Origin of the sequence: Sorangium aterium (genome assembly GCF_028368935.1) — a bacterium.
Classification (GTDB): Bacteria; Myxococcota_A; Polyangia; order Polyangiales; family Polyangiaceae; genus Sorangium; species Sorangium atrum.
On sequence record NZ_JAQNDK010000001.1, the window covers coordinates 3,743,798 to 3,859,140 of the forward strand.

Consider the following 115,343-nt stretch of genomic DNA (forward strand, 5'->3'; position numbering starts at 1 on the left):
GGCGCTTGCATCTATCCTGAGCAGCTTCTTCATGTCCTCTCCGGGTGGGGTCCGCTCCCAGGACAAAGCAGCCCACCCGAATGTGACCGCCGGCGCAGCACGGACGCAGGCGCTCGGCTCGGCGCGTCAGGTCCGCCCGCTCCGCCAGGCACCCCTCGTGCCGGAGCCTTGCCGCTCGCCGGTGCCCGCGGGCTCGACCGACACCGCCTCGTTCACTTGCGCAGAGCGCTGGCGACCTGGCCGACGAGCGTGGCCCAGGGCATGTCGAGCGCGGCGTAGACGGCGCCCGCCTCCGGACGGCTGTTGTCCTTGAGGATCTCGACCATCAGGGTCGCGTAGTCGGACAGGATGACGCCGGCCTGCTGCATGCGGAACAGGCTCACGTCGTGCTTGGTCTCGCTGAACGTGCCGGAAGCGTCGACGGCCACGTAAGCGTCGAGTCCGCGCGCGACGGCCGTCATCGCCGGAAAGCCCGCGCATACCTCGAGCGAGATGCCGGCGAAGATCAGCTTCTTGCGGCCGGTCGCTTCGATGGCCCTGGCGACGCGCGGGTCATCGTAGGCGTTCACGGTCGAGCGATCGATGATCTCGATGCCGGGCAAGGCCTCGACGAGCTCGGGGAAGGTCGGCCCCCACATGCTGTCGCGCGCCGTCGTGGTGACGACGATCGGCAGCTCGAGCGACCTGGCAGCCTTCGCCAGGGCGACGACGTTGTGCTTCAGCTCGCCTGTCGAGTAGTCGCGGACGCCGGTCATGAGGCCGACCTGGTGGTCGACCAGGATGACGGCGGCATTGTCCTGGGTGAGCGGTTCGTACTTGCGCATGGTCATCGGGTCCTCGGTTCGTCTCCGGATCCCGGTGGGTCCGGAGCTTCGGGATCACGGCCGTTTGCCGTGACGACGGGAGGACTACCCGCTGGACGAACAACCCAAAAGACGTCAATTTTCGAACTCAGCGTCCGATCGGTTGGACGACGGGTGGAACATGCTGGATTTGAACGATTTCTTCCTGTTCGTGCAGGTGGTCGATCGGGGCGGATTCACGGCCGCGAGCCGCACGCTGCGGACCCCCAAATCGACGCTCAGCCACCGCATGCAGCAGCTCGAGAACAACCTCGGGGTCCGGCTCCTCAACCGCACGTCGCGCAAGTTCGGGACGACGGATGCGGGCGAAGAGTTCTATCGGCACGCGGTCAGCATGCTTCGCGAAGCCGAGCTGGCCGAGGCCACGATCCGCCAGCGCCTGGTCGAGCCGAGCGGCACGATACGCTGCACCGGCGGCGTGGCGACGATGCAGTTCGCGATGTCCGACATCGTCGCGGACTTCCTTGTGCAGTACCCGAAGGTCAACGTCGTCGTGCATGCGGTCGACCGCGCCGTCGACATCGTCGGAGAGAACTTCGACGTCGCCATCCGAGCGCACTCCGATCCGCTGCCGGACTCCAACCTGGTCCAGCGGACGCTCGCGCCCGCCCCCTGGTACCTGTTCGCCGGATCCGACTACCTCGACGAGAAAGGCGAGCCGCAGAGACCCCAGGACCTGCGCGAGCATCCATCGCTGTTCATGATGCGGACCGGGATCGATCCGGTCTGGCGGCTGCGCCACGTGCGTCAGGCGAAGAACGAGGCCGTGGTGCCGCTGACGCCGCGGCTGTCGAGCGACGATATGGTCGGCCTGCAGCAGGCGGCGATCCGAGGTCTCGGGATCGTCGCCCTGCCCGGCTACATCTGCCGGGCGGCCGTGAAGTCCGGCAAGCTGCGCCGGGTGCTGCCGAGCTGGATCGCGGGCGACTCCACGATCACCGCGCTCGTCCCCTACAGGCAGGGGCTGCTTCCCTCGGTGCGCGCCTTCCTCGATCACCTGGCGGCCGAGCTTCCGAAAGCCGTGCTGATCTAGGTCGTCCAACCAGCTGGACGCTGAGTCTCAAATTTGGCGTCTTTTCGGTCGGCGTTTCCCGCCCTAGATCCATGCCACGCGCGACACGTGGCTCCGCGCGGGCGGCGGAGCCATGTCCAACGATGGAGAACGACGATGTCGGAAACGCAGTTGCAGGATCATCGACGGAGCAAAACGGAGATCATCAAGCTCCCGTCCGAGGAGCGGCAGCGCGAAGCCGCGCTGCGCGAGCGGTTCGCCAGCTTCTGGGCGACGGCGACGGGAGACCGGAGAGCCGTCTACGATGCTTTCATCTCCGGCTCTCCTCTGACCAGCGACGTCACGCTCGAAGCTGTCGACGAGGCGGGCGTGCGGGGCTTTTTCATCCATCCGCAGCAGGCCGAGCCGAAGCGCGCGATCCTTTATTTGCACGGCGGCGGCTACGTCCTCGGCTCGGCGAAGGCATACCGCGGATTCGTCAGCCAGATCGTCAGCCGCACCAAGATCCCGGCGCTCGTCATCGATTATCCTCTGGCGCCCGAAGCTTCGCTGCCGGCCGCTCCTGACGCGGCGCGGACCGCATCCCTGTTTCTGATCGCCAAGGGCTTCGATCGCATCGCGATCGTCGGCGACTCCGCGGGCGGCGGCCTCACGCTCGTGACGCTGGCGGGTTTGATTGGGAAGCCCGCTGGTCCGGCGCCGGTCGCCGGCGTCGTGTTCTCGCCATGGGTGGACCTCTCCTTCACCGGCGCGTCGATGACGGATCCGGACATCGTCGATCCGTTGCTCGGCCACGACTACCTGCAGGACTGCGCCCGAAAGGTTGTCGGCGCCCATAGCCCCTCCGATCCGCTCGCCTCGCCGCTGTTCGGCGACCTGAAAGGCCTGCCGCCGCTCCTCATCCAGGTCGGCACCGACGAGCGCCTGCTCGACGATTCCAAGCAGTACGCCGATCGCGCGGCGAAGGCCGGGGTCTCCGTCGAGCTCCAGATCTTCGAGGGCATGCACCACGTCTTCCAGCTCGACGTAGCGCACCTCGAAACCAGCAGGAATGCGCTCGATCGCGCCGCCCGCTTCCTCCGCGACGCGTTCGATCGCGGCTGAAAGGAGCCCGTCAGAAAAGGAGAAACCTCAATGGTCAACGAAACCCAGAAATTCGACGTCGTCATCGCCGGCGGCGGATCCGCGGGCGCCGTGCTCGCGAGCCGCCTGAGCGAAGACCGGGACCGTCGGGTTCTTTTGCTGGAAGCTGGCCAGGCCTACACGCCGGCGAACACACCGGACGTGATCGCGGACGCGAACCGCGTGGGCGGCGATCGCGATCACGACTGGGGCTACCACACCCAGGATCACCTCGGGCTCGGTCACGGCGTGAACGCGATTCGCGGCAAGGTGCTTGGCGGCAGCTCGGGCGTGAACGCGGCGGTCGCGATCCGCGCCAGGCCGTCCGACTTCGCGCGCTGGGCAGCACACGGCGTCGAAGGCTGGTCGTTCGAGGACGTGCTGCCGATCTTCAAGGCGATGGAGAACACACCGGCCGGCGAAGACGCCTGGCACGGGCGCACCGGCCCCTTCCCTATCCGGCAGCGGACGATGGAGGAGAACACCCCGTCGATGCGCGCGTTCGTGCTCGCCGCGGAAAGGTGCGGCCTCGCGCGCGTCACCGATTTCAACGGCGCCGAGCAGCACGGGGTGTCGCCCTACACATTGAACGTCGTCGACGGCAAGCGGATCAACACCGGCATGGCTTACCTCACGGAAGACGTACGCCGCCGGCCAAACCTGACGATCAGAGGATGCGTCGAGGTCGACAGCGTGGTGTTCGAAGGCCGCCGCGCTACGGGCGTGCGTCTCGTCGGCGGCGAGACCATCGCGGCCGGTCAGGTGATCCTGTCGGCGGGCGCGTACGGCAGCCCCGCGATCCTGATGCGTTCGGGCATCGGCCCTCCGTCGCATCTGAGGGAGCTCGACATCCCCGTCATCGTCGAGGCGCCTGTCGGCCAGCGGCTGAAGGAGCACCCGTTCTACTACAACGTCTATGCGCTGAAACCCGAAGCCAGGTCGATGACGCCGGTCGCCGGCGCGATCCTCTGGACCAGGTCCAGCGAGGCGGGCGCGGACGAGCTCGACCTGCACATCTCCGGCACGCACATCTTCGATCCGGCCCAGAGCCCGACCGGAGGGGCGATCGTGCTGGCCTGCTCGGTGACGCTGCCGAAGTCGAAGGGATCGATCCGCCTGGCGAGCCGCGATCCCCGTGTGATGCCGCTGATACGCTTCAACTTCTTCGAGGACCGCAGCGACCTGCGGCGGATGATGGAAGCTGTGCGCCTGTCGCGCAAGATCGGCAAGACCGCGCCGTTCAGCGACGTTGTCGAGCTGGAGATGACCCCGGGCAACGACGTGCAGGGCGACGCCGCGCTGGAGAAGGCGATCATCGCGCAGGTCGACGGCTACTCCCACCCGACATCCTCCGTCCCGATGGGCGGACCGAACGATCCGGGCGCCGTCGTCGATGCAGGGGGCGCGGTCCGCGGCGTTGACGGTCTGCGCGTCGTCGATGCGTCGATCATGCCGGACATCATCTCGGCGCCGACGAACGTGACGACGATCATGCTCGCCGAAGCCATCAGCCGGAAGCTCTGAGGCGACGAGCACGCCGCGCCGACAAGAAGCAAGCCGCCGCCCGCCCCGGTGAACGGTAGTTTCGCCTGGCGGCATGCGCCATGGTGCGACGCGTGTCGCTCGACGCTGCGATCCACTCCCTTGCCGGCGATCCGCTCACCGACATCCTGCGGCTCACCCAGGCCACGTCGGTCATGGCCGGAGGCATCGCCGCCGGTGGCCGCTGGGCCGTCCACTTCCCGCCGCCCGGCGAGATGAAGATCTCGCTCCTCGCCAAGGGCGGCTGCTGGTTCCGCCTGGACGGCCACAAGAAGGCGATCCGCGGTGAGCCGGGGGACGCGGTGCTCCTGCCCGGGAGAAAGGGGTTCCTCGTCGGCAGCGATCTCTCGGCCCCGCCCCTCGACGTGAGGTGCCTGCTGGCCCAGAAGCGCCACCTCTTCTCCACCATCGGTGACGGCTCCGAGGTGCTGATCCTCGCCGGCGGCGTGACCCTCGATCCGCGCCACGCCGACCTCGTGCAGGGCGCGCTTCCCCCTTTTCTTCACGTGCACGCGACCGCACCCCAGGCAGCCCCCATCCGCTGGCTCATCGAGCAGCTGCTGGCGGAGCAGACCGCGCGCGGCGCGCCGGGCGCCTTCCTCTCGGCATCGATGCTGGCGCAGCTGCTGTTCGTCCAGATCCTGCGCGCCCACCTGGCCACGGCGCCACGCCTGCCCGCGGGCTGGCTGCGGGCCCTCCGCGACGAGCGGCTGGCGGCGGCGCTGCGCCTCCTGCACGGCGAGCCGGCGCGCGACTGGAAGCTCGAGGAGCTGGCCCGCGCCGCGGCGATGTCGCGCACCACCTTCGCCGTGCGCTTCAAGGAGGCCGCAGGGATGGCGCCGCTCCAGTACCTCACGGCGTGGCGCATGCGGCTTGCGGAGCGGCGGCTGCGGGACGAGGCAGCGCCGATCTCGCAGATCGCCGCCGCGCTCGGCTACTCGTCGGAGAGCGCCTTCAGCCAGGCCTTCAAGCGCGTCACCGGCAAGCGGCCGCGGGACTACCGCAACGAAGCATGGCGCTGAAGTTCGTCGATCGTTCCGTACGCTCGCGACAGTCATCGGCACGCTCGCGCATGGTGCGTTCGACAGGCCATCGCTATCGATGAGGACATGCGAACCGTGCTCGTCCTCGGCGGCACCGGGCTCACCGGCCGCCGCCTCGTCAACGTGCTGCTCCAGGAGGGGTTCCTGGTCCGCTGCGCCGTGCGCAACCTCGACGCCGCCCGCGCCAGACTGCCCGCCGCCGCCGAGCTCGTGCGCGGCGACATCGCCGACCGCGCCTCCATCGAGGAAGCGGTTCGCGGCTGCGAGGCCGTGTTCAACTGCGTGCACACGCTCTCGCCACAGAAGGGCGCCGCGCCCGGCGAGACCTTCGCGGACACCGAGGTGCGCGGCCTGGAGAACGTGGTGGCGGCCTGCCGGCTCCACGGCGTGCGGCGCGTGCTCTACGTGACCTTCCTGGGCATCACGCCCGACACGCGCTCGATCTGGGCACGCGGTCGCTGGAAGGCCGAGCAGATGCTGCTCGGCAGCGGACTCGACGTGACCATCCTCCGACCGGGGCAGATCGTCGGACGCGGCGGCTTCGGCTTCGACACAACGCTGGCCAACGCGCGGCGGCGCGTGGCGCTGATCCTCGGCAGCGGCCGGAACCGCATGCAGAACATCGCGCTCGACGATCTCGTCCATTACCTCGTGCGCAGCCTCGACGAGCCGCGCACCTTCGGCCGGGCCTTCGACGTGGGCGGCGACGAGGCGTTCACCACCGACGAGATGGTCGACGTGGCGGCCCGCGTGCTCGGCCGGCGCCCGCCGCGGAAGCTGCACCTCCTGCCCTGGCTGCTGGCGCCGTTCGCCGGGCTCTTCGAGCGCCTGGCGGGCCTGCCCCGCGGCGCCTTCGCCGACCTGCTGCTGGGCGTGGACGCCGACCTCGTCGGCGACGTGGGGCCGATCCGCGCCATCATCCCGCTCACGCCCATGCCCTACGCGCAGGCCGTCGAACGGGCGCTCGCCGCTGACGCCTGATAGGCGTCGATACCCTGTCGCTGAACCCGGAAACCTCGAAAAGGCAGGACGGGTATCGGCAAGTCCACCACCGCGGCCTCGCCCTCCTGGAAGGCTTCCAGCTGGATGCCATGCCGCCCGGCGACCACGACGGATCGCCCTGCCGCTCACGCTGGTCACCCTGGGCGCGAGTCCGGTCCGTGCCATGCTGCGCCCCTGCGCTGCTGGACCGAAGGACGCCTGACATGAGCCTGCAAACCACCCGCGACACCTGCCTTGCCCGCGACGCAAGCGACCCGCTGCGCCACCTGCGCGACGAGTTCGCGCTGCCGGACGATGTGATCTACCTGGACGGCAACTCGCTGGGCGCCCGCCCCAAGGCGTCGCTGATCCGTGCCAGGGAGGTGATTGAAGCGGAGTGGGGTGACGGCTTGATCCGTAGCTGGAACACGGCCGGATGGGTGCACTTGTCCCGCCGCCTTGGCGACCTCCTGGCTCCGCTGGTCGGCGCCGGCAGCGGCGAAGTGGTGGTCACCGACACGACGTCCATCAACCTGTTCAAGGTGCTGGCCACCGCCCTGCGCCAGCAGCAGGGCACCGCGCCCCAGCGCCGGGTGCTCGTGTCGGAACGCGACAACTTCCCCACCGACCTGTACATCGCCGAGGGCCTGACCGAGCTGCTGAAGATGGGCGGCGGCGCAGCCTACGAGTTGCGCCTGATCGACTCGCCCAAGGAACTGCCGCAGGCGATCGGCGACGACGTGGCGGTGCTGATGCTCACCCACGTCAACTACAAGACCGGCACCATGCACGACATGGCTGCAGTCACGGCGCTCGCGCACGAGGCCGGCGCGCTGACCGTGTGGGACCTGGCGCATTCCGCGGGCGCCGTGCCGGTCGACCTCCACGGCGCCCGCGCCGACTTCGCCGTCGGCTGCACCTACAAGTACCTGAACGGCGGCCCCGGAGCGCCCGCCTTCCTGTGGGTGGCGCCGCGTCATCAGGACCGCTTCTGGCAGCCGCTGTCCGGCTGGTTCGGCCATGCCCGGCAGTTCGCGATGGAACCCGCCTATGCCCCCGCCGACGGCATCGGCCGCTTCCTGTGCGGCACCCAGCCGATCACCGCGCTTTCGCTGGTGGAATGCGGGCTTGCCATCTTCCGCCATACCGACATGGCCGCGCTGCGCGCCAAGTCGCTGGCGCTGACCGAGCTGTTCATCCAGCTTGTGGAAGCCCGCTGCGGCCAGCATCCGCTGACGCTGATCACCCCGCGCGACGCCGCCCGCCGCGGCAGCCACGTCAGCTTCGAGCACCCGCAGGGCTACGCGGTGATGCAGGCGATGATCGCCCGTGGCGTGATCGGCGACTACCGCGAGCCGCGCATCATGCGCTTCGGGTTCACCCCGCTGTATACCCGCTTCGTCGACGTCTGGGACGCGGTGGACGCGCTGCGCGACCTTCTGGAGAGCGGCGCCTGGGACAAGCCGGAGTTCCACCAGCGCGGCGCGGTCACCTGATCCACCCGTAGCCTGAACGACAAGGAGCCACCCTCCCGCGGCCAGCGGGAGGAGGGCTCGCGCGAGTCCCTCGCCCACGGGCGCCAGCGCACCGTCCATTGATGCGCCGACGGTATCAATCGGCGCGCGTGGCGTATTGGCGCGCGCGCGCCGGTCGGCTCATACGACGGTCGTTCGGCGAGCGATGCGGGAGGGAAGCTGCCGTCGGCGGCGCCCCCTCGCCGGTGCCGAGGCTCGAAGAGTCGATGCGGACAGGTGGCCTGCGAGAGCGGCCCCATGCCAGCAGAAGGAGTTGTCCATGAAGGCTGCCGTGTTGAAGGCGTTTGGTGTTCCCCTTGCCATCGAGACCTTGCCAGACCCGATCCTGGGCACGGGGGAGGTCATCGTCGATGTCATGGCTGCCCCTGTGGTCTCCTACGCGAACGAAGCGTTCAGCGGCGCGCGGGGCTATTTGCTGGATCTGCCGCTCGCGCCGGGCGCCGGCGCGGTCGGCCGTGTGCGCGCCGTCGGACCGGACGCGACGCGCCTCACCGTCGGCGACTGGGTTTGCTGCGACCCTACCGTGCGGTCGCGCGACGATGCGGTGTCGCCGGACGTCTTGCTGCAGGGATGGACCGCGGCCGGCGAGGGCGGCTTGCGCCTGCAAGCGCATTTCCGCCATGGCTCCTTCGCCGAGCAGATCATGATCCCGACCGAGAACGCCGTCCGGATCGGCGCGATCGACGCGGCGGGCGCCGCGCGATGGTGCGCGCTCAACACGCTGCTCGTGCCGTATGGCGGGCTCCTCGCGGCGGACCTTCAGGCAGGAGAGACCGTCCTGATCAGCGGTGCCACCGGGAACTTCGGCAGCGCCGGCGTCGCGGTCGCCCTGGCGATGGGGGCGGGCTGCGTCATCGCGCCGGGCCGGAACGAAGCGGCGCTGGAGGATCTGGCCCGCCGCTTCGGTCCGCGCGTCCGCACCGTGAGGCTCGTCGGCAGCGAGGAGGACGACCGGAGCCGGATGGTGAAGGCGGCGCCGGGCCCCATCGACCGCGTGCTGGACCTGCTGCCGCCCTCGGCTGCCCCGGCCGCGGCGCGAGCCGCCGCGATGACCGTGCGACCGCACGGGACGATCGTGCTGATGGGCGGCGTCGCGGCCGGGCTGGAGTTGCCCTATCGGTACCTCATGCGCAACTGCATCACGCTGCGCGGCCAGTGGATGTATCCGCGCGAGGCCGCCGTCCGCCTGGTCGGCCTCATCCGGTCGGGTCTCCTGGCGCTCGACCCGTTCGACGTCACCGAGTTCGGCCTGGATCGCGCGAACGAGGCCGTCGCGCACGCCGCCGGCCATCGCGGTCCCTTCAAGATGACCGTCATCCGGCCCTGATCGGGGCGCGCCGCCTCAGGCGAGCTCCGCGGCGTCCCCGCCGAGGCTCGACGCGACCTCCACGGCGAGCCGCACGAAGCGCGCGACCTCCTTCGAGCGGCACGCGTCCGGCCACGCCACGTACAGCGTGCTCGCCGAGATCCCCGCCATCCTCACGTACTTCACGTCATGACGCGCGTAGAGCGTGGCGCTGGAGGCGGGGACGAACGCGATGCCCTGGCCCAGCGCCACGGCCTCGAGGAGCTGGCTCGCGTCGCGGACGACCGGGCCGCGAGGCGCGTCCTCGTGCCTGTCGACGGCGGCGCGGTACGCGGCGAGCTCCGCGCTGGCCGCGGGCCACACCGGGACGGGATCTCGCGCCAGATCTCCGCGGCGCAGCACGCGTCTGCCCGACAGCGGATGAGCCGCGGCGAGCGCGACGCAGCGGGGCTCCGTGAACAGGGGCTCGGCGTCGATGCCCGGCGCGGTGATGGGCCCTCGCAAGAACGCCACGTCGGCGCGGCCGTCGGCGAGCATGGCGGTTTGCTCTCCCCAGCCGCTGACGACCACCTCGACGCGAACCGGCGATCCCGAGCGCTCGTAGTGGTCGACGAGCCGGCGCAGCAGGCGCCCGCCGTTCCCGGGCTTGAGCGCGACCGCCAGGTGGGCGCGCGGGAGGCCCGCGCGCGCCGTCCGGCGGGCCGCGGCCGAGACAGCGTCGAGGACGTGGCGCGCCTGCTCGAGCAGGACGACCCCCGCCGGGGTGAGGGACACATGGCGCGTCGTCCGGTGGAGCAGGCGCGTCCGCAGCTTGCCCTCGAGCTGCGCGATGGTCCGCGAGAGCGGGGGCTGGGCGATCCCCAGGCGCTCGGCGGCGCGACGGAAGCTCCGCTCCTCGGCCACGGCGATGAAACGCCGGAGTTCGGTGGGCTCGAGATCGAGTTCCACGGACACCGGGGCATCGTATCCCGGCCGCGCCCGCGCGCAACGGCGGTGGGGCCCGCGCGAGGGCGTCAGGGCTTTCGGGCTCGCGCGCTCGGCGCGGCGACGGGCGAGGGCTTCATCTCACCTCGCCCGCCGCTTCACGGCATATCCGTACGGGACCGGCCAGGTCGGCTCCGCCTCGAGCTCCTGCTGGGCCTTGATCGCCCAGTAGGGCTCGCGCAGCAGCTCCCGGCCGACGAACACCAGGTCGGCGTCGCCGCCCGTGATGATCTCGGAGGCCTGTCGGGGCTCGGTGATCAGCCCGACCGCGCCGGTGCGGATCCTCGCCTCCTCGCGTATCCTCTGCGCGAATCCGACCTGATATCCCTTGCCCACCGGGATACGGGCTCTCGGGACCAGGCCTCCGGAGGAGGCGTCGATGAGGTCGACCCCGAGGTCGCGGAGGCGGCGCGCGAGCTCCACCGAAGCATCGATGTCCCAGCCGCCCTCGGCCCAGTCGGTCGCGGAGATGCGGACGAAGAGCGGGAGATCCGCCGGCATGTGCCGGCGAAGGCGATCGGCGACGCGCAGGAGGAGGCGCATCCGGTTCTCGAGGTTGCCGCCGTAGGCGTCCGCCCTGTGATTGCTGAGGGGCGAGAGGAACTCGTGCAGCAGGTAGCCGTGCGCCGCGTGGATCTCGAGCACGCGGAAGCCCGCGCCGAGCGCCCGGCGCGCGGCCGCCTCGAACGCGTCGACCACGGCGTCGATGCCCGCCTCGTCGAGCGCCCGCGGGGCCGGATCCCCCTCGGCGAACGGCAGGGCGCTCGGGGCCACCACCGCCCAGCCGCCCTCCTCCGGTGTCTTGAGCCGAGCGCCGCCCCGCCAGGGCACATCGCAGCTCGCCTTCCGGCCGGCGTGCGCGAGCTGAATGCCGGCGATCGCGCCCTGGGCCTCGACGAACCGCGCGATGCGCGCGAGCGGCTCGGCGTGCGCGTCGCTCCAGATGCCGAGATCGGCCGGCGTGATCCGGCCGTCCGCCGTCACCGAGGTGGCCTCGACCATCGCGAGCGCCACGCCGCCGACCGCGCGGCTGCCGAGGTGGACCAGGTGCCAGTCGTTGGCGAGCCCCCCGCGAGCCCAGTACTGGCACATCGGGGACATCACGACGCGGCTCCGGAAGCGGACGCCGCGGATCGTGAGCGGGCTCAGGAGGTCAATCTCGGGGATGTCGCGGTCGTGCTCAGCGTCCGCCAGGCAGCCGTGGAGCAGGCCGCCGACGTCCTCGGTGACGGCGCTCGTCGCGTCGGTGATGTGCATTCCGGTCCTCCGGTGGAGGGCCCGAGAGGGGCCGTGAGGGTCGCCCGCGCCCGCGTTGCAACGATGCTGCCACGACGGTGCTGCGCGCCACGCCCGAGATCGGCGGCCGCTGGCTGCTACCGAGAGCGACTCCCTGGGGAGCGCGACGCTCGGCGAGCGTCCCGGTCATCGCCCCGATTGACGGTCGGGCCGCGCTCGTCGGCGCGGGGGCGCCCGACGGCGCGGAGCCAGGCGGCCGCGCCGATCGCGAGGGCGGCGAGCGGGGCGCTCCACCCTGGGCCGCCGGCGGCGGGCGGCGCCGCGCTGCAGCGGACCTGCTGATCGTCGGCGCACTCGGGCGAGAACCCGTGTGGAGGGATGGGGTTGCAGGTCGACGCGGAGAGATCCCGAGGGGGGTAGATCTGGCAGATGCCCGCGATGTCGTCCTCGTGGAGCGTCCGGAAGTTCATCGGGTCCGACCTGTCGTACCTCGAGTGCATGGTCGCCTCGGGGCCGGCCATGCTGTGGTCGAGGCCCAGGAAATGCCCGGCCTCGTGCGTGACGATGGCGAGCAGATCTTCCCTCGGCGCGGCGGAGTCGTCCCCGACGGTGAAGTCGTAGAGATCGCTGTTGATCTCCATGTCGGCCCCCCAGAGCTCACCGGTCTTCCTGTCGAACTGCACCGTCGTGAGCGCGAGCATCTCGGTGTTGTGCCCCGAGCTCGCGAGCCACTCCATATCGCGGAAGACGACGACGTTGGCGTTACCCGGCACGAGGCCGTCGACGATCCTCGTCTTGCCGTCCCTGGCATTGAGCTCCACCGCTCCACAGGCGACGGGCCCGAGGTTCTGGACGCGGAGCCCCGGCGTTCCCCCGTCGCAGGGCGCCTGCATCCACGTGTCGAACGCGACATCGAGCACGTCGGAGATCTCCTGGTAGGAGATCTCGCTGGACGCGTCTTCCTGGATGCTGAAGCCAATGCAATCGCCCGCCCAGCGGAGCGGCTTGCAATCGCCGACCGGCTGGTCGTCCTGTAGGCAGAGCTCCGACCTCTTGCAGGTGTTCGAGCGGCAGTAGGCCGACGCCTGCTGCGCGCTCGCCAGCACGGCGAGCGCGGCCGCCACGCAGGAGCACCATGCACGCTTCATCGACATCGACTCCTCCACGATCGGTTGACCCTATGGCGACGGTAGCAGCGCGCGGCGGCCGCGTGGGGATTTCGCCGGCGGCGCCCTTGCCGCCCGCTGGCCTTCCGCCATCCTGAGCGCGATGGGGCGTGCTCGTGGGTGAGGCGGGCGGCGGAGCCGATCCGGCGCAGGGCGGCGCGGCTCCAGCGCAGGGCAGCGCGGCGGCGCAGGACAGCGCGGTCGCCGCGCAGGGCGGCGCGACGGCGCCGAGCTTCCTGTGCGACGCGATGCTGGGCGGCCTGTCGCGCTGGCTGCGCGGCGCGGGCTACGACGCCATGTTCGAGCACGGCATCGACGACGGCGATCTCGTGCGCCTCGCGCAGCAGACCGGCCGGGTGCTGCTGAGCTCCGACGCCGGCGTGTTCGAGCGGCGTTCCCTGCGCACCGCGGCCGTGCGCGGGCTCTACGTGCCGCGCGGGCTGCGGCCGACGGAGCAGGCCGGCTTCGTGCTGCGGGAGCTCGGGCTGCCCGTGCGGGACCCCCGCTGCATGGCGTGCGGCGGCGCGCTCACGTCTGCCCCGAAGGACAGCGTCCGGGATGCGGTGCCGGCGGTGGTCGCGGATCGCCACGACGAGTTCTGGCGGTGCGACCGCTGCGGCAAGGTCCTTTGGAAGGGCAGCCACTGGGATGGCATCGTCGCCGGCTTGGCCACCGCGGCCGGCGCCGCCGCAGCCGAAGCCCCGGCTCCACCGCCGAGCGGCCGCAAGCCTCCGCCCTGACGCGGCGGGCAGGCAGGATCGATTCGCCGGCCAGAACCGCCCGACGACGACTAGGTCGCTCGCCCGGGCGTCGCGAGCCGATCTGCCCCCCGTGGGCTTGCGACATTCCCAGGAGCGGCGCATGGAGCGCCCGCACGGCGGCGGTGCCCCCGATTGTCGCAGGAGAGAGCGCATGAGATCGCTTGCGGCTCTGATGTCCGAGAGGGTTGTGCGTCTCATCGAGGAAGACGAACCGGATGGCCTGCGACTGGCACCCGGGCACGTCCTGCTGCGCACGCTCGAAGTCGGCGTGTGCGGAACCGACCGAGAGATTGCGGCGTTCGCCTATGGGTCGGCACCGGCAGGGACGGACCGGCTCGTGCTGGGACACGAGGCCCTCGCGGAGGTCGTGCGCACCGGCGCGGGCGTGGCTCGCGTCCGACCCGGAGATCTCGTGGTACCGACCGTGCGACGTCCCTGCAACCGAATCGAGTGCCTGGCTTGCCGCGTCGGGCACCAGGACTTCTGCACGACGGGACAGTTCGTCGAGCGCGGCATCTCGGGAGCAGGCGGCTTCATGACCGAGCTCTTCGTCGAGGAGGAACGCTACCTCGTCCCCGTCCCTCCGGCTGTCGGAGAGCTCGGCGTCCTCGTCGAGCCGCTGAGCGTCGCGGCCAAAGCGTTCGCCCAGCTCGACGCCATCCTGGCCCGCCTGCCATGGGACAAAGACAGGGCGCAGGCCCTGGTCCTCGGCGCCGGACCGATCGGCGTGCTCACGGCGATGGGCCTTGTCGTGAAGGGCTACCGGACCGTCGTCTTCTCGAGAGAGCCGGATGACGACGATCGGGCCCAGATCGTGCGCAGCATCGGCGCCGACTACGTGTCGAGCGAGTCCACCGACATCCACGGACTCGCGAGCCGCATGGGTCGGTTCGATGTGATCGTCGAAGCGGTCGGCGTGCCAGAATTCGCGTTCCGGACGCTCCCCGCGCTGGCGGTGAATGGCACGTTCATCCTCACAGGCGTCCCTGCGCCGAGGCCCGAGTTCGCCTTCGACGGCGCCGGTCTGATGCACAACTTCGTCATGCAGAATCAGGTGATGTTCGGGACCGTGAACGCTGACCACGCCTCGTACGAAGCCGCCGTTCGGATGCTGGAGCAGTGCCTGGTCCGGTTCCCCGACGCCGTGCGCCGCGTGATCGCGCGACGGGTTGCGCTCGACGAGGCGCCGGCCTTGCTGCGAGCAGCGGGGGGCGGCGTGAAGACGGTGATCCAGATCGGAGAGGCCTCGACGAAGGCGCGCGACGGAGGGCTTCCGGCTCCCGGACGGGGCGCGGCGCGATCGGCCTCTGCGGGAGCGAGGGAGCGGTGAACCAGAGGCGAACGCTGCGAAGTCAAGCCTGGTGGGACGACGCGGGCAATCCGGAGATGACGGCGCTGTACCTCGAGCGCTTCCTGAACTTCGGGCTGACCCGCGGAGAGCTCCAACGCGGGCGCCCCATCATCGGGATCGCCCAGACGGGGAGCGACCTCGTGCCGTGCAATCGCCACCACCTGAGCCTGGCGGACCGCGTCAAGGACGGCGTGCGTGACGCCGGTGGGATCCCGCTGGAGTTCCCGGCGCACCCGCTCCAGGAGACGGGCAAGAGGCCCACTGCAGCCCTCGACCGGAACCTCGCGTACCTCGGGTTGGTGGAGGTGCTCTTCGGCTACCCGCTCGACGGCGTCGTGCTGACGACGGGCTGCGACAAGACGACGCCGTCCTGCCTGATGGCGGCGGCGACGGTCGACCTCCCCGCGATCGTCCTCTCGGGCGGGCCGATGTTGAACGGGTATTACCAGGGAAGGCTCGCCGGCTCGGGGCTCGTGGTCTGGGAGGCCCGCAGGCTGCTGGCGGCTGGCAAGGTGAGCTACGCGGAGTTCATGGACATGGTCGCCGCGGCTGCGCCCAGCGCGGGGCACTGCAATTCCATGGGAACGGCATTGTCGATGAACGTCCTCGCCGAGGCCGTCGGTATGACGCTGCCAGGGTGCGCGGCGATCCCGGCGCCCTACCGGGAGCGGGCGCAGATGGCGTACGCTACTGGACGTCGGATCGTGGAGATGGTCCACGAGGACCTGACGCCGAGCGCGATCATGACCAAGGCCGCGTTCGAGAACGCGATCGCCGTCGCCTCTGCGATCGGCGCATCGACCAATTGCCCGATCCATATGAATGCCATCGCGCGCCATGTCGGGGTCGACTTGACCGACGACGATTGGCAGAGGGTGGGGCAAGACGTCCCCTTGCTCGTCGACTGCCAGCCCGCCGGGCGCTTCCTGGGGGAGGACTTTCATCGCGCGGGCGGGGCCCCCGCGGTCATGAACGAGCTGCTCCGCGCGGGCCGCCTCCACGCCGACGCTCTCACGGTATCCGGACGAACCGTGGGTGACAACGTGGCCAGCGCCGTCGCCACCGACCGCGACGTGATCCGACCGTACGAGGCCCCCCTGCGCAGCGCGGCGGGAGTGCTCGTCATGAGCGGGAACCTCTTCGACTCGGCCGTCATGAAGACGAGCGTGATCTGCGATGCCTTTCGCGACCGCTACCTGTCGGATCCAGAGCATCCGGATGTCTTCGTGGCGCGCGCCGTCGTGTTCGAGGGGCCGGAAGATTACCACGCTCGCATCAACGACCCGTCGCTCGGGATCGACGAGAGCTGCATCCTCGTCATGCGCAATACGGGGCCGGTAGGTTATCCCGGCTCCGCGGAGGTCGTGAACATGCAGCCCCCCGACGCGCTGATTCGACGTGGGCTGACGTCGCTGCCCACCCTCGGAGACGGCCGCCAGAGCGGCACCTCGGACAGCCCCTCGATCCTGAACGCGTCGCCCGAGTCCGCGGTGGGAGGGGGCCTTGCGCTGCTCCGGACGGGGGATCGCATCCAGATCGATCTGCGGCGGCGCCGCGTGGACGTGCTGCTCTCCGACGCGGAGCTCGACCAGCGCCGCAAGTCCCTGAAGCTGCCGCAGCTCGAGAGCCAGACTCCATGGCAGGAGATCTACCGGAGCACGGTCGGTCCGCTGTCCAGCGGCGCGTGCCTCGAGCCTGCCCTTCGGTACCAACACCTGGTGCAGCTTCGCGGGCTGCCTCGTCACTCCCACTGAACGGCTTTGAAAACGGAGGTGAACCCCATGAGCATGGAAAGGACGGGGCCGGTCGTCGTGCTGGACTACGATTTCGGCGACATTGACGTCGAGCGCTCTCTCCTGGAGCCGGCCGGCTTCGAGGTCGTCGCCGCGCAGTGCAAGACCGAAGAGGATGTCGCGGCTGCCGCCCACGACGCCGTCGGCGTGCTCACGCAGTACGCGGAGGTCAAGGAGCGAGCGATCTCGGGGCTCCGGCGCTGCCGGGTCATCGCTCGGTACGGCACGGGAGTCGACACCGTCGACGTCGCGGCGGCGACAAGGCGCGGGATCCGCGTGACCAACGCGCCGAACGACTGGTGCGCCGACGAGGTCGCCGATCACGCCGTGGCGCTCCTGCTCACGCTCGCCCGCAAGCTGCCCGCCTACGATCGCGCCACGCGCCGTGGCTCCTGGTCCTGGCAGGATGGCCGGCCGATCCACCGGATACGGGGAGCGACCCTGGGGCTCCTGTCGTTCGGTGCGATCGCCCGGGGTATCTCCGCCAGGATGGCGAGCTTCGGCGCGCGAATCATGACGCACGATCCCTTCCTCGACCCGGACGAGATCCGCGCCGCGGGCGCCGCGCCGGTGCCCTTCGGCGAGCTCCTCGAGCGCTCCGACTACCTCGTCCTCCAGGCGCCGCTGACGACCGAGACGCGTGGTCTCATCGGGGAACGCGAGCTCCGGCGCATGAAGCCGACGGCGATCCTCGTGAACACCGCCCGCGGCCCGATCATCGATGACAGCGCGCTCTACCGGGCGCTCAAGGAGGGCTGGATCGCGGGCGCCGGGCTCGACGACATCGCCGAGGAGCCGGCCAAGCGGCGCGACTGGAAGCCCACGAGCCCGCTCCTCTCGCTCGACAATGTCGTCATCACGCCCCACGCCGCATACTACTCGGACGAGTCGATCGAGTTCGTCCGACGGTTCGCGGCCAACGAGATCGTCCGAGTCCTGTCCGGACAGGAGCCGATGTCGCCCGTGAACCTCATGGCCGCTTGAGGCCGTCGCCTCGTCGACGCCAGCAGGCACGATGGATGCCTCCGAGGGAGGCGTCCATGAAACAATCAGCCCTGAACCAGTCAAAGGAGCTGTGGGCCGACGTGAGTGTACCGATCCGTAACGGGATGGTGCACTGGCCGGGCAACCCCGAGGTAAAGATCGTCCAGACGCAGGATCTCGAGCGTGGCGATCCCGCGACCGTCTCCCATCTCTCGCTGGGCACGCACACCGGCACGCACGTCGATGCTCCGGCTCATTTCATCGCCCGTGGGGCGGGCATCGACCGCGTTCCGCTCGAGCGGCTCATCGGGCCAGCGCGCGTCCTCGATCTCGGAGAGATCGATCGCATCACGCCGGCCCACCTCGATCCCGCCGACATCCGCCCCGGCGATCGCGTCCTGTTCAAGACGGGAAACTCCGCGCACTGGGACGAAACGCAATTTCGCTCGGATTACACCTATCTGTCATTCGAGGCGGCCAGTCACCTGGTCGAGCGAGGCGCCTGGACCGTGGGGATTGACTATCTGTCGATCGGAGGCATGGATCGCGGGGCCGAAACGCACCATGTCCTGCTCGCCGCCGGGGTCTGCATCATCGAAGGGCTGGATCTCTCGCGCGTCGAGCAGGGTTGGTACGACCTCGTCTGCCTGCCGCTGCGCCTCGAGGGTATCGACGGCTCTCCTGCCCGGGTCGTCTTGCGCGGCGGCGATCGGAGAGGTCGGAGAACGAGGCGGCGCTCGAGAAGCAGCGGTGACCGGGCGTCGTTTTGCCGCAAGGAGGCTGGCTATGGAGGTTGCGAACATTCGTGATGTGCCGATCCCGGCGAGTCGAGTCGGCCTCGGGACCTGGGCCATGGGCGGGTATCAATGGGGCGGCGCCGACGACGACATGTCGGTTCGAACGATTCACGCGGCGCTCGACCTCGGGATCAACCTGATCGACACAGCGCCGGCCTACGGGTTCGGGCACTCCGAAGAGGTCGTCGGACGGGCCGTCGCCGAGCGGGGTCAGCGCGACCGGGTCGTCCTTGCGACCAAGGTGGGCCTCGAGCGCCGCGGAGACGCGCTCTTCAGGAACGGGACGCGAAGGCAGATCTTCGAGGAGATAGAGCTCTCGCTCAGACGGCTGCGCACCGATTACATCGATCTCTACCAGGTTCATTGGCCGGATCCGCAGACCCCCTACGAGGAGACGGCCAAGGCCCTCCTCGAGCTCCAGCGCGAAGGCAAGATCCGCGCGATCGGCGTCTCCAACTATTCGATCGACGCGATGCTCCGGTTCCGCGCCGTCGCGCCGATCGCCTCGGCCCAGCCGCCGCTGAACCTCTTCGAGCGGCAGGCGGAGGGCGACATCCTGCCCTGGTGCCACGACAACGGGGTCGCCACGCTCACGTACGGCGCGCTCTGCCGCGGGCTCCTGAGCGGCGCCATCGACGAGAAGACCGCGTTCCAGGGGGACGACCTCAGGAAGACCGATCCGAAGTTCCAACCCCCGCGCTTCGCGCAGTACCTCGAAGCCGTGAGGCGCCTCGAGCGATTCGCGCGTGACCGCTACGCTCGGAGCGTGCTCGCGCTCGCGGTGCGCTGGGTGCTCGACCAGCGGGGTGTCTCGGTGGCTCTCTGGGGCGCGCGACGACCGGATGAGCTCGCGCCGATCGGCGATGTGATGGGCTGGCATCTCGACGACGAAGCCCGCGCTCACATCGACGCCGTGCTCGCCGAGACGGTGCGCGATCCGGTGGGTCCCGAGTTCATGGCGCCGCCGGAGCGCCGAGAAGCCATGGCTCCGGCAGCCTGACCCCTACCCACGCCAGAAGTCCGGTCATCTCTGGCCGGGCTTCTGGCGGGCAGAGCGGGTCGCCGTCACGTGGGTTCGAGCTGGTCCGAACTCCCTCCGCCCCCGAACCCCTCACGCCGCTCTCGCCCCGGGCTCCGGGCGCGCTCGACCGAAGGCGTCGCTCCTGTCCCAGCGCCCAGGGATCTCGAGGAGTCGAATCTCCCCGAACTCGCCAGGGACCGCCGGATCGACGAGCAGGCGATCGCCCATCGGCTCCAGCCCGAGCACAGCGCGCAGAAAGAGCATGGGAGCCCCCGTGGCCCAGGCCTGCGGGCTGCACGCGGTCGGGTACTCGACCGGAAACTTCGTGAGCTCTCGTGGATATCCAGCGAACGCCTCCGGCAAGCGGTAATGAAAGAACGGAGCCGCGGCCAGGTTGCTCGTCGCGATGCGCCCCGCCTCCACCCTGAAGCCGTAGCGCCGGAGCCCGAGCGCGATGAGCGAATTGTCATGCGGCCAGACCGTGCCGACGTGATACCCGATGGGATTGTACCCGCCCTCGTCGTCGGCCATGGTGCGCACGCCCCAGCCGCTGAACAGACGAGGGCCGACGAGGTGCTCGGCCACCCTCTCCGCCTTGGACGTCTCGACGATACCGCTCCAGAGCAGGTGGCCGATGTTGGACGTCAAGGAATCGACCTGGCGCTTGTGGCCATCCAGAGCGAGCGCGAAGAACCCGCGATCGTCGATCCAGAAGTCTTGATTGAATCGACGCTTCAGCTCCGCCGCCTCTCGCTCCAGGCGCGCCGCGAGCTCGGGGTCCCGCCAGAGCTCACGAGCGAGCCGGGCGCTCCGCACCTTCGCGTCGTAGACGTAGCCCTGGATCTCACAGCACGCGAGGGGCCGCGGCGCGAGCGTTCCATCATGAAATACGATGGAATCCCACGAGTCTTTCCAGCACTGGTTCTCCAGTCCAGTCTCGGGGTTACGCGTGTCGTATTCGACATACCCGTCGCCATCGCGGTCGCCCCACTCGTCGATCCATCGAAGAGCGGCGCGCGCGGTGTGCTCCATGGCCAGGACGAGCTCCGCGTCGCCGGTCCAGCGTTCGTACTCGTCCAGCAGGACCAGAAAGAGCGGAGTCGAGTCCGCAGAGCCGAAATAGGGGGAATGGGGCCGCTCTTCGAAGGCGGTCAGCTCGCCCCATCGAACCTCGTGGAGGATCTTCCCTGGCTCCTCGTCGCGGAAGTCGTCGCGGCGGCTGCCCTGCCGGCGCGCGAGGTAGCGGAGCGTGGAGCGCGAGAGCTCGGGGACGAAGGGCAACGCTTGCAGGCTCGTGATGATGCTGTCGCGGCCGAACGCCGCCATGAACCACGGCAGGCCAGCGGCCGGTATGGCGGCGTCCGGCATGAGCTTGGAGAAGAATCGAAGCGCGGCGAGGTCGATGAGGCTCCGCTCATAGGTTCGTGCGAGGGCGTCGTTCGAGGTGATGAGCCGTGGCGCCCTGTCGATCCAGCTCTCGAGGCTGGTGCCGATGTTCGGGCGCGCGTGGTTCTCGCCATGGGCGTACTTCACCCGGCTGTGCCGCTCCTCCAGGCCGTCGATCGCCGCCAGGACGTCGAGGCAGGTGCTCCAGGTGCCGTGCGGCTCGATGTGCACCCGGAACGTCAGACCGGTCGGATCGACCTGCGCGGGCTGCGAGGCGGAGATCCATGTCTCCCGCACGAACCGCTCGCGACGGTATCCGAGGACGAGCCGCGCGTCTTCGAGGCGGTGATAGCGCTCGCCCTTCTTCTGGAGCATGTCCTTGACCTCGAACAGATCGGCAAAGTCGGCGGCGGCCTGGATGCGGACCTCCAGGTCGACGGGGGCCTTTCCGTGGTTCATGAGCAGGAGGTCCTCGTGGAACCCATCGCCCGCGAACCGGGTTCGGACGATCGACAGGGTCGATTCGACGTACATCGCGGCGGGCCTCGGGACGAGGAAGAACTGAGCCTGGAAGTACTGCACGTCGTCGGTGGACAGCGCGGCCGGGACGATGCCGTCGATCGTCAGGATCCATTCGGAGAGAAAGCGCGTATCGAGGTGAAAGAGGCCGAGCGGCCGGTTGACGGAGTGTTCGATGTTGCCACGCACGTCGCTGACGACGAAGGTGCCGCCGTCCAGGATGCTCACTTGCCGTTCCATGTGCCCCTCCGATTCGGGTGACGAGCCTTCAGCGCGCCGCCTCGAGAGTCTGTTCGTCCCCCGGGCAGAAGGCGCTCTGAAACATCTGTGCGACGGCCATGTCTCCTCGCACGCCGACGCGGCCCTGCATGATCGCCGTGATCAGGTTCTGCTCGCCGCGCAGGATCCTCAAGAAGTCGTCGAGCGAGCACGAGAGCTGGCAATCCTCGCTCGCGCTCTCGGGCGCGATCCCGAATTCCCCATCGTTGACCTCCACGACGACCCGCTCGTCGTCGCTGAACTCCAGGGCGCAACTCTTCCGTGTTCCTCGCAGACGGGCGTCGCGCCGCCCCGCCACGAGGGCATTGATGAGCTTTCTTGCTTGCAGCATGACAGATCCGTGTGTCCGGGTTGCCAAGTACACCTTCGCGCCTCCGGCGAGGCAAGGGGCGTGCCCATCCGCGTGCTGTGGCGGAGCAGCTCCCGGCGGATTGCCAATTTGGAGCATGAGCGAGCAAACGTGGTGGGGCACGGCGCTGCGGACGCGGATCGGATCAGGCAGTCTGGGCGGCGAACGATCGGCTCCAGGATTGCGGTCCAGGCATGGACATGCATAGTGTAGCGATGTCAGCTCCGCTCGAACACTACGGTCTCATCGGTGACACGACCACGGTCGGTCTGGTCTCGCGTTACGGCTCGCTCGACTGGCTCTGCCTCCCACGCATCGACTCAGACGCGTGCTTCGCGAAGCTGCTCGGACGCGACGACCACGGCTACTGGACCATCCGGCCAGCCACGGCGATACGAAGCTTGGAGCGGCGCTATCGGCGGGACACGCTGGTCCTCGAGACCGAGTTCGCCTGTGAGAGCGGCCGCGCGCGCCTGATCGACTTCATGCCTCCGGGCGTCGCCCCGCGCGACGCCGGCCGGCTCGTCGATGGAGCCCACGACGTCATCCGCATCGTCGAAGGAATCGAGGGCGAAGTGCCGATGCACTCCGATCTGAGGGCGCGGTTCGGCTACGGCCGCGTGATCCCGTGGATCCAGTGTGACGGAGGCCGAGCGACGCTCACGTCTGGACCCGCCGCGCTTGCGTTCAGCAGCCCAGCATCGCTTGACCCCGACTGGAACGCCGCGCGATTGGAGACGAACTTCGTCGTCCGCGCAGGTCAGCGCCTTCCGTTCACCCTCACGTTCTACCCGTCGCATGAACACGCGCCGGCCCACCCCGTCGACGCGGAGCAGGAGCTCGCGCGAACCGAGCGTCACTGGCGAGAGTGGGCGGGCCGTTGTCGCTACCAGGGCCGCTGGCGTGATGCCGTCGTGCGGTCACTCCTTACGCTGAAGGCGCTCACCTATGCGCCCACGGGTGGGATCGTGGCGGCGCCGACCACGTCCTTGCCGGAGGACCTCGGCGGCGTTCGCAACTGGGACTATCGCTACTGCTGGTTGCGTGACTCCACGCTCACGCTCGACGCCCTGATGCGCGGCGGGTACCTCGAGGAAGCTCAGGCCTGGCGCGACTGGCTCATGCGCGCGGTCGCCGGCGCTCCTGCGCAGCTGCAGATCATGTACGGCGTGGCCGGGGAGCATCGGCTCACCGAGGTCGAGCTGCCGTGGCTCCCGGGATACGAGGAATCTAGACCGGTGCGGATCGGCAACGGCGCATACGATCAGTTTCAACTCGACGTCTACGGCGAGGTGCTCAACACGCTCTATGATGCCCACGCACAAGGCCTGCCGGATCTGCCGCACACGTGGGACCCCATCGTGGAGATCGTGGACTTCGTCGAGAAGTCCTGGCAGCGGCCGGACGAAGGCATCTGGGAGGTGCGCGGGGCGAAGCAGCTGCACTTCACGCACTCGAAGCTGATGGCCTGGGTGGCCGTGGATCGCGCCATACGCATGAACGAGGAGTTCGGCGTGGGCGGACAGCATCGACTGGAGAAGCGGCTCCAGCGCTGGCGCGCGTTGCGCGAGGAGATCCGCCTCGACCTGCTCGATCGCGGATTCAACACGCGCGTCGGGGCTTTCACTCAATCGTACGGATCGGAGGCCCTCGACGCCAGCGTGCTCCTGATCCCGCACATGGGCTTCCTGGCCGCGGATGATCCCCGCATGCTGTCCACCGTCGCGGCGATCGAGAAGGGCCTCACCCGGGATGGCCTCGTCCTGCGCTACGCGACCGAGACGGGGGTGGACGGTCTGCCGGGGGACGAAGCTACCTTCCTCATCTGCAGCTTCTGGCTCGCCGACAACTACGCGATGGCCGGCCGCCTCGACGAGGCGGAGGCGCTCCTCGATCGCCTGGTCTCCCTCGGCAACGATGTCGGCCTGCTCGCCGAGGAGTACAGCCCCGAGCTGCGCCGCCAGCTCGGCAATTTCCCACAGGCGTTCTCTCACATCGGGCTCGTCAACACCGCTCACATCATCGATGCAAGGAGAGCTGGGAAGGAAGTGTCCTTGCCATCGGCGGCGTAGGTGCTGGGACACAGCGTCCTGGTGGACGGCTCCGCGTCGGTTCCCAATGACCGCCCGAGCGTGTTTGCTTCGCGAGGGCCCGTGGGCGTATACTTCGCCGGATGTCCACGGGCGGCGGGAACCAACGCAGGGTCGACGTGGTGATCCTCGTCGCGATCACCCTGGAGTACAAGGCTGCCCTCCAGGTCGAGGAAGGCGCTTTGCCAGAGAGCCGGTGGGAGCAGGAGGAAGGTCCCACCGGCCTGCCCGTTGCGTTCAGGAGCTTCCAGGGAGCCGGTGGCAGGCCGCTGCACATCGCGCTGGCGCAAGCGGGCGACATGGGGGCGGTCGCTGCGACGAACGCGCTGCTGCCGCTCGTGCAGGAGGTTCGGCCGCGGTGCGTCGCGATGTGCGGCGTGTGCGCGGGGCGGCCGGGCAAGACCAAGCTGGGCGATGTCGTCGCCGCCGAACGGTTGTTCCTGCATGACACAGGCAAGGCTCTGCCAGACGGGGTGCAACAGGACCTGAGGACATACAACCTGCGCGATGACTGGAAGGTTGCGCTAGAGCACGCAGACTTCAGCGCGCGCTTCAAGAACGCCTCCTGGTGGAAGGCGCGCCCCATCCCCTACGAATGGCAGGAGAACTGGGTCCTTGCGAAGCTGCACGAGGGCGTCGCGGATCCTGGCGCGCTGTCGGAGTGCGATGAGATGTGCCCACAATGGGCGGACGTCATCGCGTCGTTGTGGAAGTCCGGCCATCTGCACAATGGCAAGCTCGCGCTCACGGAGGAGGGGCGCGAACGGATTGGGCGCATCCTGATCCAGCAGCGAGGCCGGTTCCCGGATCTTTCTCCTGCGGGCGCGCTGCTCCCCTTCAAGGTGCATGTCGCGCCGATGGGCAGCGGCAACAAGGTCGTCGAGGATCAAGCGTACTGGAGCTTTGTGTCGGAGCACATGCGCAAGACGCTCGGCCTCGAGATGGAAGCCGCGGCCCTTGGCGCGCTCGCGCATGCCCAGCGCGATACGAGGCTCGACGCGCTGGTGATGAAGGGCGTCATGGACTTTGCCAATCACGGGCGCGACGACCACTTCAAGGAGTACGCCGCTCGCGCCTCGGCCGAGTGCTTGATCGCGTTCCTGCGCGACAACCTCCCACCAGAAGCACCGAACGACCCGCTCGACGACCTCCTCGTCCCGGGAACGTCGGAGCCGCCGGTCGAGGCGAGCCCCGCCGCGCTCTTGAACGCCCGCTACCAGGTCGTGCCGTTCTTCGGCCGCGCCGATGTGCTCAAGGAGATCCATGCCTGGTGCGATGCTACAGCCCCTGTACGCGCACGCCTCTTCTACGGTCCTGCTGGCATAGGGAAGACGAGGCTCTTCATCGAGGCCTGCGCTCAGCTGCATCGCGGGGGCTGGCGAGCGGGCTTCATCCCAGGAGGCGTCGACAAGCGGCAGCTCGAAGCGCTGATGGTGGCGGAGTGTCCCACGTTCGCGGTGATCGACTACGCCGAGAGCCGCCCCGACCTGCGCGACCTCCTTGAGCCAGCTGGGCGCGTTCGCGCCCGGAAGGGCCGGGGTCGGCTGCGGCTCGTGCTCCTCGCCCGCAACGCCGGCGACTGGTGGACGTTCCTGCAGGGCTCCGATGCCGAGCTAGGAGGGCTGCTTGCCGATCACGCGCCGCGAGCGGTTCCACCCGGGGTCGCCGCGAGCCCCCAGCGGATAGAGGCCTTCCGGGAGGCGGCGGAATCGTTTGCACATAAGCTTGGGAAAGCCGTTCCAGGTGCGATGCCGCCGCTCAACGACTCGCGCTACGATCGGGTGCTCTACCTTCACATGGCGGCGCTCGCGACGGTCGAGGGGCGGGAGTTTACCGCAGAGACGCTGATGGGCAGCACGCTCGATCACGAGCAGCGTTTCTGGAGCTCGCGCTTCCCGCGCGCTGACTCCTTCGATGCACGGCGATTCATCGAGCAGATGCGACGGGCCGTCACCGCGCTCACGCTGCGAGGTGGCGCTTCGAGCCGCGGTGAGGCGGCCGCGCTCGTGGCCAGGATCATGGACGAGCGTGACGAGAAGCTCGTGGATCAGTACCTCCGTTTCCTGCGCGACCTTTATCCCGGGCAACGCCGTACCTCTCGCACAGGTGACTACCTCGGCGGACTCGAGCCCGATCTGCTGGGCGAGGCCATGGTGCACCGCACACTGTCGCTGGAGGGCGGCGAAGCCGACTCGTACCTGGACCGCGTGCTCGAGCGCCCTGCTGGCGAAGATGCGTTGCGGACCGCCTTCGCGGTGCTCGGGCGGCTATCCGAGGATCAGTCCGAGGATGGAGAACAGTGGCTCACGCACGTGCTCGGGCGCGACGTTGTGGGCCGAGCGATGGTGGCATTTGAAGCGGCGAAGGCTCTCGGCGAGCGCACGGCACATGCGCGGCTCGGAAGCGTGCTCGCGAAGTCCCTGGAGCGGGAGGGGACGATTGATCTTGCGGAGCAGATGGCGCGGACAGGGCTGCCAGAACGCACCGTATCACTGCGCGAGGTCGCGCTGTGGGCAGCGCAGAAGCGCCTGGAACACCTTCCGGAAGGCATTGAACTGGAGCGGCTGGCCAAGCGATCGCGTTTGCTGAACAACCTGGGCAAGATGCAGAGCGAGCTGGGGCAGCGGGAAGCGGCGCTCGCTTCCGCCCAAGAGGCCGTCACCATCCGCCGCACGCTGGCCGAGCAGCAGCCCAGTGCGTTCCTGCCCGACCTCGCCCTGGGCCTCAACAATCTGGGCAAGACGCTGAGCGAACTGGGGCAGCGGGAAGCGGCGCTCGCTTCCACCCAAGAGGCCGTCACGCGCTACCGCACGCTGGCCGAGCAGCAGCCCGATGCGTTCCTGCCCTACCTCGCCCTCAGTCTCAACAACCTGGGCGCGATGCAGAGCGCGCTGGGGCAGTGGGAAACGGCGCTCGTTGCCACCCAAGAGGCCGTCGCCATCCGCCGCACGCTGGCCGAGCGGCAGCCTGATGCGTTCCTGCCCTACCTCGCCCTCAGCCTCAACAACCTGGGCGCGATGCAGAGCGAGCTGGGGCAGCGGGAAGCGGCACTCGCTTCCATCCAAGAGTCCGTCACACGCCACCGCACGCTGGCCGAGCAGCGGCCCGATGCGTTCCTGCCCGACCTCGCCGCGAGCTTCAACAACCTGGGCTTGATGCAGAGCGAGCTGGGGCAGCAAGAAGCGGCGCTCGCTTCCACCCAAGAGGCAGTCACGCGCTACCGCACGCTGGCCGAGCAACGACCCGATGCGTTCCTGCCCGACCTCGCCATGAGCCTCAACAATCTGAGCAAGACGCTGAGCGAGCTGGGGCAGCGGGAAGCGGCGCTCGCTTCCACCCAAGAGGCCATCACGCACTACCGCACGCTGGCCGAGCAGCGGCCCGATGCGTTCGTGCCCTACCTCGCCGCGAGCCTCAACAACCTGGGCTTGATGCAGAGCGAGCTGGGGCAGCGGGCAGCAGCGCTCGCTTCCACCCAAGAGGCCGTCACGCACTACCGCACGCTGGCCGAGCAGCGGCCCGATGCGCTCCTGCCCGACCTCGCCGCGATCCTCAACAACCTGGGCTTGATGCAGAGCGAGCTGGGGCAGCGGGAAGCGGCGCTCGCTTCCACCCAAAAGGCACTCGACACAATTTGGCCTTTTTTTCTAGACGCGCCGCATGCATTTGCGCCCAAAACATCCATCATCCTTCGCAGAATGCTCCAAATCATAGAGGCGCTTGGCCAATCCTCCTCACCCGAACTGCTCGAGCGCATCGCGCTCGTGGAGCGAGCTCTTCCAGATCAAGAACTCTAAGTTCGAATTTTGCACTCTTGGTTTCCAGTACTACAGTTGCAGAAGCGCCGAGCGTGAGGATCTCACCAGGCGGCCAGCCAGTACACTTTCCCAACTTTCCGCAGAAATCGCGGCACTACGTCGAGTGCGTCGCCGCTATTTGCAACCGTAGTACTAAGTCGCGCATAAATAGCTCAAACCCAAGTCGCTCGTCCTATCCTGCTCCCGATCGGGCAGGGGAACCGGTCGCGGCGATTCCGCGCGCGGGTCTACGGCGAGAAGCGCATCGTCTCAGTGGCGAAGCCGTCGCTGCCCCGGTTCGCCTTGTCGTGCGTCTCGTCGAACACATCCGCGATGCCGCCCGGGCCCCCTTCGCCGATCTCGAACGTGACGCGATCCAGGGTGAGCTGCTCGTCGTCGGCGTAGGCGATGCCGATCGAGGGCCCGCCGGAGCCCCCGCCGCCGTAGCCGCCCGTGCCGCCCCAGCCGCCGTAGCCGCCTCGGCAGGCGTATTCGCCCCCCATGGCCGGCGCCTGCCCCGGCGGGCCTCCTTGCACGCCCTGCCCGCCCATCTGGCCTTCGCCCCCCCTGCCTCCGGCGCCGCCCGTGCCCGTAATGACCCGCGTTTCCCGCAGGGTCAGCTTGCTGCCCGGATGGGCGAAGATCGCGATGCTCGCGCCGCCCGCGCCGCCGCCGCGGCCGCCCGTGCCGCCGCAGCCGCCGCCGCCGCCCGAGCCGCCTGACGCGCCGCCCAACGCCGCGCTGCCGCAGGCGCTCCGGCCCCCCGGCGCGCCGCCGCCCCCTCCACCCCCCTGGCCGGGCGCTCCCGTGCCGCCCTGGCGGCCGGGCACGCCTTCCCACCCGGCCTCGGTGAGGCGTCCACCCTGGCCGGCTGCGCCGGGCTCGCCCGGCGCGCCGTCATCCCCACGACGGCCGTCCGCGCACGGGGCGCCGTCCTTCGCGCCCGCGCCGCCCAGGCCCGCGTCCCTGGGGTTCGGGGCCGTCAACGGCTTGCCGTCCTCGGCATCGCCACCGCGGTCCGGGGCCCCGTCGCCGCCTTTGCCGCCCGTCGACACCGGGTCGCCGCACACGGTCGTCACGGCGGGTGCGCCGGCGACGGTCGCTGCCGAGCAAGCATCCCCGCCGATCGCTCCGATCTCCCCATACGCTGGCTGCGGATCAACGTAGACCGCATCCTGGCCGTCCTCGCCTTTGTCGGCGCTGTCCGACTGGATCTCGCTCCGGATCACCTCCACGACTGCGCCCGGCTCAAGCCTCATCGCGATCGAATGGATGCCCTGCCCCAATCTCCATTCCTGCAGCACGTGCACTTCCACGATCGTGGATACGCCGTCGGTGGCCACCTCGCCGTCGCCCTGCGCTGCCACCACGGTAATCGGGGCGCCGCCGGCGCTTGGTGAATGGAGAATTGCCACAGCATGGCCCAAATTTTCCGAGTTGTGCCGCCATCCCCTGAAACACTCGAAGCCGCCCCACAGGTCGATGCCGGAGGGTAACGTGATGCCCTCGAAGAAATTCTCATTACACGCGAACACCCGCCCGCGTGCCTGTGGCGCGAGCGCGATCGCACGGACGAGCGTCTTCACGGGCTTGTCCATCGTGCCGGGATTGCCGTCGTCCCCCAACGTCCGGCTCACGAACACCCCGCATCCCCCCTGCACGCGCCGTGCGGCGAGGCCATCGAGGCATGCTTCCTCCGAGGGCTCTCCTTCGCAGGTGCCGTCCTCCGCGCACGGTGGGGCGAACGTCTCCGTTCCGCACCCCAGGGCGGCCGGAGAGGACAGCAGAACGACCCATGCGGCGGCTGTAATCTTCATGATCCTCTATCCTGCTCATCCCCGCGCGAAATCCCTCATCGGGGCGGCACGATCAGCTCCGGGAATTCCCAGAGGAAGGCAATTGTGCCGCTCTCCCCACTGGCTTGTGTCACATTGGGATCGCCGCCGAATCCACCGGCACCAGGGGCGCCCCATGTCCACAAAGCGCTCTCCGTGAGGTGAACGCCGCTGTCCACGCGTGCGATGGCGATGGAAACGCCCCCGAGCCCTCCGCCGCCGTGGCCGCCTTTGCCTCCGGCGCCACCCCGACCCCCTTCGCATGCATAGTAGGCCTCGGGTGCGATAGCGCCACGGGGGCCCTCAGGCCCACCCTTGCCACCGTCTTGCCCCCTCCCTCCGTTGCCGCCGCGCCCCCCATCGCCCGTGACGATGTCGGTCTTGTCCACCATGACGTGCGCATGCAGTGCGATGATCCCGAAGCTACTGCCCCCGTGGCCGCCGCCTCGGCCACCGCGCCCCCCGCAGCCGCCGCCCCCACCCGAGCCGCCGGACGGTCCGCCTTGCGGATCCACCGGGCGGCACTTCCCGTTCGGCCCGACGCCGCCACCGCCGCCGCCCCCCTGGCCGATCCCCCCGTTCTGGCCGTCCTTTCCCGAGAAACCCTGCCAGCCGCGCGCGCTAATGCTTCCGTATTTGAGCGGGTCGTCTACGCCCGTCCCGCCGCCGACCCCGTGCGCGCCGGCCTTCCCAGCGCCGCCATTCTTGCCGGGCGTGCAGGTCATCGGCCCGCCCTTTCCCCCTTCGCCGTTGTCGACCGAGCCAGGCGCTGGTGCCGGTGCGCCTGGCTCGCCGTCGCCCCCCGCAGCGATGTCGCCGTCGCCGCCCGTGCCACCGATGGATGTCGTGCCGTCCTCGCACACGGTCACGGCCGGCGGAGCGCCCTCCGTCCAGTCCGCCAAGCACCCGTCCCCCCCCTTTTGGCCACCCGCCCCATCCGGCGCCCGCCATCCTTGCGGAGCGCTTTCCCCATCCGCCCCATCCGCGCCGTTCCCCGCCAGGATCTCGCTCGACACCACGTCCACCGCAGCGCCCTCCCGCACGATCATCGCGATCGACGACCCGCTCGGCCGCACCGCATCCGCCGCCACGAGCCGCACGCCGAACACCGCCGACGTCATGCTCGCCTGCCGCGCCTCCACCGTGAGCGGCACCCCCTCCGGCGCCGGCGCGATCTCGGTGAAGCGGTTTTTGCCGCCCCAGATCCACGCCGCTGTGGCGCAGTCCCGGCCGCCCCAGATCGCGACGCCCGACGGCAGCGTGACCGCCTCCTCGAAGTCCTCCGCGCAGGCGTACACCCGCCGTGTCCCCCCGGGCTTCGACGCCTTCTCCACCGCGCGCTGCAGCGTCCTGACGGGCGCTTCCCTCGTCCCGTCGCTCGCGTCGTCCCCGCGCCGCGCGACGAACACCCCGCACCCGTCCTTCGCCGGGCTCGTCACGGGATCGCCGTCACACGGAGACGCCGGCAGCGCCGGTGGCGTCTCGCCGGGGAGCGGCTCGCAACTGTACATCGTCGTGCAGTCTTCGACATAGGAACACCCTGCGCCCCCCACGACGCTCCCGCAGCCGAGCGCGATCGCCGCGACCGAGCGCAGCGTTCCTCGACCTTGCCTCCCGCGCGTTCCCATGGCCCCTCGTCGTCTCACCACACGCCCAGAAGAACGAGCCCGGCCTGCGTTCCCGTCGCGCTCGGAATCACATGAACGCCTTCACGGGCCGGCGTGCTGCCGAGCAGCCATCCCTCCACGAGGAAGGATGCCGCCGTCGCGATCCCGAACACGGCCCCCGTCACCAGCGCCACATTGCCGAGCGTGGCGAACCGGCCCCGCTCTGCCACCTCCTTGCGGATCTCCGCGCACGGCGAGGGCGCGTTCGGCCACCAGCACGTCGTCGGCGTCCAGCCTTGCCGGCGGCGCACCATGTCGCGCTCGGCCAGGTTGCCGTCGATCACATCGGCCCGCAGCAGGAACACCGTGCCGGCTGCCAGCCCCGCCGTCGCGAGCGCCGCGCCCCCGATCCGCAGCTCCATCAGGGGAAGCGCCCGCCGCGCCGCCGGAGGCGGCGATGGGGCCTCCGGCCGCACCGGGCCGGCGCTGGCCGCCCCCGGCGGCGCGGCGCGCTCCGGCGCGCGAGGCAGCTTCAGGGTCAGCGAGCTGGCCTTGCCCGCCTGCCCGTCGAACGTCCCCACCGCCTCGCTGTGGCCATCCAGCCGTGCCCGCACGGTGTGCTGTCCCGGCTCCAGGAACAGCTCGTACGTCGGCGCCTGGCGACCCAGCGCTTTGCCATCGACGAAGACCTCCGCGTCCGGTGGACTCACCCCCAGGTAGAGCGTCACCACCCGGCTCTCGGCCTTCAACAATCCGTCTTCGGCGCGCTCCACCAGCGGGCTGCGGAGCGCGCCTCGGTGTCTCAAGCTCTGCGCCAGGTGGTCAGCCGCATCTCGATAGCTGCCCAGCGCGAGCTCGCACAGGCCGAGCTCCGCGGCGATCTCGGCGCGCTCCGCGTCGGTCGTCCACGCCGCGTCGGCCGCCTTCAGCGCCGCCTCGTACGCCGCCTCGGCCTCGGCCCATCGCCTGGCATCGCGCGCCTGCCGAGCACGGCGCAGCAGATCCTCCGCGGTCGATGTCTCCTGCGACCCCGCAAGCCCATGGGGATCCTGCGCGCTCGCCACGCCCTCCAGCGCCGCGACGATGCCAAGAAAGGCGCACGGCAAGACGGAGAGGAGCGCATGGCGCACGCCACGCTGGATACTCCTGCACGCAAGCCCATGTCAATGCGCACGGTCCCGCAACCGCCGAGCCTCCTCGTATATCCGCCTCGTGGTCCAGTGAGCTCACGATGGTCGGAAATCGTCCTCAAACCACCGGATGCATGAGAATTTCAGCAATAATGATGCAATGCGTGGCTCCGCTTCGGAAGGCCTTGAGGACGGAACGAGCACCTCACCCACGACGGCTGCTGGGCCCCCGTTGAGATCCGCAGCGGGCGCAGGTGTGGCGGCGGAGGAGGAGACCTCACCGAGCCGCTGGTCCTCTCTTCTCGGGCTCGCCCACCGTAGGGCCACTCGCCGCGCATCTGCGAGGGCTCGGTCGATTTTTTGACCGTCCGGCCGGGCTCGGATCGTCTGCTGGACCGTGGACCGACCAACGCCGACCTGCCCTGTACCCGCCCGCGTGAGATCGCTCATCAGCTACGCTGGGGTGCCCGAGCGGGACCGCGACGACGTCGCGCAAGACGCCATGGTGCGGCTCTGGGAGCGGCGGGAGCAGGCCCGATCGGCGAGGAACCCGAGCGCGTGGTGCGACAGCGTCGTCCTGAACACGGCCCGCGATCACCGGCGAGCGTCGCGCAGGCGCGAGGAGGCGCTCACGGGCCTCGACGAGGCGGCGCTCTGCGACGAGCGGGAGAGCCCCGAGGAGCACGCCATCGCTCGCCAGGAGGCGGAGCTGGTGCGGCAGCTCATCGAGGAGATCGGCGAGCGGTGCCGCGGGGTGTTCATCGCGTGCGAGCTCCTGGAGCGGCCGATCGCCGAGGTCGCCCGAGAGCAGGAGATCCCGCTGGAGACGGCACGAAGTCGGCTGCGCCGGGCCTGGGAGGAGTTCGAAGAGGCGGCGGCCCGCAGGGAAGCGAGGCAACGAGGCCGCGGCGCTCGCCGGCTGCGCGCCGCGCTGTTCCCGCCCTGGCTCCTGGAGCGGTGTTCCTCGCGGCGACGTAGCCCCACGCGCTGGGTGGCGCGAGGCTTTGCCGTCGCCTGCGCGGCGGCGCTCGGCGCGCTGGCCGTGGGCCCGATGGAGCCCCTCGAGCCTCTCCACCCCTCCATGGCCATTCTGCTCTCCAGGAGGACGACCGGGCCGGCAACCGAACAGGCCGCGAGGGGCCCCGCCGAGCCGGCGCGCGTGAGCGGTGCGCTGGACGGGGCGGTGATGGCCCTTCCGGCGCTGGATGGGGCGGTGACGGCCCCTGCCGTCTCCGCCATGCCGACAGGCTGGCCAGCGGCGCAGCGCCGCCCGAGGCTCAGCTCCCGCGAGCAGGAGCTGATCGCCCGCGCACGGACAGCCATGGCGGCCGGTGATGTCGTGTCGCTCGTCGAGGCGCGACGCCTGCTGGAGGAGCACGGACGCAGATTCCCGCGCGGTCGCCTGGCTGGTGAACGCGAGGCGCAGCTGGCCGGGCTCAGGTGATGACCGCGCAGTAAACATTGACGCGAACGACGTGGCCTTCGTCACGGAGGCGGTGCTGGACCACCGTGGTTCGCGGCCTTTGTCATAGGGGATTGAGCGCTTCCTGAGCGGGCGTCGCGCGCCGTGCGACGTCCGCTCAGGAGCGATCGTGTCCGCGCGCCGACGAGCGTTCGCGCGGGGCATTCACGTTTCACCTGGAGGCGAGCCATGGAGCTTCTGGCGCTGCCCTCGCGAGGGGCGATGATGCATTCCATCAGAACACACGTCTTCACCGACGAGCCGGCTCCTCCGGCCCGGCACGACAGGACGGCTCGTTCGAGCGCATCCGGCGCGCCTCGCACCGCGCAACGGACAGCGGCGCAGCCGAGACCCAGGCAGAACAAGGTGAAGCCTGCCGCAAGCCCGTCTCGGGCTCATGCGTTCCAATGCCTCCTTCAGGGAGAAACGATTCGGCGCGTTCGCCGGTGGCTCGCGCGGCTCCGTGTGCCCGAGCGCGATCGGCACGACCTGAGCCAGGACGTCTTCCTGGCGGCTGTCATGAGCTTCGGCAGCTATGACCCAACGCGTGGCCCGATCGCGCGGTGGCTGAACGGGCTCGCGGTGAACCTGGCTTCGCGTTACCACGCGAAGGCATCTCGGCGGAACGAGGTCATCACGGACCCCGTGGAGCTGTGTAAGGCTGGCGAGCGCGCGACCGCCCTCGAGCTCCTGCTCGCAGCGGAGCGGCGGCGCCTGCTGAGATCAGTCGTCCGGGAGCTGCCGTTCGAGCTGCGTTCGGTGCTGGTCCAGCGCGACCTCCACGAGATCCCCATGAGAGACATCGCCGAGACGAGAGAGATGCCCCTCAGCACGGCGTACAAGCGGCGTACGAGAGCGCTTCACAGCGCGCAGGAAGCGCTCGCGAGACGCCTGGCTGCGTGGGATTAGCGCTACGCGAAGCCCCGGGTTTACACGCGACCGGGTAGCATGGTGAAGCAGCGAGAGAAAAAGCGGTGATGTCCGGAACCAGATCGGTGCAACCCGCGTTCCAGACACTCGCCCGGCGCATCCCGGACACCCGAATCTACTGAATGCACCGCACGCGACGGGTATGGCTCCGATGAGCACCTACGGCGTCCTCGCGCACCGGGCCCCGAAGAGGGTGCTGCTGATCAACGGGACGAGGCCGTTACGACGGGACGAGAGCAGGTCCGGCGCAGTGGACCGGGGCTGCTCCGAATCATCGAAGTCGAAGTTCCCGCCGCGGAATCCCCGGCCCGTAGCGTCGATCAAATTGGCACAATCATTGCATTCGCTTGGATAGTTTGCTGCGTACCAGTCCAGGACCCACTCCCCCAGGTTCCCGGCCAGGTCCGCCTGTCCCCACCTCCCATCTCCCTTCGGCGACCGCGACCCGACGGCCTGGATATCGCTGAACGCACACTCGCCAGACGCAGACCGATCCCCTGCGCAGTCATACACCGCATAACTGTTATCGATTCTGGTCGAGCTCGCCGGATTCGACCACGGATACGCCCGCTGCTCGTCTCCTCCTGCCGCCGCGTAGTTCCACTCCGCCTCCGTCGCTAGCCGGCCCCCATCCCACGCGCAGAACGCGAACGCCACATACCAGTTCAGGCAGTTCATCGGCAGGTGCTCGGTACCTCCGTCGGTGTCGTCTCTCCACGTCTTGTAGGTCGGGCTGCAGTTGACTGCTGCCTTCAATGCCGCTGCGTCCGCGGGCAGGTTGCTCGTCCACTCCGCATTCCACCCGCTCCCCTCGATCAGCGGGTGAGCCCCCGCTCCCGGCGCCGGCTTGCTCCCGGGATACGCCTCCACGAACCTGCGGAACCGCCCCACCGTCACCTCGAACCGCTCCAGCAAGAACCCGCTCACCGTCGCTGGATACCTCGTATCGTTGTCCCGGTTGAACGTGCCTCCGGGCGCCGCCTCCGCGGTCGCGCAGCAGCTCTCGTCGCTACCCGGCCCGCACGTCTCGGCCAGTCCGACGCAGCTCGGCGGCACGCACTTCCCTCGGTCGCATACGGGCGCTGCCGCAGGACATGGCTCCGCCTCCTCCCACGCCCCGTGTTCGTCGCACCGCTGCGGCCGGTCGTCCGAGCAGCGCACGTCCTCCGGGCCGCACTCGCCGATGCACGTTCCGTCGACGCACGTCTGCCTGGCGCATGGATCGCCGTTCTCCCACCGCCCATCGACACATCGCCGCGGCGTGTTCTCCGAGCACTTCGTCTCGCGGCCTGAGCACTCCGGGACGCCCCCACCCACGCTCTCGCCGCCGCTGCCCTGCGCCGAAGCGCCGGTTCCACCCGCCCCACTCCCCGGAGCATCACTGTTACCGGTACTGCCGGGCGCACCGCCAGACCCTTCACCTGGTTCGTAGCTGGACGAGTCCGCGCCGATTGAACATGCGCAGCCGCCCGACACGGACACCGCAATCCCTGCCAGAGCCGTCGCCACCGACACGTTGAACCACGTCGAGCCTGCCATGGCGGTGCAGCCTCGTCCTCTCGCGGCCCGGTAGTCAAGGGAGCAGAGAACGTTCTGCCCTGGACGCATGTACACCTCCACTGAGCTCGTGCTACGTGCGCGCCGACGACGCGATACGCGGGTGCTGGACCGCTACAGGCACGTGTTGTCGACGACCACGCCGGTCTCCCGGAAGCGCAGGGTCCCCGGCTCCCCGTCGAGCGTCAGGGTGATATCCATGTCGATGACGCACGGGATGCCGGTTTCCGGCTCAGCCTCCCACGTCATCGTCCCGGTGGCCCCGGTCACTGCATAAGCGCGCTCGTCGGGGTCCGGCATGCCCGTGTCGGTGCAATCGCCCATCTGGTCGGTGAGCGCCACGTCCAGCACGCCCCAGAGCCCCTCCAGCTCGATCCCGGCATAGAGCGGATCGCTATCGGCGAACGACGCGATCGAGATCACCAGACACCGCTCCTCTCGCAGGTCCGCGTGGTGCACGAAGACACGGTCGTGATCGGCGATCACGTAGTCTGCGCTTGCGCAAGCCGTATCCCTCGACGCGTTCACCCCGGCCGCGTGCGCCATGCACTCATTGCAATAGGTGCGCTGATCGCACCCGCAGACCCCCTGACATTCGTCCGGACATCTCCCGACCCGCGGCCTCGGCGCGCATTCGCCCTGCGCGTCTTCGGCGCACGTCGTGTCGGGCATGGCGCAGTACTCCGCCTCCCCGCAGGTCGCTCCCGCGTCCCCTCCGCAGGCGACCGGCGCTGCGCCTCCGCTTCCGCCTCCGCCGTCGCCGGTCGTGCCGCCGCCAGCGCTGCTGCTCGCGCTGCCGCCCGCGCCGCCGCTTCCGATCGGCGACACGTGTTCGTCATCGCTGCAGGCGGCGAGGAGGAGTCCGCACAGCAAGGAGCCAAGGAGCTCATGTCTCATGAACGGACTATGCCATGACCGCTCGCCGGAGAGGAGCGGTCACGGCGCTGTCATGCCCCTGCTTATCCCCGAGGCGCCCGGCCCTTCGCGGAAGCGCCGCCGCGCTGCCGCCGGCGAGCCGCGCCGGCCAGCGCCAGCGCGATCGCCGCGAGCGACGCCCCGAGCGAGCCGCGCGCGCCGGCCACGGTGCAGCCGCAGCCGCTGTCCGCGCCGGAGCCGCCCGCGGCGGCCCCGCCCGAGCCGCCGCCGCCCGAGCCGCCGCCGACACCGCCGCTGCCGCCCGTGGCGCCGCTGCCGGCCGGATCCGTGAGGCCGCCACCCGCGCCGGAGTCCAGGCCCGCGCCCGTCGAGCCGCCGGTCCCGCTGGCCGCCGTCGTGCTCGTGTCCTCCACGCAGGCGCCGCCGGTGCAGGTCTGCCCGCTCGGGCACACCGCTCCAGCGCACGAGTCCACGCACGCACCCGCGTCGCAGCGCTGGCCAGGCGGGCACTCGACGCCGACGCAGGCCGACTCTCTGCAAAGCCCGCTCGCCTCCTCGCACGCGCGCCCGCTCGGGCACGGCGTGCACGGGCACTCCGGCTTGCACACGCCGCCGTCGCAGACCGTGCCCTCCTCGCAAGTCACGGTGCTGCACGGGTCGACGCACACCCCGACCCGGCACACCGTCGGGAAGGGGCACTGCACTCCATCACAAGGCGCGCGGCACCGCCCGCCGACGCACACCTCGCCCGCGTCGCAGGCGACCTCGGCGCAGGCAGGCTCGACACAGAACCCCGCGGCATTACATGCCTTGTCCGAGGGGCACACGAACTCGCCCCTGCCGCACGCCTGCACGCACACGCCCCGGTCGCAGACGTGATCCGGCGGGCAGAGCTCGCCTTCGTCGGTGGCGCCGTTGCAGTCGTTGTCGAGCCCATCGCAGGTCTCCTGGGACGACGGCACGAGCCCCTGGCAGGTGAGCCCACCCGCCGCGCACTGGGTCACCCCTGGCGCGCACACGCCGGGCAGCCCGGTGTCGCACGGCTCGCCGCCGCCGGTGCAGGTGAGGCCGCTGAAGAAGTAGACATAATCGTTGTAGTCGCCATCGTTGTTGAAGTCGCCAGGGTTCGGGCCGACGTTACCATCCTCGAACGCGACGTAGAACGCGTTCGGCGTCACCGTCGAAGCGTAGATGACGGCGGTGACCCAGGGCCCGGGCGTGGTACAGCCCGTGCACACCTGATTCCACCGCTGCTCGGAGTAGTGGGTCTGCGCGCCGATGAGGGCGAAGCCGATCTGCCCGCCCGCATAGGCGAGATCGCTCCGGATATCCGCGGCGGTGATGACGGTGCCAACGACGGAGCCGGCGGGGACGATCTCGTGGATGTCGCCGCTCGCCGGCGGCGCCGTGGCAGCGGGGTCGACGTTGTACCAGCCGACCCCGAGGCGAGACCCTGTCTGCCTGAGCACCAGCTCCGCCGTGAAGCCGCAGAGCGGCGAGAACGTCGACGGCTCGGTGTTCCCATCGGCCTGGTAGTCGAGCCCCTCTCCCCGGTTGGCGAACAGGGTGTAGAGCTGGACCTCGTTGTTCCTCGAGTCCCGGGGCATGACGCTGCCGTTCGGCTGCGTGACGAGCGCGCTCGCGGGGAGCGACGAGAGGCCGATAAAGAGCGCTCCCGAAAGGATCAAAGCGCGTTTCATCACCTGGTGATACAGAGACGCGCGCCCCAGCGTCAACGGAAACATTCCGTGACAGCAGACAGGCGAGATGTCGGGCGCCCGCCTACAACACCGCTCCGCTGACGCTCATGAGCGTGAAAGCCTCTGCGCTCGCGGCGGTCCGCTCAGGCGACGCTGCGCGCGGGCCCTGACGCGGGCGCGGCTCCGTACGTGACGCGATAGCGCTCGTACCGCTCGAGGAGCTCGCTCGTGGTCTTGGGCATCGGCACGCGCGCGCGTGTGATGTACGAGATCACGTTCTTGCCACGGACGATCAGCTCGACGCCCTGGGCCGCCTGCTCCCGCTCGTGGGGCGAGGCGTCCTCGCCGAGCAGCGGCCGGAAGGCGGCGAGCTTCTCCGCCGACACGACGAACGACGTCCAGACCTCGAAGATGTCGTCGTCGGTGCGCAGCGTCTCGCACTTGATCTTGGCCGCGTGCGCGAACTCGCGGGCCAGGCGGTCGAGCCCGGCGAACATCGGCGCGCCCGCGAAGGTGGCGATCATCGCGTCGCGAATGCCGTCGATCGCCCTCATGCTCTGGGCGATCTTGACATACCGGCTGTTGTAGAACGCCTCGATGGGGAACGAGAACGCCTTGAAGGGCTCGCCCCAGAGCTCGTCGAGCCCCTCCTCGCCGCTGCGGTGGAGCACCATCTTCCCGAGTGTCAGGGCCTCGAGGAGGTGCTCTCCGCACTCACGCATCAGGGCGTTGTCGGGCTCGATGGTGACGCCGAGCTCCTGGATCTCGACGAGCTTGGTGAAGATATCCGCCGCTCGATTGAAGATCGCGCCCGCGAGCATGGCGGCCTTGACGCGCTTCCGCTGCGGATCGGCCTCCGACTCGAAGGCGAGCCGCGCCTCGTCCAGCCGTCTTCCTGGGACGTTGATGCCGTGCTCGACGTGGTTGAACAGGCGCCGCGTCAGCGCCTCGATGAGCCGCTTCTTCGCGAGCAGCGTGTCGGCCGGCGCCTCGTAGGCCTTGATCCAGTAACCGTAGTAGTAGACCCGCAGCTGGCCGTCGATGATCTGCTTTTTCCCGAGCGGTATCGCGCTTTCCATGGCCCGCCTCCGATCGGCTGCCAGGCGGCGCCCCTGCGCTGGATGCGCGCGGGGGAGCATGCCCGTGCGACAGCCGAGTAGCATGGGCGCAAGGCGGCCCGCAAGCCGTGAGCGACGCGATCCGGCGGAGTCCTCCGCCGGAAACCGGGACTTAACCGACAGGAAAGACAGCGGCTCGCGGCGTCGCCGCGGCCGAGCGCCAGCCCGCGCGCCCGCCGACCTCGGGGGCTACTGCGCGCACCCCTCGAGCTCGGCCATCATGCGCCAGAAGGCCAGGGCCTTGTTCTCGCAGGCGCCCTGGGTCGTGTGGGTGTGCTCGTATTCCGTGTTGCCGGACGTCTCCACGTCGTAACGCGGGTGCTGCATCGGGATCTCGACGCCGCCCACCGTCGTCGTGTGTCGCTCGCCGTCCGCGTAGACGTCGAGGTCCTCGAAGTCATAGAGGATCTTCCCGTGATCCCGGCAGAAATCGCGGATCTGCTGGTTGCGCTCCGTGCGGTTCACGCCGTTGTATTCCTCGTCGCCGGGCCCCGTCATGTAGATGAAGGTCACCTCCGGGAACTCCTCGCCGAGCGCGTCGAGCACGTCGAGGTACCGCTGCACGTCCGCCTCGGTCTGCTCGGAGATCTCCGAGGACCACGCCCACATCGAGTACCGGATCTCCGGGTGCGCGCCGAGGATGGTGCGCACGTCGTTGATCCCGGCCTCGGTCGCCCAGTACTCCTCGCCCGGGATGAGGTTGGTGTCGATCATCCCGTCCCACATCAGGAAGGCGCCTTCCTGCTGCGGGACGTCGCAATACTCCGTCTCGAAGGCGTAGGTAGGCGTCTTCGCCTCGAGGCTCTCGGCGCCGACGATGATCTGGAAGCCGTGCGAGCGGTGGGCGTAATGGAAGACGAAATCCCCCGACGTGAGCGCCTCGGTGCAGCTCGCCGGGATGCCGTCCAGGCTCGCGTGCCGGTGGTCGAATGTCCGCGCGTTCGCGGGATCGGGATTGGGATCGCCGCCCGACGCCGTCGTCACCCCGCCGCTCGACGCCGACGTCGACGTCGACGCGCCGCCCGACCCGCTGGTCGCCCCGCCGCCCGACCCGCTGGTCGCCCCGCCGCCGGACCCCGTGGTCGCCCCGCCGCCCGACCCGCTGGTCGCCCCGCCGCCCCCGCCCGTCCCACTCCCGTCTGCCGGGCTGTCGTCTTCTCCGCAGGCCAGCACGCCGAGAGCGAGGGAGAGACCAGCAACGATGATAGTTGAATTGCAAAATAATTTGTTCATTGCAGTGTGGATTCTAGACGGAGGCAAGGAGATCGCAATAGATCTCGCAGGCGGTCTCGTGCTGCCGCGCGGGGGTCTGGATGTGGGGGCGCCATGGTTTCTGGCGGCGCGGGCTCCGGCGGACCGCCGCGGATGCCCGGCGTGCTGCGCTGCGCAAGCGGGGCCCCGGTGCGCCGGCGGCCACCTGCGCGCCACCAGCGCGCAGCGTCGGCCCGCGCGGCGTCCGTGCTCGCCGTGCTCGCGAGCGCATCCCCCTCGCCGGACACCGCTGCTGTCAGGAACTTCACTCACCGACGGCGCTGCCGACGCCCGCGACGGCGCTGTCGACGCCCGCGTCGGACCGCGCCTGTCACGGCGCTCCGGGGAGCCATCTCGTGGCCGTATCGAGCCCGAGGCGCCCGGAACGTGGCGCACAGAAGGACAATCCATCTAACATCTCCCGGCTCATCGTGGCCGGCGGCTTTCCTATCCTGTACGCTCCCCTCGCCTCCCCTCGGCTATCAGGAGGAAGCCATCACCATGCAGTTCGCTCCGGATTCCGTCGTAGGTGGGAAGTATCGTCTTGAGCGACCTCTCTCGCACGGCGGGATGGGCTCGGTGTGGGTGGCGCGACACGTCAACTTGGGCTCTCTCGTCGCGGTCAAGTTCATGGACCCGACCTATGCTGCGTCGTCGACGTTCCTCGCTCGCTTCGAGCGTGAAGCCAGGATCGCAGCGAGCCTTCAGAGCCCACACGTCGTCTACGTCCAAGACTTTGGCGTCGACGACGACACTCCGTACCTCGTGATGGAGCTGCTTCAGGGTGAGGACCTGGGCACGCGTCTCGAGCGCGTCGGCCGGCTCTCTCTCGTGGACGCCACCCTGATCCTCCTGCAGGCCGGCAAGGCCATCCGTCGCGCGCACGACGCCGGCCTCGTCCACCGCGATCTCAAGCCTGCCAATCTGTTCCTCGTGCGTGTGGAGGGAGAGCAGGACGAGGTCGTCAAGATCCTCGACTTCGGCATCGTCAAGGAGACGGGCGCGGTGCTGACGGAAGAGGTGACCCGCACCGGGGAGCTGCTCGGCTCGCCCCACTACATGAGCCCGGAGCAGGTCCGGGGCGAAAAGGACATCGACCAGCGCAGCGATCTCTGGTCGCTCGGGGTCATCCTCTTCTATGGCGTCACCGGCGAGCTGCCCTTTCAGGGGGCCCAGCTCGGCGCCGTGATCGCCAACATCCTGGTCGGTCCAGTGCCCAGCGCGTCCCTGATCGCGCCCGACCTGCCGCCGGAGATCGATGCCTTCTTCGCGCGGGCGCTGGCCCGCGAGCGGGCGGAGCGCTTCCAGTCGATCGGAGAGATGATGAGCGAGCTCCGCCGTATCGCGGGCACGGCGTCGCCATCGATTCCGGATCTGCAATCCCCGTGCTCCGGCGTGCCGAGCACCGCTCGGCCGAGGCTCAGCGGGACGATAGCGCTCGACGCCGCCCAGCTCGACGAGCCAGCATCCGCGCCCCGCTCGGCGGGCCCCGGCACCCTGACCATCGCCGGATCGACGGCGCAGGAGGCCGGACAGCAGCGGCCTCAGCGCGCGATGCTGGTGGCCGGCATCGCGATGACGATGCTGCTCGGCGCCGGCGTCACCATCGCGGTGGGTGGGGGCGGAGCGAGCGGCGGGGACGGAGTGGGCGCGAAGGTCGCCTCGGCCGGCGCGCCGGCGTCAGCGGAGGTCGCCGCCAGCGTGTCGGCAGAGGTCGGGCGCTCCTCGGAGCCGCTGGAGAGCGTGACGCCCGCGGTGCCCGCTGCGGAAGCGACGGGCTCGGCAGCGGACGCCGCCGGCGAGACCGCGGCGCCCTCGACGTCCACCACGGCAGCACGGCCGCCGTCGAGCGCCACGCCCAGGCCGCCGCACACGGGTGTCCCCGCCGCTTCCAGGAGGCCGCCAATCCCGCCGACGACTACGCCGGGGCTCGACCGCGCACCGATTCCGGAGGTGCCCTTCTAGCGCGGAGATGCCTTGTTGGCATTTTATGAAAAATTGAACAGGGAGGCGGGGAGACGGGGAGATTTGTGGGATTTCACTCCCCGTCTCCCCGTGAATCCTCTCGACAAATCGAGGGTTACTTCTGCTCACCGACAAGACACGTGCCAGCGCCCGGCGTTTCGATGCCGGCGACGAAGCATCAACAGCGCAAGGCCCATGGCGACGACCGCTGCGTACGAGCTCTTCGGCCTGGAATCGCCGGCGACGACCGCGCACCCGCCTGTCTCACCCGATTCACCTGCAGAATCCGAGCCCACACCGGAGGTGGCGCTGTCAGCAGCGCCGCTCGTGCCGCTCGTGCCGCTCGTGCCGCTCGTTCCGCTCGGGTCGCTGCCGCCCGTCGTGGTGACTTCGCCGCCGCCGGCGGGCTGCCCGCCAGAGCCGACGGTCACCCCCTCGCCCACGCCTCCGCCGTCCCCCGAGGCGCCACCGCTCCCCGCAGCAGGCCCGGCGCCGCCGACGTTCTGGTCACCCCCGGAGCCGTCGCCCGAGCCACCCGTGCCGCCGCTGCCGGCAGCCTCGGAACAATCGGTCTCCGGATCGGCGCCACCGGCCTTGTCGAGACCGAAGAACGCGAGGATGGCGTCGGCCTCGTACGCCATGGAGTGCGCGCCGTTTCTTCCTGACCAGGCCTCGAACACCGTCTGGTTACACTCGTTCTTCCAGAACTGGCGATCATAGGTGGTCCCGCCCGATGTGATCATGTCGGTCGAGGTCGGGGTCTCGCTCAGCTCGAGGACGTTCGTCCATTCCTTGATCGCCTCGGCCTGGTTCTTGTAGTTGATCGTCGCGTCCGCCGTGCCGTGGAAGATCTGGAGGCGGGGGCGATGTCCCGTATACCCAGGATACATCCCGCGGACCAGGTCTCCCCATTGCTGCGCCGACTTGCTCGTCCTGCCCCCCGCGCAGTTGTTGCTCCATTGCTGGCCCGCGTCGAAGCCGTCCGCCCAGCACCCGGCTGCCACCCCCGCCCTCGCCGCGCCGGCCCGGAAGATGTCCGGGTACACCGCCAGCATGGCTTGCGTCATCATCGCGCCGGATGAGCCGCCCATCACGTAGACCCGCTTCGGGTCGCCTTTGTACTTCTCGAGCGCGTACTTCACCATCTGAGCGACGGCCTGCGTGTCGCCTCCGCCGTCGTGGGTCAGGGATTTCGTTGTGCCCACATCCCAGCAGTTCCGGCCGGTGGCCTCCGGAAGGATGATGATGAAGCCGTTCTTGTCGGCGCCCGCTTTGACACCCGAGATGCTGTTGAAGAACGAGCTCACCGGCGTGCTGCAAGAGTGGCAGCCCACCACGATGGGCGGGTTCTCGGCCAGCTTGTCCGGCACGTAGATGTTCATGTTGACGTAGCTCGGGACGCCGTTCGCTCCCCACGTCGCCCGGCTCACCGCCTGCACTGACGCCGCGTACACCGGCATGGCCGCGAACAGCCCCAAAGAGAACGACGCGACCACGAAAACGCGATTCTGAAATCGACGCATGTTCGATGACCTCTAAAGCTGGCGTCGCCGACGACGGCGCGCGATTGGCGCGTGGATGCTATCGATAGAGGAACTTTGACGCAAGCCGCGTCGGGTTCTTCCAGCTGAAGAAAATTGAACCAAGACCTTGCGCATCATGGATGCCTTCTTGCGCTGTGGATGGCCGTAAACCCGCAGCTCACCCCTTCACGCCGGGCGGGCCGCCTTTCGACCTCGCTGCCGCGCACCGCTCTGCATAGACGGCCGGTGTGAAGCCGACCTGGGCCTTGAATTCCCGGATCAGGTGCGCTTGATCATGATACCCGAGCTCCTGCGCGAGCGCCGCCCACGCGACGGGCGCGCCCGTGGCCACGCGCTCCGCGGCCTCGTGGACGCGCGACCGCCGGATGATCCACTTGGGTCCGACGCCGATGTACCGCTCGAACGCGCGGTGCAGCGTGCGCACCGAGACACCCGCGACCCGGGCGAGATGCTCGGCGCGGTGGATGTCGCGATCTTCCTGCGCGCGGACGGCGAGCGCCATCGCCTCGCCGAGCCCGGCGTCCTCCGGGCCCTTGCGCGCGCGCAGGAGCTCCTCCACGGCGCGGATCGCGACGCCGTCGTCCGGCTGGTCGAGCGCGGCGCGCTCGAGCGGCCCGGCCGCGCCGCCGAAGATCTCGGCGAGGGGGACGACGCGGTCGACCAGCCGGCGCATGGGGAGGGGCGCGAACGGGAAGAAGCCGCCTGGCTTGAACTTCGTCGCGACGACGCGCCCCGTGCCCTCGAGCCGGACGACCTCGCGCCGGGTCCCGATGCCGTGCACCGCCGAGCCCGGCGCCTCGATGGCCAGGTTGACGCAGGGGTGCGGCAAGACCTCCTGCTCGAAAGGAGCGGCGAGCGACCAGCGGACGACCCAGTGCCAGTCGACGAGCCTGGCCAGGTCCGGCGCGGGCGCCTGGCGGTGCAGCTCGAAGCGCTGGAGACCGGCGGCCGGGTTCAAGATGCCGCGGGTGGGGTCCTCGGGGGTGATGGTCCGGCTCATGATCGCGCGTGGCGCTCTTTTACAATACCGGCCCTGGCCGTGGCAGTAGCGTCCGCCCCGGAGGCAGCAACATGGCTGATTCGACCACGACCCCGAGGGGCAACCTCGTCTTGTTCCATTCCCCGAACTCGCGCTCGGCGGGCACGCGCATCCTGCTCGAGGAGCTGGGCGCGCCCCACGAGCTCCGCGTGCTGAACATGAAGGCCGGCGAGCAGCGGAAGGCCCCTTACCTCGCCGTGAACCCGCTCGGGAAGGTGCCCGCGATCCTGCACGACGGCGCGCTCGTCACCGAGCAGGTCGCGATCGTCATTTACCTCGCCGATCTGTTCCCGGAGGCCGGCCTGACCCCGGCCATCGGGGATCCGCTGCGCGGGCCGTACCTCCGGTGGATCGCGTACTACGGCTCGTGCTTCGAGCCGGCCATCGTCGATCGGGCGATGAAGCGCGATCCGGCCCCGGCCGCGACGTCTCCGTACGGAGATTTCGATACGATGTTCGGCGTGGTGGCGGAGGCGCTCCGGAAGGGGCCATATCTGCTCGGCGATCGATTCTCGGCGGCCGACGTCCTCTGGGGCAAGGCGCTGGAGTGGATGGTGAAGTTCAAGCTCGTGCCCGAGCTGCCGGAGGTGACGGACTACGTCGCGCGGGTGTGCAGCCGGCCGGCGTTCGCGCGGATCGCGGCGAAGGACGCAGAGCTCGCCGCGGCGCTCGAGGCCGCGGCCGCAGCGGAGGCGCGGGCGAGCTGATCGCCGCTCAGCACGCCGTCTGCTCCGGCTGCCCACCCAGCTGCTTCACCGCCCTCGATCCCGCCTCGATCCCGCGCCGCAGGCACTCCGCCTCGCGCGCGCCCAGGAGCTCCGCGGTGATGAACCCGGCCGCGAACGCATCGCCGGCCCCGGTCGTGTCCACCACCTCGACCTGAGGCGCCGGCTCGTCGAGGCGCACGCCCTGCCGTCCGCCCACCGCCGCGCCCCGCGCGCCACGCTTGATGATCACCCGCTCGAAATAGGCGCCCAGCGCGATCATCTGCGCTGTGAGGTCACCCGCGCCCGAGAGCGCCTCTGCCTCGTCGGCATTGGCGAGCAGCGTCGACATCCCTCGTGTCCACTCAAGGAAGCTCCCGACCCCCACCTCCCGGAGGAAGCCCACGGACGCGGCGTCGAGGGCGATCGGGACGCCGCGGCGCCGCGCCTCTTCGGCGAGCCGCAGCGCTGCCCGCCGAGGCCCTTCGGCAAAGAGCGAATACCCCGAGAGGAGCACCAGCCGCGTCTCGCCAAGGAGCCCCACCGGCATGTCCGAAGGCTCGAGCGCGAGGTTCGCCCCACGGTCGGTGAGGAAGCTCCGCTCCCCGTCGGCGTCGACGAGGACGACCAGCACGCCCGACGGACTCTGCGGGTCGGCCACGAGGATCGGGTCGACATGGAAGCTCCTGAAATAGGCTTCGAGATGCGTCTTGTCCCTGGCTCCGACCCGGGCGACGAACGACACCTTCGCTCCCATCGAGCCGAGCCACACCGCCTGGTTGGCCCCCGAGCCTCCGGGGCGGCTCTCGATCTTGGCGCGCCGGTCCGAGCCGCGCACCAGCGGCCCCTCGGGGCGGACGATCACGTCCGTCATCACGTCGCCGACCACGAGCACGCGGCCGGCCTCGCTCATGCCTTGGCCTTCGACTTTGATTTCGACTTCGCTTTCGACTTCGACTTGGCCCCGAGCTCGCTCATCGCCACCGCGATCTCCGCCGCCACCGCCGCGTTGTTCTCGACCAGCGCGATGTTCGCGATGAGGCTCTTGCCCTCGGTGAGCTCGAAGATGCGCTTCAAGAGGAACGGCGTCAGGTCCTTCCGGCTCACCCCCTCTGCCTCGGCGCACCGGATCGCCTCCTCGATCCGCGCCTCGATCGCCCTGGCGTCCATGGCATGGCTCTCGGGGATCGGGTTGGCCACCAGGACCCCGCCCATGCCGAGCTCGAACTGCAGCGCGATGACCCTGGCCGCTTCCTCGGCGCTCTCGATCCTGTGGTCCACCTTCTGCCCGCTCTGCCGCGCCCAGAAGGCCGGGAAATCCTCGGTCTTGTAACCCAGGACCGGAACGCCCTGGGTCTCCAGCGTCTCCAGCGTCTTGGGAATGTCGAGGATCGACTTGGCCCCCGCGCAGACCACCGCCACCTGCGTCTGACTCAGCTCCTCGAGGTCGGCGGAGATGTCGAAGGTCGTCTCCGCCCCGCGATGCACGCCGCCGATGCCCCCGGTGGCGAATACCTGGATACCGGCCCAGGCCGCCGCCATCATCGTGGTCGCCACGGTCGTCCCGGCCATCCCGCCCAGGACCAGGAGCGCCGCCACGTCGCGCCGCGAGGCCTTGGCCGCCTTGCCGCCTCCCCTGGCCAGCCGCTCGAGATCTTCCCCCTTCACGCCCACCTCGAGCTTGCCGTCCATGATGGCGATCGTCGCCGGCACGGCGCCGTTCCGGCGGATCACCGCCTCCACGCGCTGCACCATCTCGAGGTTCTGCGGATACGGCATGCCGTGCGTGATGATGGTCGACTCCAGCGCGACCACCGGCCGGCCGCCAGCGAGCGCCTTCCTGACCTCGGGAGAGATGGAGAGATGGTCCTTGACCGACACGCGGGGATCCTTCGGCTGCGAGGGTCTGGCGCCTATAGAGGCGCCGGGCGCGAGCGTCAAATTCTGCCCTGTTCAGGAGGTTTCAATCGATTTGTCGCCCTACGACCCGGTGGACTGGTACCGCCGCTCCCCGAAGCGCCAGATGCGCAGCGACACGAGCAGGAATGCTACCCCCACGAGCGGCGACGCCCAGCGCGCGGCCTCGGGCAGCGCGGGGACCGTGGGGCGATCGAGCAGCGCCCCCGCAGGGATATAGCTCACGAACGCGAGCGGCACGACGAACGTGAAGAAGCGCCGGAACCAGTCGCGGTACAGGGTCAGCGGGTACTGCGCCGCCTCCGTGCCGCCATAGGTCAACGCGTTCATGATCTCCAGCGACTCGATCGTCCAGAAGCACAGGGTGGCCTGGAGCACGAGGAGCCCGTAAAAGACGCAGGCGCCGCCCACGATCGCGCCGGCGAGCAGCGCCAGCCTGGCAGCTGTCCACCCCACGCTCAGCGCGCTCCCGGCCCACAGGAGCATCACGAGGCCTACGGCGAGCCGCCCCGCGCGCAGGAACTGGAACTCCCCTGTGGCGACCTGGAACGCCGTGGAGCGCGGGCGCAGCAGGAGCCTGTCGAAATCGCCCGACCTCACCATCGCGGAGAAGGTGTCGAACCCGCGGCCGAACGACTCGGCGAGCGCGAACGAGACGTTGACGAGGCCGAACAGAAGCGCCACCTCCGCGAAGCGCCACCCCCGGACCGCCCCGAACCGGTCGAACAGCGCCCACGCCCCGAGAAGCTCGATGCCCACCGTGATGAACTGCCCGACAGACCACATCACGAACGACGCGCGATACTGCATCTGCGCCCGCAGCGACGCGGCGGCGAGCCGCAGGTAAAGCCTCGTTGCGTCGAGCGACATCTCGCCTGCTCCTCCTCCGTCAACCGCCCTGCACCACGAGCCGGCGCAGGCCGCGCGCGACCATCGCCCTGCCGAGCGCCACGAACGCGGCGGTCCACAGCGCCTGATGCAGCAGCACGCCGGGGAGCGCGCCCGCGGGCAGGTGCCCGAGGTAGAGCCGGAACGGCGCGTCGACCATGCCGCGGAACGGCAGCGCGTCGAGCCACGGCAGCATCCACGGCGGAAACAGCGGCAGCGGCACGATCATGCCGGAGGCGACGAGCACGAGCGACGGCACGATCCGCGCAATCCCGTCGCCGGACGTCGTCCACAGCATCGTCGACGTCACCGCCGTCGCGAACGCGCCCACGAGCGCCGCCGCGCCGACCATCGCCGCCGCCCACGCGCCCGCGGCGGCCAGCGACGGCGGCAGCGCCATGCCGAGGAGCGGCACCGCGACCGCGAACATCGGGACCGCGCGCAGCAGCGTCGGCGCGACGCGCGCGGCGAGCGCGCGGGCGAGCCAGAGCGCGTGCAGATCGAGCGGGCGCGCCAGCTCGTAGCCCACCGCGCCGGTGCGGATCAGCTCGCGCACCTCGGGATCGGGGTTCGTGGAGAACGGCAGCAGCTGGAAGAACGCCTGTCCGAGCCACGTGTACGTGATGGCCTGCCCGAGCGCCATCGGCGGCGGCGCGCCCGACATGGCGTTCCCGTAGAACGCCTCGAGCACCATGACCTTGATGAACCCCCAGAACAGCTGCGTGCCGAACCCGGCCGCGGCCGCGGCGCGGTACTGCAGGAGCGCGCGGCAGCGCGCCCGAAACACGGCGGCACAGGCGGCAAGATTGCCCGCAAAGCCGGCGAACGGCGCGCTCACGGCGGCGCCCCCGCCTCGCCGCCCTCGCCGTAGAGCCGCGCCACGATCTCGTCGATGGGCGGGTTCTGCACCAGGAGGTCGCGCACCGGATAGCGGGCCGTGACGCGCCCGACCAGCTCCGCCGTCGAGATCGCGGCGGGGTCGAAGCGCAGCGTCACGCGGGCGCCCTCGCGGCGGATCACCTCGGCGCGCGGCTCGGCGATCTCCGCCGCGGGGTCCGCCAGGTCCACGATGAGCCAGCGCTCCGCGGTGACCTGCGCGCGCAGCGCCTCGAGCGAGCCGTCCGAGAGCACCCGCCCCCCGGCGATGAGGATGACCCGCGAGCAGAGGGCCTCGATGTCATCCATGTCGTGCGTCGTCAGGATCACCGTGACGCCGCGCTCGCGGTTGAGCCGCTGCACGAAGCGGCGCACAGCGAGCTTCGAGACGGCGTCGAGGCCTATCGTCGGCTCGTCGAGGAAGAGCAGGTCGGGCGCGTGGAGCAGCGCGGCCGCGAGATCGCACCGCATGCGCTGGCCGAGGCTGAGCTGCCGCACCGGCGTGTCGAGCAGCGGCCCGAGGTCGAGCATCGCGACGAGCTCGTCGCGCGCGCGGGCGTGCTCGGCCGCGCCCACGCGGTAGATGTCCCGGAGGAGCTCGAACGAGTCGATCACCGGCAGATCCCACAGGAGCTGGGTGCGCTGGCCGAACACGACGCCGAGCCGCCGCACGTGCTCGATGCGCTCGCGCCACGGGACGCGGCCGGCCACCTCGCATCGCCCCGAGTCCGGCACGAGGATGCCCGCCAGGATCTTGACCGTCGTCGACTTGCCGGCGCCGTTCGGCCCGATGTACCCGACGAGCTCGCCCCGCTCGAGCGAGAACGAGACGCCCGCGAGCGCGTCGACGGCGCGGTAGCGCGGGCGCACGAGCCCGGCGAGCGCTCCCAGGGCGCCCGGCCGGCGCTCGACCACCCGGTACGCCTTGCGCAAATCCTCGACGACGATCAGCGGCATGACGGCGGCCAGGGTCTCACGGGCGGCCGGGAGCATACTGGACCTGGGCCGAGCGGCCAGCGCCGCGAGCCCCGCGCCGCCTTCGCCGTGCGCAGCCGGCCTTCAATCCCGGATACAGACGATGTTTCCCGCGGAGGACTATCCGACGGCTCGGGCCGCGCCACTTGATCTCCCTGTTCGCGCAGGGCCCGCGGCCCAAGCTCACCACGAGCGCGCGCGGTCCGATTCCGCGATGGCCGCGCCGGCGTGCGCGGGTTACGGTAGCCGCCGCCTCGATGCCGCCCGATCACAGCGCGCCCCCTGGCGATCGATCCCTGTTCCCGTCGTTCGACGGCCCCGCCGGCTTCGACCGGATCCGCGCCGACCTCCCGGCCTTTCTCCCGGCGATCCGCGTCGTGTGCGAGCGCCACGGGCTCTCGTCGGGCGGGCTCTCCGCCTTCGCGCACGGGACCAACGTGGTCGTCTCGAACGACGCAGGCCAGATCATCAAGCTGTTCCCTCCCTTCCTCCGGCACCAGTTCGAGGCCGAGCGCCTCTCGCTGGGGCGCTTCCACGGGACCGTCCCCGTGGCCACGCCGGAGCTCCTCTGGCAAGGGGAGCTCGAAGGCTGGCCCTATCTCGTGATATCGCGCCTCCCGGGGCGCACGCTCGAAGAGGCCTGGCCCGCGATGAGCGGCGCGGAGCGCGCCGAGGCGCTCGCCCGCATCGGCGAGATCATGAGGGCCGCCCACGCGCTGCCCACCGCCGGACTGGAGAGCATCGATCTCGGCTGGGATGCGTTCCTGGAGCGCCAGATCGCCGGATGCGAGAGCCGGCACCGGCGGATGGGCTTGCCCGAGCGTCTCGCCTCGCAGATCCCGGCTTACCTCGAGTCTGCCCGCGCCCTCCTGCCGACCTCCGTGGTCCCGGTCCTGCTGACCGGCGAATACACCCCGCAGAACCTCCTCGTGACCCGAGCGGACGGGAGGTGGCGCGTCACCGGCATGATCGACTTCGCGGACGCGTGCCTCGGAGCACCCGAGTACGATCTCCTGGGCCCGTGCCTCTTCCTGGCAGCCGGCAGCGCGGACCTCCAGCGCGCCATCCTCGGCGCCTACGGATACCCGCCTGCCGACCTGGGCTCAGCGCTGCGCCGCAAGCTGATGGCCCTCGCGCTGCTGCACAGGTACAGCCACCTCAGGTTCCAGCTCAGGCTCGAAGGATGGGAGTCCCAGGTCTCCTCGCTCTCCGAGCTGGAACAGACGATCTGGCCGCTCTGAAGCAGGATCCGCCTGTCGCTGCCCGCGAGCTCGGCGGCTCGCGGTCGGCGCGCCCCGCCGCGATCACCTGGCCGCGAGCAGTGCCGTGACGTCCTCGCAGGTGTGCTCCTCGACGGCCCGGCAGTTCGTCACGTCACCCCACGGCAGGAACGCACACTCCTCGGTGTCGGCTTCGCACGCTGCTTCGAGGTCCGGAGAGACAACGAGATCGCAGATCTGATGTTGCGACAGCTCCCACACCGGCGTCGGCCCGCACTCCATCCCTTCGCGCCCGCAGTGCCTCTCGCGGGTCTGCACCAGCGCGGTGCCGTCGCCCAGCACGAAGATCAGCGATTCGGTCTCGTCGACGTACGGGCCAGGCGTGAGCAGCGAGCCGAGGACGCCCGTGCCGCCTCCGAGCACCAGCCTGGCCGCGCAGGGGAGCGTCTCTGGCGGGACCGCAGAGATGTGCACGACGACCCGCTCGCAGCTCAACTCGAAGCCGCAAGCGAAGAGATCCAGGGCCGGATCGGTCGCCTCGGCGCCGCCGCCCGACGTGGTGTCGGACGACTCCGGTCCGGGATCCGTGTCATCGCCCCTGTCCGGCTCCGCCTCGGTCTCGGCGCCGTCCGAGCCCTCGACGACGCGCGCGCAAGCGATGACGAAAGGAAGCTGCGCCGCTGCCAGCAGGAGCGCTCCCTGGATGATGCGATGTGCCTTCATGGTATTGCCCTTTCGACGAGTCTGAGGCGACTGTGCCAGGCATGGCACAAGCAAGCGGCGCGCCACACCGTCCTGGCATCGCGGCGGCGCCGTGGCGCTCCGCGGCTCCAGCAACCATCCGCAGGCCCACAGCGCCGGGGCGTCGACGTCGCAACCCGAAGCGCCGCGACATGGACGCGCCGCCTTCAGCTCTTGCCGACGACCCATGATGACACAAAATGGCCATCATGGGTCACTACTACGGCACACCATGACGCAACCCACGTGCCTCGAATGTCCGTTGGAGCGCCCGAACGCCCCCTCTTGCAATGGCGCTGTTCTCGAAGCAGTATCGCGGCGGAACGAGCCAGGCTGGCTATACCCCTCTCTTGGTCTATTTGTAACGAGCATTACTTATCCTTGTTCACTTCGAGGCAGCGTGGCTGATGCGGCAACTTGGCGTCTTGAATGTCGTTGCGGCGTCGCTCTCGACGGTTGCAGAGGCTCAGGGAAACATCGTTTACCAGAACAACGCCTTCTTCCCCATCGACGAGCGGAACTTCATAACCACTGTCACTCATCACCGCTGCGGTAAGCCAGGGGACGCGCGCGCCATGCAACAGCCACCTCGATGCATGACGGCATCCCCCCGCGCGCCGCGACGACGAAAACGGATGCCGACCCGAAAAATCGAGCCGATTGCATGATCAGATCAGCGCGCTGCGGGAATTCTCGCGGGCCACACCAGCGAGGTGCAACCTGGGTGACACCCAGCCAACTTGTGCAGAGAAGGCGTACGCCGCCTCCGAGCTTCATCTGTCGCGCCGTGGTGATCACCGGGATCGCCGCGGCGTGATCGCTCGGAGCAGCGCCTCGTGATCACCGGGATCACGGTCGCGATCGCGCGGATCGCCGCAGGGATTTGGACGATTGCATAGGAGCGCCCGGCCTCAGCGCCGGAGGTCACGGCCCGTGTCCAGCGCGGGCGCGTCGACGACGCCGGTCAGCCGCATCAACGAGGGAAACACCGTTATGAGTTACGCACGCATGGCCATCAGGAAGGGTCGAATCGGATCCTCGCTACTCTGCTTGCTGCTCCCCATGTCGCTCGCTTCGCTGGCCGCCTGCGGGTCGGATGGAGCGAAGGGGGATCCGGGGGATCCGGGCGCGCCCGGCGAGCCGGGGGATCCGGGCGCGCCCGGCGAGCCGGGGCCGCAGGGGCCGCCCGGCGAGACGCCGGTGTCGCCGGTCGACCCGGTGACGGGCTCCCTGGAGAAGTACGTTTCAACCGAGGGTGGAGCGGATCGCTTCGCCCTCGCCGTGGGCGGCAAGGTCGCTCCGCTGGTCGTCAGCGAGAGCGATTATGCGGGCGTGAACCGCGTCGTGGACGACCTCGCGGCGGACATCCAGCGGGTGACCGGCACCGCCGCCGCCGTCAGCCACGAGATCCCCGCGTCGGCGAAGGAAGTGGTCCTCGTCGGGACGGTGGGCAAGAGCGCGCTCATCGATCAGCTGGTGGATGCCGATAAGCTCGATGTCTCGGGCTTGACCGGGAAGTGGGAGACGTTCGTCACGCAGATCGTCGAGCAGCCGATCGAGGGCGTGGACCGAGCGCTCGTCATCGCCGGCAGCGACCAGCGCGGCACCATCTTCGGCGCGTACGACCTCTCCTCGCAGATCGGCGTATCGCCCCTGTACTGGTGGGACGACGTCCCGGCGCAGAAGAAGCAGGCGCTGTTCGTGCTCCCCGGGCAGCACACCCAGGGCGAGCCGAAGGTGAAGTACCGTGGGTTCTTCATCAACGACGAGAACCCCGCGACGGGCAACTGGGCGGCCAAGATGTTCGGGCCGGGCAAGGCGGATGGCTTCCCCGGAGGCCTCAACCACCTTTACTGGGAGAAGATCTTCGAGGTCGCGCTCCGCATGAAGGCGAACTACATCTGGCCGGCCGTCTGGGGCCGTGCGTTCGGCGAGGACGACCCGGAGAACCACGCGACGGCCACGCGGTACGGCGTCGTGATGGGGACCTCGCACGAGGCCCCGATGATGCAGGGTATCGAGGAGTGGAATCGCCACGTGGTCGCGGCGCAGAGGGATGCGGCAGGCACCATCACCAAGCCAGGGAACGATCCGTACGGCGGCACCGGCGAGTGGCGCTTCTCGGTGAACTCCGAGGCGCTGAAGAAGCACTGGACCAAGGGCATCCAGCGGATGGTCGACGAGAAGATCGAGGGCGTCGTCACGCTCGGCATGCGCGGCCCCGGCGACGTCAGCCTGCCCCCGGCGGACGGCATCCCGCTCATGCAGAATATCGTCGCGGCCCAGCGGAAGATCCTCGCGGACGTGACGGGGCAGGACGTGACGACCATCCCCCAGGTCTGGACGCTGTACAAGGAGATCCAGGGTTACTGGGACGCCGGCATCACCGTGCCGGACGACGTCACGGTGGTCTATTGCGACGACAACTGGTCCAACATGAAGCGCCTGCCGGAGCTCGGCACGGAGCGGGCCGGCGGCTTCGGCCTCTACTACCACTTCGATTACGTCGGCGGCGGCCGTAACTACAAGTGGGTCGACACGATCCTCCTGCCCAACGTCTGGGAGCAGCTCCACCTCGCCTACAACTACGGCGTGGATCGGCTCTGGGTCGTCAACGTCGGAGACTTCAAGAGCGAGGAGCAGCCGCTCCAGTTCTTCCTCGACTACGCGTGGAACCCGGATCGCTGGCCGGTCGAGCGCATCGGCGACTGGGAGCGGCGGTGGACCGAGCAGCAGTTCGGCTCCGAGCACGCGGACATCATCGCCGACATCCTGCACAGCTACTCGCTGCTGCAGTCGGATCGCAAGCCGGAGCTGACCAACCGGAAGATCACCGTCGATTACGATCTCATGGTCAGCACGCCCACGACCGATGTCCCGGATCCCGACACGGCCGCGATCACGTACGACGACGGCGCGAGCCCGTTCAGCCTCACGAACTACCGCGAGCTCGAGAGCGTCACGGAGGAGTGGGAGGCGCTGGCGTCGCAGGCGGAGTTCGTGGAGAGGCTCCTGCCGGAGGAGGCGCACGACGCCTACTTCCAGCTCGTGCTCTACCAGGTGAAGGCGACGGCGAACCTGTATGCGCTGCGCCTGGCAGGGTTCAAGAACAAGCTCTACGCGGCGCAGGGGCGCGCGGCCACGAACGACATGGCGGCCGTCGCGGAGGCGCGGCTCCAGGACGATCTGGCGCTCGCGTCCTACTACAACCACGATCTCGCCAGCGGGAAGTGGGAAGGGTTCCAGACGCAGCCGCACATCGGCTACGGCGCGCCGGGGAACCCGTCCTGGCAGCAGCCCGAGTACCAGTACAACAACATCCAGGAGTTCATCTGGCCCGAGCTCGTCTCGATCGATGTCCCCGCGGCGGCGGAGCTCGGCGTGGCGATCGACGGATCGAGCAACTTCTGGACGGGTGAAGGGGCAGGCGACGGGACCACGGCGAAAGCCGTCCTGCCGACGTTCAGCCGGTATCAGACGCAGCCCGAGCAGTACATCGAGGTGTTCAACCGCGGCAGCGCGCCGCTCGAGTACACGATCGACGTCGCTCTCCCGGTCGAGTGCCCCTCCGGCTGGGCCGCGAACACGCCTTGCCCGCCGTGGCTGAACGTCTATCCGAGCCACGGTATCGTCGACAAGGAGGTGCGCGCGACGGTGAGGGTGGACTGGGTCATGATCCCCACGAACCAGACGTTCCCGGTCGATGTCCCGATCACGGTCACGGGCTCGGACGGGAGCTCGGTGGAGGTCGTCGCCCGCGTCGAGGACCCGCGGCAGGTCGCGTGGAAGCCGAACCGCTTCATCGAGGCGAACGGCTATGTCTCGATGGAAGCGGACCACTTCAGCCGCGCGGTCAGCACGGATGACGTCGAGTGGAAGCTGCTTCCGGACATCGGGCGCACCGGGTCGGGCGTGACGCCGTTCCCTGTGACGGCCGAGGCCCAGGTGCCCGGCGGCGCGTCGCCTCGCCTCGAGTACGACATGCACCTCACGAGCAGCGGCCCGGTGAACGTGTATGTCTACGTGTCGCCCAGGAACAACTTCCAGAACTGGAAAGAAGGCCTGCAGTACGCGGTGTCGTTCGACGACGGCCCGGTCCAGAAGGTCAACACGAGCTACGCCGTCGAGCTCAACGGCAACGGCAACAAGATCTGGGAGCGGCACACCTCGGACAACGCCAACATCATGCGCACCAAGCACACGATCGCTGCGGCGGGTGACCACACGCTGAAGGTGTGGATGGTCCACCCGGGCGTGGTCGTCCAGAAGATCGTGGTGGACGCCGGTGGCGTGAAGGAGAGCCTCCTGGGCCCGCCCGAGAGCTACTGGATGGGCAAGGGGCCGGAGCAGCAGTAAACCATCGTCTGCAAGCAGTCCGAGGGCCCGCCGCGCACACGCTGTGCGGCGGGCCCTCGTCATTTCTGCGCCCTGGCGCCTATCGACAGCGGATCTTTCTACCGGCGGCGCCGCGATCGTGGACGCGCCCTCTTCGTGCGCGGTGATCGCGCGAATGGCCAATGGTAGGATCCTCGCCGGAGTCAGGGATGCTGCGACAGAAGCTGGGATGGATGGGTGTTGTGACGCTGCTTCCGGCGCTCGCCGCGTGCGGTGAGAGCTCAGGGGCCGGGGCGGCCGGCGGGGGTGGCGCCGCTCAGGCCGCGTCGACGGGCGCCGAGGCGTCCACGGGGAGCGGAGCGGGCGGCGCGAGCGGCAGCACGAGCGGCAGCGGAGCCGGCGCGGGTGGCACGTCCGCGAGCACCGGCGGCGCGGGCGCGGGCGGGAGCGGAGGCGACGGGACGCCGGGCGCGCCCCAGGGCTTCATCCTCGGCGCGGACATCTCCTGGGTGCAGGAGCGCGAGGCCGGAGGCAAGGTGTTCCGCGACATCGACCCGCGGACGGGTGAGCTCGTCGAGAAGGACATCCTCGAGATCCTGAAGGCGCACGGGTTCAACTGGATCCGCCTGCGCCTGTTCAATGACCCCACGGCGGTGTACGCCGACGCGGCCGTCGACGACGACCCCTACTCGCCAGAGGGCTTCTGCGATCTCGAGCACACGATCGAGATGGCGCGGCGCGTGAAGCGAGCGAACATGGGTTTCCTGCTCGACTTTCACTACAGCGACGTGTGGGCCGACCCCGACGATCAACACAAGCCCGTCGCCTGGACCGATCTCGAGGGCGACGCGCTGGCGAGCGCCATGCGCGAGTTCACGCGGGACGCGATCGAGCAGCTGAGCGCCGCCGGCGCGCGGCCGGACATGGTCCAGATCGGCAACGAGATCCCGCAGGGGCTGCTGTGGCCTGACGGCTTCGTCACCGGGCAGGCGTTCCAGGGGCTGGGCTCGCTCCTGAAGGCCGGGATCCAGGGCGTCAAGGACGCCGACGACACGATCACCGTCATGCTGCACCTCGACCGCTGCGACGACAACGCGGCGACGCGCTGGTGGGTCGACGGCGTGCGCGGGCAGGGCGTCAAGTTCGATGTGCTCGGCCAGTCCTGTTACACCGAGTACCAGGGGCCGCCCTCGGGGTGGAAGGCGAATTTCGATGATCTCGTGAAGCGCTATCCCGACCTGAAGTTCGTTGTGGCGGAGTACTCGTGGGAGAAGCGCGCGGCCAACGACCTGATGTTCAACCTCCCGGACAAGCGCGGGCTCGGCACCTTCATCTGGGAGCCGACCGAGTGGCACGAGCGCATCTTCTCGCCGAGCGGAGATATCATCGAGAGCATGATCGCGCCCTACGATCAGATGAAGGTCGACTACCAGGACTTCTAAAGCGAGCTCGTCCCGGACGACCGCGGCGTTCATCGCTGACCGCGGGTTCGTCCCGATGCTGATCCAGCTCGCGCGCAAGACCGGGCGCTCCGGGTACATCGGTGACGGCGAGAACCGGTGGCCCGCGGTGCACCGGCTCGACGCCGCGCGGCTGCTCGTCCTCGCGCTCGAGAAGGCGCCGGCCGGCGCGCGGCTCCACGCGGTCAGCAACGAGGGTGTTCCGGCCCGCGACATCGCCGGCGTGCTCGACCGCAAGCTCGGCCTGCCGGTCGAGTCGGTCCCCGAGGAGCACTTCGGCTCGTTCGGCGCGTTCTTCGCGCTCGACGCCCCGCGTCGAGCGCGCTCACGCAGGCGCGGTTCCGCTCGCCAGCGGGCCACCGTGCGCACGCTGAGCCCGAGCGCACGGCAGGCACGAGCTCCCGCAGGCCGTGGAGTGATGGCGGCGTCTTTCGATGCATGGGTTAAAGTCGTTGATATGGCATCGATTTTTCATGCGGGTGTGCCAGATCACAGCGACGAATGCGCTGCCGACCGGGGCAACGTCCCGCAGTTGGCGCTTGACGTTTCGGAAGGCTTTGGATTTCCTTCTCTCTGCGTTGGTTCATCGAGTTCTCGTCGTTAGGCCAGAGCGCGCCGCCGACCCCTCTCGCTCGGGAGGCGCCAGGGCTGGCATTGGGCGCCAGGAGGAGAGCGGGAGTCGACGGGGGCGCAGCGGGTGAGCGGCTCCCGGCAGGGGGGTCGCGAAGCGCTGTGGTTCCTTCAGCCATCAGGGGGAGCGCCGTTCTCGAGCACACGCAGAACCAGCCTCGGCCGATGAAAGCGAGCGGGACGCAAATCAATGAACCGAAACAGTCAAGCACACCTCGGTGAGGATGCTTATCAGATCACGGAAACCGTGGCGGTATTGCCGCGCAGCATCTGGCGGCGCGCGCGCCGCGCGACCTCCGGCGCGAGCGCCTTGCTGCACTCGCTCCGGCACGCAGTCGCTCAGCCGCGCCGGGTCTTGGAGCTCGAGCTGCAGATGTGGCGTCGAATCGGCACGCTCGCGATCGACGACGACGTGTGCGAGGTAGACGGCGAGCTTTCCCTCATCATGGAGGACTTCGGAGGCACACCGCTCGAGATTCCCGCGAAGGGTCTGGAGGTCGGAACGTGCCTGGAGCTCGCGCTCGGCATGTCTCGCTTGCTGCATCGCTTGCACGAGCAGGGGCTGCTTCATCAGGACGTGAGCCATAAGAGCTTTCTGGTCAATCTCGAGACTCGACGTGTCGAGTTTGCCGATCTCCTGGCAGTCTCCGAGGACGCGGCAGTCGACACCGCTTGCGAACCCGCGCACTCACTCTCCCACGTCGCGCCAGAGCGGACGGGCCGCCTCAACCGCCGCCCCGATCACCGAGCAGACTACTATTCTCTAGGCGTCACGCTCTTCCAGATGCTGACGGGCCAGCTGCCGTTCGCGGCGAGCGATGCCATCGGCTGGGCTCACGCGCACGTGTCCAAGCGCGCTCCGCTCGTCACGGAGTTGTCGCCCGACATGCCGCCAGTCCTCGCACAGCTCGTGTCCAAGCTGCTCGCGAAGAATCCTGACGAGCGCTACCAGAGCGATCACGGGCTGCTGAGCGACCTGACCACGCTCTATGAGAGCTTCCGGCGAACGCAGACCCTCCCTGCTGTGGTCCTGGGGGTGAATGACGTTTCCAGTCAATTCATGGTCAGCCGAGACGTGCAAGGACGTGACGCCGAGCTGTCGGCGCTGGGAGGCGCCCTCCACGACGTGTGCTCCGGCAAGAGGCTGCTCGTGCTCATGCCAGGAGCCGCGGGCGCCGGAAAGTCCGCCGTACTCGCGGAGTTCCTGCAACAGCACGGCGGAGCGCCGGCGCGACTGCTGTCGACGGCGTTCGAAGAGCGAGCTCAGGCAGTGCCGCTGTCTGGATTGGCGCAGGTGCTACGACGCCTGGCAGGGGACCTGCTGTCGCTCTCCGAAGCCGAGCTGACGGAGCTGCGGCAGCGCGTGACCGCAGCTCTGGGGCACAACGCAGGCATGATGACCGAGCTGGTGCCGGCGCTCTCCTGCGTCACCGGTCCCTCCACGTCCATCGTCGCGTTGAATCCCATCGAGGCGCAGCGCAGGTTGCAGCATGTCTTCCTCTCCTTCATCCGTATCTTCGCCACGCCGGAGCGTCCCCTCGCCTTCGTCCTCGACGATTCTCAGTGGCTCGACGCCGCCTCTGCCGAGGTGCTGTCTGCCATTTTGACGAATCCCGACTCGAGTCACGTGATGGTGCTGGCCGCGCTCCGCGGCGGTGATGTCAGTGACGTACCGACGCTCCTGAACATGCAGAGAGCGTTGCACCGGGCGAAGAGGGTCGTGCTGACATTGCCGCTCGGACCGCTGTCCTCCGAGGCGGTCGCGGAGATCGTGGCTCGCTCGCTGCGCGCGCCTGTCGCTGAAGCCCGCGGGCTCGCGGAGATCGTGAGGCGCAAGACCGATGGTAACCCGTTCTTCATCGGTCAGCTGCTCGTTTCCTTGCATCGACAGGGCATCCTGCGTCTGGAGGTCGAGCGCGGCCGATGGTCCGCTGACTTGCAGCGCGCGGAGGCGCACCCCGCTTGCGACAATGTCGGCGCGTTGATGGCGGAGCGCCTCGAGAACCTCGGTCCCGACGCGGCGAGGCTGCTGTCCGCCGCAGCATGCTTCGGCATGCATTTCGATCTGCAGACCCTGTCGGAGGCCGTGGGCAGGCCGCCCGCGGCCTGTCTTGAGCTCCTTCGGGAGGGGCTGGCCCATCGTCTCCTGTCCGAGGTCTCCGTCGAGGCTCGGGCGGAGCCGTCAGCGCCTGGCCGGAGCCACGAGCCTGCATCGTACGCGTTCGAACACTCGCGCGTGCAGCAGGCCGCGCTCTCGCGCGCCAGCGACGCGGAGCGTGTGGCAGCTCATGGTTGCATCGGACGGATCCTGCGCGAGCGCCTGCGGGGCGATCGCGCGCCGAGTCGACTCTTCGATGTGCTTCATCATTTGAACGCCGCTCGCGGCGCGATCCATGACCGAGAAGAGCACCTCGACCTCGTGGAGCTCAACCTGACCGCGAGTCACCAGGCGCTTCAGAGCGGCGCGTGGAGCATCGCGGGAGCCCACGCCGAGATCGCCGTCGAGCTGCTGGTCAGGTGCGAGAGCGAATGTTCGCCGGATCTGGCCTTTCGAGCGATCTTCGCGCGCGCCGAGACAGCGTTCGTGCTGGCTGATCCGCATGTCGAAGCGCTCTGCGAGGAGGCGTTCAGGCTCGCCCCCGACCTCCTGGCGCGCGGCCGAGTTCATGTCTTGAAGACCCGGATCCTCGAGCACGGCGGGCGAATGCTGGACGCCGTGGTCCAGGTACGCGCAGCCCTGGCCGAGTTCGGCGTGCGCTTGCCGGAAGCGCCCGACGAGATCAACCAGGGCATCGGTGAGGGTATCGGCAAGCTGCAAGCGCACTTGGCGCGCGTGACGATCGAGGGCCTGGCGGCTCTTCCGACGGCAGAGGACGCAGGGTCGCGCTTGGTCCTCGAATTGCTGGCGCAGGTGATTCCCCCGGCGTTTCAGACCTATCCGCCCTTGTTCTTCCTGGCGGAGCTCATCATGTTCGACCTGGCGCTATGCCGCGGCGTCGACGCGGTCTCGTGCAAGAACTTCGCTGACTGCGGCATCATCCTCCTCGCGATGCTGGGCGACTACGATGCCGCCTATCGCATCGGCCTGGCTGCCTTCGAGCTCTTGAAGCGCTTCTCGCCGACCCCGGTCGAATCGGGCGTGTGCTTCGTGTTCGCGGGCTTCCTTGCGCACTGGAAGGCGACTTACCGAGATCTGTTCGCGGTTTACGACCGGGGGGAGAAGAGCGGGCTCATGCTCGGCGACCTGCAGCACGTCGCCTACGCCAAGAACGATCGCGCCCAGCGCTCGTTCTTGGTCGGTGCGCGGCTGCGGGCCTGCCGCGAGCAGGTAGCGGAGCTGCGGCGCTACCTGACGCACATTTCGGCGGCAGGTCAGCTGGTCAATGCGCTGGTCGTCGAGCGAGCCGTCGCTCGATTGACGGCACGCGAATCGGAGAAGCAGGCCGTCGCCGCGGCCGACCACGAAGCGACCGCCGTGGTGGTTGCCGAGAAGAGCACCCAGTACTCGTACGCCTACGGGCAAGCCCAGATGATGACGAGCTTCATCCTCGGCGACTTCGCTTCGGCGCGTCAGTGGATGGAGTTCACCCGGGAGTTCTTGATCATCGCGGCGGGGCAGTTCTCGCTTCCCGATTACAAGCTCTTCGAAGGGCTGCTGGCGGCGAGGGCGTGCCGCGAAGGAGGCCCGGAGGCGCGGGAGGCCCTGCTCGCTGTCATCGAGGAGAATCTGAAGCAGCTCGAGGCCTGGTCCCGTCTGTGCTCGGAGAACTTCGCTCACAAGGCTCACTTCCTGTCCGCCGAGCACGCGCGCCTGACGGGGCAGCCGCTGCAAGTCGTGCTCGCCCGCTACCGCGACGCGATCAGGACGGCCGGAGACGGGTTCATCCACTTGCGGGCGCTCGCCCACGAGCACCAGGCCCAGATGTGGCTATCGCTGGACGAGCCCCTTCACGCCAGGACATGCCTGGAGACGGCTTACCGGCTCTACGCTGACTGGGGCGCCACGGCGAAGCTCGAATTGCTAGCGCGTGAGCACCCCGCTTTGCTCGCGGATACCGTGAGAGGAGACATCGCGACAGCACGCGGCGCGATGGCGGCCGGCCAGGGTTTCGACAGCGCGTCCCTGCTCAAGGCAACGCAGAGCATCTTCGTCGAGGTCGAGACCGAGCGGCTGTTCGCCGCGCTGATGGCCACGTTGATCGAGAACGCCGGGGCAGAGCACGGCTGCCTCGTCTTGCAAGACGACACCGATCGCGCGTACTACGTGGAGGCGCGCGCCCACGTGGAGCGCCCGATTACGCGCCTTTCGCAGCGCGTGGAGTACTCGGAAGCCGATTTTTTGTGCCCCACCGTCGTCAGCTACGTGCTGCGCACGGGAGAGGCCGTCACGCTGGACGACGCAGCGAAGGCCGGCGCCTTCCAGGCGGACCCGCAAATTCGAAAGAGGGGCGTACGTTCGGTGCTGTGCGCTCCCATCATGCGCAAGGGCGACGTCCTGGGCGCGCTGTACGTGGAGAACAACGTCAGCGCGTATGCTTTCACGCTCGATCGACTGGCTGCGTTGCAGGTGATTGCCAGCCAGGCAGCGATCTCGATTTACAACGCACAGCTCTACGAGAGCCTGGAGCGACGCGTGGCCCAGCGCACCGAGGAGCTGGCGCTCAAGAACGGTCAAATCGCTTCGATGCTCGACAATCTGGACGAGGGCGTCTTCACCATCGGCCGGAACCGGCGTGTCGAACCGGGATACTCTCGACGATTGGCGGACATCCTCGGCAATGCCGAGCTGGTCGGTCGCGACTGCCTCGCGCTGCTGTTCGATGGCTCCAACGTCCGACCGGACGCGCGGAGCGCGGCAGAGGCCGCGCTCAGCTGTGCCTTCGGTCAAGAGCAGTGGCTGGCGGAGCTGAACACCCATCACCTGATCCGTGAAGTGGAGCGTACGGGTCCCGGCGGCAAACCCCAGTTCCTGGAGATATCCTGGAACTTTATCGAGTCGGAAGCGGGCCAGGTGGAGCGCATGCTGGTCACGGTTCGCGACGTGACCTTGCTGCGTAGCTTGAGACAAGCGGCGCGCAACAAGGAGCGCGAGGTCGACATCATGGTGCAAGCGCTCGATTGCGGCGTCGAGGCCACACGCGCGTTCTGCGTCGACTGTCGCGAGCTGCTAGCCGCAAATCGCGCGGCGCTCGGGCCGCATGTCGAGAGCTCCGAGCAGCTCTGCGATGCCGTCTTGCGCAACCTGCACACCCTGAAAGGCAACGCTCGCCTGCACGGCTTCACGCACCTGGTGGACTGCCTGCACTCCGCGGAGCACGCCTGCCAGGCGTTGCGCCGGGAGCCAGCGCGACCGAGCGACAGGCACGAGCTGCTGGAGCAATTGGACGCCGTCGCGCGAACGGTCGCGGAGTACGAATCGGTTTGCCAGCAAAGGCTGACGGCCGTGAGCAAGAGGCTGGATGAACGGAGCGAGGGTGTCCTTCACGACATCCGGGGCCTGGTCGCAACGGCCGCTCCCACCGGCGCGGCCGAGGCGCTGGCGCGCAAGCTGCGTGGAGTCCTCGCGCGCCTCGATCCTACGTCGGTGGCGCGCTTGGTCGACGAGACGCGCGAGATGTTGCCGAGCTTGGCCGCCGAGCTCGGGAAGCCCGCGCCCGCGGTGCTCACGGAGCAGGCCGAGGCGCAGCTGGCCAGCGACTGGACGGGACTCGTGAAAGACATCCTGGTTCAGTGCTTTCGCAACTCCCTCTATCACGGCATCGAGAGGCCCGACGTGCGAGAGCTCGCCGGCAAGCCGGCGCAGGGCCGCATCGATGTTCGCGTGCGGCGCGGACCGAGCGCGCTCGAGCTGCAGATCTTCGACGACGGCAGCGGACTTTCACTCGAGAAGCTGCGTCGGAGGGAGGGCGTTCATGCGCTGCCCGATGAAGCCCTGGCCGACCAGATCTTCCTGTCCGGCGTCTCGACCGCAGAGACGATCGGTCAAGTAGCCGGTCGAGGTGTCGGGCTCGACATCGTGCGCGCGAGCCTCCGGGCTCGCGGCGGTGACGCCCTGGTGCGCTTCACCGGCGAGGAGCGCGATGGCCACCGGCCGTTCATGCTGGTCCTCCTTATGCCGAAGAGCGCGCTCGCCTCCCGCTCCCGAGCGGCGCCCGACGCGCCTCGGTGACCCCTTGACACGGTGCCGTTCGATCACGCCCGCTGGCGTGCACCCGCGCCGTCGAGGTCGAGCCCGGCTTTGATGCTGGGAGCCAGGAGCAGCGGGAACGGTGGAAGGATTCTGTTGAACGGCGCCTCTTGCCCGGGTGCGTGAGCGCCTACGACTCGCCGCGACCGCGACCGCAACCGCGCCTCGGGCCCGAGGGAGCACCAGGCTCGTGGGGCCCGTCCGGAGCGCCGCGTCAAGCGTCAACAGGAGCGGACGCCTCGGCCGGCTGCCGCTGCGCCCCCTCGGGCTTGAGGACATCTGCGCGCAGTCCATTTTGATTGACGCCAGACATGTGAGCGTTCACATTTGGCGCAGGGTATTCTTTCGCCTTGCCCTGGATAGGTGCGTCATGCGCACCGGCCGTTCTCCTTATGCGCGTTCACGGTGGCGGTCGGGCTGCTGGCTCCCGTCGAGGCGCATGCAGGGGGAGGAAGCAGCAGTTGGACCCTGCTGGGATGACATAGCAAGGCACACTTGCCCTCTGGATGGGCAACGATTCGAGGATTTCAAGGGCGCGTCGGCAGCTGGATCAGCTTACGTTCGAGGCAAAAATCATGCGTGAGAGTCACGATTCCACCATTCGTCACGTCAGGCTGCTGGTGGCCGCATCACTCACGGGGTTCGCTGGGTTGGCTGCTTGTTCGTCGGATGGAACGAGCCCCAACCTGGCTGGCGGCGAAAGCTCGGCTGGCGGCAGCGCAACCGGCGGAGCCGACGCCACTGCAGGAGCCGGAGGAGCGGTAGAGGCCGGTGGCGGCGGCAGCGCCGGCGCGATGGCCGGTGGCGGAGCGGGCGGCGGCGGCGGCGGCGGCGGCGGCGGCGGCGAGGTTCCAGACGAGACCGGGACGCGGCAAGCGGCGTACTACGTGTCGCCTTCCGGTAGCGACGACAATCCAGGCACGGCCAGCGCGCCCTTCAAGACGGTCACCAAGGCGCGCGACGTCGTCCGCACCGTCAACGCCGATATGACCGGCGACATCTACGTTTACCTCCGAGCTGGCACGTACAGCCTCACCGACGCCATCGCCTTCGCGCCGTCGGACTCGGGCACGAATGGCCATCGCGTCTACTATCAGGCTTACCCCGGGGAAACGCCCGTTTTGAACGGCGCGACGAAGGTGACCGGATGGACGCCGGACACGGGCAATATCTACAAGGCCAAGCTGGACCGAACGACGAAGCTGCGCAACCTGTACGTGAACGATGCTCGTGCCCTGATGACGAGCAAGCGGGTCACGTCGCGCGGAGGTGTCGGGACGTACGGCGTGACGGCCGGGCAGCACAGCTGGGCTTGGGCGAGCGGCAGCGGCAGTGACGGCGCCAAGTACGACCTCAACGCGGTGCCTGCCATCGCCAGCAACAAAGACGACCTCGAGATCGTGAACGGCACCACTTGGAACGAGAATATCGTTTGCGTTCGTGATGTCACCACCACGCCAGACAACTTCCGCGCGCTGCTCTTTCAACAGCCCTACGGCACCATTGCGCAAACCCCCGGTTGGAATTCGGGCTTCAGTGTTTCTGGCTCCCACACGATATACAACGCGCGTGAGTTCTTGGACTCACCCGGTCAGTTTTACTTCGACAAGACGACCGGGACCCTCTACTACTACCCGCGGCAGAGCGAAGACATGGCTCAAGCCGACGTGCAGGCGCCGATCGCAGAAAAGCTGATCGACATCGTCGGCGCCTCCAGCGCTAACCGCGTCAAGAACCTTACCTTCCAGGGCATCACCTTCGCCAACACCGACTACAACCTATACAGCGTGGACGGGTCGCGCGGCAAAGCGACGGTACAGGGCGCCACCATCTACGTTGCTTACGGCGACGGCAACTGGCACAACAGCAAATACGAAATCATCGACACGCTTCCCGGGATGATCACGGTCAACAACGCCGACTCGATCAACTTTATCGGCAACGTGGTGAAGCACAGCGGCAATGAGGGCATTTCCTTCATCAACGACGTCGTAAATTCCAGCATCGTCGGCAACTACATCACCGACATCGCCGGCAGCGGCATCACGGTCGGCCACCCGCAGCACCTGTACGTGGGCGACACCGGTCCACACCGCAAGTTCGGCTCGGGTGTCGAAGGCATCTGTAAGAACGACACCATCAGCAACAACCTGCTGTACGACGTGAGCTCACTGCCGGGCTTCGGTGGCCATTCGGGCATCACCGCGTTCTTCGTCGATGGCCTGAAGATAACCTACAACCACATCCAGAAGACGGCCTACAACGGCATCAACCTGGGCTGGGGCTGGCGGAACTTCCCCGACTCGACCACCTGCAAAGACAATGCGATCAACAACAATCGCTTCATCGATACCTTGAGCAGGCTACACGACAGCGGCGCGGTCTACACGCTAGGTCAGATGCCGGGCACGACCATCAACGAAAACTACGTCAAGGGCATTCCGCCCGCGACGAGCGGCCCCACGTACGGCCTGCACAACGACGAGGGCAGCGCGTACATCACGCAGAACGACAACGTGCTCGACATCGACCCCGGCGTAAAATACACGATCAACTGCGAGGATTTCGGGGCCAAGCACCATCTCACCATCCTGAGGACGTACGCCACCGTGAACAAGATGGGCATCAACCCGCCCGATAGCAGAATCGACCCGCCGGTCGCGGTTCCGGACAACATGTGGCCGGCAGCGCAATACGAAATTTGCCTGAGCTCCGGCATCCAGGAAGAGCACCGGGGCATCATCCCCAGCAGACTGCTCGCGGTTCAAGACTACGTGTTCCCGGCGAGCGCCTCGGTGGCATCCGGCACCAAGACGATCAAGATCAGGAGCACCGGCGCGGCGGCCAACGCCGTCTGGCTCGCGCCGGCCGGCACCGGCACGTTCACAGAGGGCGCGACGATGACGAAGGCGGCGGGGGACGCTACGTCCATCGCCGTGCCGGCCAGCGCCGGAACGTACAAGCTGCATGTGGTCGATGCGCAGGGCGAAAAGCTCGGTGAATCGGCGGCGCAACTGCGGGTGCGCTGACGTGCCGCGGTGGGCGCTACAGCAGCGGCGCCCACCTTGAAACCTATCCCAGCAGGAGCACCTGGGATCTTGGGAGACGATGAGGAGGCGCGCGATCGACCAGGCGTTCTTCTTGACGCGCGCCTCGGCCGCCACGTCGACCCGCGGCGCCTCGGCGCCCTCGGTCACGGCGGCTCGCATCTGCATCTGTCGCGCGCGCCCGCCCGGGGTATGCTGGCCGGCGTCGTGGACTGGGATGACGTGCGCCATTTTCTCGCGCTCGCTCGAACGGGCTCCGTGCGCGCGGCGGGCTCGATGCTCGGCGTGAGCCACTCGACCGTGGCGCGGCGGGTCGAGGCCCTCGAGGCGCGGCTCGGCGTGAAGCTGTTCGACCGGCACCGCGACGGGTACCAGCTGACGGACGCGGGCAACGAGATGGTCTCGGGGGCGGAGCGCGTCGAGCGGGAGATGGCCGCGCTGGAGCGCGGCATCGCCGGGCAAGACGCGCGGCTCGAGGGGCCCGTGCGGGTGACCTGCACCGACCCGTTCATCGCGAAGATCCTCCTCCGCGCCCTCGCCGGCCTCTGCGAGCAGCATCCCGGCATCGAGCTCGAGCTGGATGCCGACGCCAAGAACCTGGATCTGTCGAAGCGCGAGGCCGACGTCGCGGTGCGCGCGCTCTTGCCCGGCGCGGCCCCGCCGGAGCACCTGATCGGGCGGCGGCTCGCCCCCATCACCCTCTGCAGCTACGTCGCGACCGCGCACGCTGCCCGGCTCGACCCCGAGCGCGGCGCGCGCCCCGCGCGCTGGCTCGGATCCAGCGTGCACAGGATCGTCAAGGAGCTCGTCGCGTCGTCGAGCTATCCCGAGGTTCCGATCTGGGGCACGTTCGAGTCGATGGCGATCATGGTGGAGGCCGCGCACGCGGGCCTCGGCTTCGTGATGTTGCCCACCTACGCCGGCGATCCGGAGCCCGGGTTGCAGCGGCTCGCGAGGCCGGACCTGCGCCACGTCGCCGATTTCTGGCTCCTCAGCCACCGCGACCTCCGGGACAACGCGCGCCTGCGGGCCGCGCGCGAGGGCATCAGCGCGGCGATGGCGGAGCGCGCGGCGCTGTTTCGCGGCGAGGCCGAGGGGTGGCGCGAAACTGCGCCCCTGCGTCACGAAACTGCACCGGGCGCAGCCGCGCCGCGTGCGTAGATTCATCGACCACCATGACCACCATGACCGCCGACGCCAAGTTCTGGGACGACCTCGCCGAGAAGTACGCCGCCAAGCCGGTGGCGAACGTCGCGGCCTTCGAGCGCAAGAAGGCCATCACCCGCGAGCGCCTGCGCCCGCGCTCGACAGTCCTCGAGATCGGCTGCGGCACCGGCTCGCTCGCCCTGGAGATGTCGCAGTTCGCGGGCCACATCCACGCGATGGACGTCTCTGGCGAGATGATCCGCATCGCCAACCAGAAGAAGCAGTCCCAAGGCGCGGCCAACGTCACCTTCCGCCAGGGCACGCTGGACGGACCTACCCCGTACGAGCCCGAGCACTTCGACAGCGCCTGGGCTTACTCCATCCTCCACCTCGTCCCCGATCGGAGGCGCACCCTCAAGACGATCTTCGACCTCCTCAAGCCGGGCGGCTCGTTCATCTCGTCCAATGTCTGCCTCGGCAGCACCTGGCTACCTTACGGCGCGATCATCACGGTGATGCGCTGGTTCGGGAAGGCGCCGTTCGTCTACACCTACGATCGCGAGACGATCCTCCGCGAGATGCGCGAGGCAGGGTTCGTCGAGATCGAGGAGAGGGACGTTGGTGCTGGGAAGATGGTTGCGTTCCTCGTGGCGAAGAAGCCGGGGTAGGACGCAGCTCGCTGCGACCGACCCTCATGCGGCCAGCCAACCCTGGTTCCGATTCGAGATCGGATGCTCCCCGCGGCGCTCGGCCACGGGGCACGGGGATGCGGGAGCAACGATAGCGGCAAAATCCGGGTCAGAACCGCGACCGGAATCGGCGCGATCCCGTGCCAGCATAGTTCGTCAAGCTCTCCGTAAAGCACCGATGAGCTTGGGGGACAGTCCCCTACAATCCACGTCACTTCATGTCGATTTCGCGAGGCCTCGTTGCTCGTCGAATTCTTGCTCCGACCCGCTTTTCACTCGGCAGGTCTGCTAGCACACTACATTCATTCGCTGGAGCCGATCGTCTCCGGGCGAAGCACGGCGAGCAGGTGGCAGGGCGGCGGGGGCGTACCGTGCTCGCGACGGCTCGCCCCCTCGACGCGTGGAAGCCCAGGAAGGCGTCCCGAGCCTGCGGACCGGCCCGGGCGCTCGCATCCACGTCGACCCGTGTCCGCTCCTGGAGAACACCGATGTTCAACCTCACGCATCATCGCCTCTCGCTGCTCGCCCTGCTCGGCGTGCTGGCCGTGCCAGCGCTCGCCTGCGAAGCCCCGCGCGAGGGCGGCCTCGCGGGGGACCTCGCCGAGGCCGAGCTCGACGTCGAGGACGATGTCGGCGCGCTGGCCGCTGCCGATGTCGCCGTGGCGGACTATTTCATCGCGACCCATCCTGACTACCGAAAATGCGTCGCGCCGATCTGCGGCGGCCATTTCGTCGCCCGCGTCAACACCAGCGTGACCCGCTGCGCCGATGGAACTTGGCAAGAAGAATGCCATATGTTCGAGCTGGATCTGTCCGGGCTCGGCCTCGACCGCTCGACCGAGGCCAAAGCAAGAGAGGCGTTCGGCGCCGGGCAGGCGCTGGTCCGCGGCGGCCTGAAGCAGGTCGCGCTCGGCGACCTGCGGTCGCGGCCGGCTGACGTCCTCGTCGCCAGCGAGATCTGGCTCGGGGCGACGGGCAATACGCCGAAGGGCCACTTTTCTCGGGTCGACAGCACCGGGATCGTGTGCGTGACGTATCCCTGTCCCTCCTTCTCCGAGCATGGCCTGAACACCGACCTGAGCGGTCCGCTCGACGGCGTCGATCTGTCCGCGTCCGGGGCCACGGCGAAGCAGGTCGAAGGCGGCATGAAGGCGCTCTCCACGGCCGGTCTGCTGGTCGCCGGTCAACATGCGATCATCACCGGTCCGGCCGGCTCGATGAACCGCCTCGACGCGGCGGAGTTCTACCTGCGCCTGAAGTGATGATGCCGGCCCCCTCGTGTCTGCCCGTGCCCGCCCGGCTCCAGGGCCGACGCGCCCGCGCCCGATAGCACTGTTTCACCTCTCGAACGCCGCCGTTCCAGCTCGCTGTCTGGTGTCGCCCACCGTGTCGCCGCATACTCTGGACATGATCCTGGCGCGGTTGCCGGGCGGGGCGGATCGGATGCGCCTGCCTCCGGACCTCCGGCTGCGGCGGGCTCATCTTGTGGCTCGCCGGTGCAGAGGGCATGACGGAGGATGGAACCTGGCCTCGCGCTTGGCTTGGAAGTTAACTCAACATAACCACACATTGGCAAACCAATGAAACACATCTATCACATGACGCCCATGCGCGCCCTGCTCTGCAGCCTCATCGCCGGAGGCATCTCGCTGAGCGCACCCGCTCAAGCTCAGACGGTGTTCGGAGTCTACGAAGGAGAAGCTTGCCCCGCAGGATACACGCCGCTCGCCCCAGTCGACGCCTTCTGGACGTTTCTCGCCCGCTGCGATGAGCTCCCCTATTCAGGGGTCTTTCGTATCGCAGACGGGGCTTCGATAGATGGCCCGTGGAATAACTGCCAGCAGCACGCCAACGATACCCGCGAGCTGGAATACACGCTCTGCAAACCCAACTACCAGCTCTTTGACATTGACGGGACCACCTTTGCGGTGGTGAGAGGCGGAGAGCAATGTCTAGAAGGCTTCGAGCACGTGGATTTCGCTACCGCCTCCGCCTATTCGGATGAGATATGCACTCACGTCGGGTACTGGGGGATCGCGAGGATCGGCGGAGGGGGCTCCATCGACGGTGTAGGTTACAATTGCGGCATCCGCGCGACCGACTCTCGCCAGCTCGGTGATGCCATCTGCGTAGAAATCGAGTGAACCTCCCGAACCAGAGGCAGCTGGCGCAACCCCTGCCGACCTGGCGAGCATCTCACCTCGCCGGCGCGTCCCGCCCGCCCAGGCACACGCCCACGTAGTCGGCGACCATCCTCTCCAGCGAGAACCGCTCCCGCGCGCGCTCCCACCCCGCCGCCCCCATGCGCGCCCGCCGCGCCGCATCGGCGCCGAGCTCCGCGAGCGCCGCGGCGAGCGCCTCCGCGTCGCCCGGCGGCACCAGCCGGCCCGTCACGCCGTCGTCCACCTGCTCGGACATGCCGCCGACCGCGGTGGCCACCACCGGCAGCCCCTCGGCCATCGCCTCCAGCGACGCGTTCGGGCACCCGGCAGGCTCGGCGATCAGCGCGAACACGTCGAGCTCTCGCAGGAACGCGCGCGTGTCGGCGAGCTCGCCGACCCACTCGACCGGCAGCCCCGCCGCCATCCGCCGCAGCTCCTCGGCGTGCGCCTCGGCGCCGCGCTCCACGCCGCCCGCGATGCGCAGCACGTGCGGCGGCAAGCGCGGCGCCGCGAGGCGCAGCGCCGCGAGGAGCTCGTCGAGCTTCTTGTGCGGGTGGATCCGCGCCGCCGTCCCGATCGCGAGCAGCGCGCGCCCGCCGCCGGACGCGCGCTGCTCGGGCGCCGGCGAGCACGGCGCCGCAACCGGGCGCGGGCCGAGGGCCACGCCGTTCGGCACGACGTGCGCCGGCGCCCCGAGCACCTCGGCGGCGAGCGCCGCCTCGGCCCCGTACTTGACGATCACCCCCGCAAGGCGAGCGCCGTAGTCGCGCGGCGCGCTGTAGGGCAGCCCGCGGCGCGGCGACGCGAAATACCGGCGCAGCGAGGCGAAGTACATCTCGCCCGGGCTGATGTCGAAGAGCGGGACGTCGAGCAGCCCGTCGGCCAGGAGCACCTTGTGCTCGGCGATCACGTTCCACATCAGCACGGCCTCGGGCGGGTCCTCCTCGATCGCGCGCAGCAGCCGCTCCACCGCCTCGGCCGGCTCGATGTCTGCCGGCGGAGGCACCGCCAGCACCGGGATGCCCGCGGCCTCGAGCGCGCGCCGCCCCGGCGTCGGGTACTCCGGCTGCTCCTCGATCACGGCCGCCCGGCCGCGCACGCCGGCCCCCGCGAGGCCGAGCAGCAGCCGGCGCGCGCTCGACTGGGCCCCGCCCATCGAGAAGTTGTTCGTGACGAGGAGCAGCCCGTCGCCCCGGCGCAGGCCGCGGTTCCGCGCGATCGCCCGCGGGTAGAGCCGCGCGTAGCCCTCGGCCATCCGCGCGAGGCTGAAGTGCCGCGCCACGACCTCCCGGCCGCTCGGCGGCCCCACGCCGGCGCGCGCCTCCGCCGCGACCTCCCGGCCGCCTGTCGACGGGTCGCGCGCATCGCCCGCGGCGCCGGCGCGCGCCGCGGCCACGATCGCCCCGGCGAACCGCTCGGGCGCGGCGTCGAGCGGCAGGTGGACCATCGCCGGCGGCTCGGCCGCGATCTCCGCGGTGCCGCCGGCGCCGGTCGCGACGACCGGGAGGCCCGCCGCGAGCGCCTCCAGGTGCGCGAGGCTCAGCCCCTCGTGGGCGCTCGGCGACACGAGGACGTCGGCCGCCGCGAGCAGGCCGGCGACGTCGCCGACCGCCCCCGCGAAGCGCACCTCGGCGCGCAGGCCGAGCCGGTCGACCTCGCGTCGGATCTCCGCCTCCGCGGCCAGCGCCTGCTCGCTGCCGGGCGAGGCGCTCCCGGCGATGACGAGCCGAGCCGCCCGCGGATCGCCGGCCGCCGCCAGCGCGGCCCGCGTGGCCGCGAGGATTCCAGGCAGCAGGTGCAGCCGCTTCTGCGGCCGCGGGTTCGCCACGGCGAGCAGCACGAGGTCGTCCGGCGCGATCTCGAGACGCCGCCGCCACGCCGCGGCCTCCGCCGACCCGGACCGGCGCGCCGCCTCCGCAGGCGCGAGGTCGATGCCGTTCCAGACCGTGCGCGCCGGGATCGGCAGCGCGCGCTCCGCGAGCTCCGCCTCGACCGCGCGCGCACACGCGACGAGCAGCGCCGCGTCGTCCGGAGCGAGGCGCTCCAGGCCCGCCGGCCAGCCCGCAGCCACGTTATGCACCGTGACGAGCGGCCGGAACCCGCGCGCGGACAGCCGCGCGAGATCCTCGGCGTCGAGCAGGTGCGCGTGCGCGAGATCCGCGCCCCACGCGGCGAGCCCGCGGGCGAGCGCGTCGAAGCGCGCCTCCCGATCGCCGCGCGCATCGGACAGATCCAGCGCCCCCGGCGGCGCGGCGAACGTGGCGCGGGTCGGCCGGTACACCGCGCAGACGAGCGAGCGCACGCCGCGCCGCGGCAGCTCCCTGGCGAGGTCGATCGCGATCCGCTCGGCGCCCCCCTGCTGCAAGCTGGTCACCACCTGCGCGACCCGCGGCGCCGCGTCGTCGCACACGTCGAGCGGCGCGTGCCGCACCACGCGCGCCCGCCGCGCCCCGAGCTCGCCCTGGAGCGCGGCGTCGAGCGGCTCGCCCGCGCCGAGCCGCGCCGCGACGCCCGCGGCGAGCGCCCCGTCGAGGTACACGCTCGCCGCGCGGGGTAGCCCCGGAGCGCGGCGGGCGCGCGCGGCGCGGCTCAGCTCGCCGCCCGTGGCGCGCAGCAGCTCGGCCCACGCCGTGGCGTCGGCGTCGACCCACGCCGTGGCGTCGGAGCGCGCAGGGACGATCGCCGGCAGATCGATCGGCGCAAGGACGGCGCCGAGCGCGCAGAGCGGTAGCCCGGTGTCGCTCGGCGGCGGGAACGGCTCGAGCGCGGCGGAGGGCGCAGGCCAGGCGCCCCCGCGCACGAGCCACACCGGCCCCGCCGCGAGTTCCTCCGCCGCGGCCGCGAGCGGCGCCGCCGTGAGGTCGACCGGCGCGAGCCCGGCGAGCCGGAGCGCGCGCAGCGTGCGGCCGGCGCGGGCGCGGTGCGCGGGCGCCTCGGCGAAGACGGCGCAGAGCGGGCGGCACATGCGGGACATGCGAAACATGCGCGATCGAGCGGCGCGGCTCAGTAGGCCGACGGATAGCCGCGGAACGGCGCGGCGGCGGCCACGTCGGGCGCGCTCGAGATGCGGTCCCTCGAGCGTCGACCCGCGGCGCCCACGGCCGCGCGCGGCGCGGCGGACGGCGCCGCGGCCCACCCGGCCGCACGCGGCGCTGCCCACGCGGCCGCGCCGATCTGCTCCACCTCCACCGCGGACGGGACGCCGCCCGTGTAGACGAACTGCCCGCGCGGGCCCGGCTCGATCGGGACCGACGCGCGCCGCATCGCGCCCTTCACGAGGCAGCGGTAGTGGAGCACCGACCCGTGCAGGTGCGGGGGCGCGTGCAGCCAGAAGCCGTCGCCCTGCGGCCGGAACGTCACGCCGGGCGGCCCCCCGGCCATGGGCCTGCGGCCGACCGCGCGGTGCACGAGCAGGCCGATGAGGCCGACGACGGCGCTGGCCAGGACGACGCCGCCGCCGACGAACCCCACCATCGCCGCGGTCGACCAGGAGCTCGAGCGAGGCGCCTGCGCGGTCGCCGCCGGCGGCGGGGTCGGGCCGGGCGCCGCGGCAGCGGCGCTCGCCGAGAGCGCGGCGACCACGCGGAAGCCGTTGTCCGCGTTGCGGCTGCCGGGGTCGTTGCGGTACCGCGCCGCGGCGCGCAGGTGCTTCGCGTCCTTGAGCCACGACCCGCCGCGCAGCACGCGCCGGGGCTTGTCGCCGGCCGGGGGCGCCGTCTGCTCGGGGTCGACCGCCGGCCCGGGCGCATAGGGGCCGTACCAGTCGCGACACCACTCGTAGACATTGCCGCTCATGTCGTGCAGGCCGAAGGCGTTCGGCTGCTTCTGCCCGACAGGCCTCGTCCCGCTCCCCGCGTTGGCCTTGAACCACCCGACGGCGGCCGCGGCGCTGTCGTTGTCCCCCGCATAGAACCGCGTCTGGGTCCCCGCGCGGTCGGCGTACTCCCATTGCGCCTCCGTCGGCAGGTCGAAGGCGCGGCCGGTCTTCTGCGTCAGCCAGCGAGTGAACTCGCCCGCGTCCTTGAAGGTCACCAGCGTCACCGGGTGCACGTCGGTCTGCGGGAAGCCGGGAGTCCTCCAGGTGAACTCCTTGCGCTGCGAGAGGCCCTTGCCGTCGAACCCGAACCCGCCGGAGGCGCCGACCTCGGCCTCCGTGCGGTAGCCGGTCTCCGCGGCGAAGCGCGCGAACTGCCCGACCGTGACCGGAAACTTCCCCAGGTAGAAGTCGCGGCCGAGGGTCACGTCCCGGACCGCCTCATCGTCGCCGCGCCCGGCCTCCGCGGGCGGCGAGCCCTGGCGGAAGCGCCCCGCCTTCACCAGCACGAGCTCGAGCTGCACCCCCCCGAGGTCGATCGCGACGGCCGGGGCCGGGTCCGCGGCCCGCGCCGAGGCCGGAGCGAGGAAGGCGACGGCCGCCCCGAGGACGATCGCAGGAGGGAGGCCGCAGGCGGTGGCGCGAGGCTGCACGGGCCCACGCTACCAGAGAGCGCGGCCGAGGTGCGCGCAGCGACGCGAGCGGCGTAAGCGCGCAAGCGACCGAACGGCGGAGGACGCCGGGATCGCCCTCGCCCCGCCGGAAGAGCGGGCGCGCCGGCGCGCCCCTACCTCGCTGCCTTGCGCCACGCTCGCGACATCACACTTGTCAAAACGTCTTTACAGTTCTTCACTCAACACATGATCTGACCTGCAGCAGCGTGAAAACAGCGACAAAACAGCCCGTCAATGCCACTCCGGGTGCCCCATCGGGGCCTGGATCGAGGCTCGACAGGCGCTCGTCCGCATGGCATTCAACGATGCTCGACGCCGGACGCAACCGCGGTCGAGCGCAACCAGGCGACAACTCACGGCGAAGCGAAAGGATGTACGCACTGTCGGCCGAGGCGTTCGATGTGCCATGGCATGCGAACGGACGCGGGGCGCGTGGCTCGTCCTCCGGCGCTGAGGACGTCGTGTCCTTGCTGCCCGATGGCCTCTTCATGACCGATCGTCCAGCGTGGGCGCTCACAGCGAACGCCCCGCAGCTCGCCTTGAACATCGAGCAGCGAGCAGCGGAACGAGCACAGCCTGTACTTGCTCTCGCGACAGGCTCACATGTGCGTGGTGGGGGGATTCCCCCGTCCTGCCGGCATGAGGGAACCGCCAAGTCGCCGCAGGAGCCCCGCGCCGCTGCGGGTGGCAGCGAGGACGGTGGGGAGTTTTTCGCGGCGCTGAGCGTACGTGCCGACATGGCCAGCGGTGCGATCGTCTACCCCCGCGCTATCGCGCTTGATCTGCAGCGGGGCGCCGACAAGGACATTGCTTTTGGCGGCGGCAATCACTATTGCATCGGGGCGACGCTGGCTCGCCTCGATGTGCGCTCGCCATCGACACATCGCTCGGCCGCTCCCCGGGATGGGGCTCGCGGGACCGGCCGAACTGGCGCGGCCGCCCTCGATCCTGGAGATGACTTCATGATGCGTCCGACTCCGCCCTCGGCGGGGTGAGGTCGGCCGCGGACATGCCGGCGCGGACCAGCCGGCGTCGATCGATTTGCCTGGGTGCGCGCCCCTCCGCGAGCCCCCGGGAGTTATGTGCGCGCGACACGACGGGCGCGCGCGAGATGCGATATCAACACACGGCAGGGATCAACGCATGCGAACAACGACCTCACTCATCGCTCTCCTCGGTGCAACTGCGCTCTTCGGCTGTTCTTCCTCGAGCCCCACCCCTCAACCCTCCGAGGACGAGATCCTGGCGCCGCCGGCCGAGGGCACCGGCGTGCAGTATCGGATGGTCTCCACGCTCCAGCCGGCGCAGGAGATCGAGCGCTGCCAGCTGTTCGTCGCGCCGCCGGAGGGGCTCAACGTCAACCGGGAGGTGGTGCGGTTCTCCGGCGGGAGCCACCACGTGCTCCTGTACACGACGCCCTACACGTCGATCCCGACCGAGACGCGCCGCGGCGTCGCCCTGGACGCGACCCAGGTCCACGACTGCAACGACGGCCCCCAGGCCGACTGGGAGGTCAACGGCGTGGTCGCCGGCTCCCAGTCGCCCGACGGCAACTCCTTCCTGGGCGATCTCCCGGACGGCGTGGCGCTCAAGGTCCCGCCGGGCACGGTGCTCCTCATGAACACCCATTACCTGAACTCGTCGTCCAACCCCATCGAGACCGACGCGCGCATCAACCTCTACACGATCGCGGACGACGAGGTGGAGGTCGAGGCGGGCATGCTCTTCCATTACAACCCCTTCATCAGCGTGCCGGCGCACGGAAGCTCCACGGCGCGGATGCGTTGTGTCACCGAGAACGATATCTCTGTCGTGAGGATCCAGTCGCACATGCACCGGCGCGGAGTCGGCTATGCCGCGAACAAGGTCGCTCTCGACGGCACGATGACGGAGCTCTATGCCCACGACAGGTGGGAGGGGGTCCCGTCGAAGGAGTTCTCGCCCTTCCTCGAGGTCAAGGCGGGAGAGTCCCTGGACTACCACTGCGACTTCAACAACGTCGAGGATCGCAACATCGCGCAGGGCCTGACCACCCGCGACGAGATGTGCATGCTGATCGGGCCGTACTTCCCGCGCTCCCCGGCCTACGAGAACTGCCGGACGGAGGAGGGCCTGGAGGCCGCGACGTGGTTCGGCGACGGGCAGACCACGTGCGCCCAGGCGTTCGAGTGCCTCGGCAGCGCCCAGGATGACGCCGCGGCCTACGGCTGCGTGGTGAACAGCTGCGAGAGCGTCGGCCCCCAGCTCTCGGCGGCGCTCGCTTGCCAGATGACGGGAGGGAACGGCGCCTGCATCGAGGCGTGCGACGGCCAGGACGCCGAGGCCTGCAATACCTGCATCGGCACGGCGTGCGGCGCGGAGATGGAGGCCTGTCAGGCCGCGACGTGCGACTGACGTCGCGATGACAGTCGCCGCGGGGCGGCCCTGCTCCGCTCCGCGGCGATCCTCCAGCTCCCGGAGGCGATCATCCCATGCCCGGGGGCGATCCTCCCGCTCCCGGAGACGATCCTCCCACGCCCGAAGGCGATCCTCCCGCTCCCGTACCGCCAGCTCAGGGAGCCGTGAGGAGCTGGGCCGCGAGCTGGATCCCCAGCTCCTCGGCCTTCGCGTGGTCCTCGACGGGATCGACGACCGCCCGCGGCCCCGCGAAGGCGATGTAGGTGACGCCGCTCGCCACCCCGGCGCCCGGCCGCTCGATGCCCACGGCCTGCGCCATCGCGTACGAGCCCATCCCGATCGTATCGCACTCCCCCGTGTCGCCGAGGATGCCATAGGCGACCGTGTCGCCGCGGATGACCGCCACAACGGCCCCCAGCTCGACGCCGGCGTCTCTGTGGTTCCACGCCACCGCGTCGCATTCGGCGGGCCAGCTGTTGGGGGCGACGACGAACGGGAGATGGACCGAGTCGAGCGCGTTTCCCTGCGCGTCGGCCAGCGCCGTGTGAGCCGTCGACGAGGGGCACTCGGAGGACTCGTGGGACAAACCGTCGCAGTCGATCCCCATCCCGGCTTGCCAGAAGTACGCCCCGTTCAGCTGGCAGACAGAAATGCCGGGCTCCGCGCTGCCGTCGAACGCGTTCCTGAAGCTTCCCGACGAGGCCGGGCGGCACGACGCCGTGAGCGCGAGCAGCTCCGCCGCCGTCGGAGGGCCCGGCGGCTGACCCCCGCCGGCGCCGCCCTCGCCGGCCCCGCCGCCGCTGCCCCCGTGGCCTCCCCCGCCTGTGCCCCCCTCGCCAGCGCCCCCCTCGCCGGCGCCAGCGCCTCCCTCGCTTGCGCCGCTCCCGCCTGTGCTGCCGCCGCCTGCGCCGCTCCCGCCTGCGCCGCCCTGGCCGACGCCGCCCGCGCCTGTGCCTCCCCCGCCCTGGCCGACACCGAACTCGAGATCGCCGATCCCGGAGATGCTCGTGCACGCGCTGCCGCCGGAGAGCGCCAGGGCCGCGAGCGCTCCGACACGCCAGCCCCTCCTCGCGCGCAGCGCCAGCGTTCGCATCAGAACTTCCCCTGGAGCTCGATCCGCCCGAGGCCCACCCCGGCGCTCCAGACCACGCCGCGCGGCGCTCGCGGCGGCCCGCCCGCAGCCGCAGGCGCGCCCGCGGCCTCGCTGCCGCCGCCGGGCCGGACCACGAGCAGCACGACGCCCGTCGCGGCCGCCGCCGCGCCCACGATGAAGCTCACGGTGGACACATGGCCCAGCGTGGCCGCCGCATCCGCGTCGGCCTGCAGCTCGGCCGGGCAGCGTCGGCCCTCGCAGCCCGACCTGATGTCCGAGACCTGCGACAGCGACATGAGGCCGGTCACGGCGCCGACGCCGATGCCCACCGCCCCGAGCCCGAACGCGACGCCGGCGGGGACCAGCGAGCCGCCGGCCTCCGCGCCTGCCGGCGCCGCGGGCTCGGCGCGGGGCGGCGCCTTCACCGCGGCCGCCTCCAGCGCGGCGCGCACGCCCGCGAGCTCGGTCTCGGCGTCCTTCCGCGCCTCGAGGAACGCGGTCGGCGGATCCTCCGGGAGCGGCTCGCCGAGGACCTGCTCGTACAGGTCGCGCGCGGCCTCCAGGCGGTCGAGCTTGCGCTGGCACCGCGCCATGTAGAGCACCAGCGTCGGCGCATGAAAGAGGCGATCCGCCTCCTGGAAGACGTCGAACGCCTCCTGCCAGCGGTCCGCGCCGTACAGCTTGAGCCCCTCGTGCGCCTTGGTCCGGGCGGCCTGCTGCGCCTCGGCCGAGGCGCCGGCGGGCGGAGGCGCCCCGAGCGCCGGCACGGCAGCCAGCAACGTCACAACGAACGCACACCGGCGAAGACAGTTCGAGAGCATCATCATCCTTGTCCGTCAGAAGCCGTCAGAAGCCGTCAGGAGCGGTCAGAGACTGGAGCAGAAGCCGGAGAGGGCGCCGCGGCCGTCGCCTGCTTCACGGCCCGCGCTCCCGCGCACGCCGCCTCGCCGCCGCGGGGGTCGACACCTTAAGGGGAAGAGCGCGCCACCGTCCAGCGACGACGCCGATGACCGGCGCCGTGATCTCCCAGGATCCCCGGCGCGCCCGCCGCCCGCCCGGCGACGTCACCGCGACGCCGCGGCGCTGGCCGGGGACCGCGCACGCCGCGCCGGTCAATGGCAAACGAGCGAAACGAGCGGACCGGCGACGACGCCGCGTCGAAACGGATTCGATACATGGCGCATGTTACGGCTTCATGCATGACTTGCCCCCTCAAACGCTCGGATGAAGTAGCGGCGCGAGCTCGATTGAGGCTCGACAATGTCCTGACGGACGAGCGGTCGCTCGTGGACCTGCTCCGGGTGGTCACCGTCGACGTCCACGAGGCAGCGAGCGTCGAAGAGGCGCTGCATCGCACCATCACGCACATCTGCAATCACCTCGGCTGGCCGGTTGGGCATGCGTACGTGCCGGCCGCGGACGATCCGTCTCTGCTCCTTCCCACGGCGCTCTGGCACCTGAACGATGAAGCAAAGTTCGCGACGTTCAAGGCTGTCACCGAGGCGACACAGTTCACCGCGGGGCTCGGTCTTCCCGGGAGGGTGCTCGCCTCGAAGCAGCCGGCGTGGGTGCGCAACGTCACGACGGACGCCAATTTCCCGCGCGCCAGGCTCGCGAGGAACCTGGGCGTGAAGGCGGGGTTCGCGTTCCCCGTGGTGGTCGGCGCGGACGTCGTGGCCGTGCTGGAGTTCTTCTCCGACGCCGAGCACGCGGACGACGGGAAGTTCACCGCGACCATCGGCCGCATCGCGCGGCAGCTCGGCCGCATCTTCGAGCGCAAGCACGGGCAGGAGATGCTGAGCAGGGAGCGGGACTTCATGGCGGCCGTCATGGACCTCGTCGACGGCCTCATCGTGGCGCTCGACGCGCAGGGCCGCATCGTCCGCACGAACAGCGCCGCCGAGCAGGCGCTGGGGAGCGCGCGGGGGCTCCGGGAGGCGCGGTTCCTCTGGGACCTCACGCCGGATCCGCGCGCGTCGGCGCAGCTCAAAGGCCTCTTCGAGCAGCTCGGCTCGGACGGGTCGAAGAAGCAGGTGGAGGTGCCGTGGACGGCTGCAGACGGCGCCCGCCGGGTGACGGCGTGGTCGGGCGCCGTCCTGCGCGGCAGGGACGAGCGGGTCCGGTTCGTCATCATGACCGGCATCGACATGACGGAGCGCAAGCGCGCCGAGGAGGAGCGCGCGCGGCTGCAGGAGGAGGTGATCAAGGCCCAGGACGCCGCGCTGGCGAAGCTGTCCATGCCGCTCATCCCCATCCGCGACGACGTGGTGGTCGTGCCGCTCATCGGCCCGCTCGAGGCCGGGCGGGTGCGCCGCATGATCGAGGCGCTGTCGCGCGGCATCGCGGATCGCCGCACGCGGATCGCCATCATCGACCTGACCGGCGTGGACGAGATCGATCCGCCGGCGATGGAGGCGCTGCTCGAGGCGGTGCGGGTCGCGGGCCTCCTCGGCACGCAGGTGGTCCTCACGGGGATCCGCCCCCAGGTCGCCCACCGCCTCGCCGAGCGCGGCGCGAACATGGGCCGCTGCGCGGTGAAGAGCTCCCTCCAGAGCGGGATCGCGTTCGCGATGGCGAGCCGCTGAGCCGACCAGCGCGCCCGACGTCGGGTGTCGTCCGTCCGCAACCGGAACGGCATCCTCACTGCATGGAACAGGGACGAACGCGACACCGCCGTGCCATCGTTCCGTGCTGTAATGAGACGTTCCTGACAAACCCCTCGTTTTGCTCACATCTTTAGAGAAGAACTCAACAGGGAGGCGGGGAGACGGAGAGAACGGAGTGGTTTCACTCCCCGCCTCCCTGTGAATTTTCCCGAAGAACTCGAGGGGATGCTTCAGGAGACGATCCCCAGAAAGGTCGGGTGCAGCGATATGCGATCGACGTCTTCTTTCTTGAAGCGATGCTCATGGGTTCGACTGCCTCTGCTCACCGCGGCGCTCGCCATGCCCGCGTGCGCGGCCGATCTGCCGCTCGACGAGGAGGAGGGCGCGGAGGCGGAGCTCCTCGGCGAGCACAGCGATGCGCTGTCGACGCGCGTCCGGCTCATGGCCGCCAACATCACGAGCGGCAACAACCAGAGCTACGATCCCGGGCACGGCAAGCGCATCCTGCAGGGAATCAAGCCCGACATCGCCCTGCTGCAAGAGTTCAACTACGGAGGCAACACCGCGTCCGAGATCCGCGGCTTCGTGGACGCGACGTTCGGCGCCGGGTTCAGCTACTACCGCGAGAGCGGGGCGCAGATCCCGAACGGGATCGTGAGCCGGTGGCCGATCGTGGCGTCCGGCGAGTGGGACGACACGTCGGTGAGCAACCGGGACTTCGCGTGGGCGCGCATCGATATCCCCGGCCCCGGCCACGTGTTCGCGATCAGCGTCCACCTCCTGACCTCCAGCGCGTCGGCGCGCGACACGGAGGCGCAGGACCTCGTCTCGTTCATCGAGGCGAACGTGGCCCAGGGCGATTACCTGGTGATCGGCGGCGACTTCAACACGGGGAGCCGGACCGAGGCGTGCGTCTCGAGCCTCTCGGACGTCGTCGTCACGGCCGGGCCCTATCCCGCCGACAGGAACGGGAACGCGAACACCAACGCCGGCAGGACGAAGCCCTACGACTGGGTGCTCGTCGACGGGGACCTGGAGGCGTACGAGACGGCCGTCGTGGTCGGCGGGAGCAGCTTCGCGAACGGCCTGGTGGCGGACACGCGCGTCTACTCGCCGCTGTCCGAGATCAGCCCCGCGCTCTCGTCGGACAGCGGCGCCTCGAACATGCAGCACATGGGCGTCGTGCGCGACTTCCTGGTCCCCGACGGCGGCGGCGGGGGCGGCAGCGGCGGGGCCGGCGGCAGCGGCGGGGCCGGCGGCAGCGGCGGGGCCGGCGGCAGCGGCGGGGCCGGCGGCAGCGGCGGGGGCACGGGCACCGCCGCCGTGATCATCAACGAGGTCCTCGCGAACGAGCCGGGCAGCAACACGGCGGGCGAGTTCGTGGAGATCGTCAATGTCGGCACGGCGGCGGCGGCCCTCGCCGGCTGGACGCTGTCGGACGGCACGTCGACGCGGCACACCTTCCCGACCGGCGCGTCGCTCGCGCCCTCGACGGCCATCGTCGTGTACGGCGGCGCGTCCGCCGTGCCGAGCGGCAGCGGGGCCGTCGCGGCGTCCACGGGGTCCTTGAACCTCGGCAACAGCGGGGACACGGTCACGCTGCGAAGCGCCTCGGGCGCGACCGTGGACACCGTCACCTACGCGAGCGGGCTCGCGGCGCAGGACGGCGTCTCGATGAACCGCAGCCCCGACGCCTCCACGGGGGTGCCGTTCGTGCTGCACAGCACCCTTGGCGCGAGCGCCTCTCCGGGCCTTCGCGCGAACGGCTCGGCGTTCTGAGGCGCCGCTCGGACGAGCGTGGATTGCCCCGCCGGCCCCGGGTCGCCGTGACCCGAGGCCGCCCCGAACCACGGTTGCAGAGGAGTCGATCGGGCTGGTCCCGGAGAGCGGCCAGCCGGCTCCTTCGCTCCAGATCTCCGCGACAGCCCATCGAGGTCGAGCGCCGGAGCGCCGCGCGCGCAGCCAGCACGAGCCTGCTCGCGGCCGCGCGAAGCGTATACCCAGAGGCAGGTACACAGGGTTGACGGTCGGCGCCAGGGCTCTAGAGGGTGAACCGCGTCAAGGTCGGAGGGACCTGACGTACAGCCGATCGTTCGAGACAAGCATCGTTCTCTCAATGGCAGGAGGGGTGATCCATGAGCAGGCTACGCCGCGGTCTCGCTACCCTGGCCGTCGTGTCGCTCACAGCGACGGCCGCCTATGCGCAGATGATGATCTATGCGTACTCCGGGCCCACCACCAGGGACGGAGGGGTCACCGGGACCACCCATCGAACGTTCACCTATGTGTCGATGGGCAGATGGGAGGCACGAACAAAAAATATCTGGAGTGATGGGCTACAGGACCCCGAGCAGGTGGATTACTATCTCGAGTACGACAGAGGGCCCGGGAAGGTCTGCTTGAGCCACGAGAACCAGGGCCCGATCTGTCTCCTCGACGACGGGATCTACACGTATCGCGCGTGGCCGGGGTCCCCGAGCGCCGAGGTGAAGTGGTGGAAGCAGCAGGGGAACGGGTACTGGCAGTCGGGGAGGCCGTGATCCGCGGGCCGCGCTACGGCCGCTCCTCGCCTCCCCGGGCGCGCGCCGCGAGCACGGCCGGAGCGCCGCGCCGTAGCGCCGGGAGCCGCCAGAGCGACTCGACGACGCCGAGCAGGACATAGGCGCCGAGCCCCCAGGCGAGGACGAGCGCGGGCCCCCAGCGGACGGAGAGGAGCGCGCTCGATCCGAGCGCGAGCGCGATGGCCAGCAGCGTGCGGGGGCCGGGCCGGAGATCCTTGAACGAGCGGAACCGGAGCGTCGACACCATCAGCATCGAGACGAGCAGCGTCGTCGCGAGGACGGGCAGCTCGACGCCGGCGCTGCCGAGCTGCTCGTCCGCGCCGCGGTGGGTCATGACGATCGCGAGCAGGATCCCCGCCGCGCCCGTGACAGGGAGGCCCACGATGTACCTCGCGGGCGAAGGCGGCCTGCCCGCCTCGCCCATGGAGAGGACATTGAAGCGGGCGAGCCGGATCGCGCCGCACGCGGCGAACACGGACCCGCCGAGCACGCCGGCCAGACCGAGGCGGTGGAGCGCCCACTGGTACACGAGCAGCGCCGGGGCCACGCCGAAGGAGACGAGATCGGCCAGCGAGTCGAGCTGGACCCCGAACGCGCTCTCGGTCCGGGTCATCCGCGCGACGCGGCCATCGAGCGTGTCGGCGAGCATCGCGAAGAGGATGAGGAGCGCGGCGCGCTGGAAGTCGTCGTCGGACCGCGCGGAGGCCGAGAGCCGTACCGCGTCGAAGCCGCAGAAGACCGAGGACAGCGTGATCAGGTTGGGGAGGAGGTACAGGATCCGCGGTGGCGCGGGCCGCGGCAGTCCCAGCGCCACCTCGCCGCGCCGGCGCTCGGGACGCGCCCTCGTCCGCTGCCCCGGGCCCGCGGGACACCACGGCCCGACGCCGGTGTCCCACGCTGCTCGATGATGTTCTGACATGGTGGCGATCCCGCGGGATGAGGGCGCCGCGGCGCCACGCCGCTGCCCGACGAGCACGCCCGGCCGGGCTCGTAGTACACGAGGCCGCTCTCGTTCAAGCGTTTCCTGGGATATGTTCCGAGCTGTCGTCGGCCCCGCGGCGGGGCGCTGCGTCCTGGCCGCCCGCCGCCGGGGGACGCAAGGGGAGCTCCACGATGAACGTCGCTCCAGCGTTCGGTCTGCTCTCCACCCGGACGGTCCCGCCATGCGACGTCACGATCCAGCGCACCAGATACAGGCCGAGGCCGAGACCGCCGAAATTCCGCACGGACACCGCGCGCTCGAAGCGATTGAAGATCCTGGCCTGATCCTCCTCTGCTATCCCGATCCCCTGATCTCGGACGGTGATCAACGCCGAGTCCCCCTGCCTGCGCACGCCCACGTGAATGGGCTGATGCATGCCGTACTTCATCGCGTTCGACAGAAGGTTGAGCAGGACCTGCTCCAGGCGGGACCTGTCCCAGAACCCAATCACCGGCTCGTCCATGTCGAGCTCTGCCCGGCAGCCGGCCGTCGCGAGCTGCGGCGCCGCCCGCTCGACGATCTCACGGATCAGGCGGGAGAGCTCGATCGGCTCGCACGCCAGCGTCAGTCGTCCGGCGTTCAGCCTCGAGACATCGAGCAGCTCGTTCACGAGATTCCCGAGCCGCGCGCTCTGCCGATGGAGGACGCGGAGCATCGTCTCGAGCCGCGCTGGGCTCGGGTGCGCGGACGGGTCGTGGCGCAAGAGCCGCTCCATTCTCTGAATCTGCATCTGAAGCGACGTGAGCGGGGTCTTGAGCTCATGAGAGGCGATCGTGAGGAATTCGTCCCGTCGCCCGATCGCCTCCTGCGCCAGCGCGTACAGCCGGGTGTTGTCGAGCGCGAGGCCGGCGCGGCGCCCCAGCTCCTCAGCCAGCGCCAGGTCGGCGGGCCCATAACGACGCTGCGGCGCGGTCGCGAGGAGGAACATGACCCCGAGGTGTCGATCGCGCGCGCGGAGCGGAACGCGAAGGTAGGCGTGGACGCCGAGCTGCTGTAGGAGGGGCAGGGCGCGGGCGTCCCCGATCTCGGCCTCGGTCGAGGTCGCCGCCGCGGGTGACGTCAGCGCCTGACGCAGCGCCTCGATCTCTTCGAGGCGCACCCCGGAAGCGGCGGCGCCGAAGACCGCGTCGTCCTCGGAGGAGACGCTGACGAGGCACTGGTCGGAGAGCTCGGGCACCGCGAGATCGGCGACGCTGGCCAGCGTGGCGTCGTAGCCCAGCGCCATCAGCTTGCGGCTCGCCTCGGCCAGAAAGCGCTGGGCCCGCTCGGCCTGCTTGCGCTCGGTGATGTCGGTGGAGATCCCGCAGAGCGCGCGCGGCGCGGCGCCTCTGCCGAGAGGAAATTTGACCGACAGAAAGGTGCGCGGCCCATCGGAGAGCGGCAGCTCCTCCTCCCACTCCATGGGTGCTCCCACCTCGAGCACCTTCCGGTCGTGGTCACGAAGGGCTTCCGCGATCGGACCGGGAACGATCTCCGCGTCGGTCTTCCCGAGGAGCTGCTCGCTCGGCACGCGAAACAGGTCGCACACGCGCCGATTGGCGAGCAGGAAGCGGCCCTCGCGGTCCTTCAGGTAGATGGCCGCCGCCGAGTTGTCGACGATGCCCTGGAGGATCTCTTGATGGGCCTTGAGCTCGTGCTCCGCCCGCCGCCGCTCGAAGTTCTCCTCCTCGAGATCGGAATAGAGCATGGCATTCTCCAGCGAGATCGCCGTTTGCGAGGCGAGCAGCTCGAGCACGTTGAGCCGCCCGGGGGTGAACGCGCCGGTGACCAGGCTGTTCTCCAGGTAGAGGACGCCGAGCAGCCGGGTCTGGCGCGCGATGGGGAGGCACAGCAACGACCTCGGCCGCCTGCGCGTGAAGTACTCGTCCTCCAGGAACGGGTGCGGGGCAGCGGCGTCGTCGAGCAGCACGCGCTCGCGGCTCCGGCGAACATAGTTGAGGATCGATCGCGGGAGCGCCGCCGTCGACCCCTCGCCCAGATCGAGCGATCGCACCGCCCCCCCGCTCGCGTCGATCGCGGCCGCGGTCGAGAGACGCTCGCCCCGGACGAGGAGCACAACCCCCTCCTCGGCGCCCGCGTGCTCGACCACGACGCGCAGCAAGGTCTCGAGCAGGCGCGGCAGCTTCAGCTCTCCGGAGATGCTCTGAGAGGCCTTGACCACCGAAAGGACGTCGAACTGCTCGGCCCGCAGCGCGAAGGTGACGGTGGGGGCGATGGGCCTGCGCTCCACGAGGTGGGGGTAGCGCTGGTCGAGCTGCTCCACCTTGGCATGGGCGCCCCAGCGGAAGTAGCCGGCGCGGGCCATCTGCAGGTAGGCGTCCGCGGCGATGGGGAGGCCGTGCGCGCGGCAGAACCCCGCGGCGAGCTCGCACGCGATGGCCTCGTGCTGGACGAACCCGTGCTCCCGCGCCGACGAGATGGCTTGCTCGTAGAGCCGGTTCGCCTCGGATTCCCGACCCAGGAGCCGGGCGATCTCGGCGCGCACCAGGGCGTGCTTGTGGAGGAAGTTCGCGGGGCAGTTGTCCGCCCACACGCCGAGCTGCCTCTCGCCCGCGAGGAGGCCCTCGGGGAGATCTCGAGGCGACGACGGCGGCTCTTCGTAGGCGGCGGCGAGCGCGAGCGTCCGATAGAAGACGAACTCGACGATCAAGGGCCCCATTTCGAACCGCCAGGCTTGCTCGGCGCTCGCGATGGTCGTCGCCGCGACCGCCTCCCTCGGGTGGCCGAGCACGAACAACGCCTGTGCTTTCAATATATAGTAGAAGCAGTGAACCCCCTCCAGATCCTTCGGATCCAGCCGCGCCTCGAAGGCCGCCTGATCCAGGACCGATCCATCGAGCATCGAGAGGCGGGCTGGCCTCCCTCGAAGCGCCTGGATCAGGCAATGAACACCGAGGAGAAATTCATGAGAGAACGCGTGACGGGCTCGGCGCACGAAGCCAAGTCGATCGTCGACCTCATGAAGGACGTCCTCAAGGGGCTCGCCGCAGGAGAGCGGGAACAGCGGAGAGTACTGGCAGTTGCTGCATGCCAGATGCAGATCGCCGGACGCGATCGCGGCGTCGAAGCCGATACGGGAATAAGAGGATGCCTCCCGGTAGTGCCGCCGCCAGAAGATCAAGTGATTGCCGAATATGGTAAATACAAAGGACTTCGTGAGGAGGCTGCTCCCGCCCGCCAGGCCGCAGGCGAGCTCGCCGAAGCGGAACGCCTCGTTGTATTTCCAGTACCTCCGGGCGATCTCGACCGCGAAGGTGCTGTACGCGTGGGCGGAGCTCTCGGCGTTGCCGTGGCGCAGGCTGAGCTCGATCTTGCGCACGTTGACGAGGTACATCAGGTTCGGGTCCACGAAATAAGCGGCGAGGGCCACACCTCGCAGGACACCCATCACGACCTTGATCTCCGGGTGTGTCATGGGGGGCAGGCGGATCAGATCCTCGATCGCCCGGTCCCCCAGCGCCTGCCACACGCGCTCGGTCGCTTCTTCGACCTGGGCGTCGCTGGGATGGATCGGTAAATCGATGCCGAAGGCGCGGAGGCACCGGAGCCCGAGCTCCAGCGCGCGGACGCTCTGCCTGCGGGTCACATGGAAGCCGACCGCGAGCTCGACGACCGCGGCCCTCTCGAGCTCGGTCCGCGCTCGAGACATGAGCTCTTCGAAGAGCGGCTCGGCGTCCTCGAAACTGCCCGTGACGTACGCGGCGTATGCGCGCTCGAAGGTCAGGTCGTAGGTCAGCTCGTACTGCGTCTCCCAGCGGTCCGGCGCGAGCAATGCCATGCCCGCGGCGAAGTGGTCGGCCGCGCCGTGGAACGCCGCCGCGGCCTTGGCCTTCCTGCCGGCGCGGAGGTTCAACGCGGCGAGCTCTTCCCTCTCCGCCCGGGAACGGACGAGCGTCGCGCCGCGGTTGAGGTGCCCTATGACGTCGAAGATCATGTCCTCACGCTCCTCCGCGCGCTGCCGCTCCAGGAGCAGCCGGCCAATCCCCAGGTGCACCTCGGCGAGCCGTTCGGCCGGGATCAACGCGTAGGCGGCTTGCTGCACCCGATCGTGGAGGAACCTGTAGGCCCCGCCCTGACCGACGATCAACCCCTCCTGCACGGCCTCTTCGAGCGCCTCGCGGAGCTCTGCCGCCGGCCGCTTCGCGACCACCGCGAGGGTGTCGAGGTCCAGGCGGCTGCCCAGGCACGCGGCGAGCTTGAGCGCGTCCAGCGCCACGACCGGGAGCCGCCTCAGCTTCTCCGTCATCAGCTCGACGATGTTGTCGGTGAAGCCCTTGCCGCGGATCGCGGCGATGTCCCACCGCCATGCGCCGGCCTCCGCGTCGAGGGTGATGAGCCCCTCTTGATGCAGCGCGATCAAGAACTGGAGCACGAAGAACGGGTTGCCGCCGGTCTTCTCGTAGACCAGCCGCGCGAGGGGCTCGGCGCGCGCCGCGCTGGCGTGGACCGCCTCGGCCACGAGCGCTCCGACATCAGCCCCCGAGAGCGGCGCGAGCACGACGTCGGAGACGACGGCGCCGCGCTTCCTCGCCTCGGCCAGCATGCGCGGAAGCGGGTGCGCGGGGGCGACCTCGTTGTCGCGGTAGGCGCCGAGCAGGAGCAGGTGCGCGGTCTCGGTGCACGTCACGAGCTGCTCGACGAGCTTCAAGCTGGCCGCGTCAGCCCATTGGAGATCGTCGAGGAAGAGCACCACGGGGTGCTCTTTCTGGGCAGTCACCGCGACGAAGCGCTGGATTGTCGCGAACAGCCGGCTCTGGGCTTCGGTCGCCGGGAGCTCGGGCATGGGCTCTCGCGGGCCCACGAGCTGCTCGATCTCGGGCAGCACGTCGGCGAGCAGCCGACCGTTCGAGCCAAGGGCCTCCCGGAGACGCTGCCGGAAGCGGTCGACCCGCTCCTCGCTGGCGGAGAGGATCTCCTGCAAGAGACCCCGGAACGCCTGGAGGAAAGGAAGGTAGGGGATGTTCCTGTTGTACTGGTCGCATTTGCCGGAGAGGAAATACCCTCGCTCCCGCACCACCGGGCTGTGCAGCCCGGCGACGAGCGACGTCTTGCCGATGCCCGAGTACCCCGACACGAGCACGAGCTCCGGCCGGCCCTGCGCCACCACCCGCTCGAAGGCGGCGCGCAGCGCCTCGACCTCACGCTCGCGTCCATAGAGCCGCTGCGGGACCAGGAAGCGGTCGGAGAGGTCGCGCTGCCCGAGCGCAAAGGCCTTGATGGTGCCGGTGGCCCGCCACGCTGCGAAGCACGCCTCCAGGTCGCGCCGCAGGCCGAGCGCGCTCTGGTAACGCTCCTCCGCGGCCTTGGCCAGCAGCTTGAGCACGACGGCGGACAGCGGCGGGGGAACGGAGGGCAGGATCACGTGGGGCGGGAGCGGCGTTCGGGCGATATGGCAATGCACCCATTCCAGGGGATCGCGCGCCTCGAAGGGCAGGCGGCCCGTGAGCATCTGGTAGAACGTAACCCCGAGGGAGTACAGGTCGGTCCGCTCGTCGATCCAGCGGTTCATCCGGCCCGTCTGCTCCGGGGCCATATAGGCCAGCGTCCCCTCGATGAGACCTGCGCGGGTGAGGTTCTGGGACTCGCGAGGCGCTCGGGAGGCGATCCCCAGATCGGTGATCTTGACCTCGTCGGTATCCGGGTTGTAGAGCAGGTTTTGAGGCTTGATGTCCTTGTGGACGAGTCGATGTCGATGCAGCTCGGCGAGCGCCGCGGCGATGCGGAGGGCGAGGGGGAAGAAGCGCTCGAGCGGCATCGGCTCGTCGAGGGAAAGATCGAGCGGGCGGCCCCCGAAGTCCTCCAGTATCAGCGCAGACTGGCCGTGGAGCGCGTCGATCGCGTAAGGCTTGACGACGGCCGGAGCGTCGATCGCACTGGAGATTTCGTACTCGTGGAGCAGCCGCCCGAGAGCGCGGGGGTCGGCGTGGTCGGGTCGCAAGACCTTGAGCACCACCGGCCGGTCGTCTTCTTCGCGACGCGCTCGAAAGACGAGGGTATCTGCCCCTTCATGGAGAAGCTCGAGGCTGACATAATGTGAATCCCTGGCCATGGGAGAGCCTTGGAAGACGATCGGGCTAGGTCAGCGCGACGCGCGCCCAATTCACAGAGTTATCGAGCACGGTTGCACATCGCGCAGAGGTGCGCAGCCGGGCCGCCGCCGACCGTCGGGGCGTCGAGGTGGGCGCGGGCGAGCTCGGGAGCCAGGCCGCCGCCCGGTCGCCCGTCACAACGTCAGAGCAGCACCGCGATGACGCCGGCCACGATGAGCGCGACGGCCCAGGCCCGATCGAGGTTGAACCAGGCGGTGCGAAGGATGGCGACGCCGAGCTTGTGATAGACCACGAACGCGACCGCGGCCGCCGCCGCCATCATGGCGGCGGTGTGGACGAGGACCGCGGCGAGGTAGCCGAGAGGGCTCGCGAGCGACAGGCCAGCCGCGTTGTGACACCCGCCGCCGTGGCACGGAGCGGGGTTGCCTTCGCCGAGCAGGAAGACCGGGATCAGCATGAGCCCCGCGCCGTGCGCGGTGGCCATCAGGAAGGACCACCAGGTCAGGTCGCGGAAGCCGACGCGCATCCCGACCCACCTCGGGTGCCGCGGCCTCACCAGCTTGAGCACGCCGAACGCGACGAGCGCGGCCGCCGTGAGCCACCGGAGCGCCGCGGCGGGGACGCTCGCGAGCCCGACCCCGAGCAGCGCGACCGTGAGGCCGATCGACGCCGCGTGGCCGAGCGCGATGGGGACGAGCGCCCGCCGCACCGCGCCGCTGCTCTTCTCCTGCAGGCCCAGGGCGACGGCGAACAGCCAGCCCATGCCAGGGTTGACGCCGTGATAGGCGCCGAGGAGCGCCAGCGTGAGCCAGGGCATCATGGCCGGCTAGGGGTAGCAGAACGAGTCGGACGACGCGTCGCCCCCCTCGAGCCGCACCTGGTGAGGGCGCAGCGCGCCGAAATCGACGAAGAACTCGGGATCGACCGTGATGCCCCCGCCCGCCGCCACATCGACCTTGGCCATCCAGCCGCCCACGCCCTCGGGATAGAACTGCTCGTCCCACGACGCGTAAAGCGAGTTCGTGAAGTAGACGCGCCGGCCGTCGCGGCTCACCTCGACCATCTGCGGCCCGCCCCGCAGCGGGCCGGAGCGGCGATGCGCCGCCCGGCGGACGATCCCGCCGAGGTGCACCGAGCCGGCCAGCTTCGGGTGGAACGGGTCCGATACATCGTACTGGCGGAGCTCGCCTGTGCCCCAGCAAGACACGTAGAGGAACCGGTCGTCGAGGGAGAGGTTGATGTCGGTGATCAGCGGCGGCACCGCCTTGAAGCCCTTGAGCAGCGGCGGCAAGAGGTCGGGATCCGCCGGCTCGGCCGGCACCTCGATCACCTTGCGGATCGCCCACCGATCGCCGTCGCGATGCCAGAGCCAGATCGAGGCGGAGAGATCCTTGACGCTCACGACGACGCCGACGAAGCCATACGCCTTGGTCGGGTCGTGGGCGGGGCGGAGCTCCAGCGCCATCTGGTGCTCATCGCCGAGATCCAGCGCCTGGAGGTGCTTGCGTTTCCGCAGGTCCCATACATGGACGCGGTGTCCGTACTTCTTGCCGAGCAGGAGCTCCGGATTCACGCCGTCCTCGATCATCTTCGGCGTCCCCCACTCGCTCGTGAGGAGGGTGTCGTGGCCGAGGTGCCACCAGAAGTCGTAGTGGAGGAACTGCGGTCCGCGATCGATCTCCCATCGGCCGAGCACATCGAAGCTCTCGCAGTCGAGCACGAAGATGCCCCCCGGCCCGTCGCCGTCAGGGCCGCCGAGCGCGCTCACGTAGATGCCGTCGGGGCCGCAGTGCAGCGTGTGCGGGCGCGAGTAGCCGGCCCGCTTCGCGATCTCCTCGGCGCGCACCGTGTGGACGAGCTCGGGGCGGCGCGGGTCCGGCTTGACGTCGAAGACGAAGATGTTCGACGAGCGGAGCGCCGGGAGCAGGAGGAAGCGGCGCTCGACGTGGGGGTGCGGCGCGTAGGGGCACAGGGCGGCGCTGCACGCGTTCCAGCCGGAATGGTGGAGCTCATCGCCATAGGTCGGCAGCTCGTTGACCGAGACCAGGGTGCCGTACGCCGGCGACCTCGGATCGAGATCGACGACCGTGAGCGCGTCATGGCGCAGCTCGCCCGGGCGCTTCAGGGCGGCGCCCGCGTCGAGCGCGGTCACGTAGGCCAGCCGCTCGGGCGGCGCCTCCATCGCCAGGCGCGGCGACGGGTAAAAGGTGGGATCCGGACGAAACCGCATGCGCTGCGTCTCTTTGAGCTTGGGCGTTCGCGTGTTCTTCCAAGGCGCCGCCGGCGAGGACCGGCGCGCTCCGAGCCTACCCCTACCCCTTCAGATCGGTGCTGAGAAATACCTCGTGGATATCGAGCTTGCTCGGGCCCGCGAACATCTCCTTCGGCGCGCGGTTCCTGTGCGCCTCCGCGAACGCGGGGCTCCGCGTCCAGGCGATGAAGTCGTCCATGGACCGCCACCAGGTCTTCACCTCGTAGAACCCCTGCGCGTCCGGGTCCGGGCTCCACGCGCCGGTCGCGTGGTCCAGCTTCATCGGCTTCGGCCTGTGGACCTCGTTCCGGATGAAGCCGGGCGCCTGATCGACCAGGTGGACCCTGTTCTTGAAGCGATCCTCGAAATCGGCCTCGTGGCCCTCGGCGACGGGGATGCGGTTGGTGACGACGATCATCGCTCCTCTCCTTCTTGCTCGTACGGGAGGCCCGCATGCTGCGGGCGACGGAAAGCTTAGCAGCGCCTGTGCCCGACCGGGGCCGCGCGGCGCTCGCCGCCCTGCTCGCGCGCTCCCGCGCTGGCGCCGCCCGCACGCCGGCAGAATGCCTGGGAATCCCTCGGAGCTCAATGCAATGCCGCCGGCGACACGCAACCGATCAGAACCATCGCTACGGGTTCACCCTAACCGCTCCGACGTCAGCGGATCTCGCGCACTCGAACGGTACAGACCGGCCCGGAAGACGACGGGAAAGCCCCTATGGGCTCGCCAGACTCGAGCATTCCTCGGCGGAGCACGGAAAATCGCACGGAGCGGGCCCTTGTTGAATACCTCACAACGATGCTTGCGTGATCGTGAGTCGCATGATACTCGGATGGCGTCCGGGGCAACGATCATGCCCTGTTTGCAACGAACGGAGCAGGGAACGACGCGCAGCGATCCGCCGGAGCACGACGTCATCGCAAGGGACATCGACCTCCGGCCTCATCTGGCCTCGCTCGCCTCGCCTGTTCCGCCCGGGCTCGCGGCGCCTCCGCCGTGCGCCGATCATCGAACCAGAGGGATATGACAAGCCACGTCCTCATCACCGGTGGAGCAGGGTTCATCGGCTCTCACGTCGCCGACGAGCTCCTGCGCCAGGGGGTCCGCGTCCGGGCGCTCGACAGCCTGGTCCCTCAGGTGCACGGCCCCGACCGCCGCCGCCCGGCGTACCTCGACCCGGAGGTCGAGCTCATCGTGGGTGATGTCCGCGACCGCGACGCGGTGAGGTCGGCGCTCCGGGGCGTGGACGCGGTTGTCCACTTCGCGTCCGCGGTCGGGGTCGGACAGAGCATGTACAAGATCGCGGAGTACACCTCGATCAACAACGTCGGCACCGCCGTGCTCCTCGAGGAGCTCGCCGAGAAGCCGGTCTCGAGGCTGCTCGTCGCCTCCAGCATGAGCGTGTATGGCGAGGGGCTCTACCGGACGGCCTCCGGCGCGGTGGTCCCCGGCGTGAGCCGGCCGCTCGAGCAGCTCAGGCGCGGCGACTGGGAGGTCCGGAGCGAGGCCGGCGAGGCGCTCGTGCCCATCCCGACGCCCGAGTCCAAGCCCCCGTCGCTCGAGTCGGTCTATGCGCTCTCCAAGTACGACCAGGAGCGGCTCTGCCTGATGATCGGGCGCGCCTATCAGATCCCGACCGTCGCGCTCCGCTTCTTCAACGTCTACGGCCGCCGCCAGGCCCTCTCCAACCCGTACACCGGCGTCCTCGCCATCTTCGCCGCGAGGCTCCTCAACGGCCGTCCGCCCGTGATCTTCGAGGACGGGCTGCAGCGGCGCGATCTCGTGAGCGTCACCGACGTCGCCCGCGCCTGCGTCCGGGCCCTCGGCGCCGACGCCGCGATCGGCCAGGTGCTCAACATCGGCAGCGGGCGGTCGTACACCGTGCGCGAGGTCGCCGAGCGCGTCCGCGAGGTGATGGGGAAGAGCGGTATCGAGCCCGAGATCGTCGGGAAATCCCGGCTGGGCGACGTCCGGCACTGCTTCGCCGACATCGGCGCGGCGCAGCAGAAGATCGGGTATGCGCCCCGGGTCTCGCTCGAGGAGGGGCTCCGCGATCTCGCCGACTGGCTCGAGGGTCAGGTGGCGAAGGACGCTGTCGCCCAGGCCCGCGCAGAGCTGGAATCCAGGGGGCTGACGGTATGAGCGCCGCGGCGCTCGACCCGGACGGCGCGACCCTGGCGGAAGGACGCCCGGCGCTGATCACCGGCGGCGCCGGCTTCATCGGGGCCAACCTGGCCCACCGCCTGCTCCAGGCGGGAGAGGCGGTGATCCTCTTCGACAACCTCTCCCGCCCCTCGGTGGCGCGCAACGTCGAGTGGCTGAGGCGCACCCACGGTGACCGCGTCACGCTGATCACCGGCGACGTGAGGGACGCCCGCGCTGTCGCGGCCGCGGTCCGGCGCGCCTCCAGCGTCTTCCACTTCGCCGCCCAGGTGGCCGTGACGACGAGCCTCGTCCAGCCGGTGGAAGACTTCGAGATCAACGCCCGCGGGACGCTCAATGTCCTCGAGGCGATCCGCGCCGAGAGCGCCCCTCCGCCGCTCCTCCTCACGTCGACCAACAAGGTGTACGGCGGCCTCCCCGACGTCCCGCTCTCGTGCAGCGGCCGGCGCTACGAGCCCACGGATCCGGAGCTCCGGGCCTCCGGCGTCTCCGAGGCCCGCCCGCTCGATTTCCACAGCCCCTACGGCTGCTCCAAGGGCGCGGCGGACCAGTACGTCATCGATTATGCCCGCACCTTCGGGCTCCCCGCGGCGGTGTTCCGGATGAGCTGTATCTACGGTCCTCGCCAGTTCGGGACCGAGGACCAGGGGTGGGTCGCTCATTTCCTCCTCCAGGCGCTCCGGCGGGAGCCGATCACCCTCTACGGCGACGGGATGCAGGTGCGGGACGTGCTCTTCATCGACGATCTCGTCGACGCGCTCCTCCTCGCCCGCGGCGACATCCGGCGGATCTCGGCGTCGGCGTTCAACGTCGGCGGGGGCCCTGAGAACACCCTCAGCCTGCTCGAGCTGCTCGACCTCATCGAGGAGCTCGACGGCAAGCGCCCCCTGATCGGCTTCGAGGGGTGGCGGCCGGGCGATCAGCGGTACTACGTCTCCGACTGCCGCCGGCTCTCCGCGGCCACGGGGTGGTGGCCGCGCGTCCGGGTCCGCGAGGGGGTGCGCAGGCTGCACGGCTGGCTGCGGGAGATGACGGAGACGACGGGCGCCGGGAAGGCCGTCGCCGCCGGCCAGCCCGCGAAGGAGCCGTGCGCGGGGGGCGTCCGGTGAGGTTCGCGCTCGTCAACCCGGCCTGGAGCTTCGAGGGGAGCATCTATTTCGGCTGCCGCGAGCCTCACCTGCCCCTCGAGTACGGCTACGCCAGGGCGCTGCTCGAGGCCGCGGGGCACGAGGCGACCGTCATCGACGCCCAGGCCCGGGGCCTCGCCGACGGCGCCCTCCGCGACGAGGTGGCCGCGCTCCGCGCCGACGCGATCGTGGTGACCACCGCGCCGAGCTACCTCTTCTGGCGCTGCGCGCCGCCCGAGCTCCGCGTCCCGCAGCAGGCGCTCCGCGCACTCCACGGGCTGCCAGGGCTCCGGCTCGCGGTGGGCCCCCACGCCTCCACCACCCCTCGCGCCACCCTGCGCAAGCTCGGGGTCGACGCCGTGGTGATGGGCGAGTGCGAGGACGTGCTGGTGGAGCTCGCCGATCGCCCGCGATCGCGCTGGGGCGAGATCGACTCGATCGCCTGGCTGGAAGGTGACGAGGCGCGCGTGCAGGGCGGCCCGCGCGCCTCGGACATGGGCCGGCTGCCGGCCCTCCGCTGGGACGAGGCCACGGTGGCGCGCCACGCCCACCACCACCACCGCTTCGACGCCGCGCCGATCGGCCCCGGCGCGGAGGTCGAGGCGTCCAGAGGGTGCCCCTACCACTGCACCTTCTGCGCGAAGGACAACTTCCGCGAGGGCTACCGCAAGCGCCCCCTCGACGTGCTCCTCGACGAGCTCGACGGGCTCGTCGCCCAGGGCGTCCGTTACGTCTACTTCATCGACGAGATCTTCCTGCCGGATCGCCCGCTGCTCGAGGCGCTCGTCGATCGCCCGGTGTCGTTCGGCGTCCAGATGCGCGTCGACAACTGGAGCCGGGAGATGCTCGACCTGCTCGGGAGAGCGGGGTGCGTCTCGATCGAGGCAGGGGTGGAGAGCATCACCCGGGAGGGCAGGAGCCTCCTGGCCAAGCGCTGCAAGCTCTCGACCGAGCAGCTCGGCGATCTCCTGATCCACGCCAAGCAGAGCGTCCCCTTCGTCCAGGCGAACCTGATCCAGTCGCCGACCGACGATCCCGCGGACGTCGCCGCCTTCCGGGAGCGGCTCCGGCAGCACGGCGTGTGGGCGAACGAGCCGGTGCCGATGTTCCCTTACCCGGGCTCGCCCGAGTACACGATGCGCTGGGGCGCACCCGATGATCAGGCGTGGGAGCGCTCGGTCGCGCACTACCTCGATCGGTTCGATCGCTTCAGCGACCTCCAGGACAGCCGCCCTCTCCCGCTCTCCGCGCTGGAGATCGCGCCCCCCGGCCATGGCTGACGCCGCGCGCGCCCCCGGCTCCGTCTTGATGACCGCCGACACGGTGGGGGGCGTCTTCTCCTACGCGATCGAGCTCGCGCGCGCGCTCGCGGCGCGCGGGGTCAGGACGTCGCTCGCCACCCTGGGCGGGCCGCTCTCCGCGCCCCAGCGCGAGGCCGCGGGCCGCGTGCCCGGGCTCGCCGTCTTCGAGAGCTCCTTCCGGCTCGAGTGGATGGAGGATCCCTGGGACGACGTCGCGCGCGCCGGGGACTGGCTCCTCGAGCTCGAGGAGCGCCTCCGCCCGGCGCTGATCCACCTGAACGGCTATGCGCACGGCGCGCTCGACTTCCGCGCCCCGAAGCTCGTGGTGGCCCACTCGTGCGTCCTCTCCTGGTGGGCGGCGGTCCTCGGCGGGGAGGCGCCGCCGCGGTACGATCGCTACCGGCGCGAGGTGGCCCGGGGGCTCGCCGCCGCGTCGGCGGTGGTGGCCCCGACCCGGGCGATGCTCGACGCCCTCCTGCGCCACCACGGCCCGCTCCCCGCGGGCTCGCGGGCGGAGGTGATCTCCAACGCCGCCGATCCCGCGCGGTTCGCCCCGCGCCCCAAGGAGGAGCTCGTCCTCGCGGTCGGGCGGCTCTGGGACCAGGCCAAGAACATCGAGGCGCTCGGCGAGGTAGCCCCTCACCTGCCCTGGCCGATCCAGGTGGCCGGGAGCGACGTGCGCCCCGGCGGGGGCGCGAGCGCGATACCCCTCCCCTCGCTCGAGCGCCTCGGCGTGCTCTCGCCCTCCGCCGTCGCCGCCGCGCTCGGCCGCGCGTCGATCTACGCTCACCCGGCCCGCTACGAGCCGTTCGGCCTCTCGGTCCTGGAGGCGGCGCTCTCCGGGTGCGCCCTCGTCCTGGGCGACATCCCCAGCCTGCGCGAGGTCTGGGGGGACGCGGCCCTCTACGTGGATCCCGGCGACACGGAGGCCCTCCGGCGCGCGCTCCGGACGCTCATCGACGCGCCCGGCGCGCGGCGCGAGATGGCTGCGCGCGCCCGCGCCCGCGCCCTCGGCTTCTCGCCGCGGCGGATGGCCCGGGGCTACCTGCGCCTCTACGGCGAGCTCCTCGGCCGCGGGCGCAGCGAACAGCGCTCGCCGGCGAGGGAAGCGCGCTCGCCGGCGCGCGATGCGGCCGTGGTGCTCGAGCGGCGCGGGACCTCGGGGTTCGCGGCCGCGCTCCCCGCGAAGAAGGCGAGCACGCCATGCGCATAGCCCTGTTCTGCCACTCCCTGCTCTCCGACTGGAACCACGGGAACGCGCACTTCCTCCGCGGCGTGGTCACCGAGCTCGCCGAGCGCGGGCACGAGGTCCGCGCCTTCGAGCCGAGGGACGCCTGGAGCCTCCAGAACCTCGTCGCCGATCACGGCGACGCGCCGCTCCGCGAGGTGAGGGAGGTCTATCCGCGCGTCGATCCGATCCGCTACGACCTTGCCTCGCTCGACCTGGACGAGGCGCTCGAGGGCACCTCGCTGGTCATCGTCCACGAGTGGAGCGAGCCCGAGCTGGTCGCCCGCATCGGCGCGCACCGGGCACGCGCGCCGCGCGCGCCGTACCGGCTGCTCTTCCACGACACGCACCACCGGTCGGTGACGGATCCCGGGGCCATGGCGCGCTACGACCTCACCCGCTACGACGGCGTCCTCGCCTTCGGCCGGGTGATCCGCGACCTCTACCTCGCGCGACGATGGGCCCGCCGGGCCTTCGTCTGGCACGAGGCCGCAGACGTCCGCGTGTTCCGCCCGCGCCGCGGGGCCGGGCCGGAGCGCGATCTCGTGTGGATCGGCAACTGGGGCGACGAGGAGCGCACCCGCGAGCTCGACGCGTTCCTGATCGGCCCTGCGCGCGATCTCGGCCTCTCCGCCCACGTGTACGGGGTGCGTTACCCCGAGCACGCCCGCGCCGCGCTCGACGCGGCCGGCATCGAGCACCGGGGCTGGCTCCCCAACTACCGCGCTCCCGAGGCGTTCGCGCGGGCCAGGGTGACCGTCCACGTCCCGAGGAGGCCCTACGTCGCCTCGCTCCCGGGGATCCCGACCATCCGGCCGTTCGAGGCCATGGCCTGCGCCATCCCGCTCATCTGCTCGCCGTGGAGCGACGCGGAGGGGCTGTTCTCGCCCGGCCTCGACTACCTCGTCGCCCGGGACGGCGACCAGATGAAGCGCCACCTCGCGGCCCTCCTCGCCGAGCCCGCCCTGGCGGCCGAGCTGGCGGAGCGGGGGCGCAGGACGATTCTCGCGCGCCACACGTGCGCCCACCGGGTCGACGAGCTCCTCGCCATCTCCGCCGAGCTCGGCGTCGAGGTCGACCCTCCCGCGCCCGCCGCCACACCCCAGCGAGCCACGTCATGAACCGACGCAGCCCACGCCCGACCCTGAGCCGATCGCTCGACATCGCCTTCTTCGGATCGAGCCTCGTCTCCGCCTACTGGAACGGAGCCGCCACCTACTACCGCGGCATCCTCCGCGCCCTCGCGGCGCGAGGGCACCGCATCACCTTCCACGAGCCGGACGCCTACGATCGGCAGAAGCACCGCGACATCGAGGACCCGCCGTGGGCCCGCGTCGTTGTCTATTCCGGCACCGACCCCGCGGAGCCCAGGCGGCTCGTCGAGCAGGCCCGGAGCGCCGACGTCGTCGTCAAGGCCAGCGGCGTCGGCGTCTTCGACGAGCTGCTCGAGGCCGAGGTCGCCGCGCTCGATCGGCCGGGGCTCACGACGATCTTCTGGGACGTCGACGCCCCGGCCACGCTCGAGCGGGTCCGCGCCGCGCCGTCGGATCCCTTCCGCGCGCAGATCCCGCGCTACGACCTGGTCTTCACCTACGGCGGCGGCGACCCGGTGGTGCGCGGCTACGAGGCGCTCGGCGCGCGGCGCTGCGCGCCCATCTACAACGCGCTCGACCCCGAGACCCACCTCGAGGTCGCGCCGGATCCTCGATTTCATTGCGATTTTGCGCTGCTCGCCAACCGCCTGCCGGACCGGGAGCGGCGCGTGGAGGAGTTCTTCCTGCGGCCCGCGGCCGCGCTCCCCGGGCTCCGGTTCCTCCTTGGCGGCAGCGGCTGGCAGGACAAGGCGTTGCCCCCGAACGTCCGTTACGTCGGGCACGTCTACACGGCGGACCACAACGCCTTCAACGCCAGCGCCCGCGCGGTGCTGAACGTGGCCCGCGACAGCATGGCGTCGGTCGGCTTCTCCCCGGCGACCCGCGTCTTCGAGGCCGCGGGCGCGGCCGCGTGCCTCGTCACCGACGCGTGGGAGGGGATCGAGCTCTTCCTCGAGCCCGGGCGCGAGGTGCTGGTCGCGAGGAGCGGCGACGACGTCGCGGAGATCCTCCGGACGCTCACGCCCGAGCGGGCCCGCGCGATCGGCAGGGCGGCGAAGCAGCGCGTGCTCGCGGGGCACACCTACGCCGAGCGCGCGAGGCAGGTCGAGGCCCTGCTGGCCCGCCCCGACGGCGCAACCCTCACCGCGAACGCGCCGCCGTGAAGCCCATCTCCTTCGTCTTCCTGGGCCTGTCGATCACCTCGTCGTGGGGCAACGGCCACGCGACGACGTACCGCGGGCTGCTCAGGCGGCTGGCCCAGCGGGGGCACAGCGTGCTGTTCCTGGAGCGGGACCTCTCGTTCTACGCGGAGAACCGCGACCTCCCGAGCCCGCCCTACGGCCGGACCGAGCTCTACCGGGGGCTCGACGATCTCCGCGCGCGCTTCGCGGGCGCGGTGCGCGACGCGGACCTCGTGGTCGTCGGGTCCTACGTGCCCGACGGCGCCGAGGTCGGCGCCTGGGTGACGGAGACGGCGCGCGGCAAGACCGCGTTCTACGACATCGACACGCCGGTGACGCTCAAGCAGATCGAGCGGGGAGGCGCCGGGTACCTGTCTCCGGCGCTGATCCCGCGGTACGACCTGTACCTCTCGTTCACGGGCGGCCCGACGCTCGAGCGGCTCGAGCGCCGCCACGGGGCGAAGCGGGCGCGAGCGCTCTACTGCTCGGTGGATCCGGACGAGTATTTCCCGGAGCGCGCGCCCCCCCGGTGGGATCTCGGCTACCTCGGCACATACAGCGCCGATCGCCAGCCCACGCTGGACCGGCTCCTCGTCGCGCCGGCGCGCCGCTGGGGGCGAGGCCGCTTCGTTGTCGCCGGCCCGCAGTACCCGGCGGACCTCGGCTGGCCCACCAACGTCGATCGCACGGATCACGTCCCGCCGGGCGATCACCGCGGCTTTTACGGCGCGCAGCGCTTCACGCTCAACGTCACCCGCCGGGACATGATCGAGGCGGGGTACTCGCCGAGCGTGCGCCTCTTCGAGGCGGCGGCGTGCGGCGTGCCGGTGATCAGCGACGACTGGCCTGGGCTCGACGAGCTCTTCGAGCCTGGCAAGGAGATCCTTGTCGCCCGCTCCCCGGAGGAGGTGCTCCACCTGCTCCGCGAGCTCCCCGAGCGGGAGCGGATCGCGATCGGCCAGCGGGCGCGCGAGCGCGTGCTCGCCCGACACACCGCGGCGCACCGCGCCGAGGCGCTGGAGAGGTACACCCGGGAGCTGCTCGACGAGCAGGACGCGCCGGAGCGCCCGGGGGACCGGGGGGGGACCGGGAAGGATGACGTCGACGCGGCGAGTCGACCTGGAGAGGAGGTCAGAGAGACATGAGCGCAGCGCTGCGCATCCTGGTGACCGGGGGCGCCGGATTCGTCGGCTCCCACCTGTGTGATCGGCTGATCCGGGAGGGCCACGAGGTCGTCGCGCTCGACGACTTCTCGACGGGCTCCCGGGACAACGTCGCCCATCTCCTCTCTCACCGGCGCTTCCGGCTGGTGGAGCACGACGTCATGCAGCCGTACGAGCGGGAGGTCGATCGCATCTACAACCTCGCCTCGCCGGCGAGCCCGCCGCATTACCAGCGCGACCCGGTCCGGACCACGCTGGTCAACGTGGTCGGCGCGCTCCACGCGCTGAAGCTCGCCGAGGGCTGCGGGGCGCGGGTCTTCCAGGCGTCGACCAGCGAGGTCTACGGCGATCCCGAGGTCCACCCGCAGCCGGAGGACTACCGGGGCGCGGTGAACCCGATCGGGATCCGCTCCTGTTACGACGAGGGGAAGCGCTGCGCCGAGTCGCTGGTGATGGACTTCCACCGGCGCGGCGTGGAGGTACGCCTGGCGCGGATCTTCAACACGTACGGCCCGCGGATGGCGCTCGACGACGGTCGGGTGGTGTCGAACTTCATCGTACAGGCGCTCCGGGGTGAGGACCTCACAGTGTACGGCGATGGATCCCAGACACGGAGCTTCTGCTACGTGGACGACCTCATCGAGGGGATCGTCCGGCTGATGGAGCACCCGGCCGAGACGGGCCCGGTGAACCTGGGCAATCCCGAGGAGTTCACGGTGCTGGAGCTCGCCGAGGAGGTGCTCCACCTGACCGGGAGCCGCGGTCGCGTGGTGTTCCGCCCGCTGCCCGAGGACGATCCGAGGCAGCGGCAGCCGGTCATCGATCGCGCGAGGCGGGTGCTCGGGTTCGAGCCCAAGGTGCCGTTGCGCACGGGTCTTCGCCGCACGATCGAGGGTTTCCGGAGCGCGCTCGGGCTGGGCCATCGCGCACCTGGGCTCCCTGTGTCGGACGATGACGCACCATTGCCCCGGGCTGCGAACGGCTGAGTCGAGCCGACCGTGGAGCCGGTGCGGCGCTCATGATACCGTGAGCGCTCTGACGCCCGATTGTCGCACAGGGCCGTGCGGCGAACGGCAGGGGCACTACGCCCTTAACTTAGAGCGAAGGAGAGCGGCATGGATCTCAGGGCATGGTGCGCGGCGCTCTGCGCGGCGACGGTGGGTATCGCGGGCTGCGGCGGGGACTCGGGCACGGGCGATACCGGCGGTTCGCCGGGCGGCTCGAGCTCGGGCGATGCGCCGGCGGGGGGTTCCAGCGGCCAGGGGGGTTCCTTCGGCGAGGGGGTTGGCTCCGGCATCGGGTCCGGGTCCGGCAGCGGGACCAGCGGAGCAGGAGGCAACGGCGCGACGGGGTGCGAGCACGTCGATGTCGTGTTCGCGCTCGACAACTCCTCGAGCATGGATGAGGAGAAGGCATCGATGCGCGACGTCGTGTTCCCGGCGTTCGCGCAGGCGTTGCTCGATATCGATGGCATCATCGACTTCCGCGCGGCCGTGATGGACGCCTGCCCGCTCCCCGCCAACTTCCACACGCGCGGCGCCGCGGGCGACTGCTCGTTCCAGAGCGGCAAGGCGTGGATGGAGAGCACGAGCACCGACCTCACGGGCGAGTTCCAGTGCGCTGCCGACCTCTATGCGGACGACGTCGAGTGCACCGGCGACAGCGACGACGAGCAGCCCGCGTCCACCGTCGCCGCCGCGCTGGAGCCGCCGTTCTCGACCGCCGAGAACGCGGGGTTCCTCCGCAACGACGCGCTGCTCGTGGTGGTGGCGATCACCGACGAGGACGAGCAGCCCGTCCCGCGCCAGACGCCGCAACAGATCCACGATCGGCTGGTCGCCGCGAAGGGTGACGCGAAGAACGTGGTGTTCCTCGGCATCGGCGGGAGGCGGGAGTGCGCGGGCGCTTATGGGGACGCGGAAGCGGCCGAGGACATGCAGAGGCTCGTGGACCTGTTCGCCGCCGATGGCCGTGGGTTCTTCTGGGACCTGTGCGAAGGGCACCTCGAGGACGGCCTCACGAACGCCCTCGCGGCGATCGAACAGGCGTGTGGGGAGTTCGTGCCCATCAACTGACCGCGCCGGCGAGGCGAGCTGACGAAGGGGGCGGCGCCATGAGGCGCCGCCGGCAGGCTACCGCGGCAAGCTCTCCTGGTCTTCCTCCGGCGCTTCGCCCTCCTCGGCGCCGAGCTGATCGACTTCCTCCCACAACGCATCGAGTTCCAGCCGGAGCCCTTCGCACCCAGGCACATCGATGCTCCCATCGGTCGCGTCGAGCGCGTGCGCATAGCGCCCATCCGCCCCGAGCTCCAGGACCTCGATGCTCCGGAGCTGCGGATCGACGATCCAGTACCAGCGCACCCCGAAGGCGGCATATTCGCGGAGCTTCTCGACACGATCGCGGCGCCCGTCGCTCGGCGTGGGAGAGACGACCTCGACGGCGATATCGGGCGGGATACGCACGAGCCCCCGCGCCGGCGGCCTCCGGTTCTCGGGAAAAAAGACGGTCACGTCGGGCTTCCGGCCCCGCTGCGCCTTGACCGCGAATTTCGCGTCCGAGCCGCCCACCAGCCCGCCGCGGGGGGTGATCCAGACGCGGAGCATGTGGATCAACCAGCCGACCACGACCTCGTGAACGTAGCCGGACACCTCTTCCTCCACGAGCAGCCCGTCCACGAGCTCGCCCGGCTCATCCTCGGGCAAGGCCGCCCACTCGACGAGCGACATCCGCCGGCCTGACGCGGGTGCGGGTGAACGAGCCGCGGCCTGGACCATGAACAGAGCCTATCACGCCCGACGCAAGGGGTGTACCGCGACGGCGGCCCGCCTCTGCTCCCACCAGACGCGCGCACGCATGCGCCGCACCTCGGCGAACCATGAGGGCTGGCAGGGGTGACGGCGGGCCCGATATGCCCCGGAGACCGCCGAAACGCGCTCCAGAAAAGATCCTTGACGGTACATAATCATGTTGTTATAAAAAGTAACACTGTTACGTCCGAAGACATGGACGGCCATTGCGCCGCCCGGAGGCCAGGCGACACGGACATGGCGAGCTCGCGCCCGAAGACCACGAAGACCAGCGGCACGACCCAGGCGGAGCGCCTGCAGGCGTCGAGCTTGCAGCGCCGCGAGCAGCAGAAGGAGAACCTGCGGGGCGCGATCCTGGCGGCGGCGGGCGAGCTGTTTCTGGAGCAGGGCTACGAGGCGTTCTCGATGCGCCAGGTGGCCGAGCGCATCGGCTACTCGGCGACGACGATCTACCGCTATTACGAGGACAAGGACGATCTCCTGTTCGCGATCGTCCACGACGGCTTCACCGAGTTCCAGCGGGCGCTCGTCGCGGCCGCCGAGAGCACGGCGGACCCGATCGAGCGGCTCGTGGCGCTCGGCGCCGCGTACGTTCGCTTCGGCATGGACAACCCGGTGCACTACCGGCTGATGTTCATGCAGCGCTTCGATTTCGTCTTCGACCAGCGGAAGGCGCGGCAGCAGCCGATGATCGACTCGTTCGACGTGCTGCAAAACGCGGTCGCGTCCGCGATGGATGCCGGCGTGATGCAGCGCGGAGACGTGGAGCGCCACAGCCAGGTGGTCTGGGCCCTGGTCCACGGGATCACCGCCCTCGGCCTGGCCGACCGCGGCCGCTTCACGGCCGACGACGTCGACCGGACCATGGAGATCGCCATGAAGATGATGGTCCGGGGCCTGCACCCCTGATCGCTCTCTTTTTTTCCCGCGAAGTTAACACTGTTACTAATAGTTTCATCGTTACAATCAGCAGTCGGTGGAGGGTATGATGGATAAGGTCTTTGGACTGAGCGGCTTGCTCGTGATGCCGTTCTGGTTCCTCATGATTTTTCTGCCCCGCGCTCGATGGACGCGGCGGATCATGGAGTCGCCGCTCGTCGTCGTCGCGCCCGCGCTGCTCTACACGGCGCTCGTCCTCCCGGTCATCGGCGAGGTGCTGCCGATCGTCAACCAGCCGAGCCTCGCGGCGGTCGCCCCGCTGCTCGGCTCGCCCGCGGGCGCCACGATCGGCTGGGTTCACTTCCTCACCTTCGATCTCTTCGTGGGCCGGTGGGTGTACCTCGACAGCCGCGATCGCGACATCTCGCCGTGGCTCATGGCCCCGGTGCTCTATCTGACGCTGATGCTCGGGCCGATGGGGTTCTCGCTCTACCTCGCCGTCCGCGCGATCGCCGATCGATCGGCGCGCGCCCTCGACAGGACCGTGGCGCAGCGCCGCGTCGAGGAGGCCTGACATGAGCGCGCGCTCTGTGACCACCTCGCTCCAGCTCCCTCGCCCGATCGAGGAGCTCCTCCGGCGGAGCCCCGTCCTGTTCGCGGCGGCCGCCGCCCACGTCGCGCTGCTCGTCTTGCTGCTCGCCGTCGCCCCGCTCGACGCGCGCCTCGTGATGGGGGTGAACCCGTGGATCAAGCCGGCCAAATTCGCCGCCTCGATCGCCATCTACCTCCTGACGATCAACTGGCTCGTCGGCGATGTCGCGCTCCCGCCGAGGGGCCGCAGGGCGGTCGTCTGGGGCACGGTGGCGCTGGTGAGCTTCGAGATGATCGCGATCACCGCGCAGGCGGCGCGGGGCGTGGCGTCGCATTTCAATCAATCGACGCTGTTCGACGGCGCGGTGTTCGCGCTCATGGGCATCGCCATCCTCGTGAACACGGCGCTCGCGGCGTACCTCGCGTACAGGTTCTGGGCGGCGCGACCTCCGCTGCCGGCTCCCTACCTCTGGGGCATCCGGCTGGGTCTCCTCCTGTTCCTGCTGGCCTGCGCGGAAGGCGGCGTCATGTCGGCGCACAACGCGCACGGCGTCGGCGTCGCCGACGGCGGGCCCGGGCTCCCCGTCGTCAACTGGAGCACCCGAGGAGGCGACCTGCGCATAGCGCACTTCTTCGGGATGCACGCGCTGCAGGCCGTCCCGCTGGTCGGGTACTGGCTGTCGGCGCGGGCCTCGGGGTCGGCGCCGCGCACGCGGCGGGCGGTGCGATGGGTCATCGCGTTCGGCGTCGCCTACGGCGCCGTCGCGCTGGCGCTCTTCCTGACAGCCCTCGCAGGGCGACCGCTGATTCGAATGTAGCGCGCCACGAGGACGGCGGTCCTGCGCTAGGCGAGCCCGCGCGGACCACCGACGATGGCGCGTGACAATGGGCGCGAGCAGGGAGTCGTCAAGCCCATGACCCCGCCTGCGACGAATCCGTCGCGTCGTCGTCACCGACGGACAACAACAAGCAGGCGCCACGCCACACAACTGACACAAATTCCGTCTAGGCTCTCCAGCGCGTCTGCGCCTGCCGCTGTTTCCCACCCGTGAGGCTCGCCATGCCTGACAATTTCGTCGTCCAATCAAGCGCCCTGCCCTCTTCCACCAAGCTCGTAGCTTTCCACGGCACCGAGGGTATTTCGAAGCCCTATCGCTTCGAGCTCTACCTGGTGATGACGAACGACGCCGGCCAGAGCTTTGATATGGCCGCGGCCGTGGGGCAGCCGGTGAGCATCTCCCTGGAGCGGAGCGACGGCGGCGAGCCCTTCCTTCGAAGCGGCGTCCTCGGCAGCATCGAGCTCATCAACGAGTTCGTCGGTCGGTCCGTCTTCCGGGCCACCATGGTCCCGCGCCTCGCCTTGCTCGCCATGTCGTTTCACAGCCGCGTCTTCACCGTGCAGGCCATCCCGGCGATCATTCAAGCCGTCCTTCAAAAGGGCGGCGTCACGGACTGCGCCCTCCAGCTCCAGGGCTCCTACAACCCCGAGGAGCATATCTGTCAGTACCGCGAGACCGATTATGCCTTCATCGCCCGGTGGATGGAGCGCGAAGGCATCTATTACTACTTCGAGCATGGGGAGGGCGGCGAGACGCTGGTGCTTGTCGATAACAAGTCTGCCCATCAGCCCCATGGCGGCAAGCCCATTCGCTATTTCCCGCAACCGGGCGGCGCCAACACCGCGAAGGACACCTTCCACGCCTTCACCTGCCGGCATGAGGCCATGCCCGGCACGGTCCGCCTCAAGGACTACAACTACGCCACGCCGGCCGTACCGGTCACCGGGCAGGCGTCGGTCAGCCCGAGCGGCGTTGGCGAGGTCAGCGTGTTCGGCGCGCGGTTCTTCTCGTCGGGCGACGGGGCGCGGCTGGCGCGGATCAAGGCCGAGAGCCTCTCCGCGACCGGCGTCGTGTACCAGGCGATGGGCAAGGCAGCGACGGTGGTCCCCGGGTTTACCTTCGAGATCGAGGACCACCCGCGGGCCGCGTTCAACACGAAGTACCTGGCCATCGAGGTCGAGCACTGGTCCAACCAGGCCCCGGACATGCCCGAGCTCCGCGACTTCACGACGTGGACCGAGAACTACCGCATGGAGGCCAAGGCCATCCCCACGACGACGCAGTTCCGCGCGCCGCAGGTCACCGAGTGGCCGCGCATCTACGGCACCGAGATCGCCATCGTCGAGGGCGCGGCGGTCAGCGAGTACGCGCAGATCGACAGCCAGGGTCGCTACCGGATCAAGTTCCTCTTCGACGAGAGCGACCTGAGCGGGGGGAAGGCGTCGACCTGGGTCCGGATGCTCCAGCCCCACGGCGGCGGCATCGAGGGCTTCCACTTCCCGCTGCGCGCAGGCGTCGAGGTCATGTGCGCCTTCGAGGGGGGCGATCCCGACCGGCCGGCCATCGTCGGCGTCGCGCCCAACGCGCTGACGCCGAGCCCGGTCACGTCGGGGAACAACACGCGGAACGTGATCCAGACGGGCGGGAGGAACCGGCTCGAGCTCGAAGACCAGGCCGGGCAAGAGCGGGTCACGCTGTCGACGCCCTATGACAACACCTACCTCCGGATGGGGGCGCCCAACGGCGGCGCCTCGTACGAGGTCAAGTCGCAAGGGCACGCTTATGTGTGGATCGGAGGCAGCTCCGAGAACATCGTGACTGGCAACCGAACGGCGATCACCGTGGGCATCTCCGAGAGCGTGATCGGGGGCTTCAGCTTGAGCGCCGTCGGAGGATACGCCGGGAGCTTCATCGCTGGATACTCACAGAACGTGATCTTGGGCTATCGCCACACGACCATCCTCGGCAATGAAAAGACGATCCTCCGGGGCAACCGGAAGACCAACATCACGAGGAATCGGAGCACGAAGATCGGGGGCGACGACACGTTCACGCTCGTGGGCGATCGCCTCGCCACCATCAGGGGCAACAGCAGCTTGCGCATCATGGGGAGGCGCAACACCCAGATCAGAGGCAAGGACGAGAGCACCTTCTTCAACGGGCGAGAGACGACGGTCTTCGTATCGAACAAAACGACGATCAACGGCACCAGCGAGACCGATGTCAACGGGACCCGACGCACAGACGTCCGCGGCCATGCCACCGGCAACTTTTACGCGGGGCGAACGACCACCGTTCACGCGGGGGGGAGCACGAAGACGATCAGAGGCGGGAACACCGCCAAGATCTATGGCCCCAGAAAAACCACGGTCTATGGACCGAGCTCGAGCACCATCAATGGCCCCGCCGAAAGCAAGATAACAGGCCTCTACACGACCAAGATCGGGTCGCGCGTCGAGGTCATCAACGGAACGAAATACGAGAACATCAAGGGGCTAGCGTTCAAACGCGCCCCCTTGGAGATAAAGAAACTGAACGCAGCAGAAATCTCGGCAAAGGGCTACAAGGCCTCGGCCGAGATATTGACGATCAAAGCTCGACTCGGCCTCTCGAACGCGGACTTGCACATCCTGAAGTAATCCACCCACCGAGTGTGGAACAGGCTCGCGCCCGGCGCTGAGCCGAACGATCCATCGAGCCCGCTACCCTGGAGTCCGTCGGATGAAAATCGTCAAGCCCATGCGCCTCGGGGTGGTGCCGAGGGTCTTCATGCACCAGCGCACCCCGCACCTCGTGGTCACCACCTTCGTCGGCTTCTCCTACGACCGGCCGGCCCGGCTGCTCTATGAGCCCACGGTCTGGAAGATCGCCATGGAGGAGCTCGGCGAGGACGGCCTCCTCGACGAGTTCAACCCCAAGACCCGGGGCGAGCTCCTCGTCACGGGCCGCTGCTATCCGCCGGGGCGCGCCGCCCGCCCCGCGAGCTCGGTCCGCGTCCAGCTCGGGCCCATCAACAAGAGCCTCTACGTCATCGGCGACCGGACGTGGGGGATGCTCGGCATGTCGGATCCGACGCCCTTCACCGAGATGCCCGTCACCTGGCGAAACGCCTTTGGCGGGAAGGATTTTGCCAGGAACCCGCTGGGCAAAGGCCACGGCGACAAGAGCGCGGCGCTCCCCAACATCGAGTCGCCCAAGCACCTCATCCACGCGCGCAGCGACTGCCCTACGCCCGCCGGCCTCGACGGCTACGACCTGACGTGGCCCCAGCGGTTCTCCAAGATCGGCACCTACGACGCGGCGTGGCGCGACGAGTGCTTCCCTGGTTTTGCGCGGGATCTGGACCCGACGCTGTTCAACATGGCTCCGGAAGACCAGCAGATCGACGGGTTCTTCAGGGGCGACGAGACCTTCGTGGTCGAGAACATGCACCCCGACAAGCCTCGGATCGAAGGCTCCCTTCCCGGGGTCGTGAGTCGATGCTTCGTCTGCCTCAAGACGAGCGACGGCGTGGAGATCCACGAGCCCGCGATGAAGCTCGACACGGTGCGTCTGTTCCCGCACCGCGAGCGGGGGGTCGTCCTCTTCCGCGGCGGCATCGAGATCTCCGAGGACGACGCAGACGACGTGGTGGCGGTGCTGGTTGCCTGCGAAGCCATGGGCGCCCCCAGGCCCGCCGCGTATTACCACGACTACCTCATCCCCCGGCTTGGCCTTGAGAGCAAAGAACTCCCGGATGACCAGGACGACACGCTCATGCCCGAGCCCGAAGATCCGGAGGCGCCGCCGCTGCCCGATGACACGCTCTCCGGGCTCGCGTCAAAGCTCAGGCGAGAAGGGTTTCTGGGAGGCACTCCGGCTCGATCCGTCAAGCGCGCGGCTGCAGCCGCGGCCGGCGCCGGCGTCGTCACCGCCGGTGTCCACGGAGCGAGAGCAGCGGAGGGCCTCGACGTCGAAGCGGCCGAGGCCGAGCTCGAGAGGGACCCCGACCTCGAGGCGACCGAGGCCGAGCTCGCCGAGATGGGGATCGACCCCGGGCACCTCGCCGCCTCAGCCGACGCGGAAGGGGCGGAGTTAGCCACGGACTTCCCGGAGGGCACGGAGGAAGAAGAGAGCCCTGCATGGTCCCAGGCTGACACGGGGCTGAGCCACGAGGCAGACCCGGAGCCACTCGCGTTTGCGGCCCCGACGATGACCCCCGCCCTGGAGGACGACCCCGAGGAGGCCGAGGCGCTTCGCGCGCAGGAAGCGCTCATGGAGTGGGGCAAGAAGCAGCTGCGAGACCGTGGCATCGATCCAGAGGCGCACCTCGCCCAGGAAGAGCCCTCCGACGACCTTGCGTCCCTCGATGACTCGGAAGAATCCGAAGAGACCGTGGTCCGCTTGGTCGAGGGTCGGCTCAGCAGCGGGCTGACCGCGCACGGGGTCGACGTCGGCGCGTTGCTGGCGAGGACGCGTCAGAACGCCGCCGACGGTCCGAGCGAGCTCAGGATATCGGAGGTCCGCGAGCGCGTGCGGCAGTCGCTGACGAGCGAGGGCTTCACGCCGGAGAAGAGCGAAGAGCTGGTGTCGTCGCTGGATTGGCAAGCGTTCGAGGACGAGACCCAGGCCGCCGCTGACGAGGACCTCGACGACACATTCCACCTCCCCGACGAGGCGCCCGAGGCTGCCCACGCGCCGCCAGAGGACGAGGCCTGGGGCGGTGAGCCTACGGACGACGAGGGCTTCGCGTCTGCGGAGGATCTGGACGACAGGGCTTCGTCTTTCGCCGAGCTGGGCGAAGACGGGCCTCGGCTCGCGCACCTCCTGGCGGCCTCCGCGCCCCTCGACAGCGAAGAGTCCCTGCAGCTTCGCCGCGAAGTGGAGGCCGGGCACAAGGAGGGGCGGAGCTTCGCGGGGTGCGACCTCACGGGCGCCGATCTCTCTCACCTCAACCTCGAGGGGATCGACCTCGAGGGCGCCATGCTCGAGTCGGCCTTTCTCACCGGGAGCATCTTGCGAAGAGCGAAGCTCACCGGAGCCGTCCTGGCGCGAGCCAACCTGGAGGCCGCGGATCTCTCGGAGGCCAAGCTCAACGGAGCCAATTTCGGTTCGGCGTGCCTGCGGGACGTGAAGGCAGGTGGAGGCGTCGATTTCGGCGAGGCCGTGCTCGTCAAGGCGGACCTCTGGGGAGCGGATCTGTCCGGCGCCAACCTCTCGCGCGCCGACCTCTCCGAGGCCAATTTCTGCGACACCAACCTGGAGAACGCCGTCGCGGAAGAGGCGATGTTCCAGCAGGTGGACCTCACGGGAGCGCGACTCGTGGGCGCGCGGCTCTCGGGGTGCACGTTCAACGAGGTGAACGTGACCGAGGTCGATTTCACCGGCGTCGACCTGAGCTCCGCCACCTTCATCGCCGCCCAGGGCGACCGCGCCATCTTCCGAAACGTGATGGCAAAGGACCTCACGAGCGTGATGGGCTCGTCCTTCGCTGGCGCAGACTTCGCCGGCGCGAACCTCGCCGGCGCGAACCTGATGGGGACGAGCCTCGCCGGCAGCGACCTCTCCGACGCCGACCTGCGCGGCGCGCTGCTCAACGAGGCCGACTTGACGGAGGCGAGCCTCGATCGCGCGAACCTCGCCGAGGCCATGCT

The 115,343-nt window shown here is 69.7% G+C and carries 80 protein-coding genes (2 of these 80 running past the window's edge); 47 read left to right on the plus strand and 33 right to left on the minus strand.

Annotated features, from left to right (window positions below; translation table 11 throughout):
* Together POL72_RS13870 and POL72_RS13875 are read right to left on the minus strand one after the other, a co-directional pair.
* Window positions 1–33: the 5' end (the start) of an NAD(P)H-dependent oxidoreductase gene (locus POL72_RS13870; RefSeq protein WP_272095671.1), read on the minus strand. The gene continues 990 nt to the left of window position 1, outside the view; 33 of the gene's 1,023 nt are visible here — the first part of the coding sequence; the start codon lies at window positions 31–33; its stop codon lies off the left edge, out of view.
* A gap of 179 nt (window positions 34–212) precedes the next feature.
* Window positions 213–824 (minus strand): isochorismatase family protein, encoded by a 612-nt coding sequence (locus POL72_RS13875; protein WP_272095673.1) that lies wholly within the window; start codon window positions 822–824, stop codon window positions 213–215.
* Window positions 825–984: 160 nt separating this feature from the next.
* Between POL72_RS13875 and POL72_RS13880 the strand changes: the two genes are divergently transcribed.
* From POL72_RS13880 to POL72_RS13910, 7 genes are all read left to right on the plus strand, one after another.
* On the plus strand, window positions 985–1,896 hold the full coding sequence (locus POL72_RS13880) for a LysR substrate-binding domain-containing protein (protein ID WP_272095674.1): 912 nt from the start codon (window positions 985–987) through the stop codon (window positions 1,894–1,896).
* 135 nt (window positions 1,897–2,031) lie between these two features.
* Complete coding sequence (locus POL72_RS13885; protein ID WP_272095675.1) at window positions 2,032–2,979, plus strand: alpha/beta hydrolase; 948 nt, start codon at window positions 2,032–2,034, stop codon at window positions 2,977–2,979.
* A gap of 30 nt (window positions 2,980–3,009) precedes the next feature.
* A complete protein-coding gene (locus POL72_RS13890; protein ID WP_272095676.1) occupies window positions 3,010–4,521 on the plus strand; it encodes a GMC family oxidoreductase in 1,512 nt (503 codons plus the stop codon).
* A 92-nt stretch (window positions 4,522–4,613) separates the two neighbouring features.
* On the plus strand, window positions 4,614–5,561 hold the full coding sequence (locus POL72_RS13895) for an AraC family transcriptional regulator (protein ID WP_272095677.1): 948 nt from the start codon (window positions 4,614–4,616) through the stop codon (window positions 5,559–5,561).
* A gap of 87 nt (window positions 5,562–5,648) precedes the next feature.
* The gene (locus tag POL72_RS13900; protein ID WP_272095678.1) at window positions 5,649–6,563 is read left to right on the plus strand and encodes an SDR family oxidoreductase; all 915 of its coding nucleotides are present in this window, start codon (window positions 5,649–5,651) and stop codon (window positions 6,561–6,563) included.
* Window positions 6,564–6,787: 224 nt separating this feature from the next.
* The gene (gene kynU / locus POL72_RS13905) at window positions 6,788–8,059 is read left to right on the plus strand and encodes a kynureninase (RefSeq protein ID WP_272095679.1); all 1,272 of its coding nucleotides are present in this window, start codon (window positions 6,788–6,790) and stop codon (window positions 8,057–8,059) included.
* 298 nt (window positions 8,060–8,357) lie between these two features.
* On the plus strand, window positions 8,358–9,425 hold the full coding sequence (locus POL72_RS13910; RefSeq protein ID WP_272095680.1) for a zinc-binding dehydrogenase: 1,068 nt from the start codon (window positions 8,358–8,360) through the stop codon (window positions 9,423–9,425).
* Between the two features lie 15 nt (window positions 9,426–9,440).
* Here POL72_RS13910 and POL72_RS13915 read toward each other — a convergent pair whose 3' ends face one another.
* The 3 genes from POL72_RS13915 to POL72_RS13925 all read right to left on the minus strand — a co-directional run bounded on the left by POL72_RS13915 (window position 9,441) and on the right by POL72_RS13925 (window position 12,778).
* Entirely contained in the window at window positions 9,441–10,358 is a 918-nt protein-coding gene (locus POL72_RS13915) for a LysR family transcriptional regulator (RefSeq protein WP_272095682.1), read from the minus strand.
* 111 nt (window positions 10,359–10,469) lie between these two features.
* On the minus strand, window positions 10,470–11,645 hold the full coding sequence (locus tag POL72_RS13920; protein ID WP_276596446.1) for an NADH:flavin oxidoreductase/NADH oxidase: 1,176 nt from the start codon (window positions 11,643–11,645) through the stop codon (window positions 10,470–10,472).
* Between the two features lie 116 nt (window positions 11,646–11,761).
* Window positions 11,762–12,778, minus strand: coding sequence for a matrixin family metalloprotease (locus POL72_RS13925; RefSeq protein ID WP_272095683.1), 1,017 nt, complete (start codon window positions 12,776–12,778; stop codon window positions 11,762–11,764).
* 122 nt (window positions 12,779–12,900) lie between these two features.
* Here POL72_RS13925 and POL72_RS13930 point away from each other — a divergent pair, with 122 nt between their 5' ends.
* From POL72_RS13930 to POL72_RS13955, 6 genes are all read left to right on the plus strand, one after another.
* Window positions 12,901–13,530, plus strand: a complete 630-nt coding sequence (locus tag POL72_RS13930; protein ID WP_272095684.1) for a Mut7-C RNAse domain-containing protein — start codon at window positions 12,901–12,903, stop codon at window positions 13,528–13,530.
* A gap of 193 nt (window positions 13,531–13,723) precedes the next feature.
* A complete protein-coding gene (locus tag POL72_RS13935; protein ID WP_272095685.1) occupies window positions 13,724–14,881 on the plus strand; it encodes a glucose 1-dehydrogenase in 1,158 nt (385 codons plus the stop codon).
* Entirely contained in the window at window positions 14,878–16,656 is a 1,779-nt protein-coding gene (locus POL72_RS13940; RefSeq protein ID WP_272095686.1) for an IlvD/Edd family dehydratase, read from the plus strand. Before POL72_RS13935 ends, POL72_RS13940 begins: the two co-directional genes overlap by 4 nt.
* Window positions 16,657–16,683: 27 nt before the next feature.
* Complete coding sequence (locus tag POL72_RS13945) at window positions 16,684–17,679, plus strand: C-terminal binding protein (protein WP_272095687.1); 996 nt, start codon at window positions 16,684–16,686, stop codon at window positions 17,677–17,679.
* A 56-nt stretch (window positions 17,680–17,735) separates the two neighbouring features.
* A complete protein-coding gene (locus tag POL72_RS13950) occupies window positions 17,736–18,488 on the plus strand; it encodes a cyclase family protein (RefSeq protein ID WP_272095688.1) in 753 nt (250 codons plus the stop codon).
* Window positions 18,466–19,476 carry an aldo/keto reductase gene (locus POL72_RS13955; RefSeq protein WP_272095689.1) on the plus strand — a complete coding sequence of 337 codons (1,011 nt, stop codon included), beginning with the start codon at window positions 18,466–18,468 and terminating at the stop codon, window positions 19,474–19,476. Before POL72_RS13950 ends, POL72_RS13955 begins: the two co-directional genes overlap by 23 nt.
* Window positions 19,477–19,587: 111 nt before the next feature.
* Here the strand turns inward: POL72_RS13955 and POL72_RS13960 are convergent, their stop codons facing one another.
* The gene (locus POL72_RS13960; protein ID WP_272095690.1) at window positions 19,588–21,642 is read right to left on the minus strand and encodes an amylo-alpha-1,6-glucosidase; all 2,055 of its coding nucleotides are present in this window, start codon (window positions 21,640–21,642) and stop codon (window positions 19,588–19,590) included.
* 28 nt (window positions 21,643–21,670) lie between these two features.
* Window positions 21,671–22,012: an SCP2 sterol-binding domain-containing protein gene (locus tag POL72_RS13965; RefSeq protein ID WP_272095691.1), complete on the minus strand. Its 342-nt coding sequence runs from the start codon at window positions 22,010–22,012 to the stop codon at window positions 21,671–21,673.
* Window positions 22,013–22,245: 233 nt separating this feature from the next.
* On the opposite strand from POL72_RS13965, the gene POL72_RS13970 reads away from it, so the two are divergent.
* Both POL72_RS13970 and POL72_RS13975 read left to right on the plus strand, forming a co-directional pair.
* A complete protein-coding gene (locus tag POL72_RS13970) occupies window positions 22,246–24,102 on the plus strand; it encodes a glycoside hydrolase family 15 protein (protein WP_272095693.1) in 1,857 nt (618 codons plus the stop codon).
* Window positions 24,103–24,239: 137 nt separating this feature from the next.
* On the plus strand, window positions 24,240–27,917 hold the full coding sequence (locus POL72_RS13975) for a tetratricopeptide repeat protein (protein WP_272095694.1): 3,678 nt from the start codon (window positions 24,240–24,242) through the stop codon (window positions 27,915–27,917).
* 248 nt (window positions 27,918–28,165) lie between these two features.
* On the opposite strand, the gene POL72_RS13980 is transcribed toward POL72_RS13975, so the two are convergent.
* The 3 genes from POL72_RS13980 to POL72_RS13990 all read right to left on the minus strand — a co-directional run bounded on the left by POL72_RS13980 (window position 28,166) and on the right by POL72_RS13990 (window position 32,489).
* A complete protein-coding gene (locus POL72_RS13980; RefSeq protein WP_272095695.1) occupies window positions 28,166–29,503 on the minus strand; it encodes a collagen-like domain-containing protein in 1,338 nt (445 codons plus the stop codon).
* Between the two features lie 266 nt (window positions 29,504–29,769).
* The gene (locus POL72_RS13985; RefSeq protein ID WP_272095696.1) at window positions 29,770–31,380 is read right to left on the minus strand and encodes a hypothetical protein; all 1,611 of its coding nucleotides are present in this window, start codon (window positions 31,378–31,380) and stop codon (window positions 29,770–29,772) included.
* A 14-nt stretch (window positions 31,381–31,394) separates the two neighbouring features.
* Window positions 31,395–32,489: a PEGA domain-containing protein gene (locus POL72_RS13990; protein WP_272095697.1), complete on the minus strand. Its 1,095-nt coding sequence runs from the start codon at window positions 32,487–32,489 to the stop codon at window positions 31,395–31,397.
* A 436-nt stretch (window positions 32,490–32,925) separates the two neighbouring features.
* Between POL72_RS13990 and POL72_RS13995 the strand changes: the two genes are divergently transcribed.
* Both POL72_RS13995 and POL72_RS14000 read left to right on the plus strand, forming a co-directional pair.
* The gene (locus POL72_RS13995) at window positions 32,926–33,933 is read left to right on the plus strand and encodes an RNA polymerase sigma factor (RefSeq protein WP_272095698.1); all 1,008 of its coding nucleotides are present in this window, start codon (window positions 32,926–32,928) and stop codon (window positions 33,931–33,933) included.
* Between the two features lie 243 nt (window positions 33,934–34,176).
* A complete protein-coding gene (locus tag POL72_RS14000; protein ID WP_272095950.1) occupies window positions 34,177–34,860 on the plus strand; it encodes an RNA polymerase sigma factor in 684 nt (227 codons plus the stop codon).
* Between the two features lie 180 nt (window positions 34,861–35,040).
* Here the strand turns inward: POL72_RS14000 and POL72_RS14005 are convergent, their stop codons facing one another.
* The 5 genes from POL72_RS14005 to POL72_RS14025 form a co-directional block, all read right to left on the minus strand.
* On the minus strand, window positions 35,041–35,937 hold the full coding sequence (locus POL72_RS14005; RefSeq protein WP_272095699.1) for a formylglycine-generating enzyme family protein: 897 nt from the start codon (window positions 35,935–35,937) through the stop codon (window positions 35,041–35,043).
* A 615-nt stretch (window positions 35,938–36,552) separates the two neighbouring features.
* Window positions 36,553–37,266: a hypothetical protein gene (locus tag POL72_RS14010; RefSeq protein ID WP_272095700.1), complete on the minus strand. Its 714-nt coding sequence runs from the start codon at window positions 37,264–37,266 to the stop codon at window positions 36,553–36,555.
* 131 nt (window positions 37,267–37,397) lie between these two features.
* Window positions 37,398–39,014 carry a MopE-related protein gene (locus POL72_RS14015; protein WP_272095702.1) on the minus strand — a complete coding sequence of 539 codons (1,617 nt, stop codon included), beginning with the start codon at window positions 39,012–39,014 and terminating at the stop codon, window positions 37,398–37,400.
* Between the two features lie 143 nt (window positions 39,015–39,157).
* Window positions 39,158–40,093, minus strand: a complete 936-nt coding sequence (locus POL72_RS14020) for a hypothetical protein (RefSeq protein ID WP_272095703.1) — start codon at window positions 40,091–40,093, stop codon at window positions 39,158–39,160.
* A 228-nt stretch (window positions 40,094–40,321) separates the two neighbouring features.
* Window positions 40,322–41,365: a hypothetical protein gene (locus POL72_RS14025; RefSeq protein WP_272095704.1), complete on the minus strand. Its 1,044-nt coding sequence runs from the start codon at window positions 41,363–41,365 to the stop codon at window positions 40,322–40,324.
* A 519-nt stretch (window positions 41,366–41,884) separates the two neighbouring features.
* Between POL72_RS14025 and POL72_RS14030 the strand changes: the two genes are divergently transcribed.
* Window positions 41,885–43,348: a serine/threonine-protein kinase gene (locus POL72_RS14030; RefSeq protein WP_272095706.1), complete on the plus strand. Its 1,464-nt coding sequence runs from the start codon at window positions 41,885–41,887 to the stop codon at window positions 43,346–43,348.
* Window positions 43,349–43,473: 125 nt separating this feature from the next.
* Here the strand turns inward: POL72_RS14030 and POL72_RS14035 are convergent, their stop codons facing one another.
* Together POL72_RS14035 and POL72_RS14040 are read right to left on the minus strand one after the other, a co-directional pair.
* The gene (locus POL72_RS14035) at window positions 43,474–44,871 is read right to left on the minus strand and encodes an extracellular catalytic domain type 1 short-chain-length polyhydroxyalkanoate depolymerase (RefSeq protein WP_272095708.1); all 1,398 of its coding nucleotides are present in this window, start codon (window positions 44,869–44,871) and stop codon (window positions 43,474–43,476) included.
* 178 nt (window positions 44,872–45,049) lie between these two features.
* Complete coding sequence (locus tag POL72_RS14040) at window positions 45,050–45,892, minus strand: helix-turn-helix domain-containing protein (RefSeq protein WP_272095709.1); 843 nt, start codon at window positions 45,890–45,892, stop codon at window positions 45,050–45,052.
* A 71-nt stretch (window positions 45,893–45,963) separates the two neighbouring features.
* Between POL72_RS14040 and POL72_RS14045 the strand changes: the two genes are divergently transcribed.
* On the plus strand, window positions 45,964–46,638 hold the full coding sequence (locus POL72_RS14045) for a glutathione S-transferase family protein (protein ID WP_272095710.1): 675 nt from the start codon (window positions 45,964–45,966) through the stop codon (window positions 46,636–46,638).
* 7 nt (window positions 46,639–46,645) lie between these two features.
* Here the strand turns inward: POL72_RS14045 and POL72_RS14050 are convergent, their stop codons facing one another.
* The 5 genes from POL72_RS14050 to POL72_RS14070 form a co-directional block, all read right to left on the minus strand.
* On the minus strand, window positions 46,646–47,548 hold the full coding sequence (locus POL72_RS14050; protein WP_272095711.1) for a carbohydrate kinase family protein: 903 nt from the start codon (window positions 47,546–47,548) through the stop codon (window positions 46,646–46,648).
* Complete coding sequence (locus tag POL72_RS14055; RefSeq protein WP_272095712.1) at window positions 47,545–48,516, minus strand: pseudouridine-5'-phosphate glycosidase; 972 nt, start codon at window positions 48,514–48,516, stop codon at window positions 47,545–47,547. The genes POL72_RS14050 and POL72_RS14055 overlap by 4 nt, the downstream gene beginning before the upstream one ends.
* A gap of 99 nt (window positions 48,517–48,615) precedes the next feature.
* Window positions 48,616–49,422 carry an ABC transporter permease gene (locus tag POL72_RS14060; RefSeq protein WP_272095713.1) on the minus strand — a complete coding sequence of 269 codons (807 nt, stop codon included), beginning with the start codon at window positions 49,420–49,422 and terminating at the stop codon, window positions 48,616–48,618.
* A 19-nt stretch (window positions 49,423–49,441) separates the two neighbouring features.
* Window positions 49,442–50,278 (minus strand): ABC transporter permease, encoded by an 837-nt coding sequence (locus POL72_RS14065; RefSeq protein ID WP_272095714.1) that lies wholly within the window; start codon window positions 50,276–50,278, stop codon window positions 49,442–49,444.
* Window positions 50,275–51,309, minus strand: a complete 1,035-nt coding sequence (locus tag POL72_RS14070) for an ABC transporter ATP-binding protein (protein WP_272095715.1) — start codon at window positions 51,307–51,309, stop codon at window positions 50,275–50,277. Before POL72_RS14070 ends, POL72_RS14065 begins: the two co-directional genes overlap by 4 nt.
* Window positions 51,310–51,548: 239 nt before the next feature.
* Here POL72_RS14070 and POL72_RS14075 point away from each other — a divergent pair, with 239 nt between their 5' ends.
* Window positions 51,549–52,532 carry a phosphotransferase family protein gene (locus tag POL72_RS14075; protein WP_272095716.1) on the plus strand — a complete coding sequence of 328 codons (984 nt, stop codon included), beginning with the start codon at window positions 51,549–51,551 and terminating at the stop codon, window positions 52,530–52,532.
* A 63-nt stretch (window positions 52,533–52,595) separates the two neighbouring features.
* On the opposite strand, the gene POL72_RS14080 is transcribed toward POL72_RS14075, so the two are convergent.
* On the minus strand, window positions 52,596–53,234 hold the full coding sequence (locus POL72_RS14080) for a hypothetical protein (protein ID WP_272095717.1): 639 nt from the start codon (window positions 53,232–53,234) through the stop codon (window positions 52,596–52,598).
* A gap of 1,080 nt (window positions 53,235–54,314) precedes the next feature.
* Here POL72_RS14080 and POL72_RS14085 point away from each other — a divergent pair.
* The 9 genes from POL72_RS14085 to POL72_RS14125 all read left to right on the plus strand — a co-directional run bounded on the left by POL72_RS14085 (window position 54,315) and on the right by POL72_RS14125 (window position 72,890).
* On the plus strand, window positions 54,315–57,608 hold the full coding sequence (locus POL72_RS14085) for a glycosyl hydrolase 115 family protein (RefSeq protein WP_272095718.1): 3,294 nt from the start codon (window positions 54,315–54,317) through the stop codon (window positions 57,606–57,608).
* A gap of 188 nt (window positions 57,609–57,796) precedes the next feature.
* Entirely contained in the window at window positions 57,797–59,029 is a 1,233-nt protein-coding gene (locus POL72_RS14090; RefSeq protein WP_272095719.1) for a glycosyl hydrolase 53 family protein, read from the plus strand.
* A gap of 55 nt (window positions 59,030–59,084) precedes the next feature.
* Window positions 59,085–59,651, plus strand: a complete 567-nt coding sequence (locus POL72_RS52230) for a Rossmann-fold NAD(P)-binding domain-containing protein (RefSeq protein WP_276596450.1) — start codon at window positions 59,085–59,087, stop codon at window positions 59,649–59,651.
* A 216-nt stretch (window positions 59,652–59,867) separates the two neighbouring features.
* Window positions 59,868–65,846 carry an AAA family ATPase gene (locus POL72_RS14100; protein WP_272095720.1) on the plus strand — a complete coding sequence of 1,993 codons (5,979 nt, stop codon included), beginning with the start codon at window positions 59,868–59,870 and terminating at the stop codon, window positions 65,844–65,846.
* A gap of 524 nt (window positions 65,847–66,370) precedes the next feature.
* Window positions 66,371–68,893 (plus strand): right-handed parallel beta-helix repeat-containing protein, encoded by a 2,523-nt coding sequence (locus POL72_RS14105; RefSeq protein WP_272095721.1) that lies wholly within the window; start codon window positions 66,371–66,373, stop codon window positions 68,891–68,893.
* Between the two features lie 69 nt (window positions 68,894–68,962).
* A complete protein-coding gene (locus tag POL72_RS14110) occupies window positions 68,963–70,072 on the plus strand; it encodes a LysR family transcriptional regulator (protein WP_272095722.1) in 1,110 nt (369 codons plus the stop codon).
* Between the two features lie 14 nt (window positions 70,073–70,086).
* Window positions 70,087–70,725: a class I SAM-dependent methyltransferase gene (locus POL72_RS14115; RefSeq protein WP_272095723.1), complete on the plus strand. Its 639-nt coding sequence runs from the start codon at window positions 70,087–70,089 to the stop codon at window positions 70,723–70,725.
* Window positions 70,726–71,234: 509 nt separating this feature from the next.
* Entirely contained in the window at window positions 71,235–72,008 is a 774-nt protein-coding gene (locus tag POL72_RS14120; protein ID WP_272095724.1) for a DUF6748 domain-containing protein, read from the plus strand.
* 318 nt (window positions 72,009–72,326) lie between these two features.
* Window positions 72,327–72,890: a hypothetical protein gene (locus tag POL72_RS14125; protein ID WP_272095725.1), complete on the plus strand. Its 564-nt coding sequence runs from the start codon at window positions 72,327–72,329 to the stop codon at window positions 72,888–72,890.
* Window positions 72,891–72,942: 52 nt separating this feature from the next.
* Here the strand turns inward: POL72_RS14125 and POL72_RS14130 are convergent, their stop codons facing one another.
* Both POL72_RS14130 and POL72_RS14135 read right to left on the minus strand, forming a co-directional pair.
* The gene (locus POL72_RS14130) at window positions 72,943–75,891 is read right to left on the minus strand and encodes a glycosyltransferase (protein ID WP_272095726.1); all 2,949 of its coding nucleotides are present in this window, start codon (window positions 75,889–75,891) and stop codon (window positions 72,943–72,945) included.
* Window positions 75,892–75,911: 20 nt separating this feature from the next.
* Window positions 75,912–77,375 (minus strand): formylglycine-generating enzyme family protein, encoded by a 1,464-nt coding sequence (locus POL72_RS14135; protein WP_272095727.1) that lies wholly within the window; start codon window positions 77,373–77,375, stop codon window positions 75,912–75,914.
* 1,164 nt (window positions 77,376–78,539) lie between these two features.
* Between POL72_RS14135 and POL72_RS14140 the strand changes: the two genes are divergently transcribed.
* The gene (locus POL72_RS14140) at window positions 78,540–79,790 is read left to right on the plus strand and encodes a monooxygenase (RefSeq protein ID WP_272095728.1); all 1,251 of its coding nucleotides are present in this window, start codon (window positions 78,540–78,542) and stop codon (window positions 79,788–79,790) included.
* Window positions 79,791–79,947: 157 nt separating this feature from the next.
* On the opposite strand, the gene POL72_RS14145 is transcribed toward POL72_RS14140, so the two are convergent.
* Both POL72_RS14145 and POL72_RS14150 read right to left on the minus strand, forming a co-directional pair.
* On the minus strand, window positions 79,948–80,886 hold the full coding sequence (locus POL72_RS14145) for a glycoside hydrolase family 75 protein (RefSeq protein WP_272095730.1): 939 nt from the start codon (window positions 80,884–80,886) through the stop codon (window positions 79,948–79,950).
* Window positions 80,886–81,713 (minus strand): tetratricopeptide repeat protein, encoded by an 828-nt coding sequence (locus POL72_RS14150; RefSeq protein WP_272095732.1) that lies wholly within the window; start codon window positions 81,711–81,713, stop codon window positions 80,886–80,888. Before POL72_RS14150 ends, POL72_RS14145 begins: the two co-directional genes overlap by 1 nt.
* Window positions 81,714–82,133: 420 nt before the next feature.
* Between POL72_RS14150 and POL72_RS14155 the strand changes: the two genes are divergently transcribed.
* The 3 genes from POL72_RS14155 (at window position 82,134) to POL72_RS14165 (ending at window position 86,032) form a co-directional block, all read left to right on the plus strand.
* The gene (locus POL72_RS14155; protein ID WP_272095733.1) at window positions 82,134–83,471 is read left to right on the plus strand and encodes an STAS domain-containing protein; all 1,338 of its coding nucleotides are present in this window, start codon (window positions 82,134–82,136) and stop codon (window positions 83,469–83,471) included.
* A gap of 360 nt (window positions 83,472–83,831) precedes the next feature.
* Window positions 83,832–85,271, plus strand: a complete 1,440-nt coding sequence (locus tag POL72_RS14160; protein ID WP_272095734.1) for a lamin tail domain-containing protein — start codon at window positions 83,832–83,834, stop codon at window positions 85,269–85,271.
* Window positions 85,272–85,627: 356 nt separating this feature from the next.
* Window positions 85,628–86,032 carry a hypothetical protein gene (locus POL72_RS14165; protein WP_272095735.1) on the plus strand — a complete coding sequence of 135 codons (405 nt, stop codon included), beginning with the start codon at window positions 85,628–85,630 and terminating at the stop codon, window positions 86,030–86,032.
* Between the two features lie 13 nt (window positions 86,033–86,045).
* On the opposite strand, the gene pssA is transcribed toward POL72_RS14165, so the two are convergent.
* The 5 genes from pssA to POL72_RS14190 form a co-directional block, all read right to left on the minus strand.
* Window positions 86,046–86,972, minus strand: a complete 927-nt coding sequence (gene pssA / locus POL72_RS14170; RefSeq protein WP_272095736.1) for a CDP-diacylglycerol--serine O-phosphatidyltransferase — start codon at window positions 86,970–86,972, stop codon at window positions 86,046–86,048.
* Between the two features lie 94 nt (window positions 86,973–87,066).
* Window positions 87,067–93,084, minus strand: coding sequence for an AAA family ATPase (locus tag POL72_RS14175; protein WP_272095737.1), 6,018 nt, complete (start codon window positions 93,082–93,084; stop codon window positions 87,067–87,069).
* Window positions 93,085–93,266: 182 nt separating this feature from the next.
* Window positions 93,267–93,905, minus strand: a complete 639-nt coding sequence (locus POL72_RS14180; protein ID WP_272095738.1) for a hypothetical protein — start codon at window positions 93,903–93,905, stop codon at window positions 93,267–93,269.
* Window positions 93,906–93,911: 6 nt separating this feature from the next.
* The gene (locus POL72_RS14185) at window positions 93,912–95,315 is read right to left on the minus strand and encodes a selenium-binding protein SBP56-related protein (protein ID WP_272095739.1); all 1,404 of its coding nucleotides are present in this window, start codon (window positions 95,313–95,315) and stop codon (window positions 93,912–93,914) included.
* Between the two features lie 82 nt (window positions 95,316–95,397).
* Window positions 95,398–95,754: an antibiotic biosynthesis monooxygenase family protein gene (locus POL72_RS14190; RefSeq protein WP_012239378.1), complete on the minus strand. Its 357-nt coding sequence runs from the start codon at window positions 95,752–95,754 to the stop codon at window positions 95,398–95,400.
* A gap of 606 nt (window positions 95,755–96,360) precedes the next feature.
* Between POL72_RS14190 and POL72_RS14195 the strand changes: the two genes are divergently transcribed.
* From POL72_RS14195 to POL72_RS14235, 9 genes are all read left to right on the plus strand, one after another.
* The gene (locus POL72_RS14195) at window positions 96,361–97,479 is read left to right on the plus strand and encodes an NAD-dependent epimerase/dehydratase family protein (RefSeq protein WP_272095741.1); all 1,119 of its coding nucleotides are present in this window, start codon (window positions 96,361–96,363) and stop codon (window positions 97,477–97,479) included.
* On the plus strand, window positions 97,476–98,609 hold the full coding sequence (locus tag POL72_RS14200) for an SDR family NAD(P)-dependent oxidoreductase (RefSeq protein ID WP_272095742.1): 1,134 nt from the start codon (window positions 97,476–97,478) through the stop codon (window positions 98,607–98,609). Before POL72_RS14195 ends, POL72_RS14200 begins: the two co-directional genes overlap by 4 nt.
* On the plus strand, window positions 98,588–99,907 hold the full coding sequence (locus tag POL72_RS14205; RefSeq protein WP_272095743.1) for a TIGR04295 family B12-binding domain-containing radical SAM protein: 1,320 nt from the start codon (window positions 98,588–98,590) through the stop codon (window positions 99,905–99,907). The genes POL72_RS14200 and POL72_RS14205 overlap by 22 nt, the downstream gene beginning before the upstream one ends.
* Entirely contained in the window at window positions 99,900–101,141 is a 1,242-nt protein-coding gene (locus POL72_RS14210) for a glycosyltransferase family 4 protein (protein WP_272095744.1), read from the plus strand. The genes POL72_RS14205 and POL72_RS14210 overlap by 8 nt, the downstream gene beginning before the upstream one ends.
* Complete coding sequence (locus POL72_RS14215) at window positions 101,132–102,277, plus strand: CgeB family protein (RefSeq protein WP_272095745.1); 1,146 nt, start codon at window positions 101,132–101,134, stop codon at window positions 102,275–102,277. The genes POL72_RS14210 and POL72_RS14215 overlap by 10 nt, the downstream gene beginning before the upstream one ends.
* Complete coding sequence (locus POL72_RS14220) at window positions 102,274–103,413, plus strand: CgeB family protein (RefSeq protein ID WP_272095746.1); 1,140 nt, start codon at window positions 102,274–102,276, stop codon at window positions 103,411–103,413. The genes POL72_RS14215 and POL72_RS14220 overlap by 4 nt, the downstream gene beginning before the upstream one ends.
* Window positions 103,410–104,576 (plus strand): CgeB family protein, encoded by a 1,167-nt coding sequence (locus POL72_RS14225; RefSeq protein WP_272095747.1) that lies wholly within the window; start codon window positions 103,410–103,412, stop codon window positions 104,574–104,576. Before POL72_RS14220 ends, POL72_RS14225 begins: the two co-directional genes overlap by 4 nt.
* Window positions 104,573–105,580 (plus strand): UDP-glucuronic acid decarboxylase family protein, encoded by a 1,008-nt coding sequence (locus POL72_RS14230; RefSeq protein ID WP_272095749.1) that lies wholly within the window; start codon window positions 104,573–104,575, stop codon window positions 105,578–105,580. The genes POL72_RS14225 and POL72_RS14230 overlap by 4 nt, the downstream gene beginning before the upstream one ends.
* 129 nt (window positions 105,581–105,709) lie before the next feature.
* On the plus strand, window positions 105,710–106,669 hold the full coding sequence (locus POL72_RS14235) for a hypothetical protein (RefSeq protein WP_272095750.1): 960 nt from the start codon (window positions 105,710–105,712) through the stop codon (window positions 106,667–106,669).
* 57 nt (window positions 106,670–106,726) lie between these two features.
* Here the strand turns inward: POL72_RS14235 and POL72_RS14240 are convergent, their stop codons facing one another.
* Entirely contained in the window at window positions 106,727–107,368 is a 642-nt protein-coding gene (locus POL72_RS14240) for a Uma2 family endonuclease (protein ID WP_272095751.1), read from the minus strand.
* A gap of 270 nt (window positions 107,369–107,638) precedes the next feature.
* Between POL72_RS14240 and POL72_RS14245 the strand changes: the two genes are divergently transcribed.
* The 5 genes from POL72_RS14245 to POL72_RS14265 all read left to right on the plus strand — a co-directional run.
* A complete protein-coding gene (locus POL72_RS14245) occupies window positions 107,639–108,310 on the plus strand; it encodes a TetR/AcrR family transcriptional regulator (RefSeq protein ID WP_272095753.1) in 672 nt (223 codons plus the stop codon).
* 76 nt (window positions 108,311–108,386) lie between these two features.
* Window positions 108,387–108,854, plus strand: coding sequence for an ABA4-like family protein (locus POL72_RS14250; RefSeq protein WP_272095755.1), 468 nt, complete (start codon window positions 108,387–108,389; stop codon window positions 108,852–108,854).
* Between the two features lies 1 nt (window position 108,855).
* The gene (locus tag POL72_RS14255; RefSeq protein WP_272095756.1) at window positions 108,856–109,689 is read left to right on the plus strand and encodes a hypothetical protein; all 834 of its coding nucleotides are present in this window, start codon (window positions 108,856–108,858) and stop codon (window positions 109,687–109,689) included.
* Window positions 109,690–109,931: 242 nt separating this feature from the next.
* A complete protein-coding gene (locus POL72_RS14260) occupies window positions 109,932–112,349 on the plus strand; it encodes a type VI secretion system Vgr family protein (protein WP_272095757.1) in 2,418 nt (805 codons plus the stop codon).
* Between the two features lie 82 nt (window positions 112,350–112,431).
* Window positions 112,432–115,343, plus strand: partial view of a DUF2169 domain-containing protein gene (locus tag POL72_RS14265; RefSeq protein ID WP_272095758.1) — the 5' portion only. Its footprint extends 196 nt past the window's final position; the window shows 2,912 of its 3,108 coding nt (coding positions 1–2,912); its start codon is at window positions 112,432–112,434; its stop codon lies off the right edge, out of view.

Bases quoted from the DNA above. Each gene is read 5' to 3' on its own strand.
- POL72_RS13875 (WP_272095673.1), bottom strand. From the start codon at position 824: ATGCGCAAGTACGAACCGCTCACCCAGGACAATGCCGCCGTCATCCTG.
- POL72_RS13880 (WP_272095674.1), top strand. From the start codon at position 985: ATGCTGGATTTGAACGATTTCTTCCTGTTCGTGCAGGTGGTCGATCGG.
- POL72_RS13885 (WP_272095675.1), top strand. From the start codon at position 2,032: ATGTCGGAAACGCAGTTGCAGGATCATCGACGGAGCAAAACGGAGATC.
- POL72_RS13890 (WP_272095676.1), top strand. From the start codon at position 3,010: ATGGTCAACGAAACCCAGAAATTCGACGTCGTCATCGCCGGCGGCGGA.
- POL72_RS13900 (WP_272095678.1), top strand. From the start codon at position 5,649: ATGCGAACCGTGCTCGTCCTCGGCGGCACCGGGCTCACCGGCCGCCGC.
- kynU (WP_272095679.1), top strand. From the start codon at position 6,788: ATGAGCCTGCAAACCACCCGCGACACCTGCCTTGCCCGCGACGCAAGC.
- POL72_RS13910 (WP_272095680.1), top strand. From the start codon at position 8,358: ATGAAGGCTGCCGTGTTGAAGGCGTTTGGTGTTCCCCTTGCCATCGAG.
- POL72_RS13920 (WP_276596446.1), bottom strand. From the start codon at position 11,645: ATGCACATCACCGACGCGACGAGCGCCGTCACCGAGGACGTCGGCGGC.
- POL72_RS13925 (WP_272095683.1), bottom strand. From the start codon at position 12,778: ATGTCGATGAAGCGTGCATGGTGCTCCTGCGTGGCGGCCGCGCTCGCC.
- POL72_RS13935 (WP_272095685.1), top strand. From the start codon at position 13,724: ATGTCCGAGAGGGTTGTGCGTCTCATCGAGGAAGACGAACCGGATGGC.
- POL72_RS13945 (WP_272095687.1), top strand. From the start codon at position 16,684: ATGAGCATGGAAAGGACGGGGCCGGTCGTCGTGCTGGACTACGATTTC.
- POL72_RS13950 (WP_272095688.1), top strand. From the start codon at position 17,736: ATGAAACAATCAGCCCTGAACCAGTCAAAGGAGCTGTGGGCCGACGTG.
- POL72_RS13955 (WP_272095689.1), top strand. From the start codon at position 18,466: ATGGAGGTTGCGAACATTCGTGATGTGCCGATCCCGGCGAGTCGAGTC.
- POL72_RS13960 (WP_272095690.1), bottom strand. From the start codon at position 21,642: ATGGAACGGCAAGTGAGCATCCTGGACGGCGGCACCTTCGTCGTCAGC.
- POL72_RS13965 (WP_272095691.1), bottom strand. From the start codon at position 22,012: ATGCTGCAAGCAAGAAAGCTCATCAATGCCCTCGTGGCGGGGCGGCGC.
- POL72_RS13970 (WP_272095693.1), top strand. From the start codon at position 22,246: ATGTCAGCTCCGCTCGAACACTACGGTCTCATCGGTGACACGACCACG.
- POL72_RS13985 (WP_272095696.1), bottom strand. From the start codon at position 31,380: ATGGGAACGCGCGGGAGGCAAGGTCGAGGAACGCTGCGCTCGGTCGCG.
- POL72_RS14000 (WP_272095950.1), top strand. From the start codon at position 34,177: ATGCATTCCATCAGAACACACGTCTTCACCGACGAGCCGGCTCCTCCG.
- POL72_RS14015 (WP_272095702.1), bottom strand. From the start codon at position 39,014: ATGAAACGCGCTTTGATCCTTTCGGGAGCGCTCTTTATCGGCCTCTCG.
- POL72_RS14020 (WP_272095703.1), bottom strand. From the start codon at position 40,093: ATGGAAAGCGCGATACCGCTCGGGAAAAAGCAGATCATCGACGGCCAG.
- POL72_RS14025 (WP_272095704.1), bottom strand. From the start codon at position 41,365: ATGAACAAATTATTTTGCAATTCAACTATCATCGTTGCTGGTCTCTCC.
- POL72_RS14030 (WP_272095706.1), top strand. From the start codon at position 41,885: ATGCAGTTCGCTCCGGATTCCGTCGTAGGTGGGAAGTATCGTCTTGAG.
- POL72_RS14035 (WP_272095708.1), bottom strand. From the start codon at position 44,871: ATGCGTCGATTTCAGAATCGCGTTTTCGTGGTCGCGTCGTTCTCTTTG.
- POL72_RS14040 (WP_272095709.1), bottom strand. From the start codon at position 45,892: ATGAGCCGGACCATCACCCCCGAGGACCCCACCCGCGGCATCTTGAAC.
- POL72_RS14045 (WP_272095710.1), top strand. From the start codon at position 45,964: ATGGCTGATTCGACCACGACCCCGAGGGGCAACCTCGTCTTGTTCCAT.
- POL72_RS14050 (WP_272095711.1), bottom strand. From the start codon at position 47,548: ATGAGCGAGGCCGGCCGCGTGCTCGTGGTCGGCGACGTGATGACGGAC.
- POL72_RS14060 (WP_272095713.1), bottom strand. From the start codon at position 49,422: ATGTCGCTCGACGCAACGAGGCTTTACCTGCGGCTCGCCGCCGCGTCG.
- POL72_RS14070 (WP_272095715.1), bottom strand. From the start codon at position 51,309: ATGCTCCCGGCCGCCCGTGAGACCCTGGCCGCCGTCATGCCGCTGATC.
- POL72_RS14075 (WP_272095716.1), top strand. From the start codon at position 51,549: ATGCCGCCCGATCACAGCGCGCCCCCTGGCGATCGATCCCTGTTCCCG.
- POL72_RS14080 (WP_272095717.1), bottom strand. From the start codon at position 53,234: ATGAAGGCACATCGCATCATCCAGGGAGCGCTCCTGCTGGCAGCGGCG.
- POL72_RS14085 (WP_272095718.1), top strand. From the start codon at position 54,315: ATGTCGCTCGCTTCGCTGGCCGCCTGCGGGTCGGATGGAGCGAAGGGG.
- POL72_RS14090 (WP_272095719.1), top strand. From the start codon at position 57,797: ATGCTGCGACAGAAGCTGGGATGGATGGGTGTTGTGACGCTGCTTCCG.
- POL72_RS52230 (WP_276596450.1), top strand. From the start codon at position 59,085: ATGCTGATCCAGCTCGCGCGCAAGACCGGGCGCTCCGGGTACATCGGT.
- POL72_RS14100 (WP_272095720.1), top strand. From the start codon at position 59,868: ATGAACCGAAACAGTCAAGCACACCTCGGTGAGGATGCTTATCAGATC.
- POL72_RS14105 (WP_272095721.1), top strand. From the start codon at position 66,371: ATGGGCAACGATTCGAGGATTTCAAGGGCGCGTCGGCAGCTGGATCAG.
- POL72_RS14115 (WP_272095723.1), top strand. From the start codon at position 70,087: ATGACCACCATGACCGCCGACGCCAAGTTCTGGGACGACCTCGCCGAG.
- POL72_RS14120 (WP_272095724.1), top strand. From the start codon at position 71,235: ATGTTCAACCTCACGCATCATCGCCTCTCGCTGCTCGCCCTGCTCGGC.
- POL72_RS14125 (WP_272095725.1), top strand. From the start codon at position 72,327: ATGAAACACATCTATCACATGACGCCCATGCGCGCCCTGCTCTGCAGC.
- POL72_RS14130 (WP_272095726.1), bottom strand. From the start codon at position 75,891: ATGTTTCGCATGTCCCGCATGTGCCGCCCGCTCTGCGCCGTCTTCGCC.
- POL72_RS14140 (WP_272095728.1), top strand. From the start codon at position 78,540: ATGCGAACAACGACCTCACTCATCGCTCTCCTCGGTGCAACTGCGCTC.
- POL72_RS14145 (WP_272095730.1), bottom strand. From the start codon at position 80,886: ATGCGAACGCTGGCGCTGCGCGCGAGGAGGGGCTGGCGTGTCGGAGCG.
- POL72_RS14150 (WP_272095732.1), bottom strand. From the start codon at position 81,713: ATGATGATGCTCTCGAACTGTCTTCGCCGGTGTGCGTTCGTTGTGACG.
- POL72_RS14160 (WP_272095734.1), top strand. From the start codon at position 83,832: ATGCCCGCGTGCGCGGCCGATCTGCCGCTCGACGAGGAGGAGGGCGCG.
- POL72_RS14165 (WP_272095735.1), top strand. From the start codon at position 85,628: ATGAGCAGGCTACGCCGCGGTCTCGCTACCCTGGCCGTCGTGTCGCTC.
- pssA (WP_272095736.1), bottom strand. From the start codon at position 86,972: ATGTCAGAACATCATCGAGCAGCGTGGGACACCGGCGTCGGGCCGTGG.
- POL72_RS14175 (WP_272095737.1), bottom strand. From the start codon at position 93,084: ATGGCCAGGGATTCACATTATGTCAGCCTCGAGCTTCTCCATGAAGGG.
- POL72_RS14180 (WP_272095738.1), bottom strand. From the start codon at position 93,905: ATGATGCCCTGGCTCACGCTGGCGCTCCTCGGCGCCTATCACGGCGTC.
- POL72_RS14185 (WP_272095739.1), bottom strand. From the start codon at position 95,315: ATGCGGTTTCGTCCGGATCCCACCTTTTACCCGTCGCCGCGCCTGGCG.
- POL72_RS14190 (WP_012239378.1), bottom strand. From the start codon at position 95,754: ATGATCGTCGTCACCAACCGCATCCCCGTCGCCGAGGGCCACGAGGCC.
- POL72_RS14195 (WP_272095741.1), top strand. From the start codon at position 96,361: ATGACAAGCCACGTCCTCATCACCGGTGGAGCAGGGTTCATCGGCTCT.
- POL72_RS14200 (WP_272095742.1), top strand. From the start codon at position 97,476: ATGAGCGCCGCGGCGCTCGACCCGGACGGCGCGACCCTGGCGGAAGGA.
- POL72_RS14210 (WP_272095744.1), top strand. From the start codon at position 99,900: ATGGCTGACGCCGCGCGCGCCCCCGGCTCCGTCTTGATGACCGCCGAC.
- POL72_RS14215 (WP_272095745.1), top strand. From the start codon at position 101,132: ATGCGCATAGCCCTGTTCTGCCACTCCCTGCTCTCCGACTGGAACCAC.
- POL72_RS14220 (WP_272095746.1), top strand. From the start codon at position 102,274: ATGAACCGACGCAGCCCACGCCCGACCCTGAGCCGATCGCTCGACATC.
- POL72_RS14230 (WP_272095749.1), top strand. From the start codon at position 104,573: ATGAGCGCAGCGCTGCGCATCCTGGTGACCGGGGGCGCCGGATTCGTC.
- POL72_RS14235 (WP_272095750.1), top strand. From the start codon at position 105,710: ATGGATCTCAGGGCATGGTGCGCGGCGCTCTGCGCGGCGACGGTGGGT.
- POL72_RS14240 (WP_272095751.1), bottom strand. From the start codon at position 107,368: ATGGTCCAGGCCGCGGCTCGTTCACCCGCACCCGCGTCAGGCCGGCGG.
- POL72_RS14245 (WP_272095753.1), top strand. From the start codon at position 107,639: ATGGCGAGCTCGCGCCCGAAGACCACGAAGACCAGCGGCACGACCCAG.
- POL72_RS14250 (WP_272095755.1), top strand. From the start codon at position 108,387: ATGATGGATAAGGTCTTTGGACTGAGCGGCTTGCTCGTGATGCCGTTC.
- POL72_RS14255 (WP_272095756.1), top strand. From the start codon at position 108,856: ATGAGCGCGCGCTCTGTGACCACCTCGCTCCAGCTCCCTCGCCCGATC.
- POL72_RS14260 (WP_272095757.1), top strand. From the start codon at position 109,932: ATGCCTGACAATTTCGTCGTCCAATCAAGCGCCCTGCCCTCTTCCACC.